General features: G+C 58.0%; 116 protein-coding genes, 1 other RNA gene and 1 riboswitch (2 of these 118 only partly in view). Of the genes, 65 read left to right on the forward strand and 52 right to left on the reverse strand.

The annotated features are described in order from the left end of the window. Positions 1 to 553, reverse strand: the beginning of a protein-coding gene (locus AC2FIB_RS13400; protein WP_496735566.1) for a flagellar hook-length control protein FliK. It extends 659 nt beyond the left edge of the window; 553 of the gene's 1,212 nt are visible here — the first part of the coding sequence; it begins with the start codon at positions 551 to 553; the stop codon falls past the left edge of the window. Positions 554 to 664: 111 nt separating this feature from the next. On the opposite strand from AC2FIB_RS13400, the gene AC2FIB_RS13405 reads away from it, so the two are divergent. The 6 genes from AC2FIB_RS13405 (at position 665) to AC2FIB_RS13430 (ending at position 4,353) form a co-directional block, all read left to right on the forward strand. Further along, complete coding sequence (locus AC2FIB_RS13405; protein ID WP_496735568.1) at positions 665 to 946, forward strand: rod-binding protein; 282 nt, start codon at positions 665 to 667, stop codon at positions 944 to 946. Continuing rightward, a complete protein-coding gene (locus AC2FIB_RS13410; protein WP_496735570.1) occupies positions 930 to 1,289 on the forward strand; it encodes a flagellar biosynthesis protein FlgN in 360 nt (119 codons plus the stop codon). The genes AC2FIB_RS13405 and AC2FIB_RS13410 overlap by 17 nt, the downstream gene beginning before the upstream one ends. Positions 1,290 to 1,500: 211 nt before the next feature. Next, on the forward strand, positions 1,501 to 2,712 hold the full coding sequence (locus AC2FIB_RS13415) for a flagellin N-terminal helical domain-containing protein (protein ID WP_170417286.1): 1,212 nt from the start codon (positions 1,501 to 1,503) through the stop codon (positions 2,710 to 2,712). A gap of 77 nt (positions 2,713 to 2,789) precedes the next feature. Continuing rightward, entirely contained in the window at positions 2,790 to 3,164 is a 375-nt protein-coding gene (flaF, locus tag AC2FIB_RS13420; RefSeq protein WP_496842242.1) for a flagellar biosynthesis regulator FlaF, read from the forward strand. Further along, positions 3,164 to 3,562 (forward strand): flagellar biosynthesis repressor FlbT, encoded by a 399-nt coding sequence (flbT, locus tag AC2FIB_RS13425; RefSeq protein WP_496842244.1) that lies wholly within the window; start codon positions 3,164 to 3,166, stop codon positions 3,560 to 3,562. Before flaF ends, flbT begins: the two co-directional genes overlap by 1 nt. Next, a complete protein-coding gene (locus AC2FIB_RS13430; protein WP_496842245.1) occupies positions 3,562 to 4,353 on the forward strand; it encodes a DUF1217 domain-containing protein in 792 nt (263 codons plus the stop codon). Before flbT ends, AC2FIB_RS13430 begins: the two co-directional genes overlap by 1 nt. Positions 4,354 to 4,439: 86 nt before the next feature. Here the strand turns inward: AC2FIB_RS13430 and AC2FIB_RS13435 are convergent, their stop codons facing one another. From AC2FIB_RS13435 to AC2FIB_RS13445, 3 genes are all read right to left on the reverse strand, one after another. Further along, entirely contained in the window at positions 4,440 to 6,011 is a 1,572-nt protein-coding gene (locus AC2FIB_RS13435; RefSeq protein WP_496842246.1) for a DUF427 domain-containing protein, read from the reverse strand. Positions 6,012 to 6,118: 107 nt separating this feature from the next. Next, positions 6,119 to 6,820, reverse strand: a complete 702-nt coding sequence (locus tag AC2FIB_RS13440) for a winged helix-turn-helix domain-containing protein (RefSeq protein WP_058279725.1) — start codon at positions 6,818 to 6,820, stop codon at positions 6,119 to 6,121. After that, a complete protein-coding gene (locus tag AC2FIB_RS13445) occupies positions 6,792 to 7,076 on the reverse strand; it encodes a hypothetical protein (protein WP_472724582.1) in 285 nt (94 codons plus the stop codon). Before AC2FIB_RS13445 ends, AC2FIB_RS13440 begins: the two co-directional genes overlap by 29 nt. 177 nt (positions 7,077 to 7,253) lie before the next feature. Here AC2FIB_RS13445 and AC2FIB_RS13450 point away from each other — a divergent pair, with 177 nt between their 5' ends. From AC2FIB_RS13450 to AC2FIB_RS13465, 4 genes are all read left to right on the forward strand, one after another. Then, a complete protein-coding gene (locus AC2FIB_RS13450; RefSeq protein WP_496735577.1) occupies positions 7,254 to 7,721 on the forward strand; it encodes a hypothetical protein in 468 nt (155 codons plus the stop codon). Positions 7,722 to 7,831: 110 nt separating this feature from the next. Continuing rightward, a complete protein-coding gene (gene rnhB, locus AC2FIB_RS13455; protein ID WP_282120336.1) occupies positions 7,832 to 8,449 on the forward strand; it encodes a ribonuclease HII in 618 nt (205 codons plus the stop codon). 107 nt (positions 8,450 to 8,556) lie between these two features. Further along, positions 8,557 to 9,660, forward strand: coding sequence for a site-specific DNA-methyltransferase (locus tag AC2FIB_RS13460; RefSeq protein WP_496735579.1), 1,104 nt, complete (start codon positions 8,557 to 8,559; stop codon positions 9,658 to 9,660). A 144-nt stretch (positions 9,661 to 9,804) separates the two neighbouring features. Then, the gene (locus tag AC2FIB_RS13465) at positions 9,805 to 11,187 is read left to right on the forward strand and encodes an adenylate/guanylate cyclase domain-containing protein (RefSeq protein WP_496735581.1); all 1,383 of its coding nucleotides are present in this window, start codon (positions 9,805 to 9,807) and stop codon (positions 11,185 to 11,187) included. A gap of 84 nt (positions 11,188 to 11,271) precedes the next feature. On the opposite strand, the gene AC2FIB_RS13470 is transcribed toward AC2FIB_RS13465, so the two are convergent. Together AC2FIB_RS13470 and mutY are read right to left on the reverse strand one after the other, a co-directional pair. Beyond that, positions 11,272 to 12,408, reverse strand: a complete 1,137-nt coding sequence (locus AC2FIB_RS13470) for an alkane 1-monooxygenase (RefSeq protein WP_496735587.1) — start codon at positions 12,406 to 12,408, stop codon at positions 11,272 to 11,274. A gap of 59 nt (positions 12,409 to 12,467) precedes the next feature. Continuing rightward, positions 12,468 to 13,523, reverse strand: coding sequence for an A/G-specific adenine glycosylase (gene mutY, locus AC2FIB_RS13475; protein ID WP_496735604.1), 1,056 nt, complete (start codon positions 13,521 to 13,523; stop codon positions 12,468 to 12,470). A gap of 81 nt (positions 13,524 to 13,604) precedes the next feature. Between mutY and AC2FIB_RS13480 the strand changes: the two genes are divergently transcribed. After that, the gene (locus AC2FIB_RS13480; RefSeq protein ID WP_496842247.1) at positions 13,605 to 14,111 is read left to right on the forward strand and encodes a DUF721 domain-containing protein; all 507 of its coding nucleotides are present in this window, start codon (positions 13,605 to 13,607) and stop codon (positions 14,109 to 14,111) included. Positions 14,112 to 14,125: 14 nt separating this feature from the next. Next, a complete protein-coding gene (locus AC2FIB_RS13485) occupies positions 14,126 to 14,788 on the forward strand; it encodes a DsbA family protein (protein WP_472724577.1) in 663 nt (220 codons plus the stop codon). 38 nt (positions 14,789 to 14,826) lie between these two features. Here the strand turns inward: AC2FIB_RS13485 and lpxK are convergent, their stop codons facing one another. The 5 genes from lpxK to AC2FIB_RS13510 form a co-directional block, all read right to left on the reverse strand. After that, a complete protein-coding gene (gene lpxK, locus AC2FIB_RS13490; protein WP_496735606.1) occupies positions 14,827 to 15,825 on the reverse strand; it encodes a tetraacyldisaccharide 4'-kinase in 999 nt (332 codons plus the stop codon). Next, a complete protein-coding gene (locus AC2FIB_RS13495) occupies positions 15,812 to 17,047 on the reverse strand; it encodes a 3-deoxy-D-manno-octulosonic acid transferase (protein ID WP_496735608.1) in 1,236 nt (411 codons plus the stop codon). The genes lpxK and AC2FIB_RS13495 overlap by 14 nt, the downstream gene beginning before the upstream one ends. Beyond that, positions 17,044 to 17,844 (reverse strand): 3'(2'),5'-bisphosphate nucleotidase CysQ, encoded by an 801-nt coding sequence (locus AC2FIB_RS13500; RefSeq protein WP_496842248.1) that lies wholly within the window; start codon positions 17,842 to 17,844, stop codon positions 17,044 to 17,046. The genes AC2FIB_RS13495 and AC2FIB_RS13500 overlap by 4 nt, the downstream gene beginning before the upstream one ends. Then, positions 17,831 to 19,177 carry a TldD/PmbA family protein gene (locus AC2FIB_RS13505; RefSeq protein ID WP_496735612.1) on the reverse strand — a complete coding sequence of 449 codons (1,347 nt, stop codon included), beginning with the start codon at positions 19,175 to 19,177 and terminating at the stop codon, positions 17,831 to 17,833. Before AC2FIB_RS13505 ends, AC2FIB_RS13500 begins: the two co-directional genes overlap by 14 nt. A 175-nt stretch (positions 19,178 to 19,352) precedes the next feature. After that, entirely contained in the window at positions 19,353 to 20,876 is a 1,524-nt protein-coding gene (locus AC2FIB_RS13510; RefSeq protein WP_496735614.1) for a DUF2125 domain-containing protein, read from the reverse strand. Positions 20,877 to 21,008: 132 nt separating this feature from the next. Between AC2FIB_RS13510 and AC2FIB_RS13515 the strand changes: the two genes are divergently transcribed. Genes AC2FIB_RS13515 through AC2FIB_RS13525 form a run of 3 tightly spaced genes read left to right on the forward strand, consistent with a single transcriptional unit; the run spans position 21,009 to position 23,097 of the window. Next, positions 21,009 to 21,758 (forward strand): SDR family oxidoreductase, encoded by a 750-nt coding sequence (locus tag AC2FIB_RS13515; RefSeq protein WP_496735734.1) that lies wholly within the window; start codon positions 21,009 to 21,011, stop codon positions 21,756 to 21,758. Continuing rightward, complete coding sequence (locus tag AC2FIB_RS13520) at positions 21,755 to 22,363, forward strand: enoyl-CoA hydratase/isomerase family protein (protein ID WP_496735615.1); 609 nt, start codon at positions 21,755 to 21,757, stop codon at positions 22,361 to 22,363. Before AC2FIB_RS13515 ends, AC2FIB_RS13520 begins: the two co-directional genes overlap by 4 nt. Beyond that, positions 22,360 to 23,097 carry a VOC family protein gene (locus AC2FIB_RS13525; RefSeq protein ID WP_496735616.1) on the forward strand — a complete coding sequence of 246 codons (738 nt, stop codon included), beginning with the start codon at positions 22,360 to 22,362 and terminating at the stop codon, positions 23,095 to 23,097. The genes AC2FIB_RS13520 and AC2FIB_RS13525 overlap by 4 nt, the downstream gene beginning before the upstream one ends. Here AC2FIB_RS13525 and AC2FIB_RS13530 read toward each other — a convergent pair whose 3' ends face one another. Further along, positions 23,098 to 23,394 carry a hypothetical protein gene (locus AC2FIB_RS13530; RefSeq protein ID WP_058272576.1) on the reverse strand — a complete coding sequence of 99 codons (297 nt, stop codon included), beginning with the start codon at positions 23,392 to 23,394 and terminating at the stop codon, positions 23,098 to 23,100. Positions 23,395 to 23,442: 48 nt separating this feature from the next. Between AC2FIB_RS13530 and AC2FIB_RS13535 the strand changes: the two genes are divergently transcribed. Continuing rightward, positions 23,443 to 24,627, forward strand: a complete 1,185-nt coding sequence (locus AC2FIB_RS13535) for a TIGR03862 family flavoprotein (RefSeq protein ID WP_496735617.1) — start codon at positions 23,443 to 23,445, stop codon at positions 24,625 to 24,627. Here the strand turns inward: AC2FIB_RS13535 and holA are convergent. The 4 genes from holA to AC2FIB_RS13555 form a co-directional block, all read right to left on the reverse strand. After that, positions 24,624 to 25,652, reverse strand: coding sequence for a DNA polymerase III subunit delta (holA, locus tag AC2FIB_RS13540; RefSeq protein ID WP_496735618.1), 1,029 nt, complete (start codon positions 25,650 to 25,652; stop codon positions 24,624 to 24,626). The genes AC2FIB_RS13535 and holA overlap by 4 nt on opposite strands. Beyond that, entirely contained in the window at positions 25,649 to 26,140 is a 492-nt protein-coding gene (lptE, locus tag AC2FIB_RS13545; RefSeq protein ID WP_496735620.1) for an LPS assembly lipoprotein LptE, read from the reverse strand. The genes holA and lptE overlap by 4 nt, the downstream gene beginning before the upstream one ends. Further along, on the reverse strand, positions 26,127 to 28,679 hold the full coding sequence (gene leuS / locus AC2FIB_RS13550; protein ID WP_496842249.1) for a leucine--tRNA ligase: 2,553 nt from the start codon (positions 28,677 to 28,679) through the stop codon (positions 26,127 to 26,129). Before leuS ends, lptE begins: the two co-directional genes overlap by 14 nt. A gap of 72 nt (positions 28,680 to 28,751) precedes the next feature. Continuing rightward, entirely contained in the window at positions 28,752 to 29,240 is a 489-nt protein-coding gene (locus AC2FIB_RS13555) for a DUF3576 domain-containing protein (protein ID WP_496842250.1), read from the reverse strand. Between the two features lie 283 nt (positions 29,241 to 29,523). On the opposite strand from AC2FIB_RS13555, the gene AC2FIB_RS13560 reads away from it, so the two are divergent. After that, positions 29,524 to 30,549 (forward strand): porin, encoded by a 1,026-nt coding sequence (locus AC2FIB_RS13560; RefSeq protein ID WP_496842251.1) that lies wholly within the window; start codon positions 29,524 to 29,526, stop codon positions 30,547 to 30,549. 101 nt (positions 30,550 to 30,650) lie between these two features. Next, entirely contained in the window at positions 30,651 to 31,310 is a 660-nt protein-coding gene (locus AC2FIB_RS13565; protein ID WP_496842252.1) for a YggS family pyridoxal phosphate-dependent enzyme, read from the forward strand. Here AC2FIB_RS13565 and AC2FIB_RS13570 read toward each other — a convergent pair. Then, positions 31,294 to 31,794, reverse strand: coding sequence for a L,D-transpeptidase family protein (locus tag AC2FIB_RS13570; RefSeq protein ID WP_496842253.1), 501 nt, complete (start codon positions 31,792 to 31,794; stop codon positions 31,294 to 31,296). The genes AC2FIB_RS13565 and AC2FIB_RS13570 overlap by 17 nt on opposite strands. Further along, on the reverse strand, positions 31,791 to 32,885 hold the full coding sequence (gene ribA, locus AC2FIB_RS13575) for a GTP cyclohydrolase II (RefSeq protein WP_058272568.1): 1,095 nt from the start codon (positions 32,883 to 32,885) through the stop codon (positions 31,791 to 31,793). Before ribA ends, AC2FIB_RS13570 begins: the two co-directional genes overlap by 4 nt. A 161-nt stretch (positions 32,886 to 33,046) precedes the next feature. On the opposite strand from ribA, the gene AC2FIB_RS13580 reads away from it, so the two are divergent. Further along, positions 33,047 to 33,733 carry a response regulator transcription factor gene (locus AC2FIB_RS13580; protein ID WP_058272567.1) on the forward strand — a complete coding sequence of 229 codons (687 nt, stop codon included), beginning with the start codon at positions 33,047 to 33,049 and terminating at the stop codon, positions 33,731 to 33,733. 179 nt (positions 33,734 to 33,912) lie between these two features. Here the strand turns inward: AC2FIB_RS13580 and AC2FIB_RS13585 are convergent, their stop codons facing one another. Continuing rightward, positions 33,913 to 34,251 (reverse strand): GNAT family N-acetyltransferase, encoded by a 339-nt coding sequence (locus AC2FIB_RS13585; RefSeq protein WP_496735629.1) that lies wholly within the window; start codon positions 34,249 to 34,251, stop codon positions 33,913 to 33,915. Positions 34,252 to 34,587: 336 nt separating this feature from the next. On the opposite strand from AC2FIB_RS13585, the gene AC2FIB_RS13590 reads away from it, so the two are divergent. From AC2FIB_RS13590 to AC2FIB_RS13605, 4 genes are all read left to right on the forward strand, one after another. Further along, entirely contained in the window at positions 34,588 to 35,376 is a 789-nt protein-coding gene (locus AC2FIB_RS13590; RefSeq protein ID WP_496735631.1) for an exodeoxyribonuclease III, read from the forward strand. Between the two features lie 76 nt (positions 35,377 to 35,452). Further along, the gene (gene trxA / locus AC2FIB_RS13595) at positions 35,453 to 36,370 is read left to right on the forward strand and encodes a thioredoxin (protein WP_496735633.1); all 918 of its coding nucleotides are present in this window, start codon (positions 35,453 to 35,455) and stop codon (positions 36,368 to 36,370) included. A gap of 27 nt (positions 36,371 to 36,397) precedes the next feature. Further along, entirely contained in the window at positions 36,398 to 37,039 is a 642-nt protein-coding gene (locus tag AC2FIB_RS13600; RefSeq protein WP_496722019.1) for an LON peptidase substrate-binding domain-containing protein, read from the forward strand. After that, positions 37,036 to 37,221, forward strand: a complete 186-nt coding sequence (locus AC2FIB_RS13605; RefSeq protein WP_109310669.1) for a Trm112 family protein — start codon at positions 37,036 to 37,038, stop codon at positions 37,219 to 37,221. Before AC2FIB_RS13600 ends, AC2FIB_RS13605 begins: the two co-directional genes overlap by 4 nt. Here AC2FIB_RS13605 and AC2FIB_RS13610 read toward each other — a convergent pair. Then, on the reverse strand, positions 37,218 to 38,480 hold the full coding sequence (locus AC2FIB_RS13610) for an FAD-dependent monooxygenase (RefSeq protein ID WP_496735634.1): 1,263 nt from the start codon (positions 38,478 to 38,480) through the stop codon (positions 37,218 to 37,220). The genes AC2FIB_RS13605 and AC2FIB_RS13610 overlap by 4 nt on opposite strands. Positions 38,481 to 38,534: 54 nt before the next feature. Here AC2FIB_RS13610 and AC2FIB_RS13615 point away from each other — a divergent pair, with 54 nt between their 5' ends. The 4 genes from AC2FIB_RS13615 to AC2FIB_RS13630 all read left to right on the forward strand — a co-directional run bounded on the left by AC2FIB_RS13615 (position 38,535) and on the right by AC2FIB_RS13630 (position 44,702). After that, entirely contained in the window at positions 38,535 to 39,863 is a 1,329-nt protein-coding gene (locus AC2FIB_RS13615) for an amidase (RefSeq protein ID WP_496735636.1), read from the forward strand. Positions 39,864 to 39,971: 108 nt separating this feature from the next. Next, complete coding sequence (locus AC2FIB_RS13620; protein WP_496842256.1) at positions 39,972 to 41,153, forward strand: aminotransferase class I/II-fold pyridoxal phosphate-dependent enzyme; 1,182 nt, start codon at positions 39,972 to 39,974, stop codon at positions 41,151 to 41,153. A 14-nt stretch (positions 41,154 to 41,167) separates the two neighbouring features. Next, positions 41,168 to 44,065, forward strand: coding sequence for a DNA translocase FtsK (locus AC2FIB_RS13625; protein ID WP_496735640.1), 2,898 nt, complete (start codon positions 41,168 to 41,170; stop codon positions 44,063 to 44,065). Between the two features lie 40 nt (positions 44,066 to 44,105). After that, the gene (locus AC2FIB_RS13630) at positions 44,106 to 44,702 is read left to right on the forward strand and encodes a LolA family protein (protein ID WP_496735642.1); all 597 of its coding nucleotides are present in this window, start codon (positions 44,106 to 44,108) and stop codon (positions 44,700 to 44,702) included. 12 nt (positions 44,703 to 44,714) lie between these two features. On the opposite strand, the gene AC2FIB_RS13635 is transcribed toward AC2FIB_RS13630, so the two are convergent. After that, positions 44,715 to 45,296, reverse strand: a complete 582-nt coding sequence (locus AC2FIB_RS13635; RefSeq protein WP_058272557.1) for a transglycosylase SLT domain-containing protein — start codon at positions 45,294 to 45,296, stop codon at positions 44,715 to 44,717. A 60-nt stretch (positions 45,297 to 45,356) separates the two neighbouring features. Continuing rightward, positions 45,357 to 46,238, reverse strand: coding sequence for an AEC family transporter (locus AC2FIB_RS13640; RefSeq protein ID WP_282120309.1), 882 nt, complete (start codon positions 46,236 to 46,238; stop codon positions 45,357 to 45,359). Between the two features lie 80 nt (positions 46,239 to 46,318). On the opposite strand from AC2FIB_RS13640, the gene hspQ reads away from it, so the two are divergent. Next, complete coding sequence (hspQ, locus tag AC2FIB_RS13645; RefSeq protein WP_058272652.1) at positions 46,319 to 46,645, forward strand: heat shock protein HspQ; 327 nt, start codon at positions 46,319 to 46,321, stop codon at positions 46,643 to 46,645. Between the two features lie 34 nt (positions 46,646 to 46,679). Here the strand turns inward: hspQ and ggt are convergent, their stop codons facing one another. The 3 genes from ggt to AC2FIB_RS13660 form a co-directional block, all read right to left on the reverse strand. Continuing rightward, positions 46,680 to 48,257, reverse strand: a complete 1,578-nt coding sequence (gene ggt / locus AC2FIB_RS13650; protein ID WP_496735644.1) for a gamma-glutamyltransferase — start codon at positions 48,255 to 48,257, stop codon at positions 46,680 to 46,682. A 196-nt stretch (positions 48,258 to 48,453) separates the two neighbouring features. Next, the gene (locus AC2FIB_RS13655) at positions 48,454 to 48,921 is read right to left on the reverse strand and encodes an ATP-binding protein (RefSeq protein ID WP_496842257.1); all 468 of its coding nucleotides are present in this window, start codon (positions 48,919 to 48,921) and stop codon (positions 48,454 to 48,456) included. A 22-nt stretch (positions 48,922 to 48,943) separates the two neighbouring features. Then, positions 48,944 to 49,282 carry an STAS domain-containing protein gene (locus AC2FIB_RS13660; protein ID WP_496735647.1) on the reverse strand — a complete coding sequence of 113 codons (339 nt, stop codon included), beginning with the start codon at positions 49,280 to 49,282 and terminating at the stop codon, positions 48,944 to 48,946. Between the two features lie 102 nt (positions 49,283 to 49,384). On the opposite strand from AC2FIB_RS13660, the gene AC2FIB_RS13665 reads away from it, so the two are divergent. Both AC2FIB_RS13665 and AC2FIB_RS13670 read left to right on the forward strand, forming a co-directional pair. Then, positions 49,385 to 50,557, forward strand: a complete 1,173-nt coding sequence (locus AC2FIB_RS13665; protein ID WP_496735649.1) for a thiolase family protein — start codon at positions 49,385 to 49,387, stop codon at positions 50,555 to 50,557. A 53-nt stretch (positions 50,558 to 50,610) separates the two neighbouring features. Further along, positions 50,611 to 51,063 (forward strand): GAF domain-containing protein, encoded by a 453-nt coding sequence (locus AC2FIB_RS13670; protein ID WP_496842259.1) that lies wholly within the window; start codon positions 50,611 to 50,613, stop codon positions 51,061 to 51,063. Between the two features lie 50 nt (positions 51,064 to 51,113). On the opposite strand, the gene AC2FIB_RS13675 is transcribed toward AC2FIB_RS13670, so the two are convergent. Further along, a complete protein-coding gene (locus AC2FIB_RS13675; RefSeq protein WP_058279764.1) occupies positions 51,114 to 51,503 on the reverse strand; it encodes an SHOCT domain-containing protein in 390 nt (129 codons plus the stop codon). 112 nt (positions 51,504 to 51,615) lie between these two features. Beyond that, positions 51,616 to 51,918, reverse strand: coding sequence for a DUF1294 domain-containing protein (locus AC2FIB_RS13680; protein WP_496842260.1), 303 nt, complete (start codon positions 51,916 to 51,918; stop codon positions 51,616 to 51,618). A 96-nt stretch (positions 51,919 to 52,014) separates the two neighbouring features. Here AC2FIB_RS13680 and AC2FIB_RS13685 point away from each other — a divergent pair, with 96 nt between their 5' ends. The 10 genes from AC2FIB_RS13685 (at position 52,015) to rarD (ending at position 63,093) form a co-directional block, all read left to right on the forward strand. After that, a complete protein-coding gene (locus AC2FIB_RS13685) occupies positions 52,015 to 52,584 on the forward strand; it encodes a helix-turn-helix domain-containing protein (protein ID WP_472724551.1) in 570 nt (189 codons plus the stop codon). After that, the gene (locus AC2FIB_RS13690) at positions 52,584 to 53,207 is read left to right on the forward strand and encodes a LysE family translocator (RefSeq protein ID WP_496735654.1); all 624 of its coding nucleotides are present in this window, start codon (positions 52,584 to 52,586) and stop codon (positions 53,205 to 53,207) included. The genes AC2FIB_RS13685 and AC2FIB_RS13690 overlap by 1 nt, the downstream gene beginning before the upstream one ends. 4 nt (positions 53,208 to 53,211) lie before the next feature. Next, positions 53,212 to 53,592, forward strand: coding sequence for a GFA family protein (locus AC2FIB_RS13695; protein ID WP_282120302.1), 381 nt, complete (start codon positions 53,212 to 53,214; stop codon positions 53,590 to 53,592). 15 nt (positions 53,593 to 53,607) lie between these two features. Then, positions 53,608 to 56,058: a GcvT family protein gene (locus AC2FIB_RS13700; RefSeq protein WP_496735656.1), complete on the forward strand. Its 2,451-nt coding sequence runs from the start codon at positions 53,608 to 53,610 to the stop codon at positions 56,056 to 56,058. A gap of 18 nt (positions 56,059 to 56,076) precedes the next feature. Further along, positions 56,077 to 56,553, forward strand: a complete 477-nt coding sequence (locus AC2FIB_RS13705; protein WP_113791746.1) for a cupin domain-containing protein — start codon at positions 56,077 to 56,079, stop codon at positions 56,551 to 56,553. A 2-nt stretch (positions 56,554 to 56,555) separates the two neighbouring features. Beyond that, a complete protein-coding gene (locus AC2FIB_RS13710; protein ID WP_496735659.1) occupies positions 56,556 to 57,608 on the forward strand; it encodes an alcohol dehydrogenase family protein in 1,053 nt (350 codons plus the stop codon). Positions 57,609 to 57,620: 12 nt separating this feature from the next. Further along, a complete protein-coding gene (locus AC2FIB_RS13715; protein WP_496735661.1) occupies positions 57,621 to 58,514 on the forward strand; it encodes a homocysteine S-methyltransferase family protein in 894 nt (297 codons plus the stop codon). 10 nt (positions 58,515 to 58,524) lie between these two features. Further along, positions 58,525 to 59,499, forward strand: a complete 975-nt coding sequence (locus AC2FIB_RS13720; protein WP_496735663.1) for a GlxA family transcriptional regulator — start codon at positions 58,525 to 58,527, stop codon at positions 59,497 to 59,499. Positions 59,500 to 59,588: 89 nt separating this feature from the next. Continuing rightward, entirely contained in the window at positions 59,589 to 62,042 is a 2,454-nt protein-coding gene (locus tag AC2FIB_RS13725) for a GcvT family protein (protein ID WP_496735665.1), read from the forward strand. Between the two features lie 145 nt (positions 62,043 to 62,187). Then, on the forward strand, positions 62,188 to 63,093 hold the full coding sequence (gene rarD / locus AC2FIB_RS13730) for an EamA family transporter RarD (protein ID WP_496842262.1): 906 nt from the start codon (positions 62,188 to 62,190) through the stop codon (positions 63,091 to 63,093). Here the strand turns inward: rarD and AC2FIB_RS13735 are convergent. Continuing rightward, a complete protein-coding gene (locus AC2FIB_RS13735; RefSeq protein ID WP_109310692.1) occupies positions 63,084 to 63,794 on the reverse strand; it encodes an SGNH/GDSL hydrolase family protein in 711 nt (236 codons plus the stop codon). The genes rarD and AC2FIB_RS13735 overlap by 10 nt on opposite strands. A 2-nt stretch (positions 63,795 to 63,796) precedes the next feature. Beyond that, positions 63,797 to 64,207: a nuclear transport factor 2 family protein gene (locus AC2FIB_RS13740; RefSeq protein ID WP_058279776.1), complete on the reverse strand. Its 411-nt coding sequence runs from the start codon at positions 64,205 to 64,207 to the stop codon at positions 63,797 to 63,799. Positions 64,208 to 64,304: 97 nt separating this feature from the next. Between AC2FIB_RS13740 and AC2FIB_RS13745 the strand changes: the two genes are divergently transcribed. Further along, positions 64,305 to 64,952, forward strand: coding sequence for an RluA family pseudouridine synthase (locus AC2FIB_RS13745; RefSeq protein ID WP_496735667.1), 648 nt, complete (start codon positions 64,305 to 64,307; stop codon positions 64,950 to 64,952). 2 nt (positions 64,953 to 64,954) lie between these two features. Here the strand turns inward: AC2FIB_RS13745 and AC2FIB_RS13750 are convergent, their stop codons facing one another. Beyond that, positions 64,955 to 65,140, reverse strand: a complete 186-nt coding sequence (locus AC2FIB_RS13750; RefSeq protein WP_496735668.1) for a hypothetical protein — start codon at positions 65,138 to 65,140, stop codon at positions 64,955 to 64,957. Between the two features lie 103 nt (positions 65,141 to 65,243). Here AC2FIB_RS13750 and AC2FIB_RS13755 point away from each other — a divergent pair, with 103 nt between their 5' ends. The 4 genes from AC2FIB_RS13755 to AC2FIB_RS13770 all read left to right on the forward strand — a co-directional run bounded on the left by AC2FIB_RS13755 (position 65,244) and on the right by AC2FIB_RS13770 (position 68,221). Beyond that, entirely contained in the window at positions 65,244 to 65,933 is a 690-nt protein-coding gene (locus AC2FIB_RS13755) for a helix-turn-helix transcriptional regulator (RefSeq protein ID WP_496735670.1), read from the forward strand. A 108-nt stretch (positions 65,934 to 66,041) separates the two neighbouring features. Next, positions 66,042 to 66,713, forward strand: a complete 672-nt coding sequence (locus AC2FIB_RS13760; RefSeq protein ID WP_282152999.1) for a YiaD family glycine zipper/OmpA-like lipoprotein — start codon at positions 66,042 to 66,044, stop codon at positions 66,711 to 66,713. 115 nt (positions 66,714 to 66,828) lie between these two features. After that, on the forward strand, positions 66,829 to 67,371 hold the full coding sequence (locus AC2FIB_RS13765) for an NADPH-dependent FMN reductase (protein WP_496699356.1): 543 nt from the start codon (positions 66,829 to 66,831) through the stop codon (positions 67,369 to 67,371). A 49-nt stretch (positions 67,372 to 67,420) separates the two neighbouring features. Continuing rightward, on the forward strand, positions 67,421 to 68,221 hold the full coding sequence (locus AC2FIB_RS13770; RefSeq protein ID WP_496735672.1) for an HTD2 family dehydratase: 801 nt from the start codon (positions 67,421 to 67,423) through the stop codon (positions 68,219 to 68,221). On the opposite strand, the gene AC2FIB_RS13775 is transcribed toward AC2FIB_RS13770, so the two are convergent. After that, positions 68,213 to 69,253: an NAD(P)/FAD-dependent oxidoreductase gene (locus AC2FIB_RS13775; protein ID WP_496735673.1), complete on the reverse strand. Its 1,041-nt coding sequence runs from the start codon at positions 69,251 to 69,253 to the stop codon at positions 68,213 to 68,215. The two genes, AC2FIB_RS13770 and AC2FIB_RS13775, sit on opposite strands and share 9 nt — an antisense overlap. 49 nt (positions 69,254 to 69,302) lie before the next feature. Here AC2FIB_RS13775 and mnmC2 point away from each other — a divergent pair, with 49 nt between their 5' ends. Then, positions 69,303 to 69,968, forward strand: a complete 666-nt coding sequence (mnmC2, locus tag AC2FIB_RS13780) for a tRNA (5-methylaminomethyl-2-thiouridine)(34)-methyltransferase MnmC2 (protein WP_496735675.1) — start codon at positions 69,303 to 69,305, stop codon at positions 69,966 to 69,968. Beyond that, entirely contained in the window at positions 69,965 to 70,834 is an 870-nt protein-coding gene (locus tag AC2FIB_RS13785; RefSeq protein WP_282120289.1) for a DMT family transporter, read from the forward strand. The genes mnmC2 and AC2FIB_RS13785 overlap by 4 nt, the downstream gene beginning before the upstream one ends. On the opposite strand, the gene AC2FIB_RS13790 is transcribed toward AC2FIB_RS13785, so the two are convergent. Then, positions 70,808 to 72,772: a lytic transglycosylase domain-containing protein gene (locus AC2FIB_RS13790; RefSeq protein ID WP_496842263.1), complete on the reverse strand. Its 1,965-nt coding sequence runs from the start codon at positions 72,770 to 72,772 to the stop codon at positions 70,808 to 70,810. The genes AC2FIB_RS13785 and AC2FIB_RS13790 overlap by 27 nt on opposite strands. Before the next feature lie 133 nt (positions 72,773 to 72,905). On the opposite strand from AC2FIB_RS13790, the gene dapA reads away from it, so the two are divergent. After that, the gene (gene dapA / locus AC2FIB_RS13795) at positions 72,906 to 73,778 is read left to right on the forward strand and encodes a 4-hydroxy-tetrahydrodipicolinate synthase (protein ID WP_496706373.1); all 873 of its coding nucleotides are present in this window, start codon (positions 72,906 to 72,908) and stop codon (positions 73,776 to 73,778) included. 130 nt (positions 73,779 to 73,908) lie between these two features. On the opposite strand, the gene AC2FIB_RS13800 is transcribed toward dapA, so the two are convergent. From AC2FIB_RS13800 to pdxR, 6 genes are all read right to left on the reverse strand, one after another. Continuing rightward, positions 73,909 to 74,781 (reverse strand): dimethyl sulfoxide reductase anchor subunit family protein, encoded by an 873-nt coding sequence (locus tag AC2FIB_RS13800; RefSeq protein WP_496735679.1) that lies wholly within the window; start codon positions 74,779 to 74,781, stop codon positions 73,909 to 73,911. Then, on the reverse strand, positions 74,781 to 75,530 hold the full coding sequence (locus tag AC2FIB_RS13805) for a 4Fe-4S dicluster domain-containing protein (RefSeq protein ID WP_108861155.1): 750 nt from the start codon (positions 75,528 to 75,530) through the stop codon (positions 74,781 to 74,783). The genes AC2FIB_RS13800 and AC2FIB_RS13805 overlap by 1 nt, the downstream gene beginning before the upstream one ends. Before the next feature lie 91 nt (positions 75,531 to 75,621). Then, positions 75,622 to 78,435: a molybdopterin oxidoreductase family protein gene (locus AC2FIB_RS13810; RefSeq protein WP_496735680.1), complete on the reverse strand. Its 2,814-nt coding sequence runs from the start codon at positions 78,433 to 78,435 to the stop codon at positions 75,622 to 75,624. A 78-nt stretch (positions 78,436 to 78,513) separates the two neighbouring features. Then, positions 78,514 to 79,536 (reverse strand): phosphate acetyltransferase, encoded by a 1,023-nt coding sequence (pta, locus tag AC2FIB_RS13815; protein ID WP_496735682.1) that lies wholly within the window; start codon positions 79,534 to 79,536, stop codon positions 78,514 to 78,516. Positions 79,537 to 79,540: 4 nt separating this feature from the next. Then, complete coding sequence (gene xsc / locus AC2FIB_RS13820; protein ID WP_496726603.1) at positions 79,541 to 81,316, reverse strand: sulfoacetaldehyde acetyltransferase; 1,776 nt, start codon at positions 81,314 to 81,316, stop codon at positions 79,541 to 79,543. 124 nt (positions 81,317 to 81,440) lie between these two features. Beyond that, the gene (pdxR, locus tag AC2FIB_RS13825; RefSeq protein WP_496735683.1) at positions 81,441 to 82,901 is read right to left on the reverse strand and encodes a MocR-like pyridoxine biosynthesis transcription factor PdxR; all 1,461 of its coding nucleotides are present in this window, start codon (positions 82,899 to 82,901) and stop codon (positions 81,441 to 81,443) included. 134 nt (positions 82,902 to 83,035) lie between these two features. On the opposite strand from pdxR, the gene AC2FIB_RS13830 reads away from it, so the two are divergent. Then, a complete protein-coding gene (locus AC2FIB_RS13830) occupies positions 83,036 to 83,344 on the forward strand; it encodes an ArsR/SmtB family transcription factor (RefSeq protein WP_058272522.1) in 309 nt (102 codons plus the stop codon). Beyond that, on the forward strand, positions 83,337 to 84,365 hold the full coding sequence (locus AC2FIB_RS13835; protein ID WP_496735685.1) for a permease: 1,029 nt from the start codon (positions 83,337 to 83,339) through the stop codon (positions 84,363 to 84,365). The genes AC2FIB_RS13830 and AC2FIB_RS13835 overlap by 8 nt, the downstream gene beginning before the upstream one ends. A gap of 38 nt (positions 84,366 to 84,403) precedes the next feature. Here the strand turns inward: AC2FIB_RS13835 and AC2FIB_RS13840 are convergent, their stop codons facing one another. Together AC2FIB_RS13840 and AC2FIB_RS13845 are read right to left on the reverse strand one after the other, a co-directional pair. Continuing rightward, a complete protein-coding gene (locus AC2FIB_RS13840; RefSeq protein ID WP_496735686.1) occupies positions 84,404 to 84,793 on the reverse strand; it encodes a hypothetical protein in 390 nt (129 codons plus the stop codon). Between the two features lie 51 nt (positions 84,794 to 84,844). Further along, a complete protein-coding gene (locus AC2FIB_RS13845) occupies positions 84,845 to 85,606 on the reverse strand; it encodes a DUF1013 domain-containing protein (protein ID WP_496735688.1) in 762 nt (253 codons plus the stop codon). 128 nt (positions 85,607 to 85,734) lie between these two features. Here AC2FIB_RS13845 and AC2FIB_RS13850 point away from each other — a divergent pair, with 128 nt between their 5' ends. Next, positions 85,735 to 86,376 carry a ribonuclease T2 family protein gene (locus tag AC2FIB_RS13850; RefSeq protein WP_496842267.1) on the forward strand — a complete coding sequence of 214 codons (642 nt, stop codon included), beginning with the start codon at positions 85,735 to 85,737 and terminating at the stop codon, positions 86,374 to 86,376. Here the strand turns inward: AC2FIB_RS13850 and AC2FIB_RS13855 are convergent. Then, entirely contained in the window at positions 86,373 to 86,861 is a 489-nt protein-coding gene (locus tag AC2FIB_RS13855; RefSeq protein ID WP_496735691.1) for a hypothetical protein, read from the reverse strand. The genes AC2FIB_RS13850 and AC2FIB_RS13855 overlap by 4 nt on opposite strands. A 192-nt stretch (positions 86,862 to 87,053) precedes the next feature. Between AC2FIB_RS13855 and AC2FIB_RS13860 the strand changes: the two genes are divergently transcribed. Next, complete coding sequence (locus AC2FIB_RS13860) at positions 87,054 to 87,512, forward strand: hypothetical protein (protein ID WP_496735692.1); 459 nt, start codon at positions 87,054 to 87,056, stop codon at positions 87,510 to 87,512. A 74-nt stretch (positions 87,513 to 87,586) separates the two neighbouring features. On the opposite strand, the gene recR is transcribed toward AC2FIB_RS13860, so the two are convergent. The 3 genes from recR to AC2FIB_RS13875 form a co-directional block, all read right to left on the reverse strand. Then, on the reverse strand, positions 87,587 to 88,180 hold the full coding sequence (gene recR / locus AC2FIB_RS13865; RefSeq protein ID WP_282120277.1) for a recombination mediator RecR: 594 nt from the start codon (positions 88,178 to 88,180) through the stop codon (positions 87,587 to 87,589). A gap of 64 nt (positions 88,181 to 88,244) precedes the next feature. Continuing rightward, the gene (locus AC2FIB_RS13870) at positions 88,245 to 88,589 is read right to left on the reverse strand and encodes a YbaB/EbfC family nucleoid-associated protein (RefSeq protein WP_108861168.1); all 345 of its coding nucleotides are present in this window, start codon (positions 88,587 to 88,589) and stop codon (positions 88,245 to 88,247) included. 157 nt (positions 88,590 to 88,746) lie between these two features. Then, complete coding sequence (locus AC2FIB_RS13875; protein ID WP_282120276.1) at positions 88,747 to 90,498, reverse strand: DNA polymerase III subunit gamma/tau; 1,752 nt, start codon at positions 90,496 to 90,498, stop codon at positions 88,747 to 88,749. 157 nt (positions 90,499 to 90,655) lie between these two features. Between AC2FIB_RS13875 and AC2FIB_RS13880 the strand changes: the two genes are divergently transcribed. Next, positions 90,656 to 91,153, forward strand: coding sequence for a protein-tyrosine phosphatase family protein (locus AC2FIB_RS13880; RefSeq protein ID WP_496735694.1), 498 nt, complete (start codon positions 90,656 to 90,658; stop codon positions 91,151 to 91,153). Positions 91,154 to 91,160: 7 nt separating this feature from the next. Here the strand turns inward: AC2FIB_RS13880 and AC2FIB_RS13885 are convergent, their stop codons facing one another. Beyond that, positions 91,161 to 91,568 (reverse strand): hypothetical protein, encoded by a 408-nt coding sequence (locus tag AC2FIB_RS13885; protein ID WP_058272511.1) that lies wholly within the window; start codon positions 91,566 to 91,568, stop codon positions 91,161 to 91,163. 84 nt (positions 91,569 to 91,652) lie between these two features. Continuing rightward, positions 91,653 to 91,872, reverse strand: a riboswitch (cobalamin riboswitch). Between the two features lie 144 nt (positions 91,873 to 92,016). On the opposite strand from AC2FIB_RS13885, the gene AC2FIB_RS13890 reads away from it, so the two are divergent. After that, on the forward strand, positions 92,017 to 92,874 hold the full coding sequence (locus AC2FIB_RS13890) for an alpha/beta hydrolase family protein (RefSeq protein WP_496735695.1): 858 nt from the start codon (positions 92,017 to 92,019) through the stop codon (positions 92,872 to 92,874). A gap of 8 nt (positions 92,875 to 92,882) precedes the next feature. On the opposite strand, the gene rsgA is transcribed toward AC2FIB_RS13890, so the two are convergent. The 3 genes from rsgA to AC2FIB_RS13905 form a co-directional block, all read right to left on the reverse strand. Then, positions 92,883 to 93,911 carry a ribosome small subunit-dependent GTPase A gene (rsgA, locus tag AC2FIB_RS13895; RefSeq protein WP_496842270.1) on the reverse strand — a complete coding sequence of 343 codons (1,029 nt, stop codon included), beginning with the start codon at positions 93,909 to 93,911 and terminating at the stop codon, positions 92,883 to 92,885. A 158-nt stretch (positions 93,912 to 94,069) separates the two neighbouring features. Continuing rightward, positions 94,070 to 94,168, reverse strand: an RNA gene (ffs, locus tag AC2FIB_RS13900) — signal recognition particle sRNA small type. Positions 94,169 to 94,207: 39 nt separating this feature from the next. Further along, positions 94,208 to 96,037, reverse strand: a complete 1,830-nt coding sequence (locus AC2FIB_RS13905) for a bifunctional 2',3'-cyclic-nucleotide 2'-phosphodiesterase/3'-nucleotidase (RefSeq protein ID WP_496842281.1) — start codon at positions 96,035 to 96,037, stop codon at positions 94,208 to 94,210. 207 nt (positions 96,038 to 96,244) lie between these two features. Between AC2FIB_RS13905 and nudC the strand changes: the two genes are divergently transcribed. Genes nudC through AC2FIB_RS13920 form a run of 3 tightly spaced genes read left to right on the forward strand, consistent with a single transcriptional unit; the run spans position 96,245 to position 98,227 of the window. After that, positions 96,245 to 97,225, forward strand: coding sequence for an NAD(+) diphosphatase (nudC, locus tag AC2FIB_RS13910; RefSeq protein ID WP_496842271.1), 981 nt, complete (start codon positions 96,245 to 96,247; stop codon positions 97,223 to 97,225). A gap of 40 nt (positions 97,226 to 97,265) precedes the next feature. Beyond that, positions 97,266 to 97,733 (forward strand): SRPBCC family protein, encoded by a 468-nt coding sequence (locus AC2FIB_RS13915; RefSeq protein ID WP_496842272.1) that lies wholly within the window; start codon positions 97,266 to 97,268, stop codon positions 97,731 to 97,733. A 26-nt stretch (positions 97,734 to 97,759) separates the two neighbouring features. Continuing rightward, positions 97,760 to 98,227: a GNAT family N-acetyltransferase gene (locus tag AC2FIB_RS13920; protein WP_496735701.1), complete on the forward strand. Its 468-nt coding sequence runs from the start codon at positions 97,760 to 97,762 to the stop codon at positions 98,225 to 98,227. A 12-nt stretch (positions 98,228 to 98,239) separates the two neighbouring features. On the opposite strand, the gene AC2FIB_RS13925 is transcribed toward AC2FIB_RS13920, so the two are convergent. Then, a complete protein-coding gene (locus AC2FIB_RS13925; protein WP_058279807.1) occupies positions 98,240 to 99,073 on the reverse strand; it encodes a prephenate dehydratase in 834 nt (277 codons plus the stop codon). Between the two features lie 119 nt (positions 99,074 to 99,192). On the opposite strand from AC2FIB_RS13925, the gene AC2FIB_RS13930 reads away from it, so the two are divergent. The 5 genes from AC2FIB_RS13930 to AC2FIB_RS13950 all read left to right on the forward strand — a co-directional run bounded on the left by AC2FIB_RS13930 (position 99,193) and on the right by AC2FIB_RS13950 (position 105,554). Continuing rightward, positions 99,193 to 99,699, forward strand: a complete 507-nt coding sequence (locus AC2FIB_RS13930; protein ID WP_496735737.1) for a c-type cytochrome — start codon at positions 99,193 to 99,195, stop codon at positions 99,697 to 99,699. A gap of 174 nt (positions 99,700 to 99,873) precedes the next feature. Beyond that, positions 99,874 to 101,778: an extracellular solute-binding protein gene (locus tag AC2FIB_RS13935; RefSeq protein ID WP_496735703.1), complete on the forward strand. Its 1,905-nt coding sequence runs from the start codon at positions 99,874 to 99,876 to the stop codon at positions 101,776 to 101,778. 9 nt (positions 101,779 to 101,787) lie between these two features. Next, positions 101,788 to 102,873, forward strand: a complete 1,086-nt coding sequence (locus AC2FIB_RS13940) for a microcin C ABC transporter permease YejB (protein ID WP_058279808.1) — start codon at positions 101,788 to 101,790, stop codon at positions 102,871 to 102,873. After that, positions 102,874 to 103,980 carry an ABC transporter permease gene (locus tag AC2FIB_RS13945; protein ID WP_108861177.1) on the forward strand — a complete coding sequence of 369 codons (1,107 nt, stop codon included), beginning with the start codon at positions 102,874 to 102,876 and terminating at the stop codon, positions 103,978 to 103,980. Then, positions 103,977 to 105,554 carry an ABC transporter ATP-binding protein gene (locus AC2FIB_RS13950; RefSeq protein ID WP_496842273.1) on the forward strand — a complete coding sequence of 526 codons (1,578 nt, stop codon included), beginning with the start codon at positions 103,977 to 103,979 and terminating at the stop codon, positions 105,552 to 105,554. The genes AC2FIB_RS13945 and AC2FIB_RS13950 overlap by 4 nt, the downstream gene beginning before the upstream one ends. A gap of 20 nt (positions 105,555 to 105,574) precedes the next feature. Here AC2FIB_RS13950 and AC2FIB_RS13955 read toward each other — a convergent pair whose 3' ends face one another. Both AC2FIB_RS13955 and hemN read right to left on the reverse strand, forming a co-directional pair. Continuing rightward, positions 105,575 to 107,503, reverse strand: coding sequence for an elongation factor G (locus AC2FIB_RS13955; protein WP_496842275.1), 1,929 nt, complete (start codon positions 107,501 to 107,503; stop codon positions 105,575 to 105,577). Positions 107,504 to 107,680: 177 nt separating this feature from the next. After that, positions 107,681 to 109,036: an oxygen-independent coproporphyrinogen III oxidase gene (gene hemN, locus AC2FIB_RS13960; protein WP_496735707.1), complete on the reverse strand. Its 1,356-nt coding sequence runs from the start codon at positions 109,034 to 109,036 to the stop codon at positions 107,681 to 107,683. 64 nt (positions 109,037 to 109,100) lie between these two features. Between hemN and fnrL the strand changes: the two genes are divergently transcribed. After that, entirely contained in the window at positions 109,101 to 109,841 is a 741-nt protein-coding gene (gene fnrL / locus AC2FIB_RS13965; RefSeq protein ID WP_496726626.1) for a transcriptional regulator FnrL, read from the forward strand. A 64-nt stretch (positions 109,842 to 109,905) separates the two neighbouring features. Then, positions 109,906 to 110,160: a GlsB/YeaQ/YmgE family stress response membrane protein gene (locus tag AC2FIB_RS13970; RefSeq protein ID WP_496735709.1), complete on the forward strand. Its 255-nt coding sequence runs from the start codon at positions 109,906 to 109,908 to the stop codon at positions 110,158 to 110,160. A gap of 44 nt (positions 110,161 to 110,204) precedes the next feature. On the opposite strand, the gene AC2FIB_RS13975 is transcribed toward AC2FIB_RS13970, so the two are convergent. Continuing rightward, entirely contained in the window at positions 110,205 to 111,044 is an 840-nt protein-coding gene (locus AC2FIB_RS13975; protein WP_496735711.1) for a universal stress protein, read from the reverse strand. A 195-nt stretch (positions 111,045 to 111,239) separates the two neighbouring features. On the opposite strand from AC2FIB_RS13975, the gene ccoN reads away from it, so the two are divergent. After that, positions 111,240 to 111,462, forward strand: partial view of a cytochrome-c oxidase, cbb3-type subunit I gene (gene ccoN / locus AC2FIB_RS13980; RefSeq protein ID WP_472724515.1) — the 5' portion only. The gene runs 1,385 nt beyond the window's last position; 223 of the gene's 1,608 nt are visible here — the first part of the coding sequence; it begins with the start codon at positions 111,240 to 111,242; the stop codon falls past the right edge of the window.

Below are 111,462 nucleotides of genomic sequence, written 5' to 3' on the forward strand. Positions count from 1 at the left end.
GGTCTGCGGTCTCTTTTGGGGATATACCCACAGGTTGCAACACAGAAGTCGCGAGGTCCGCCTGCCCCCGGCTTGCCATTGGTTGTGACGCGGGTCTCAAAGCCGAGCTGTGCCGAAAATCCGGGGTGACTTTGCGCGAATCATTGATGCCTGCATCCGGTTTATCGACCGTGTTGGCCTGGCCGGTTTGCTCGGTTTCAGGCACTTTCGGACTGCGCGAGTCGGGTAACGCAGCTGACACGGGTGTTTCGGCAGGATCGCGTTTTGTGCTCACTTCAAGACGCGTGTCCAAAAGGGGTGTCCGCTCACTCTGGTTGCGATCAGCGGACACTTCTGCATCTTCAAGCAAGACAGCCTCGTCCGTTTCAACGTCGACGTCCTGTTCAGGTTCAGCGCCTTTAAGAGCGGCTGCTTCTTGCTTGTTCTCACCTTTGTGTTGATTGAGCACGGCCTCAAACGTCGCGCCGTTTTCATCCCCCTGCTCGGGATTGATCCCGTGGGGTTTTGCGGTTGCGGTCGGCGAGGATGACATCACTGAAAGAGGGTTGGGCATTTTGCTCCGACTCCGGTTGTGTGACCGGAAACCTGCCTGCAGGAAGTTACGTTTATTTTAACTGCTTTCGCTTTTGATCGAAAAAGTTCGATGCAATTTTTGGAGAAAGCAATGAAGGTTTCCCCGCCTCTCTCCCCATCTCAAGCCCCTGCCTATTCCCAGAAATTGCGGGAGGCGGCCATAGAACTAGAGGCTGCGTTTCTGAGTGAGATGCTGAAATCGGCCGGGCTGGGCAAAGCGCGCCAATCCTTTGGCGGCGGTGCAGGCGAAGATCAGTTTGCCTCATTTCTTGTTCAGCATCAGGCCCGTGCGCTGGCCAGATCCGGTGGCGTTGGGCTGTCCGAAATCCTGTTCCAATCCATGATGGAGAAAACCGATGCCAAAGACGTCTGAAGCCGACCTTGTAAAATCACTCGAAGACGTTCTTGAGCTTGAGCGAAACGCGCTGGTGCAGGGCGATCTGGATCGTCTGCATAACACGGCTCTGGAAAAGGAAAAACTGATCGGTGCGATTAATGATCTTGACGTCTTTGATAGTGATGAACTGATCCGCCTGCAAAGAAAGGTCGAGCGGAACCAGGCGTTACTAAACAGCGCCGCCGAAGGGATTCGCGCGGTGGCCAACCGCATGGCCGAGTTGCGGCGCGTGCGGCAGGAATTCACCACCTATGGTGCGGACGGGCAGCGCAGCGAATTTGCCGTCCGCCATCAAGGCAAGCTGGAAAAACGGGCATAGATACGGGTTTGATTCAAATCCGAGGTTTCTGACCTTCGCGCTTTAGCACTCCGTTAGGGGATCGACGTCAAAGGTGTTCGGGCACCTGGACAAATCAGGTGGCGCGAACAGCCCGACGGCAGATCGCACCGATCAGAAAGACGTCAAAGCCCGCACCAGTGGCGGGATGAGCATGGGCGCAAAGGGCCCGAACGGAAAAGGAAGAAAGCTAATGTCCAGCATTCTGACAAACAATGGCGCCATGGTTGCGCTGCAAACTCTCAAGTCGGTCAACAAGGATCTTGGGGCAACGCGGAACGCGATCTCCACCGGTAAGGACGTTGCGACTGCGAAAGATAACTCGGCCGTCTGGGCGATTTCCAAGGTCATGGAATCGGATGTCAAAGGCTTCAATGCGATCAAGGACAGCTTGGCACTGGGTGAGTCCACCGTAGCGGTGGCGCGTAACGCGTCCGAAACGGTCACTGATCTGCTGTCTCAGATGAAAAGCAAGATCGTTGCAGCACAGGAAGACAACGTAGATCGCGACAAGATCAACGACGATGTCACCGCGTTAAAGGGCCAGATAAACTCGGTTGTTAACGCCGCGCAATTCAACGGCCTCAACCTGGTTAACGGCTCGGCGGGTTCCGCTTCGATCCTGGCGTCTCTTGACCGGGACAACTCTGGCAACGTGACCGCGTCGTCTATCACTGTTGCGGGCCAGGACCTTTCTACCGGCGGGTACACGGCGGCTCAGGTGTTTGACGGTTCGACCGGGTCTTCCACCGGCAACGACCGCGTTGGTGCGACGATTGACAACGGCACAACTTCGGCAACTGCGCTGGTAACGGATGAATCCAGTGGTGCGTTTGCTGCAGGTGACAAGGTTGTGTTGGCGATCGACGATCAGGTCGTATCCTACACGGTTTCTGCAACGGATGCTGCGGCCTCTACGACCGGTGATATCGTTGCAGTGGGTTTGAAGGCGAAAATTGATGAACTTGGTATCACGGGTCTGACTGTTGATTATGACTCGGGCACCGCGGGCACCTTGTCCGTTGCCAATGCCACCGGCACGGACATTTCGTTCTCGGCTCAGTATGTGAACGCGGGTTCAGGCGGTCTTGGCGCATTGACGGGCATTGATGTTTCAACCGGTGCAGGTGCTACGGCCGCGTTGGCCACAATCGAGACGCTGATTGACACATCGATCGATGCATCGGCGGCTTTTGGTTCTTCGCAAGGTCGGATCGAAACGCAGAAGGAGTTCATTTCGAACCTGGCGGATTCGTTCAAATCCGGAATCGGGTCATTGGTCGATGCGGATATGGAAGAAACCTCGGCACGTCTGCAGGCGCTTCAGGTTCAGCAACAGCTGGCAACCCAGTCGCTGTCGATCGCAAATCAGGCACCGCAGTCGATTCTGTCACTGTTCCGCTAAGTTAAGGAACATGGTCGGGGCGCGGCAACGCGCCCCGATACTGACCGCCAAGTGGCAGATTACCGGAAGGATATTAAGTGACCCCGCAAGCCCTCGCACAACGAGCATATGCACAGACCGCCGCGCCAACGCGCACCCCGCGCGATACGGAATACGAAGCGATTTCGAAAATCACGCGCAGGCTCAAGGCCGCCGCGGCCCGCCAAAAATCAGATTTCGGCGCGTTTGTGCAGGCTTTAAACGAAAACCGGCGACTGTGGACCGTACTGGCCAGTGGCGTCACGGACTCTGACAATGCGCTGCCAAATGATCTGCGTGCGCGGATATTCTATCTGGCTGAATTCACCGAACAACACAGCAGCCAGGTATTGGGGAACAAAGCCTCGGTTGAGCCATTGTTGGAGATCAACATGGCGGTTCTGCGCGGTCTTCGCCAAATGGGGGCTACCTGATGGCAGGGTTGGTTTTGAAATTGGCGCCGAAAGAGCGGGTTTTGATCAACGGTGTAGTCGTGGAAAATGGCGACCGCCGTAGTCGGTTTTCGATCATGACGCCTGAGGCAAATGTACTGCGCCTGCGGGATGCGATCCACCCAGACCAGGTGAACACTCCGGTTCGACGTGTCTGCTATGCTGCTCAACTTGTGCTGTCTGGACATATGGAACCCGATCAGGCACGCCAACAATTGTTACGGCGCGTCGAAGAGCTGAGCCAGGTCTTTACTGACGCCGACAGTCGCCGGGTTCTGTCCGAGGCAACGCAAGCGCTTCTGGATCAGCAGTTTTACAAATGCCTTAAAGCCTTGCGCGCGCTGCTGCCCCGCGAAGAGCGGCTCATGGCCTACCAGTAATGACGTTCCAGCCGGTCATACTTTCGGGCGGCATTGTCGGCTGGCGATTCCTGCAGCGGACATATGACGCGCAGATCGACAGTTTTTCTTCGTCCCCTGTCAACAAAAGGGACAGTGAGTACTTTTTGGAGAAGATCAAAAAGGTCCAGACAGCAGAGGAATTGGTGTCCGATCGCCGGCTGTTGCAAGTTGCACTTGGCGCCTTTGGGTTGGAATCCGACTTGGACAATCGCTATTTCATCCAGAAGATCCTGTCCGACGGGACCAAGGCGCAGGATGCGTTGTCCAATCGTCTGTCCGACAAAAGGTACCGGCAGTTTTCCGAGGCGTTTGGGTTTGGGCCGGGCGAGGTGCGAAAAACCGGGCTGATCACCAACATGGAAGAGATTGCACGTGACAGTGTCGTGTCGCGATTTGAAATTGCTGTGGGTGAATCAGATGAAACGATGCGGATCGCTTTGTATGCGCAGCATGCTCTGGGGGAGCTGGCTCAAAAGGAAGGCAGCAAAGATACCAAGTGGTTTGATTTGATGAGCTTGCCTCCGCTGCGGCGGATGATGGAAAATGCTCTGGGGTTACCGTCCAGCTTTGGCCAGTTGAATATCGACAAGCAACTGGAAGTGTTCAAAGACAGGTTGTCAGGGCTGACCGGGTCCGATGATCTGGCCCAATTCGAGGATAAGGCCGCAATAGAGCGGCTGACAGATCAATTCCTTGCCCGTAGTCAAATCGCCCAGCTTGAAAGCGCGATTTCCCCGGCGCAGACTGCGCTAATCCTGCTTGGTGTCTAAGGCAAAAAAGTGCTTCGGACGCGCGACGACCACCAGAAGCATTGTCGGGTGGCCCTGATTGATTTGAACTGCGCGCTTTTTGTATCTTAAGCGTTCAGAACGGCATCTGCGGACGTTCTGAGAGCATAAGACTCGACCGGTTGCGAAACGTTATGCAGCTTGACGTCGCCAAGAGGCAGCGCATTGGCGCAGGCGGGCACAATATCGGCAGACACCACAATCCTGTGGTTTTTGGTTTTTCCATATTCACCCAGACGCGCAGCGATATTCGCGGCTTGTCCGATCACGGTAAAGTCCAGCCGTTCACGTGAACCGACATTGCCGTAGGTCACGCGCCCGTAGGCAACCCCGATTGAGCAATCACAATGGTTGTCGGAACCTGACTGGCGCAACTCTCCCAACTTTTCTACGATGTTGATGGCGCTTCGCTGCGCGTTCTCGCGGGCGTTTTTTGAATCCTCACCCGCTGGAAACACGGCAAGGACCGCGTCACCGATGAACTTCAGGACTTCGCCGCCGTTTTCATGCACAATGCCAGAAACGGTTTCAAAAAAGTCGTTCAGTAGATTTATGTAGTCGGCGCGCCCCAGTTTCTCTTCCAAGCTGGTCGAATTGCGCAGATCACAGAACATAATGGCGGCATCAATTTCATCCCCGTCACCGCGCCGGATCTCACCCCCTAAGACGCGCGCGCCCGAGCGTTTGCCAACATAGGTTTCAAGCAGGACCTGAGCGTTCTCGCGCTGCATGAAAACCTCATAAAACCGGGCGATGACCAGCGAGCATTCGAACACCAGCCCTAGGTTTTCCGTCGTGAAACCGTCCGGGTGATCGCAGGTCAGGGTCAGAACGTTGGTACGTCCATCCGAGAACGGCAACGGCATGGCGACATAGTCGGTCGCCCCTTTTTCACGCAGGTCCTCCATTATTGGAAAGCTGTTGTGGGGGTTTTCGGCGTTCAGCCGCTGACGCACACCGCCTAGCCCGTTCGACACATGGCGCAACGGGCTGTTGATGTATGCCGGGTGGTCGTGGATTTCATAGGTCGGAACATTGGTCGAGATCTCAGCCTCGCCCTTTTCCCAAATATAGTGTTTGCCGGCGATCAAAGGGTGTAGGGACCATGTCAGAATGCTGAGGCGTTGAATGGCAATCCCGTGTTCCAGCATTTTCTCGGCCAGCGCTTTGGTGAACGCCTCAGGCGTGTTGTTTGCGGACGCCCCACGCATCAGCCAATCGATCAAAGGGCCGCTGATATTGCCGTCTTGGGGTTCCCGCAGTTGGTTGTCGCCCAAATCGATCCGGGAATAAGCATTGGGTAAAAACCCGATATGCCCCTGAATGGCAGCGCTTTCGGGGAGGGCTTCTTCGTAGGCCCATACGGAATTGGCGAGCCGTTCGCCGCCAAGAATGACGTCGTGATAGGTTGCGGTGCCTTTGAAGGGGCAAAAAGTCTGCAGCTCGGTTTCGTCGCTGAGATCCACCAGCACGTCTTCGCGTGGAATGTAGATCGTCGGCGGCAGCCGTGTTTCGTACATGACTTTGGCGTTGCTGCTTTCGGCTAAAAGGGTCTGGTCCCGGTAAATCGCAATCTTACCATCTAACCGTTCGACCGAGATTCCATAGCCTTTTGGTCTTGCTGTGGCGTGGACGTTCATCTTCATCCTCCCTGGCGCGGGGTCCCTATAGGATGGGCCTTGTGAAGAGGTTTTCCAAGGGGCAGCCTCGGCATTTTTCTGCACGATAGCTGTGCGGTCCTATTGGATCAGACCATCTGGATCACGTCCTTTTCGATGGACAACATATAGCCTTTCTTGGCGATGTTCTTGACCAGCAATTCGCTGACCATCTGATTACCCAAGGCGTCACGCAGCCGTTTTATCCGCGTAGCGCCAGCGGCTTCGTCACAATCGGCGGCGCTTTTGCCCGAAATCACTGCTTCGATCTGAACGCCGGACAGGACCTCGTCATCCAGTCGGGATTCGGCAAGGACCGACAGGGTCTCCATCGCAGCTGGGGTCAGTTTGAAGTCCATATTATTCAGATATACGGTGTTTTCCTCGCGACTGATCAGCAGCGACGTGACCTGAATACCCGTGCGCTCGATCTGCGCCATCCGGCGGTTCAGCATCACCAGCATCACCAGAAAGACCAGCGCCGTCACAAGCATGGCGCTGGCAAAGACCAGCAATACGAAAATCACCATCCGATAGCTGGACAGGGTATCGGCAAAGGCGGTGCCGGACTGGGCCAGAATCTCAAGCAGCCGGATTTCCGTCTGCGACGTCAGGTCGCTTTCGACAAACAACCGCTCCACTCGCGCGTTGAAGGCGTTGGCGTCTGGCAGGGTCCAGAACAGGAAGACGGCGGCGGTTATCAGGATCAGGACGATTGCCGCTATACCTGCGCCGACCAATCGTGTGCCTGACCGCCTGGCCTCAGTAACGGAGATAGAATTGTCCGGCATTGGCCTTCCTTTTTTCCAATCCTTCCGGCCCAAAGACAGACATGACATTCAACAAGGTCCAGCCCGACGCACTGAGGCGTTTTGAGGCCTCTTGCTGGGCCTGGCCTTTGTCACAGGCCGAAACCTGCATCACGCCGTAATGCAGCCGCAGTGGATTGTCCTGCTTGGCCTTATAATCCGCATAACACTCTGCCGACGCAGCAGTACCAAGCGATATCAGGGCCGCAACGGCCAGAGAAGAGAGGATCGGTTTCATAGGCTGCATCCTGCGCATGGGTTTGCACGATATTCAATAACCTAAGGGGTTTGAGGGACGTGATATCGGATAACAACCGCCCGTTATTGCTTGTCTGAAGGGTGCGGACCCAGTGTTGGGGTATCACGTTTGCGGTCTGTGCCGGATCGCCCCGAAACACCAGGAAGGACACGCACTATGCACCGGAAGTTCATCGCTTTTATCGTTGCCACCGCTATCACCATTACCGGCGTCTCAGCCTCGCAGGCGCGGGCGGCGGATGCCAAGGACATCCTTGGCGGGCTTGCTGCCATCGCGATCATCAGTGCCGGGGTCCACTACTATAACAAGGAAAAACGCAAGGACCGGACGACGCGTCATCAGACCTATACGCCTCAGCCTTATGTGGCCCAGCCCAGTTACCCAGTGCGCCCCTTGCCGCAACACGTCGCGCGGTATGATCTGCCGCAGAAATGCCTGCGCAAGTATAGCGCTTATTCGAACAATCACCCGCTTCTGGCTCCGAAATGCCTCAAGAAGCACTACAAACATGCCAATAGCCTGCCGCAAGAGTGCAAGGTCGGTTTCTGGAACGGCAATAAGGTGAATCGGGCATATGAACCCGCATGCCTGCGCCAGAAGGGATACCGCGTCGTTTACAAGTAATCACTTTCGAGCAGGAGCGGTGCCACAGAAGCGCCGCGCGGGAGAGGGTGGCACAAGCCGCCCTCTCTTTTTGTCTTGCGGTGGGGCGCGAAACGCGGTTTTCGATTGGTATGACAACGCCAGACTATTCGATTGAACAGGCGGCAGTGGCGCAAGGATATCTGCGCATTGCCGGTGTGGATGAGGTGGGCCGTGGGCCATTGGCCGGGCCTGTGGTTGCTGCCGCCGTGATCCTGAACCCCGAAGATATTCCCGAGGGGCTAAATGACTCCAAGAAACTGACGGCCAAACGGCGCGTTGCAATGGACGCTGCCGTTCGCGACCGGGCGGAATTCGCCATTGCCGACGCTTCGGTTGCCGAGATTGACGAACACAACATCTTGCGTGCCTCGCATCTGGCGATGGAACGTGCGGTTGCGGCCTTGGATCCGCCGCCTGACTATCTGCTGATCGACGGAAACATGATCCCTCGCGGCTTGACGATCCCGGCGCAAGCGGTAGTCAAAGGGGATGCGCATTCCGTGTCGATTGCAGCGGCTTCCATCATTGCCAAAAACTGGCGCGATCAACTGATGGTGGATTTGGCGCAACAGCATCCCGGCTATGGGTGGGAGAAGAACGCAGGCTATCCGTCAAAACAACACAGGGAAGCGCTGCAAAAACTTGGTGTGACCCCACATCATAGGCGTTCGTTCAAGCCGGTACACAATATCTTGTATCAAGAGTAAATCGTAAGCCGCTGATTCAAAAAAGAAATTGACGGCGAATCGACTTTGACTCATCCTTGTCTCAACCAAATGAGCGCAAAAGCGCCGTGGATACTTGAGGCAGTAGAATGACAACAACCACTAAAAAGGGCGCAAAAGCGCTCCCTTTAAACACGATTCTATCTGGCGACTGCATCGATGTGATGAACAGTCTACCTGCGGAGTCGGTTGACCTGATTTTCGCGGATCCGCCGTATAATCTGCAGCTCAAAGGCCAGTTGCACCGCCCCGATAACAGCCAGGTTGATGCGGTCGACGATCACTGGGATCAGTTTTCAAGCTTTGGCGTTTATGACCAGTTCACCCGCGAATGGCTGAAAGCGGCGCATCGTCTGCTCAAGCCCAATGGCGCGATTTGGGTGATTGGGTCCTACCACAATATCTTCCGCGTTGGCACAGCCCTGCAGGACGCCGGATACTGGATTCTGAACGATGTTGTCTGGCGCAAATCGAACCCGATGCCGAATTTCCGCGGCAAGCGGTTTACCAACGCGCATGAGACGATGATTTGGGCCTCAAAGCGCGAAGGTGCTAAGTATACTTTCAACTACGAAGCCCTGAAAGCGCTGAACGAAGGTGTGCAGATGCGCAGCGATTGGGTTCTGCCGATCTGCACCGGGCATGAGCGCCTCAAGGATGAAAACGGCGACAAAGCGCATCCGACGCAGAAACCGGAATCCCTGTTGCACCGCGTCCTGATCGGTTCGACCAACCCCGGTGATGTTATTCTGGACCCGTTTTTTGGGACGGGCACAACCGGTGCCGTTGCCAAGATGCTGGGCCGCGAATTCATCGGGATCGAACGCGAGGAAAGCTATCGCAAGGTTGCCGAGAATCGTATCTCGAAAGTCCGCAAATTCGACCGGGAAGCGCTGGAAGTCAGCGCAAGCAAACGCGCTGAGCCGCGCGTGCCCTTTGGCCAATTGGTTGAACGCGGTATGTTGCGTCCGGGTGAAGAGCTTTATTCCATGAATCAGCGTCACAAAGCCAAAGTGCGTGCGGACGGAACGCTGGTGGGCGATAACGTCAAAGGCTCGATCCACCAGGTCGGGGCGCATCTGGAAAACGCGCCCTCATGCAATGGCTGGACCTATTGGTGCTTCAAACGCGATGGCAAAACGGTGCCGATCGACGTTTTGCGTCAGCAGATCCGGTCCGAGATGCACAACTGATTTCAAGAATACCGCCGGTGCCTGTGGCCTGACACAAGGCACTACGCCTTGCCCCGCCGATCTCGGCGGGGTCTTTTGTTTTATTCTTCATTCAGTTCCGATATGAGATTCCTTGTCCTGCTGCTCACGGAAGGAACCTTGGCAATGTCGGATACCACAGCCAGCGAAACCCGATTTGGGCGGTTTTTTGTGACACAGCCCGACAAATATGATCTGGACAACAAGTACACCGAGGCTGCGCTGGAACGGCACAAGCGCGAAGGGTTGGAACTGGCTGTCCGCGCCCGCTGGGTAGCGATGGGCCTGACTGGCATTTTGTTGATCTACCTGAACCCACATTGGGACGTTCTGTGGTATCACTTCATCCTGTTATTGATTTGCGCCAATGGCTGGCTGATCCGGCGGGCTGGCAGCGTGGGCCAGTCACGGGTCGAGCTTTTGCTGATCTTCGTCGACTTGCTGATCATGACTTTGGGGATGATCGTGCCGAACCCGTTCAGCGATGATGTTCGACCGCTGGCAATGCAATACCGGTTCGACAACTTCCAGTATTTCTTCATCATTCTGGCAGCGGGAACTCTGGCCTATTCGTGGCGCACGGTCGTGGCAATCGGCACGTGGACGGCGACGATGTGGACGGTAGGCTGGATCATCGCCTGGTGGGTGGCTACGCCAATTCCGGGCATCAGTGAGCGCGTGTACGAGGCATTGGCCGGATATCCGGATGTTGCGGAGTTGCTGGACCCCAACAGTTTCATGGTCCCTCAGCGTATTCAGCAGGTGATCGTATTCCTGATGGTCGCGGTTACGCTTGGTATCTCGATGCGGCGGCTCAATCGATTGTTGATGACAAATGCCGGGCTTGAGAGGGAGCGTGCAAACCTGTCGCGATATTTCTCTCCGAATGTCGTAGATGAACTCAGCCAGAATGATGAGCCGCTTAAGCAGGTTCGCAAAGAAGACATCGCCGTTTTGTTCATCGACATCGTGGGGTTTACCAAATTCGCTGCCGGGCGCGACCCCTATGACGTCATTGAAGTTTTGCGCGGGTTTCACGCCCGAATGGAAACCGAAGTGTTTCGCCATCATGGCACGTTGGACAAATATCTGGGGGACGGATTGATGGCGACCTTCGGCACACCGGTACCGACCCCATTGGATGCCAGCAACGCGGTGGCTTGCGCGCGCGATATGGTGGATGTGATTGATCGCTGGAACCTGGAACGGCGACGGGCAGGTGAGCCGGAAATTCGTGTAGGAATTGGGGTTCACTATGGCTCGGTGGTATTGGGAGATATCGGAGCGAACCGACTGGAATTTGCGGTTATCGGGGATGCGGTGAATGTCTCCGCCAAGCTCGAAGCGATGACGCGTGACCTTGGTGTTCGCGTGGTGCTGAGTGATGCGGTCCGGGCACAGGTGATGCAGGAGGGCAATAACGCCGCCGACCTGACAGCAGGTTTTGTGAAGCATGAAAGCCAGCCAGTCCGCGGGGTGCAGGGCACTATGGATATCTGGGCGCAGTAGAACGGGCAGCTCCCGCCGATCTGACACGCATCAGAGATGCGGGTCATTCTGTTGGGCCGGGCAGCGCGCGGGCGCGCGCTGCGGTCACGAACGCGGAAACGGGTTGAGAGATCTGTTGTACGGTTTCCAATCGGTGACTTCGGGATAATATTGACGCCGCCAGGCCCGAACGCGGGGGTTCATGACGCGCCGCCAAAGCGGCGGGACCATCGCAGCGATGGTCATAACCGGATAGCCATAGGGAAGTTGCGGGGCCGCATCTTCCGAATGATGCTGCAGCAGCGGAAAGCGCCGGTTAGGTTTGTAGTGGTGGTCGGAATGGCGTTGCAGGTTGATCAGCAACCAGTTCGACGCTTTTTGCGAGGCGTTCCAGGAATGGCGCGGCTGGACATGCTCGTACTTGCCATCGCCAAGGTGTTTGCGGGTCAGGCCGTAATGTTCGACGTAGTTCACCAGTTCCAGCTGCCATATGGCGACGCCCGCCTGTATCAGGAACAGGGCGACGCCCGACCATCCCCCAACCACGAAGGCCAGCGCGAGCATGCCCGTCTGCAACGCCCAATAGCGCCAGAAGGGATTTGCCGGGTCGGTCCAAGGGCGTTGTTTGCGCGCCAGTTTGTCCTGCTCCGCGCGGAAAGCAGAGCGAAGGCACTGCCACAGGACGCGTGGATAGAAGCGGTGAAACCCTTCATTGTACCGCGCAGTGACCGGATCGCGGGGCGTCCCGACATAGCGGTGGTGTACAATCAGGTGTTCTGACCGGAAATGAGAATACAGCACCATGGCCAGTAGAATATCCCCCAGCCAACGTTCTGACCGCCCATTCTGGTGCATCAGTTCATGGCTGTAGTTAATCCCGATGGTGCCCGAGATCACACCCATCCCGAAGAACAACCCAATCTTGCTAAAAACAGACAGGTGATCGGTATGTGTGGCGTACCAGAGCAACCCAAACAGCGTAAGAAACTGAACCGGGGCCCATGCCTTGGTCAGCAGAATGTACCATTTGAGACCGCCGTCCGGCGTGTCCGGATCCGCATTTTCAAGGTTGAGCCCCGTTAACCGATCCAGAACTGCAAACGCCCACCAGGTCGAAAGAGGCACAAGCAAGACCCACCAGCCTCCGGCAACGGCGGTAAGCCAGACGACGGGGATCAGCAGGAAGGACACCCAGAAGGGCAATGCCGCTTGCCAGCGTGACAGACTGTCTGATGCGATCATCGCTTCGCTCCGAGAAACTGTGGGCAGACTAGCCCCACCCGGCAATGCCACACAATGGGTTACGTAGAGCGCCAGAGATCATAGGCCTTGCGCATAACAGTTGGCAGATCACCGGGTCGGAAAGTGTGTTTTTCCATGACAATCAGATCGTCATGCGACCAGCCGACCGGCAGCTTGGCCGTCCAGATGCGCAGGATCAGGTGGAAGTGGGTAAAGGTATGGCGTACCTCGCCCGGCAGCACCTGCCATTCGCACGGAAAGGGCGGTGCTTCGGCCGGGCCGTCTGACCATTCTGATCCCGGCCAACCCAGCATGCCACCCAGCAGGCCCTTGTCGGGACGACGTTCCATCAGAAAGGCTCCATTATCGTTTTGAGCTATATAGACATGGCCGTATCGCGTGGGTTTGGGCTTTTTCGGTGTCGTGCGTGGCAAATCGGATTGCGTTCCAGCGGCGCGAGCGGCGCAGGTGGCTTGCACCGGGCAGATACCGCAGGCCGGAGATTTTGGTGAACAGATTGTTGCCCCCAGGTCCATGACCGCCTGCGCATAGTCTCCCGGTCGCGTGGCAGGCGTAAGCGCAGCCGCATGCTTTTTCAGTTGCGGTTTTGAACCGGGCAAAGGGTCGTGAATGTCGAAAAGTCGGGCCATAACCCGTTCTACGTTGCCGTCCAACACGGTTTCGGGTCGGTCGAAGGCGATGGCGGAAATTGCAGCGGCGGTGTAGGGACCGATCCCCGGCAAATTGAGGAGCGCATCGTAGGTATCGGGGAACGTTCCACCATGCTGTTCGGCCACGACCCGGGCGCATTTCAACAAATTGCGGGCACGAGCGTAATAGCCAAGCCCCGCCCATTCCCCCATGACCTGATCGTCGGGCGCCGCCGCCAGCGCTTCGACCGTTGGCCAGCGGGTTGTGAATCGCACGAAATATTCGCGCACAGCCGCAACAGTGGTCTGCTGCAGCATGACCTCGGACAACCATATGCGGTAGGGGTCGGGCATCACACCCGCAGCCCGATCGGCTGGGGCTACGCGCCAAGGCATCTCGCGGGCATGGCGATCGTACCAATCCAGCAGCGCACTGCTCACGTCAAATTCACCGGAGTCACGCAAGTTTTATCTATCTCCTTGTCGGGTTTCGCTGGCGCCTGTTGTTCTGCCCTTTACAATAGCGGCGCAGGAGTTGGAAACCAGATGCAGCGCAGACGTTCTTCGACCCGCGGGTTCAAACGCACCGCGACATTGCTGAACGACCAGATCAGGCACGCCGGTGAGAGCCGGGGCTTTGCCGTATCACGCCTGCTGACCCATTGGTCCGAGATCGTTGGACAGGATATGGCCGCTATCGCGCGACCGGTAAAAGTGGGTTACGGGAAGGGTGGCATTGGTGCCACGCTAACGGTTCTGACCACCGGACCGCAGGCCCCGATGCTGGAGATGCAGAAGGAACAATTGCGCGGCAAGGTGAACGCGGTTTATGGCTATAGCGCCATCAGCCGGGTGCGCATCACCCAGACCGCTCCGACAGGATTTGCCGAGGGGCAGGCCAGTTTCGACCACAAGCCGAAACAAGCGAAACCCAAGATCGAACCAGAAATAGCAGCCGAGGCAGACCGCGCTGCGCAAGAAGTTCACGATGGTGATCTGCGCGCAGCCCTTGAACGTCTGGGCCGTAACGTTTTATCCAAGCAAAAACGCTGAGAAAGGGCTGAGAAATGAGCCGTATTGCAACCGGAATTTGTGCGGCCGTCGCCGTGGCCGCTGGCGGTTATTGGCTGTCGCTGTCAAATTCCAACCCCGCCTATCCGCTGATCAGCAGCGCCGAGGCGCAAGAGGCAAATCTGGACACCTCGACCATCGTCGAGATGACTCTGGGTGCCGAGGACGCACCAGTCGAGATCATCGAATATGCGTCCTATACCTGCCCGCATTGTGCGAATTTCCACTCGGGAGCGTACAAGCAGCTCAAGAAGGATTTTATCGACACAGGTAAGGTGAAGTTCATCTATCGCGAGGTCTACTTTGACCGTTATGGCCTGTGGGCGTCGATGGTTGCGCGCTGCGGCGGGCCCGAAAAGTTCTTTGGCATCTCCGACCTGATCTACGAAGGTCAGTCCGAATGGACCAAAGCCGGTGGTCCCGCTGAAATCGTGGACGAGCTGCGCAAAATCGGGCGTCTGGCTGGTATCGACAATGATCAGCTTGAAGCCTGTCTGCAGGACGGAACCCGCGCGCAGACGCTGGTCGCCTGGTATCAGGAAAACGCCGAGCGCGACGGTATTCAGGCGACCCCGTCCTTCATCGTGAATGGCAAGCCGGTTGAGAATCAGTCCTATGACGGCTTCAAAAAGCTGATCGAAGACGAACTGGGCAGCTAATTGCTTTTACGACCGGCTCAATCCGGGCCGGTCGTCCTTCAGGGCGACGGGGCGACCTGCAAAATCATCTGCCTGACCTTGTCCGCCTCATCGACCTTCAGACGAACCGGAAGCGTGATGACCTTGCTGCGAAATGTAGCGGGCAGGCGAACGGCGTCTTTTTCCGTGGTGACCATTTGCGCGCGCAACAAGCGGGCTTCGTTTTCAAGACGGGTCATAAGGGCGGGTGTCAGCGGCTGGTGATCATCCAATGCCTCGGCCCGTAGCAAGGTCGCGCCTTGTTGGCGCAAAGTGGCAAAGAACTTTTCGGGGTGTCCGATTCCTGCAAAGGCGAGAACGGGCGTATCGCTCCAATCCATGCCGGTTTGCAGCGGCTCAACCGCGCCGGTCGCATGTGGGACGGACAGTTTTTTCCCCCAGCGTTCGGCAAACTCGATTTGGGCATCAGCTTCGCCAAGGGACAGCACCAGATCAGCGCGCTGTAACCCGACTTCCACCGGTTCCCTGAGGGGGCCAGCCGGTAAGCACAGTCCATTTCCGAACCCGCGTGCCGCGTCCACCACAATGACCGAGAAATCCTTGGCCACCGAGGGGTTTTGAAAGCCGTCGTCAAGCACGATGACTGTGGCACCCGCCGCTGCGGCTGCCTTTGCTCCAGCGGCGCGGTCTTTGGCGACCCAGACATCGGCAAAAGCCGCCAGCAACAGGGGCTCATCCCCGACCTGCGCCGCGGTATGCTTGCCGGGGTCCACGCGCACCGGCCCTTCGAGCGAACCGCCATGGCCGCGCGTGACCACATGTGTCTCATGCCAGGCATCGCGCAATTGCTCGATCATCCAGATCACGGTTGGGGTCTTGCCAGTGCCACCCGCGTTCAGGTTGCCAATGCAAATGACAGGAACGCCTGGGTTAATACCGGGTTCCGAGGCGACCCGACGCGCCGTTGCCCCGGCATAGAGCTGCCCAAGCGGTGCCAGCATGCGAGCGCGCAAATCCAGCCGATCCGGGGCGGTATTCCAGAAATCAGGTGCTCGCATCGTCTGCACTCCGCTGATCCAGGTAGTCCTGAATCATGTCGATCAGGTGATCCGCTTGCGGCGCACCTTCGGTTACGATCTGCCACCCGGCCAGCGCCATATTGGCGGCCTGATCCGGTGCCAACAGTTCCACCACTGCATCGCCCAGCTCGGTGGCGGATCTGACGGTGCGCGCGGCCCCCGCCCGGTCTAGCTGATCGTATAACTGTTGTTGGCTTTGCACAAACGGGCCGTGGATCACGGCGGAGCCCAGCGCTGTGGCGACGAGCGGGTCTGCGCCTCCGGCACCGCGTTCCAGCGAGCTGCCCATGAAGGTCACCGGCGATACACGGTGCCACAGGCCCAAATCCTCGGGCACGGCGGACAGTATCACCTGAGTCATGTCCTCGATCGTCCCGCTTTCATCCCAGTTGGTGCAGCGCAGATCCATCGCCTCAAGCCGCCGGTGCAGCGGCCCGGCTTCTGTAATGTCGGCCACTTGCAATACCAATGCCAAACGCGGCAGCATGCGCATTGCCTGTCTATGGGCGCTGAGGACCGAGATGAATTCTTTGTCCTGGACCCACGCCGCCAACCAGACCGGTCGGCCAGACAGCGCATGGTTCACTTCGATCAGCTCGTCCTCGGGCCATGGGCGCGGGTTTGGGCTGACATGTAGGGGCGGTGCCTCTTGCACCTTGTTCGAAGCGATGCCCAATCGCCGAATTTGGCGGGCGATTTCCGGTGTCGTACATAGGATCGTCTGAAAACAGTCAATCGTGTATCTTGTGATATCGGGCAGCCAACGGCCGCCGCGCGCGATTTTCACGTCCGCCTGTGCTTCGATCAACATCATGGGAATCCCATGTTCCTCGGCGCGTGTGATCAGGTTGGGCATCAGGCCGCCCCCGACCCAAATTCCGATATCCGGCTGCCAATGGTCCAGAAACGCGCGCGCCGCCCCGGTTTGTTCGGTGGGCAGGTTGACCAGAGGGTATCCGCTGCTGGCCCATCTTGATAGATCTGCATCGGGTGGCGCGGTCAGAACCATCGACAGATTGGGGCGCGTCTGCTGCAACCGCTGGCAAAAATCAACAATAGCGCGGTGACGTTCCCACGCATTTATGTGCAACCACAGAACCTCGCCCTCGGGGCGCGCAATATCGCCGTTGCTGGCGGTATTCTGCATACCCCAGGACAGCACGCGATAGGCGGCAAGGCTTAACGAGCGTGGCTTGCTCATGGTGCGATTCCAGGGCTTTCCGGTTCGAGTTGTTCCGACAGTAGCCCATAAACACCTGAACCTGCAGCGATCACACCGTTCAGACGCGGAATTGCGTTGTTGAACCGCAGCGGCAGCCCCGCGCGGTCCGAACACCGGCCGAGGGCTTCGCGTATTATCAGATCACCTGCGGCGATGTCCCATTCCCAGCTGGGCCTGAGGGTCATCATCCCGTCAAATCGACCTTGTGCAACAAGGGCCATGCGATAGGCCAGAGATGGCCGGTAGTTCCGTTTGAACTCGGGTACCTGCCCCTGACGCCAGTGTTGCGGCTGGATGTTGGGTTTCGCGGCCAACACCTCGGCGCTTTCCAACACACCGAGTTCGCTGACCCGGATCTTTTCGGCATTGAGCGTAGCGCCCTGACCTTTTGCTGCGGCGTATAGCAGGTTTCGCAGCGGCAGGTAGATCACAGCGGCCGTCACTTCGCCCTGTTCGGCGATGGCCAATGAATGGGCCCAGGTCCGCGAGCCTTCGGCAAAGCTGCGGGTGCCGTCGATGGGATCAATGATGAAAACACGGTCTTTCGACAGCCTGTCAGCTGAATCCTCGGTCTCTTCGCTCAACCAGCCATACCCCGGACGCGCTGCGGGCAGCATTTGCTCAAGCATCGCGTTCACGGCCAGATCAGCTTCGGTTACCGGGCCGGCCCCGTCGGGTTTATCCCAGCGTTGCGCCGTGGTCCCCGAAAACCGAGTGGCGATCTTTCCGGCCTCCAATGCGGCGTCAATCAGCAGTTGCAGGTCAGTTGCCGGCAAGTGTCATTCCTTCGATCAGGACCGATGGCACCACGCGGGACAAATACGTGCGTGCGTCATTTGCCGGAATAATCCGTTTCAGCATGTCACGCAGATTGCCAGCGATCGTGCATTCGTTGACGGGGTGGGTGATTTCCCCGTTTTCGACCCAATAGCCTGATGCCCCACGTGAGTAGTCGCCGGTATTGGGGTTGATCGTCGATCCGATCATCGAGGTCACCAGCAGGCCGGTTCCCATGTCACGCAGCAGATCGTCCCGGCTGTGCGTGCCTTGGGTCAAGCTCAGGTTCCAGTTGCTGGGCGACGGCGGGCCAGACACGCCACGCGCCGCATTTCCGGTCGAAGCCATGCCCAATTTCCGTGCGCTGGCCAAATCCAGTGTCCAACCAGTCAGCACTCCGTTTTCAACGACGGCCCTTCGCTGTGTTGGCAATCCTTCGGCGTCAAACGGACGAGAGCCCGAGATACGTGGGCGGTGCGGGTCTTCGATAAGCGACAAGTGTTCAGGCAACACCTGCTCTCCCAGACTGTCCTTCAGCCATGACGCACCACGAGCAATGGCGGCGCCGTTGCTGGCGGCCAACAGATGACCGATCAGCGAAGACGAGATCCGCTCGTCAAACAGAACAGGGAACTTGCCTGTCGCGGGCTTTTGTGCCCCAATCAGAGCAACGGCGCGTTCGCCTGCTGTGCGGCCAATTTCACCGGGGCTGCGCAGGTCGTTTTGAAACGTTCGGCTGTCGCCGTCGTAATCACGCTCCATCCCCGTGCCTTCGCCAGAGATGGCCACGCAAGAGGTCGAGCGGCTGCTGCGAGAATACCCGCCGGAAAAGCCATTTGTGGCGGCCAGATGCACGCGGTGGGTGCCATAGGCGGCCGCAGCGTCCGATACCTGGGACACACCCTGAATTGCCAAAGCGGCAGCTTCGGCAGCCAGTGCATCCTGCAAAAGCGCATCCGCCGATGGCTCGGGCGTCGGGTCGAATTGTTCCAGTGCCGCGATATCCCAGTCTTTTGCAAGCTGGTCGGGCGTGGCCAACCCTGTAAAAGGATCTTCCGGAGCTTCGATTGCCATGGCCACTGCACGTTGCGCCATCGCCGTCAGTGTTTCGGGGCGACTGTCCGAACTTGAGACGATCGCCTGCCGCTTGCCCAGAAACACACGCAGTCCCAGGTCGGTGCCTTCGGACCGTTCCGCGTGCTCCAGCGCGCCACTGCGGACTTCAACCGATACCGATGAGCCATCCAGAACGATGGCATCCGCCGCTTCAGCTCCGGCTTTGCGGGCCGCGTCCAGCAGGTTATGGCTGATTTCTTCTGGTGTGCGGGTCATGAGGCCTCCGGTCTGTGTGCATTCGACCTAGCCTTGGACCGCCGGTCTCGCAAGGCCTGCGGCTATTTTAGGTTGAGCAAACTATTGAAATGGAATTCGGCACGATGCGCCCGGTGCCGGAGTTCGCACCACGGGCGAAGGTTTGGGAAGGCAGCGGTGCCGCCTTCCCGAAGTGTTACTTGATACGCTGGCCGTTCGCCAGAATCTGACCATCCGCAGTGAATTCGATTTCCGAACTCAGCGTGTCGGGCTCGTCACCCGGTACGGCCATCAGACCCATCATCATCCGAGCGCCCATTGCATCGCTGTCCGACACCAGCCCCATCTCGATCAACTTGTCGATCAGGGCGTTGGCACCATTCAGTTTCAGCTTGGCAACGCCGGTCGGCGTGGGCATTCCGTCGAACTCTGAGACGTTGGAGTTGTCGAAGGTGAAATCGCCTTCACCGGTCAGCTTGGCTCCGACCAGAGACACCAGCAGTTCGTTGATCTTCAGTGAGTGTAATTCGCCCGGTGCTGCGTCAGATGTATCCAGGTTTTCGACTGCGGTAGGATCAAAGATGTTCAACAGAACCTTGGCGGTCCCGGTCGTGTCCAGCGCAATCGTCGCCGGGTCGCGCGGCAGGGCGCCTGCTGGGTCGAACATGCTCCACAGGATATCCGACATGGTGAAGTCGGTCAGGTTCATGGCGAATCCAAACGGTTGGATTTCCTCGGATTTCTGCACCGGGATTTCAAACTTGAACCCGGCGTTCTCCATCGCGATTTCAATCGGGAAGGGCAGGTCGGCGGTCGTCACTGCGACTTTCGCGCTGTTCTGCTCGATGTCATAGGCAAGACGCTCGGCGTCGATGCTGGCGCCAAATTTACCACCTTGGGATTCGCTTCCGACCGAGAATGCCTCGCCTTCGCTGGTCCCTGCAATCGCGTTCTGGCCGGATCCGTAGGTGAACAGCCCCGAGAACGAGAAGCCCGCCTTATAGAAGGCCTGCGGGTCCGAGATGTCGAATTCGGATGGGATAACGTTTGTGCCTTCAAACGCCAGCTGGCTCATCGAGCCGTCTACCTTGGCCGTGTCGCCGCTGTCCGGGTCCTGGAACGCCATATCATAGGTCATCCCACCCGCGGTGAATTTCTGATCAATGTCACGGTTTTCGCCGATTTTCATGACCGAGCTGCCAGCCAGATCTGTCATGTTCAGGCTGAGCGCCAACGCATCAGCGGGCATCTTTTCGCCGTCCACATTCAGACCATCCAGCTTGATGCCTATCGTGTCGGCCGAATAGTCGTAAGTCATTTCGTCGGGCGAGCCTGAAACGATCAGGTTCATCTCGCTCTGCGAATAATCGACATTGACCGAGAACTTTTCGCCGTCCCCCTCTCCGGAAATCGTCATCGGAAAATTCTCGGGGAAACCAATACTCACCGTACCGTCGCCATTTTCCGTCAGGGTCATTTCTGGAACGACCATCTGAAAAGTTGCCTCTTCTTCCGGTAAGTCCATAGACATGGCCATGTTGGCAATCGTCGTGACATTTCCTGCAACGGTTTCGTCGCCCGAAACGGTGTACCCCATCTGTCCCAGATAGGTTTTCCAGTCATTCCAGACATCCTGTGAGGTCAGGTCGGCAAGTGCACCTTGTGTGATAACGGCATAAGCCAAAACAGCACCGCAACTGCGGCGAAGGAAAACGGACATTACAGTACCCTTCTAGATAATTTTGCGGGCATCGTCGTGTTTGTGGCGTCGGGCGTCAAGGGGCAAGGACTGGACCCTTTACCCTTTCGCGCGGTAAGCAATCACACAATTTCAAACCGATAGAGGTAGAGGATCCAAATGCAGGGGAAAACCGTACTGATAACCGGGGCCAGCCGCGGCATCGGGGCAGAGGCAGGGCGCGTTTTTGCCGCAGCAGGCGCAAACGTGGCGCTGGTCGCGCGCAGTCGCGATCAGATCGCCGCATTGGCATCTGCGCTGGGCGAAAATGTGATCGCGCTGGAATGTGACGTCAGTGATTTTGCGCAGGTCGAACAGGCTGTGGCAGATTGCGTCGACCGCTTTGGCGGATTGGATGTCCTGATCGGGAATGCCGGTGTCATCGATCCGATCTTCCATCTTTCGAACGCGGATGTTGCGGCTTGGGACAAGGCGATCGATATCAACCTCAAAGGTGTATTCTACGGAATGCGCGCGGCCTTGCCCATTATGCGGGCGGCGGGCGGGGGCACAGTGTTGACCGTATCATCCGGCGCGGCCTCGAACCCGATCGAAGCCTGGAGCCATTACTGCGCATCCAAGGCTGGTGCCAAGATGCTGACGGAATGCCTGCACCTTGAGGAATCGATACACGGCATCCGCGCCATGGGTCTGTCACCGGGAACCGTGGCGACCGACATGCAGCGGGTCATCAAAACCAGCGGCATCAACGCTGTCAGTCAGTTGGACTGGAGCGATCACATTCCTGCAGACTGGCCGGCGAAGGCGCTGCTGTGGATGTGTACCGCAGACGCGGATGAATTTATGGGAACCGAAATTTCGCTGCGGCGTGAAGATATTCGACAAAGGGTTGGGCTGACGTGATCGAATTAAACAAAGAAGACGACTTGTGGATTGTCACCCTGAACAACCCGGGCAAAGCCAATGCGCTGACAGGGGCGATGCTGACTGAGCTGGCCGAGATTGCCGAAGCCGCCACCGAGGCGCGCGCGTTGATTCTGACCGGGACGGGCAGTGTGTTCAGTGCCGGGGCCGATCTGGCCGAGGCGCGCGCTGGGCTTGCAACCTCGGACGTATGGGAGCGTTTGTCGGGCGCAATCGCTGCCCTGCCATGCCTGACCGTTGCTGCTTTGAATGGCACTTTGGCCGGCGGCGCGAACGGGATGGTGCTCGCCTGTGACATTCGAATTGCGGTCCCGTCCGCCAAGTTTTTTTATCCTGTGATGAAGCTGGGCTTTCTGCCGCAACCGTCCGATCCTGTGCGCATGTCGGCGCTGATAGGGCCGTCACGCACCAAGTTGGTCCTGATGGCCGGGCAAAAGATCACCGCGGATGAGGCCTATGCCTTTGGCTTGGTGGATCGGGTGGTGGCACCGGATGACCTGATGCAAACTGCGCGCGAGCTGGTCGCTGACAGCGTCGCCGCCGATCCAAGGATCGCGGCAGGAATCGCTGGGCTGTGCGCATGAGGCTATCTGGTTTGCGACTGCGCGTCGCTGATCCCGAAAAGTTGAGTGATTTCTATGCGAACGTCCTTGGTATGTCAGTTCGGGACCAGGGTTTGTGCCTTCGCATGGGTTATCCCGGGCAAGACGCCGATTTGTTGCTGATGCCCGGCGGCGGGGGCTACACCCATGACACAGGCCAACGCTATTGGAAAATCGGCATAACCGTACCGGATGTCGATCTGGCCGCAGCATTCCTGCGTGAAAAGGGAATAGAGGTTTCGGTCCCGAAGCAGTTTCTGGACATCGGGTATATGTGCCATCTCAAAGACCCCGAAGGATTTGTGATCGAACTGCTTCAGCATGATTTCGAAGGCAACCGGCCTCCAAACGCAGCAGATCCGAGCGATCCGTTTGCGCAGGCTTGTATCGGCCAGATCACCCTGCGAACCGGAAATATAGCAGCAGAGGATGCATTTTGCCGCGCAAACGGTATGCGTTTGCTTTCGGTGCAAGACATTGATCAATACGGCTTTGATCTGCATTTTTACGCGTTTACCGACGATGTTCCGCCACACGCTGACTTGTGGGCAGTGGAAAACCGCGAGTGGCTATGGAAACGCCCCTACACAACGTTGGAGTTCCAACACGTCGAAGGCGTCAGGTTCGCCAATGTGCCCAATTATCGCGGTTTGGAGTTTCAGGGGCTTGCCGCGCCGACGCGGGACGCGTTTGGCGACCCGGTTAATCCCGGCTGATCAACGACCTCGACGCTTGCCCGGAACTTTCGAGCGAAAGCCGGGCGGGCGTTTGCGAACCCAATTCAGGAATTTCTCCAGCCTCGGATGGGCGCGCAGGGCCTCGACGCTGTTGAATTCACGGGCCAATTCCGCCTCGGTCAGGGTCGCATGCACCTCTTTATGGCAGATCTGGTGCAGCAGGACGGTGGGTCCGCCCTTGCCCCCTTTGAGTTTTGGGATCAGATGGTGCAGGCTTCCGCCCCCATCCGGGATCGGGCGGTTGCAGAGCGGGCAGATCGGATCGCTGTTCGTCATGACGAGGGTAAGGTTGCGTCAGGTGGCGCGAAAGGCAAGAGGGCAGGGATGGCACAGGCACTGGTGATCGGCGGCGGACCCGCAGGCCTGATGGCGGCCGAGGAAATGGCCAAAGCCGGGCATTCCGTTGTGGTGGCCGAGGCCAAGCCTTCGGTGGCGCGAAAATTCCTGATGGCCGGGAAGTCCGGGCTGAATCTGACCAAGGACGAGCCGCTTGAGACTTTGCTGGGATCCTATGGTGAGGCCGCGACCTGGCTGGGACCGATGATTGCCGAATTCGATGCCTCGGACGTGCAAACATGGGCGCAAGGGTTGGGGCAAGAGTTGTTCACGGGCTCGACCGGGCGAGTGTTTCCGACGTCGATGAAGGCCTCTCCGCTGTTGCGGGCGTGGCTGGCACGGCTGGCAGAGGCTGGCGTGCAGATCAGAACACGTTGGCGGTGGGTTGGCTGGGATGGTGCCCAAGCCGTATTCGACACGGATGATGGCAGGAAGAACCTGTACCCCGATGTGACTGTTCTTGCGCTGGGTGGGGCAAGCTGGTCGCGGTTGGGATCAGACGGAGCTTGGGCATCGGTGCTGACGGGTAGAGGCGTGCCCCTCACACCTTTCGCACCCGCGAACTCAGCCATTTCCGTGGAATGGAGCCCCCATATGCAGCCGCATTTTGGTGCGGCATTAAAGTCTGTGCGGTGGAGGGCTGGAGAGTTTGAAAGCCGGGGCGAGGCTACGGTGTCGGCGACAGGGTTGGAAGGGGGCGGATTGTACTCACTGACCCCGGCCTTGCGTGACAGAGCACCGCTTTTTGTTGATTTGGTTCCGGATTTGGATGCCGATACGTTGCGTAGCCGGTTTGCGTCAAAGAAATCGAAAACGACCCTGTCCCAGTGGCTGAAGAAATCTCTTCACCTGTCTTCGCAAAAGGTTGCCCTGTTTCATGAAATGTCCAAGCGCGACGGCCAGACCCAGTCGCTAGACGTGAGCGAGATCAAGCATCTGCAGATCAAACACTCTGGCCTGCGCCCGATGGACGAGGCCATCTCCACGGCAGGCGGCGTACCACGTGCGGCGCTTAATGAGGGGCTCATGCTGACTGCATGTCCCGGAGTGTTTTGCGCGGGCGAGATGCTGGATTGGGAGGCCCCGACCGGGGGGTACCTTCTAACAGCCTGCCTGGCGACCGGCCGTTGGGCTGGGCGTTCGGCGGCATATTGGTTGGATCAAAGCGGTTAGCGGGTCCGCGCCAGCATCGCCAAACGGATCATGGCACGTTCGACCAATGCCATGGCCGGTGCCGTTTGCCCGGCCGAGCGCAGCGACAGGTCCGTATCTGTCAGAACCGTCAACGCAGTTTGCAATTTTGGCGCACCCCACCCTTGGGCCTGACGCAGAATGCGGTCGCGCCGTTTCCCATAAACCGGGGGGCGCAGCTTTCCGATGCCCTGTGCTGCTCCGCCCGGATCGGATGCGCATGCATACAAAGTGCGGAAGTGCCTTGTCGCGCCGATGCACAGGCTGACCGCATTGGTTCCCTGTGATTGCAAACGTCGGATCAGCGGGCCGATTTCACCCGCGCGACCATCGGCAACCACGTTCAGCACATCGTCCAGGGCGGCCTCAGTCGAGCGGGGCGCGCAGGCTTCGACGTCTTCAATGGTCAGGTCGGAGCTGTCACCGCGCTTGTAAAGCGACAGTTTCTCGATCGTTTGGGTAAAGTCACCGGGGCTTATACCGGTTGCCAGCTCAGCAATCGCGGCCATCGAATCGCGTGGAATGTTCTGCAAACCGGCCTCAGAAAGTACTCGTTCGACTTCGGCCCTGGATGGTGGGTCGTCATAGATGCCCACCGCATAGGCCGAGCGGTGCGATTCGAACGCTTTGCGAATCTTGGAACTGGCTTTGAGCTGCCCGGCGGTGACGATGATCTGGGCATCGCCAGCCACCCAATCTTCCAGCGCGGCAAGGATTGCGGGAGCGGCGGTGTCGGTTGTGTCTTCGACGAATACAGCGCGTGGCCCGGGAAAGAACCCGACCGCCTTGACCGCGTCCAGCAACAAGGCCGGATCGCCACGCAGATCGCTTCCGGGTAGGCGGGTCAACCGCATCTCTTCTTCGGCATTGGCGCCCAGCAGAGCGGCCAAAACCTGTTGCCGCTTTAGCGCTACACGCATCGCATCCGCACCGTAGATCAACAGCCCGGTCTTGTCCGCGTCGGGTCTCGAGAAATATCCCTCGGCCTCGCGCGGGCTCAGCTTCATGCGGACAGGTCCGGCGTGGCGTACAGCCGACTGATGATCTGATCGGACAGAATCACCATCAGGCGCTGCGTTGCATCCCGCTCATCAGCCAGGGTGGATACGGTGGAACCGGCAGCCGAATACCCCACGAAGTCCGTCACCGAGCCCGAGGCAAGAACTTGCCCCGTCGCTTTAGATCTAAGCGAATAGTTGGCAGTCCCGTTGATGATAAGACGGTTGGTTTCGTTCGTTGAGGTGATCGAAGCCGCCACCGTCCGGGTCCGGACGGACACATCCAGACTATATTCACTGCCGGATGTTGAACTACGGCCAAGCTTTTGTTCCAGATCTTCGACCAGAAGAAAGCTGGTGACCGTATTTGGTGCAGACACTTCTACGCGACCAAAAAGGGCCGAGCCCGATCCGCCCGGGGCGTACACAGGTTCGAAACCGCAGGCAGCAAGGGCCAGCGGTATCAGCAACAAGGTTCTGCGGTTAAACGACGACATTCACGATCCGGCCCGGTACAACGATTACTTTCTTGGGTGTAGCGCCATCCAGCGCCTTTTGCACAGCTTCGGTGCTCAGCGCGATTTTTTCAACCTCGTCCTTGGACAAATCCTTGGCCACGCTGATTTCCGCGCGGCGCTTGCCGTTGATCTGGATCGGCAGGGTGACGGTGTCGTCCACCAGCATAGCTGCATCCGCAACAGGCCATGGTGCCGTGGCAACCAGTCCTTCGCCTCCCAGCAGCTGCCAAAGCTCCTCGGACAGGTGTGGGGTCATCGGCGACATCAGCTGTGCCAGCGTTTTGGCGGCCTCGCGCTTGGCTGCGGTGCCCGCCTTGGATTTGGCCAGCGTGTTGGTGAAAGCATAAAGCTTGGCGATTGAGGCGTTGAAGCCGAAAGATTCGACGCCGCCTGTGACGTCATGGATGGCTTTGTGCATCTCGCGCAGCAGGGTTTCATCCTCGGCATTGGCCGGAACATCCGATTCGGTGATTTCCGTCGCGATCCGATGCACACGGCTGAGGTGCTTGAACGCAGCCTCGGCCCCGGATGCGGTCCATTCGACATCCCGTTCAGGCGGCGAATCGGACAGGACGAACCAACGCGCGGTATCCGCGCCGAAGGCCGAGATGATGCTGACCGGGTCGACCACGTTCTTCTTTGATTTCGACATTTTGGCCGAAGGGATAATCTCAACATCGGTGCCGTCGGCCAGTTTTCCGTCGGTTACATCTTCGGGCAGGTGATAAACCGGACGGCCATTGGCGTCGCGAGTCTGATAGATCTCATGCGTGACCATGCCCTGCGTGAACAGTGCATTGAACGGTTCGATGGCTTTCTTCGGCAGGTGCCCCGTGATGTTCATCGCCCGCGCGAAGAAGCGCGAATAGAGCAGGTGCAGAATCGCGTGCTCGATACCGCCGATATACTGGTCGACATTCATCCAGTATTCGGCCTCGGCCAGATCGGTGGGCGTGTCAGCACGCGGCGCGGTGAAACGGGCAAAATACCACGACGAATCGACAAAGGTGTCCATCGTATCGGTTTCACGCTTGGCAGGCGCGCCGCAAAACGGGCAAGGGGTGTCACGCCAATTGGCATGGCGGTCCAGCGGGTTGCCGGGGATCGAGAAGTCGATGGGTTTGCCGTTGCCATCGTCGTAAGGCAATTCGATCGGCAGATTCTCTTTCTTCTCAGGCACGGTGCCACATTTATCGCAATGCACGACCGGAATCGGGCAACCCCAATAGCGTTGACGGCTCAGACCCCAATCGCGCAGGCGATATTTGGTGACGCCTTCACCCCAACCTGCTTTTTCCGCGAAATCGACGGTGGCATTGATCGCCTCGTCACCTGTGGCCTCTGTCAGACCAGCAAAATGGTTCACCCAGCGGACTTTTTCAGTTTTGGGCGGTACAAAGGCGATCTTGTCGACTGGTGTGTCATCATCCAGGGCAAAGAAGGTATCGACCACCGGCAGGCCGTATTTGCGGCAGAAGTCGAGGTCGCGCTGATCATGCGCCGGGCAGGCAAAGATCGCGCCGGTGCCGTAATCCATCAGGATGAAATTTGCGATCCAGACCGGCAGTTCCCAGTTCGGGTCCAGCGGGTGTTTGACCTTGATGCCAGTGTCATAACCCAGCTTTTCGGCGGTCTCGATGGCCTCTTCCGTTGTTCCGCCCTTGCGGCATTCGGAAACGAATTCAGCAACTTCCGGGTTTTCGGCCTCAAGCTGCTTGGCAATCGGGTGATCCGGCGAAATACCAACAAAGGACGCGCCCAACAGCGTATCGGGCCGAGTCGTATAGACGGTGATGGGCTCGCCACCATCAGTACGTTCGAAGCCAAATTGAAGGCCGCGCGACTTGCCGATCCAGTTTTCCTGCATCAGCCGCACTTTGGCAGGCCAGTTCTCCAGCGTATCAAGCGCATCCAGCAATTCTTCGGAATAGTCCGAGATTTTGAAGAACCACTGGGTCAGCTCGCGCCGTTCCACCAGCGCGCCCGAGCGCCAGCCACGTCCATTTTCCACCTGTTCATTGGCCAGAACGGTCATGTCGACCGGGTCCCAGTTCACCACGGCGTTCTTGCGGTAAACCAACCCGGTGTCGAGCATATCGAGGAACAAAGCCTGCTGCTGGCCATAATATTCGGGGTCACAGGTGGCGAATTCGCGGGACCAGTCTATCGACAGGCCCAGTGGCTTCATCTGTCCGCGCATGTCGGCGATGTTGCTATAGGTCCAGTCTTTCGGGTGGCCGCCAATGGCCATGGCGGCATTCTCTGCGGGCATCCCGAAGGCATCCCAGCCCATCGGGTGCAGAACGTTATGGCCGGTAGCCAGCTTGTGTCGCGCGATCACGTCACCCATCGTGTAGTTGCGCACATGACCCATATGGATTCGCCCTGACGGGTAGGGGAACATCTCAAGCACGTAATATTTCGGCTTGTCCGCCTTATGGTCGGCGGTGAAGATCCCGGCCTTGTCCCAGGCCTCTTGCCATTTTTCTTCGATTTCGGTGGCCGAGTAGCGCGACATTGTGCGGTCCTTCGTGAATGAAAACGCCGGGCGTGAGCCCGGCGTGGTAATATTGTGATTTTCGGCGGGTGGCTAGAGTTTGTTGTCCGCAATGCGCAACTGGCGTGCGCGATTCAGGATCGCATCCTCGACCGCCCGGGCTGTTGCAGCGCTGACCGGAGCGCCCCCGCTGGTCTGCAGTGCCACCGAAAGCGACCGCGCCGCCAGGGCCGGGTCACTTATATGCACGGTCGCGCGATAAGAACGTCCGCCACCAGGAGGCGTGCCGTAACCTGTTACGATCACGCCGGTAAATGGATCAACTTCCTGAATTGGGAGGAAATTCAACACATCCAGTGATGCCGCCCACAAATACCGGTTCACATTGACGATCTGTTCGGCATTCCCGCGGTTGAACACGTCCCAGATTGTCGTGCGTTCTGGATCGTTCAGCTCTCGTTCTTCTGTGCGTGTGCTATCTGTATACAGCAACGCGGGATTCGGAGCCGCACTCTGATTCTGTCCGCAGGCCGACACGGCAGCAGTCATTATGATCAAAACGAAAATCGTCTGCAGGCGCATTGTCGACTGGTCCTGTTTCACTTGGTCTACTTGGTTAAGTGTTACTCCTAGACAAGGTCCAGTTCAGCAACAACCCTATTCTTATTACACATGTCAGTGTGGCCGGTAGTTTAATCCCCAAATATCGACTGTGGCATCCTTGCACCAATTTGGGGTCAATGCGCCCTTCACATTTAAGGCAAGCTTGCGTGAAGGGGGCAATTCGAGCGAAACGGTTCCCGTGCTGAGACATGTGCTGAGGCATGTGTCGAGTAGAAAAACTTTTGAAACCGAGGGAAACAAGATGAAAAAAGTTCTCTTCGCATCGACCGCTCTGATCGCAACCGCAAGTGTTGCAGCGGCCGACGTTAAATTCAGCGGCTACGGTCGTTTTGGTATTGGCTACCTTGAAGACCGTACCGGTACTGTTAACAACTTCACCACGGACGCAAACGGCGACATCATCGCTGATGGCACCGCAGATGTCGAAACCGACAGCACCATCCTGGTCTCGCGCTTCCGTCTGAACATCGACGGCACCGCAGAAACCGATGGCGGCGTTGAGTTCTCGGCTCGTGTTCGTCTGCAAGCTGACGAAAATGCCGGCAACGGCGAAGCCAACTCGGCTGGCCTGAACGGCGCACGCTTCTCGGTCATCTACGGTGGTCTGCGTGTTGACGCGGGCAACGTTGCGGGTGCCTTTGACAACCTGGCGAACTACTACGGTAACGAGCCTGGTCTGGAATCCTTCATCGGTCAGTACTCGGGCGTTGACTACAGCTTCCTGGGTTACTCGTCGACCGGTTCGGGTTCGAACGCTGTGTTCTTCCAGTACGCAGTTGGCGATTTCGCATTCGGCGCGTCATATGATCAAGCAACTGTTGCTCTGGACGGTGTTCCGCAGGACGCAGACCGCTGGGACATCAGCGCAACCTACAGCTTCGCCAACGTTACCGCTGCACTGGCCTATGGTCAGACCAAGGCGAACGTGAACAGCAGCAGCGAAAAGCAGTCGCTGACCGTTCTGACCCTGGGTGCAGAATTTGGTGACTTCTCGGGTACTCTGTTTGTAGCTGACGATGACGTTGTAAACGCCGATCGCAACGGCACCGCATACGGTCTGTCGCTGGCCTACAACTTGGGCGCGGCAACCACTCTGACCGCCGCTTACGGTGACGGTTCGGCGGATGACGACCTGCAGCAGTATGGTATCGGCGTTAAGTACGACCTGGGCGGCGGTGCATCGCTGCGCGGTGGTCTGGGCCAACAGAAGCGTGGCGACGGCGAGAGCCAAGTACGTGCCGACTTCGGTGCTCAGTTCAACTTCTAAGTTGAGCTAAACCACAAAGTTTAAGGGCAGGTCTTCGGACCTGCCCTTTTCTTTTGCGCGGACTTGGTGTTTTCCTGCCCCAAAGCAGAGAGAGGAAATCCATGTCGCTGCACGACATCACTACCCGCATCGCCAAGGCCGAATCCGCCGCCGGACGACTTGCGGGATCGACAAAGCTGATTGCGGTTTCAAAGGTCCAGCCGAATGAACGTGTTGAGGCCGTGCTGAGCCAAGGCCACCGCTGTTTTGGGGAAAACCGCGTGCAGGAAGCGGCCGAAAAATGGCCGGGCTTTAAAGAGAAATTCTCAGAGATTGACCTGCATCTGATCGGACCGCTGCAAACCAACAAGGCCCGGCAGGCAATGGAGCTGTTCAACGCGATTCATTCGGTGGATCGGCCCAAGCTGGCGAAAACACTTGCGCGGTTGGCGCAAGAGCTTGGCCACTGCCCTGATGTTTTCATCCAGGTCAACACCGGAGAAGAAGAGCAGAAAGCGGGGATCATGCCGGTTGAGGCAGATGCCTTCATCGCCGAGTGTCGCCGACTGGATTTGCCGGTTCAGGGTCTGATGGCAATCCCGCCGGTTGAAGAGGAACCCTCGCTGCATTTTGCGTTGCTGGCCAAGATCGCCGAACGCAACGGGTTACAGGGCTTGTCGATGGGGATGAGCGGTGATTTCGAGCAGGCGATTGCACTGGGCGCCACCCATGTGCGTGTGGGGTCCGCCATCTTTGGCGAGCGGGTCAAACCTGCGGGATAATCAGACGCGTTCCGGGGGAAATTCTACGCGCGATCCAATGCAGATGGTCGCGGCGAAACGCAACGCAGCCTTCGGTTGGGTAGCCGGGGCGTCTCCACTGGTGAAGGAAAATGGCGGAACCGCGGCCCGGCACAGAGTTCGGCCAGTTCCAGTCGGTGATCAGAACAAGATCGTACAGGGGGTCCGCGCGCCGCATCTTTTCATGGCTGGGCGCGTAGGGCGCGCTGACCATCTGGTTGTACTGACTGTCCGCGCTATCATCGGACCAAAGATCTCCGGGGCCTATTGGGATGGCCCATGCGGTCGGAGCTGTGAGCCTGTCCGGCCGAAACAGCATACCGACAATATGGTGTACCCCGATCGGTGTTGCCCCATCGCCTTCGCGCTTGTCATCTGTCAGGCCGCCTTTTCCGACCGAACAGGGAAAGAGTCGACCGGCAAACCGGACGCCGCGTGGCGTAAGCACCAGATCTTCAGGGGTCACAGCAGATGGCCTGACTTCGCGGCTTTGGTCGCCAGATATCCCCGATTATGGGCTGTTTCACCCACTTTCAGCGGCACTCTTTCAGTCACGGCGATGCCCGTCTTTTCCATCATCGCGATTTTCGCCGGGTTGTTTGTCAGTAACCGAACCGACGAAAATCCAAGTTCTTTCAGAATGTCCGAACCCAGTCGGAAATCACGTTCATCATCTTCGAATCCCAATCGGTGATTGGCCTCGACCGTGTCAAATCCCTGATCCTGTAGGAAATAGGCCCGCATCTTGTTGGCAAGGCCGATGCCGCGTCCTTCTTGATTGAGGTACAGCAACACGCCAGCACCTTCGGAGCCCATCTGGGCAAGCGCACCACGCAGCTGGGGTCCGCAATCGCATTTCAAGCTGCCCATCAGATCGCCAGTGAAACAGGCCGAATGCAACCGGGCCAAAACTGGCTTGCTTCGGTCCGGACGCCCAATTTCCACGGCATAATGCTCTTCTCCGCCATCTTCGGGGCGGAAAACGTGCAGCCGACCGGCCTCGGACACTTCCATCGGCAGGCGCGCGGCGGCAATCGCGTGCAGGGCGCTTCGATCTGCCAGATGCGGCGCAGCGCGGGTATGGTCGATGCAGGTCAGGCCATGTGCCACCGCAAAATCGCGACCGTCATCAATTGGAACCACCACGGCGGCCGGCAAGAGGCGTGCGGACTTCGTCAAAGCGATGGCAATTCGGTGCAGGTTTGCGCTACCCTGACGCTCGGACATCAGAGGGCCTTTCATCGGGGTATTTAGATCATCCGAGGGGTCTGCGACCGCCTGAACCCATGCGATGTCGGTGTCCGATGGGATGATTACCCGTGCGAGGTCGCCATCATAGGCGCGTGCCTTCAGCGTTTCTGCGCGTCTTACGGTGATCGCGACCACAGGCTGACCTTCGAAGTTCCGAAGGTCGGCCAGCCGTTGTGCGCTTAATGTCTCAGACGCTATCGCTATGACGCTGAACCCGCTGTCATCAGTCAATACGACGGGAACGCCCATACGCAGATCCGCGCGGGCCCGTGCCAGCAATTCCGAGATATCGGGGATAAGACTCATCTGTGTTACCCTATAACGTGTTGGTCTTCGTCTAACCCGAACAGAAGAAAAAGTGAAACAATTCCTCTGCGTCAGACACGAGGGCGTGAGACCGTTGCAGTAAATCTTGTTGATTGCATCTTCCGCACGCAAATGGTGGAAAAGGCTTAGGAGGACCGGACATGGCTCAGCTCAAGAAAATCCTGCTGGTGGATGACGATGAAGATCTACGCGAAGCGCTCAGCGAGCAACTCGTGATGACCGAGGATTTTGACGTGTTCGAAGCGGCAGACGGTCAATCCGCCATGGAGCGTGCACGCGAGGCGATTTACGATCTGGTCATTCTGGACGTCGGTCTGCCGGATACGGACGGTCGTGAGCTGTGCCGTCTGATGCGCAAACAAGGCGTCAAAAGCCCGATCCTGATGCTGACCGGCCATGACAGCGACGCAGATACCATTCTGGGTTTGGATGCCGGTGCCAATGATTACGTCTCTAAGCCGTTCAAATTTCCGGTCTTGCTGGCCCGCATCCGCGCGCAGTTGCGCCAGCATGAACAATCCGAAGACGCGGTCTTTGTGTTGGGGCCGTATACCTTTAAGCCGGCGATGAAGATGTTGATCACCGAAGAGGATCGCAAGATCCGCCTGACCGAGAAAGAAACCAACATTCTCAAGTTCCTATACCGCTCGGCAGATGGCGTGGTCGCCCGCGACGTCCTGCTGCACGAGGTCTGGGGTTATAACGCTGGTGTCACCACACATACGCTGGAAACCCACATCTATCGTCTGCGCCAAAAGATCGAACCCGATCCATCGAACGCGCGCCTTTTGGTCACAGAATCGGGCGGATATCGCTTGGTCTCGTAACTCCGGGTGGATTGACGTGGATCAAAGTGATACTCTGGATGTGTAATTAGAGTACTCCCAACCCGCGCATGTCCGGGTTATGACATGCACCTCCCTGTTGGACTGCCGGGCCTTATGGCCCGGCTTTTTTTGTAGACGGTGGGGATTTGAAGTCCGCTTTGAGCCCTTTGTGTGCGTCACTATTGGGCGAGGCGCAGCCGAAAAAAGTAGTCATTGCGTGACTTGCCATCTATCCGAACGCCGTCGAGATGGGTCGCTATTTTTTCAAATCCGTGCCGCTCATAAAAACCAATTGCTCGGTAGTTTTCAGTATCAACAAATAGTTCCAGTTGCTCGACCTTTGACAAGAGAGCCTCGCCTATCACCCCACTGATAAGTGCGTCTGCAGCGCCAATGCCATGGTAAAGAGGGCTCACATAGAAGGGTCCAAGTTCGGCGCGATGGCGCGTTTGTTCCAGCGTTTCGGGGCGGTAACCGCAGAAACCAATTAACTTTTCTCCGTCGAATACTCCGCGCATAGTACCCGTCCTTAAAATATTCCTGGCGCGGTCTATACTCGTTCGTAGCGCCTCTTCCTCAGTAATCAAAAAACCTAAAGGGAATCCACACACGCCCTCCAATCTGAGCGAGAGCCATACTTCCGCGAAGTAGGCATTCAAAGTTTGGAATGAAAATACCATGGAGTATCACAGCCTAAGTTTATGAACCGAATATCTTTCAACCTTAGAGTAGCAATCAGTGTTCTGCATTCAAGGGCGGCTTAGTCCGCTTAGCTGCTCTTCCTCGATCGTTTCCTATAGCACCCTATCCCTCACCACGCTAACCTCCGCCCAACCGCGACAGAGGAATCCCCCATGCCCTTTACTCTTGCTACCTGGAACATCAACTCGGTCCGCCTGCGCGAGCCTATCGTGCTGAAATTGCTGCAGGAAGAGGCACCGGACATTCTGTGTTTGCAAGAATGCAAGTCGCCGGTTGAGAAGATCCCAACCGACGGATTTGCCGAACTGGGGTACACCCACATGGTTGCGAGGGGCCAGAAGGGGTATAACGGCGTCGCCATCCTTTCGCGCCTGCCGATGGAAGAAGTCGGTGACAAGGATTTTGCATGTCTCGGCCACGCGCGCCACATCGCTGGGCGATTGGAAAACGGTGTCACCATTCACAACTTCTATGTCCCGGCCGGTGGCGACATCCCAGACCGAGAAAAGAACGAGAAGTTTGGGCAGAAGCTCGACTACCTCACAGATATGCGCGACTGGTTCCATGCCGAAAAGCCCGAAAAGTCCATTCTGGTTGGCGATCTGAATATCGCCCCGCGCGAGGATGACGTCTGGTCGCATAAGCAACTTCTCAAGGTTGTCTCACACACGCCGATCGAGGTTGAGGCGCTGGCCGAAACGCAGGACGCAGGCGGATGGGTGGACATTACCCGTCAGGACATCCCCGACGGGCAGCTATACAGTTGGTGGTCCTACCGGGCCCGCGATTGGGACGCAGCCGACAAGGGGCGGCGTCTGGATCATGTCTGGGCCACGCCGGATATTTCCAACGCAGGCCACTCAAGCCGCGTGCTGCGCGATGCGCGCGGGTGGGAAAAACCCAGCGACCACGCACCAGTCTTTGCGACATTCGACCTTTGACCCCGCAACTCTCCCCTTGGTTTCTGCCCATTGCAGTTGCATATAGGGGCCAAATTCGAACGAAAGAGTGAATGCCATGGACCTTCTGAACGCCGCAGCCGGACCCGATACCGCCGATCTGATCAAGGACGGATCCGAGGCCACCTTTATGGCCGATGTTGTCGAGGCCTCGCAGGAAACCCCTGTGATCGTGGATTTCTGGGCCCCATGGTGTGGTCCGTGCAAAACGCTTGGGCCGCTGTTGGAAGAGGCTGTGACCGCCGCCAAAGGGGCGGTGAAGATGGTCAAGATCAATGTGGATGAGGCACAGATGATCGCCTCGCAAATGCGCGTTCAGTCGATCCCGACCGTATACGCGTTCTACAAAGGTCAACCGGTCGACGGGTTTCAGGGTGCCGTTCCAGGGTCCGAGATCAAGGCGTTTGTGGACCGGGTGATTGAGGCCGCAGGTGGTGAAAGCCCCGGTGGGCAGCTGGATGACGCTGTTCTGGCCGCCGAAGAAATGCTGGCCGAAGGTGCAGCTGTGGATGCCGCACAGACCTTCTCCGCTATTCTGGGAGAAGACCCAAACCACGCCGCCGCTTATGGCGGTCTGGTGCGCGCTCATATTGCAGCAGGCGATCTGGAGCAGGCCGAGGCCATTTTGAACGGCGCACCCGCAGAGATTTCAACCTCGGCCGAGGTTGAGGCCGCCCATGCCCAACTGGAGCTGGCGAAACAGGCTGCCGATGCTGGTCCTGTGGGTGAACTAAAAGCAGCGGTTGAGGCAGATGCCGACAACCATCAGGCGCGGTTCGATCTTGCACAGGCGCTGCACGCCAGTGGTGAAGTTGAAGAGGCTGTAGCGCAATTGCTGGAACTGTTCCGCCGCGACCGCGAGTGGGATGACGGTGCCGCAAAGGCGCAGCTTTTCACAATTTTCGACGCGCTGAAGCCCAATGATCCGATTGTTCTGAACGGGCGGCGCAAACTCAGTTCGATGATATTTGCCTAAATCCCGATCAGAGCTACACTCGGGTACATGATGCATCCCGCTGACCTGCCGGAGACGGTATCCGTTTTCCCATTGCCCGGGGCGCTTTTGCTGCCCCGGTCTCGCTTGCCGCTGCATATTTTTGAGCCGCGTTACCTGCAAATGCTGGACGACGCGCTGAAAACGCCAGAACGGCTAATTGGAATGATCCAGCCGAATCCATGTCAGTCCAACGAAAGCAAACTGCATCAAATCGGCTGTGCCGGACGTGTCACACAGTTTTCCGAAACCGAAGACGGTCGGTACCTGATTACACTGTCGGGCGTCTCACGTTTTCGTATCAAGTCCGAGTTGGATGCGTTTACGCCTTATCGCCGCTGTGCAGTTTCATGGGACGGGTTTGACCGCGATCTCGGCAAGGCCGAAGCGGACAATGCGTTCGATCGGTCGCGGTTTTTGGATTTGCTCGAACGGTTTTTTTCCTCGCGCCAGCTTTCGACCGACTGGGACACGTTGAAGGATGCCGATGACGAGCTGCTAGTGAATTCTCTGTCGATGCTGTTGGATTTCGATCCTGAAGAGAAACAGGCGTTGCTCGAGGCACCTTGCCTTCGCACGCGCCGCGAGACATTGGTGACATTGATTGAATTCGCCATGCGCGGCGGATCGAGCGAGGAAAAACTGCAATGACCGAAGCCGAACACCCATTTGATCGTCACATGCTTGAGGCCCTGATCTGTCCGCAGACGCACACCACTTTGCATTACGACGCCGAAAAGCAGGAATTGGTGTCCAAAGCTGCCAATCTGGCCTTTCCAATCCGCAACGGAATCCCGGTCATGCTGGTGGATGAAGCGCGCGAGCTGGATTAAATCGCGCGCCCTTGCAGAAGTTTTGGCAGATCTCCGGTCAGCCCGGCGGCCTCACGTACAAAGCCGCGACGTAGCCCGGGGACCGAGCCGACGATCTCCATCCCGATGTCGCGCCCGAAGCGCAGAATGGGGTTGTCGTTGGAGAACAGCTTGTTGAACACATCGGTCGCCATGGCCAGCGCCGCCGTGTCGAACCGTCTCCATTCCTGATAGCGCTCCAGCACCAGAACTGATGCGATATCCTCGCCGCGCCGTCCAGCCAGTGTCAGAACTTCCGCCAAAGCGCCTACGTCGCGAAGACCTGCATTCAAACCCTGACCTGCGATTGGGTGCATGCCGTGGGCGGCGTCGCCTACCAGCGCCAGACGGTCACCGATGAAGGAATTGGCGATGGTCAGGTTCAGCGGATAGGTGAATCGGTCACCCTGCAGACGGATATCACCCAGAAAGTCCCCGAAACGCGGGCGAAGGACCTGCAGGTAATCCGTTTCGGGCATCGCGTTGATGCGCTGCGCCATTGCGGTGCGCTCGCTCCAGACGATTGAGCTGCGATTGCCAGTCAGCGGCAGAATCGCCAAGGGGCCGGGGGGCATGAAGAACTGATGCGCCACGCCATTGTGGGGCAGGTCATGCTCAATTGCACACACCAGCGCGGTTTGGCCGTAATCCCAGCCGGTGCGCTTGATCCCGGCGCGTGCAGCTGTGCCGCTGCGGCGCCCGTCACAGCCGACCAACAATCCGCCGGTCAGGGTCGTGCCATCATCCAGCGTCAGCGTTGCGCCCGTGTCGTTGGTGGCTTGTGCAACAACCGTTTTGCCGCTGATCTGTGTGATGCCGCTTTGCTCGGCCATTGCGTCCAAAAACGCGCGGCGCAGGTGGCGGTCTTCGACCATGTAGCCCATCGGGCCTTCTTCAATCTCGGCATGGTCAAAATGCAGGAAAAACGGGGATGAGCCGGCACCGGAATGCCCATCGGTGACCTTGATCTCAAGCATAGGTTGGGCATGGTCTGCCACTTTGTCCCAGACGCCAACCGCATCCAACAACCGCTGCGAGGCCAGCGCCAGAGCATAGGCGCGCCCGTCAAAAGCCGCGTTTTTTCGGGCTTTTTCGGCCAATGCGTCGATGACGGTGACAGAATGCCCTGTCTGGGCCAGTGCCAGCGCCAGGGCCGGGCCGTTCAGGCCGCCGCCTACGATCAGGATATCCGAGTTGTGTTCCATGGCCTGCAATATGCGCGCCCTTTCGGGATTGTCCATGTGCGGTCCTGTCGCTACCGTCCCTCAAAGTGCTTTTTTCGCAAGGGGGCAGGGATGCAGGACTGGCTGACCATGACGACGTGTGATCTGGGTCGGGGCATCGGCATGGGACAGATCGATCCGGTTGAATTGACCGAGACTTATCTGGCCGCCATCGACGCGCATCCGCACCGCGACAGGATCTATGCCCGCGTTACGCATGATCGTGCCAGGGCCGAGGCATTGGCTGCGCAGGAGCGCGCCAATCTGGGCCTGCGGCGGTCCCTGCTGGATGGTGTGCCGATCAGCTGGAAAGATCTGTTCGACACCGCCGGCACAGCGACTGAGGCAGGCTCGGCCTTGCTGAAAGGCCGGGTTCCCGAAATGGACGCGGTCGTTGTGCGTAACGCCACCGCCATGGGCACGGTCTGTCTGGGTAAGACGCATATGAGCGAGCTGGCCTTCTCAGGCCTTGGCCTGAACCCGATCACTGGCACGCCCCCATGCATTGACGATGAAGACGCCGTATCCGGAGGCTCTTCTTCCGGCGCGGCCGCATCGGTCGCCTGGGGCCTTGCCGCCTGTGGGATCGGTTCGGATACGGGCGGATCAGTGCGCATCCCAGCGGCCTGGAACAATCTGGTCGGGCTGAAAACCACCGCCGGGCGTGTCAGCCTTGAAGGAACGGTGCCCTTGTGTCTGCGGTTTGACACTGTTGGCCCACTGACCCGCTCAGTCGAGGACGCAGCTCATATGCTGGCCTTGCTGGAGGGGCGCTCTCCACCGGATCTCCGCGGTGCCAGCCTAAAAGGCCGCCGCTTTGCCAATCTTCAGACTGTGGCGCAGGACGACCTGAGGGATGAACCGCGCAAGGCCTTTGAGGATGGGTTGGAAAAACTCACCGAGGCCGGTGTCGAGATCGTTCCGCTGGACGTCCCCGAGCTGCACGACGCCATGGCGCTATCTGGCGTTCTCTACACAACCGAAGCCTATGGGCTGTGGCGCGATGTGATCGAAGCCAATCCCGATGCCATGTATCCCGAGATTCTGGAACGGTTTCGGTCGGGTCAAAACGCGACGGGTGCCGATTACATCGCGGCCTGGTCCAGGCTGAAAGCCTGTCGGGCGGCATGGGATGCCGCCACATCCGGGTTTGATGCGGTGCTTGCGCCGACAGCGCCCATTTTGCCGCCGAATCTGGATCGGTTGATGAATGACCATGACTACTATGTCACGGAAAATCTGTTGGCGCTGCGCAACACCCGTATTGGCAATCTGATGGGACTTGCTGCACTGACACTGCCGACCGGAATACCCGGGTGTGGCGTGATGATGATGGGATATCCGGGGTCAGAAGAGGCCCTGCTAAGGCTGGGATCAGCCGCCGAGGCGGCGTTGGCCTGAATGCCACAATCCCCTGATTCGCCACCTCTTTGTCTGGACGAAACCGGGTGCGATCTGTAGTCTGCCTGTAAAACGGGGCGAAATGATCCCGGTATTGAGGCAGTAGTTATGAATTTCCCCGAACGGTTTTCGGACCTACCGGAATATGCATTCCCGCGTTTGCGCACCCTGTTGGATCACCACCAGCCGGGTGGCGAAGTGATTCACATGACCATCGGCGCGCCTATGCATGGTTTTCCGGCGTGGGTCACCGATGTGATCACAGAAAACGCGGCCGGGTTTAAGGGATACCCGCCAAACGAAGGATCGCCCGAGTTGCGGTCGGCGATTACAGGTTGGATTGATCGCCGCTATGGCGTTTCGATGGACCCCGACGCCAACGTGATGGCGCTGAACGGCACGCGCGAAGGATTGTACAACGCGGCGATGGCACTGTGTCCCGAGCAGAAAAATGGCGAAAAGCCCGCCATTCTGTGCCCGAACCCGTTCTATCAGGTTTACATGGTAGCCTCTCTTTCGGTGCGGGCTGAGCCGGTTTTTGTGCCTGCAACAGCCGCCAACGGTCACTTGCCGGACTATGCCAGCTTGCCTACGGATGTGCTGAACCGCACTGTTGCGGCCTATATCTGTTCGCCTGCAAACCCTCAGGGCGCGGTCGCCTCGCGCGATTATTGGGTCGAACTGATCCAACTAGCCGAGACCTATGATTTCCGCATCTTTGCGGACGAATGTTATTCAGAAATATACCGCGACGCGGCACCAACAGGTGTTCTGGCTGTGGCGCAGGAACTTGGGGCCGATCCGGAACGGATCACCTTGTTCAATTCTCTTTCCAAGCGGTCCAATCTGGCTGGTCTGCGCTCGGGCCTGATCGCCGGTGGTCCCGAGACCATCAAGAGGGTCAAGCAGTTACGCAACTACGCAGGTGCGCCTTTACCGCTACCTTTGCAGACTGCCGCCGCAAAAGTTTGGGCAGATGAGGCGCATGTTGTCGAGAACCGCGCGCTGTATCAGGAAAAATACACCATTGCGGATGAGGTTTTCGCGGGCGTGCAGGGCTATATGCCGCCTGAAGCCGGGTTTTTCCTGTGGCTGCCGGTCGAAAATGGCGAAGAAACCACATTAAGGCTGTGGCAGGAAACCGGCGTTCGGGTTCTGCCTGGTGCATATCTTTCTCAAGGTGACCCGGGGCAAAACCCGGGCGAGCAATTTATCCGGGTCGCAATGGTGGCCCCAAAAACAGAGTTGCGGCAGGGGCTGATTACGCTCCGTGACTGCATCTATTCGTGAGGTACGAGGGCAAAATGGCATCATATAACGCGCGCAACCGCGATCCATTGCTGGACAGCACGACTCAGGCCGCCATCGAGCGGCGCAGCAAGGAACTGATCGGGATCGCCCTGATCCTGCTGGGGCTGGCTTCAGCCGCGATGATCTGGTCCTACACGCCAGATGATCCGAACTGGATGGTGTCGACAGACGCGCCGGTGCAGAACTGGATGGGGCGGATTGGGGCGTCGATCGCTGCGCCGCTGTTCATGATCGTCGGATGGGGCAGTTGGAGCATCGCGCTGGTGCTGATTGGCTGGGGCATACGCTTTGCCGGGCACTTCGGCGAGGAACGCGCAGTGGCCCGCTTGATCTTTGCTCCGATCTGGATTGCCATCGTTTCCGTTTATGCCGCAACTTTGGTGCCGGGTGAGGCATGGCGCACGACCCACAGCTTTGGTCTGGGGGGCTTGTTCGGTGATACCGTCATGGGTGCGTTGCTAACACTGCTGCCTATATCGTCACATTTCACGGTCAAACTGATGTCGCTGGCAATGGCCGCGGGCATGCTGGTGCTGGGTACATTTGTCCTTGGGTTCACAAAAGCCGACGTGTGCAAAGGCGCGCGTGCCTTCTTGTTGGGCCTTGTGATGTCCTATGACATGTTGATGAACCTCTTGGGTCGCAGTGCGTCGGTGACCGCACAGGCGGCGCGAGATCGCCGGGCACAGTGGGAAGAGCGCAAGGCCATCCGCGCAGAGGCCAACGACGCGGTGTTTGACGATGATATGGCGTATGCCGATCCGATGTTCGAAGAGCCGGACTTCGACGAGCCCGAACCCGCAAAACCCGGTCTGCTGGCGCGGATGCCAAGCCTGATCCGCCGCGCCGATCCCATGCCGGAACCTGAACTGGTCGCTCGCGAACCGGTTGCCGGATTCGATGAAATGCCGGGTGAAGATCGTATCAAGTCCAAGATTTCGGCAGCCGTGCGCAATCGCAAGGTGGCCGCGGGTGAAGTAGCGCCAGAGGTCGATCCAACCCTGCCTTTGACCAAAGGGCGTGGCCGGGGGCCGGACCCGCTGATCCTGAACGCCAGAGGCGGAGAGGAGCTTCCGCCCGAGCCGCCGATGACATTGGACGGTCTGCCGCCCGAGCCGATGCTGACGGCCGAGCCTGAACCCGAGTGGCAGCAGGAACCCCTGCATCATGATTTTGCGCCCGAGCCCGTCTATGAGGATGAGGCCGTATTTGAAGACGCACCCGAACCCGAACCGACCCCGCTTCCTGCGATGAAAATTCCAGTGGCCGAACCGCGCAAACCCGTTGTGGCACAGCCCGTGCGCCGCACCCCTGCGCCGTCGCGTCGTGCACAGGCCGAAGCACAGCCTGGGCTGTCCTTTGAAGATCGGCATTCGGACTTTGAACTGCCGCCTCTGAGCCTACTGTCCAACCCATCCAGCATTCAGCGCCATCACCTCAGCGATGAGGCATTGGAAGAAAACGCGCGCATGTTGGAAAACGTGCTGGACGACTATGGCGTCAAAGGTGAGATCACCAGCGTCCGCCCAGGCCCTGTTGTTACCATGTACGAACTAGAGCCTGCTCCGGGCCTGAAAGCCAGCCGGGTTATCGGTCTGGCCGATGATATCGCGCGCTCGATGTCGGCGCTGTCGGCACGTGTTTCGACCCTGCCGGGTCGCTCGGTGATCGGGATCGAACTGCCCAATGAAAACCGCGAGATGGTGGTGCTGCGCGAAATCCTTGCCAGCCGTGATTTCGGCGATGGCAACCACGCGCTGCCACTTGCGCTGGGCAAGGATATCGGCGGCGAATCCATGGTCGCAAACCTGGCCAAGATGCCCCACTTGTTGATTGCGGGAACAACCGGTTCCGGTAAGTCGGTCGCGATCAACACCATGATCCTATCGCTGCTATATAAGCTGACACCGGACGAATGTCGCCTGATCATGATCGACCCCAAGATGCTGGAACTGTCCGTCTATGATGGCATTCCGCATCTGCTGTCGCCCGTTGTGACCGACCCGAAAAAGGCGGTTGTCGCGCTGAAATGGGTCGTGGGCGAGATGGAGGACCGCTATCGTAAAATGTCCAAGATGGGCGTGCGCAACATCGCGGGTTACAATGGTCGCGTGAAGGACGCATTGGCCAAGGGCGAGATGTTCAGCCGCACCGTGCAGACCGGGTTCGACGATGAAACCGGCGAGCCAACGTTCGAGACAGAAGAGTTCGCGCCCGAAGCGATGCCATACATCGTCGTGATTGTTGATGAGATGGCCGACCTGATGATGGTCGCGGGCAAAGAGATCGAGGCCTGTATCCAGCGACTGGCGCAGATGGCAAGGGCCTCGGGTATTCACCTGATCATGGCCACGCAGCGCCCCTCGGTCGATGTGATTACCGGTACGATCAAGGCGAACTTCCCAACCCGGATTTCGTTCCAGGTGACCTCGAAAGTCGACAGCCGCACTATTCTGGGCGAAATGGGGGCCGAGCAACTGCTGGGGCAGGGCGACATGCTGTATATGGCAGGTGGCGCCAAGATCACCCGTTGCCACGGCCCGTTTGTTTCGGACGAGGAAGTCGAGGAAATCGTCAACCACCTGAAACAGTTCGGCCCACCGGACTATGTAAACACCGTGCTGGACGGTCCATCTGAGGACAAAGCCGACAACATCGACGCGGTTCTGGGCCTGAACACGGGCGGCAATACGAATGGCGAGGATGCTTTGTACGATCAGGCGGTAGGGATTGTGATCAAGGATCGCAAATGCTCGACCTCATACATTCAGCGGAAACTTGCCATTGGCTATAACAAAGCTGCGCGACTTGTTGAGCAAATGGAGGATGAAGGTGTTGTTTCGTCGGCAAATCACGTCGGGAAACGCGAAATCCTCGTCCCTGAGCAATAGGATATTTAATAACAAGTGCAGAGCGCTTATCTGGGGAGTTATGAAACAAATTGCCTTTGCCCTTGCTTTGACACTCGCCGCGCCTGCGGCCTGGGCGGCTGAAAAGCTGCCGTTGTCCCAAATCTCAAACTACCTCAACGGCCTCAAAACCGTCGAGACCACGTTTACACAAGTCAACGATGACGGTTCGCTGAGCACCGGAAAGCTGTGGCTAGAGCGCCCCGGTAAAATGCGGTTTGAATATGATCCTCCCAACAGCGCTGTGGTTCTGGCGCGCGCAGGTACGGTGCAGATATTTGATCCGAAATCGAACCAGCCGCCGGAGCAGTATCCGCTGAAACGTACACCGTTGTCGTTGGTGCTGGCGCGCAACGTCAACCTGGGGCAGGCGAATATGGTGGTTGCCCATGATTTTGACGGGACGGCCACGGTTGTTACCGCTCGGGACCCGAAGAACCCCGAATCCGGCCGGATTGAACTGATGTTTACGGGAGACCCGATCGAGCTGCGCAAATGGGTCATTCACGACAATGCCGGCAGTCAGACGACCGTTCTGCTGGGGCAGCTGAGTACCGGCGGAAATCTCAGCAACGATCTGTTTTCAAGATCAAAAAGAAGCGGGTCAGGCAATCGCTGACCCGCACTCCTGTCAGTAGCGGCAATTGGCCAGCTGCGCCTGATAAAGTTTGGCGCGTGCATCGACGTCATTGGCGACGTTCAACAGCCAGGATTTGCTGTTATGGCTGCCACGGGCAAAGCCGGTGTGCCCCTCGTGATACGCCAGATACTGGTTGCGCGTATCTGTGGGGTGAATACCGTTCCGCTGATGGCTTTTGTTCATGTACCAGCCGATGAAATCTGACGCATCGCGGATGCGGTCCCGCTTGGCGCGGCGTTTGCCGGTTTCCTTGCGATATTCATCCCAGGTGCCGTCCAGCGCCTGGCTGAATCCGTAGGCGCTGCTTTGACGGCCCATGGGGATCACACCCAGAACGTATTGGTGCGGCGTACGTGCGTCGTGTTTATAGCGGCTTTCCTGATAGATCGTCGCCATTTGAACGTGAATTGGGACGCCCCATTTTCGTTCGGTGCTTTTGAACGCCTTGATAAAATCAGGCCGTTCGCGCGCAATGCTGCACGCGTCATTCAATCTGCTCGGTGGCTGTTTGGACCCGCCACCGCAGGATGCCAAAAGCAGCACCCCGAAGAGTACGAAAAGAATTCTGCTCATGTGCCTCGTGCCTTTTTTCTTTATTCTAGCGCAAATTGAGCGATTAGGAAATCACAATCGTTATAGAACAATGGCTAGAATTATAGGCAAAGCGCCCACGCTTAGCACAGTTGATACCATGACCATCCCTGCAACCGCGTCCGAATCCGCGTCAAACCGCTCGGCCAGCAGGTACGATGTAACCGCGACCGGGGTGCACATCTGCAGGACCAATACTCCAAAAGCGGTTGCGTCCAGATCAAAGAATCGAGCTATTGCCCAGCCGAGCGCGAAGCAGACCAGCAGCTTCAGGACGGACAGCCAGATCGCCTGACCCAATTTGCGGGTCGTCAGCCTTGCAATTGCCACGCCGACTGTAATCAACATCATGGGGATGGCCATTTGGCCTAGCAGCTCTAGCGTATTGGTCAGGAACAGTGGCGTTTCCCAGTCTTGCCATAGGAATAAGGCCCCAAGCAGGGTTGCCCAAACCATCGGTTCGCGCGCAACTTTGCCGAATGCACCCTTTCCAGCGACGAGGTAAATTCCATAGGTGAAAGAAAACAGGGCGGTAATTGCCAGGAAAATGACTGCAAAACCCAGACCTGCCTGACCAAACGCAAAAATACACAGCGGCAGGCCCAGATTTCCGGTATTGCCAAAAATCAGTGGCGACAGGTAAGTCCGACGGTCCAGGTTTGAAAGTCGAACGAAAACGCCAAAGGCCACGGCAAGGCCAATATGACCCGCAATTGCGGCCAGTGTGAAGCGGGTCAACTCTCCTGCCGGGATCTCGGTTTGCATCAGCGCCACAAAGATCAGGCTGGGCACGGCAAGCGTCACGGCAAGGCGCGTCACAAACTCCAAACGGTACTCAAAACCAAGTTTAACCCAGGTGAATCCAATGCCCGCCAGCAGAAAAACCGGCGCCACAATTTCGAACACTGTCAGTAAGATGTTCACAGACTGTTTCCTTTAATTTCCGATCAATGATTGGCATTCCGGCCCGGAAAGAGGTAGTAAGATCTCTGGGGGCTGAGATAATGCTGAAGACAAATGCCAAGTACCGCCTGGGACAGGTGGTCCGCCACAAAAAGCATCCCTTCCGAGGGGTGATTTTTGACGTGGACCCGGAATTTTCCAACACAGAAGAGTGGTATCAGGCCATTCCCGAGGACAGCCGCCCCATCAAGGATCAGCCGTTTTACCATCTGCTCGCAGAAAACGACCAATCCTTCTATGTGGCTTATGTTTCAGAACAAAATCTGATTGCGGACCAATCCGGGGAACCGGTGGAGCATCCTGATATTCCTGACATGTTCGGTCCTTTCGAGAATGGCGCATACCCGCTGCACTTTAATTTGAACTAAGTGATTTGGTGCGCCAGATTGCGCGCCTAGGTGGTCAGTAACCTAACGCACAACCGTCTTTTCTGGGGTCACTTGCGCCTTCCAGAACACCATCTGTGCGGATTCGGATTGCTTGCGCTCCGCCAAGGGGCGTTTCTGGAACCTGAACGTTGTGCCCAAAATCGCTCAATTGTTGAGATGTGCTGGGCGGAATTCCGCGTTCAAGTTTCAGAACGCCGCCGTCTGCAAAGGCGCGCGGGGCGTCCACAGAGGCCTGCAAACCCAACCCATGATCAGTGAGGTTGGACAATAGGCGTGCATGGCCTGTTGGTTGAAAAGCTCCGCCCATCACGCCAAATGGCATGAGCACACGGCCATCCTGTTTGAGCATACCGGGAATGATCGTGTGCATCGGGCGTTTGCCCGGGCCAAGCTCGTTTGGGTGACCGGGGCTCAGGTTGAAGCCTGAGCCGCGGTTTTGCAGCAATATCCCGTACTTTTCTGATGCGATACCGGACCCGAAGCTATGAAATATGGAATAGATCAGCGAGACGGCCATCCGATCTTGGTCAACAACCGTGATATAGACTGTGTCTTTGTGAATGGACTCGGTTAGCGGGGCTGCCGCCGGCATGGCGCGCTTGGGGTCAACCAACGCGGCCAGTTTATCGGCCACCGTCTGGTCAAGGAACCGTTCAGCGTGGGTTGTGTGATCTGGGTCCGCAATGAACCGATTGCGCGCGTCATAGGCGAGTTTCGAAGCCTCGGCCTCAAGATGTATGAGTTCGGGGCCAAACGGATCAAGGCCCGCTAGGTCAAAGTTTTTCAGGATATTCAAAAGCAGGATCGCCGTCGCACCCTGTCCGTTTGGCGGATGTTCGACCAGATCAATGCCCTTGTAGCTTCCGCTGACGGGCTGGGTGTCTGTGCATTGCGTGGCCAGAAAATCCTGAGCCGTGTGAACTCCGCCCAATGCCGTCAAGGCGTCGATCATATCCTGCGCAATTTCACCGGAATAAAAGGCATCACGGCCATTGCGTGCAATCTGGCGCAGGACCTCTGCCTGCCCCGGCGCGCGAAAGATCTGGCCTACTTTTGGCGCTTTGCCGTCAGTCAGGTAATGCTTGCGCGCAGCCCCCTGCAACGTGTCAGCCCCCGTTTTCCAATCATAGGCGACCCGGGGTGCGACCGGGACACCGGCCTCGGCATAGTGAATGGCAGGTGCCAGTATCACCTCCAGCCCAAGCCTGCCCTCGGTTTCTGCCAGATGGCAAAAGGCATCAATCGCACCGGGAATTGTTACGGCATCGGGTGTGTTCAACGGCACTGTATCCAGCCCCTTGGCCCGCAACTTGTCCGAATTGGCTGCGGCTGGAGCGCGTCCGGACCCGTTTAGGGCGCGTATCTGATCTTCGCCTGCGCGGTTGAACAGGACAAAGCAATCGCCACCGATGCCCGTCATCTGCGGCTCGCAAATGCCCAGCAGCACAGCGCCTGCGATGGCGGCGTCCATGGCATTGCCGCCTTGCTGCAGGATATTTACGGCAACCTGCGCGGCCAGAGGATGCGATGTGGCGCTCATTCCTTCGGTTGCCAAAACTTCGGACCGACCCGGAGTGTGAAAATCCCGCATAGCTTTGCCTTCCCCTTTTGAACACGCCGAACGTAAAGCGCGGTCACGGATTGTCTAGTCACATCAGCGGGAAGGGAGATCCTCGGCGCCGTTCACTGGGTGGGGGCTGTGACACGAGGCGCCGAGGGAAGCTATCTGAGCTACGGATACCTTTTTGCCCTTTGTTTGCGGCACGGCCATGGTGCGATCAGGGCCTTTATGTGGCCTTTTTGGGTCCGGCGGAGGGGTTTGGGAAGTCAAACCGCAGTGACAACCGGTTGCAGCCATTGCGATGCTCATAGCGAATGTCGCTGGTCAGTTCATGGATCAGGAACCAGCCAAACCCGCCTTCGGGTAAGTCATCGAGCGTCGATCCCAAAGGCGCAGGCACACCATCCGGCACGCGAAATCCGGGCAGAGGATTCCCAGTGTCAGAGATCAGAATATCCAGCCAGTTTTGATGCAGCCGACAATGCACCCTGACCTTGGCCGGAGTGACGCCCGCATAGGCATGCTCGACCACATTGTTGATCGCCTCGGCCAGCGCGATTTTAACGTCGCTCGCCTTGTGTGACGGCAGGCCCTGCACCTCCAGCTCTTTGCTTAGCTGGGCGATACCAACACTGGCTTCGGCTTCGGTTGCAGTAAAACTCAGATCCAAGCAGTTCCCGTTCCCCATCGACATCGTGCCTATTCAATCCGTGAAATCATTCCGCCGGCGGTGCCAGAGCGTCGGCCAGGGTAGGATAGAGGTTGAACACCGTATCCATGCGGGTCAGCCGAAACACCTTTTCGACAAACGGGTGCAACCCGGCCAAATCCAACCTGCGGTCACTGCCCAGTTGTTTCATCGACGCGACGATGGCCCCAAGGCCGCTTGAATCGATAAATTCGACCCCCGTCAGGTCCAGAACAACGCGCGGCGCGCCACCGTCAGCCTCATTGCGCATGTCTTCCTTGAACTGAATGGCCATTGCGGCATCAATCCTGTCCGAATGCACGGTAATGATCTGCGTCGTGTCTGTTATCTTACTGGTCAGGGCCATGCGCACGGGCTCTCTAAACTGAAAATCACTCGTAGAAATACGCTAGACGACAATTCTTACCATTCTGTATCCATTCCAGTAGAAAAGCGAAGGAGCATCCAGATGAAGCAAGTCGTTATCGCCGGCGCGGCGCGGACCCCGATGGGTGGGTTTCAGGGGATGTTCGATACCGTGACAGCGGCCGATCTGGGCGGCGACGCCATCAGGGCAGCGTTGCAAGGGGCCGGTACTGAAACCGTTGACGAAGTCCTTATGGGATGTGTTTTGCCGGCCGGGCAGGGGCAGGCGCCCGCGCGCCAGGCCGGTTTTGCGGCAGGGTTGGGCGAAGACGTTCCCGCCACAACGCTGAACAAAATGTGCGGATCAGGCATGAAAGCGGCCATGATGGCCTATGACCAGATCGCTTTAGGGCATGCCGATACAATGATCGCAGGCGGGATGGAGAGCATGACGAACGCGCCATACCTTTTACCCAAAATGCGCGAAGGCGCGCGATTGGGTCATACGCAGGCAATGGATCATATGTTCTTGGACGGGCTCGAGGACGCTTACGACAAAGGTCGCCTGATGGGCACATTCGCCGAAGACTGTGCCGAGGTCTATCAGTTCACGCGCGAAGCGCAGGACGAATATGCGCTGCGTTCATTGTCAAATGCGCTGGCCGCACAGGAAAACGGCGCATTCGCGGATGAAATCACGCCGGTTACGGTCCGCACCCGCAAGGGTGAGATCACGCAGGCATCGGATGAACAGCCGCTTTCGGCACGGCCCGAGAAGATCCCGACGCTCAAGCCGGCGTTTCGGAAGGATGGCACTGTCACGGCGGCAAACTCTTCTTCGATATCCGACGGTGCCGCTGCATTGATGTTGGCATCCGAGAACGCAGCCCAAGCGCAGGGTCTGACCGTTCGTGCCCGTATCGTCGGCCACGCTAGCCATGCGCAGGCACCGGGGCTGTTTACGACGGCACCTGTTCCGGCCGCGCAGAAACTTCTGACAAACATCGGCTGGTCGAAAGAAGATGTCGATCTGTGGGAGGTTAACGAAGCCTTTGCGGTCGTGCCGATGGCTTTCATGCACGAGATGGGGCTGCCCCGCGATATCGTCAACGTGAACGGCGGGGCTTGCGCACTTGGGCATCCGATTGGTGCGTCGGGTGCACGGATCATGGTCACCCTGCTGAACGCGTTGGAAAAGCGAAACCTGAAACGCGGGGTGGCGGCCATCTGCATCGGCGGCGGCGAAGGCACGGCGATAGCCATCGAACGCGTTTGACGCTTCCTCTTTTTCCAAATACTCCGGCGCAAACCCCTGCCACGAGTTCCGACATGACAGCTGATTACGACACACTTGCCAAAACCATCGCCGCCCTGACCCAAGGCGAAACCGACAGCGTGGCTCTGATGGCTACAATTGCGTGCGAGGTGCACCATTCCGATGATCGGTTTGACTGGACAGGTTTCTACCGTGTCACTGAGCCCGGGCTTTTGAAGATCGGACCCTATCAAGGTGGGCACGGTTGTCTGGTTATCCCGTTCGACCGCGGTGTCTGTGGCGCTGCCGCCCGTACGGGCGAGGTACAGTTGGTGCCGGATGTGGATGCGTTTCCGGGCCATATCGCCTGCGCATCTTCGACCAGATCCGAGGTGGTGCTGCCTGTGCACAACGCCACCGGTGACGTCATTGCGGTGTTCGATATCGACAGTGATCAACCCAACGCGTTTAATGAACAAGACGCAAAGAACCTGAGCGGAATTCTGTCCAGCGTATTCGCCAAGTAAAAATGGCCGGCGGCGTACCCCCGGCCATATTGATTAGTGTGTGCTTCCTATCAGGTGCTCAGAAGCTTGGCTTTCTGCGCTGCAAATTCCTCATCCGTCAGAACGCCTTTTTCCTTGAGCGCTGCAAGCCGTTCCAGCTCATCCGCAGCAGATACGGTCGCGACTGAGCGGATATAGTCCTTTTGCGCCTGTTCGATCTGGCTCATGGCTTCGGCATTGTGCTGGTGCATTTTGTCGCCGCGGACAATCAGGTAGGCCAGAACACCCATCCAAGGAATCAGGATGACAAAGGCAATCCAAACTGCCTTTCCACCGCCACTTAGGTCCTTGGATCGGAAGACATCGGCCACAACCGAAATCATCACCCAGAACCAGGCCACCATCAGGAACAGCCAGAAGATTGACCAGACTATGTCGAAGAAACCGATGCCGTTGTCCATTTGTCATTCAACCCTTTGCGAATGCGTAAGAATAATCATATTCAGATAGAACGAGAGTGTAGCAGACAGTTTCCCAAATGGTTAGCACCTAATCCCTGATGGAATTCTCGCGCTAGACTAGGCTGGGCAATTCCAAGGCCGCCAGAAGATAGGCCAGGACAGCCTGAGCGCCGAAAATCCCAAAGATGTAGTATGAAAACAGCCGCTTGCGGGTTTTGTGTCTGAAAATCCACCGCCCCAGCAATGCGCCTAGACTGCCGCCTAGCGCCGCCAACCACAATAGCTTTCGTTCCGAGATACGCCTTTTCCGCCGTCTTGTCCGCAGTTTATCCCAGCCAAAGGCAAGCAAAGTCAGGGCGTTGATGGTCCATAAGTAAATCACCGCAATCCACATGGTGGACGGATACCCAAACAATGTTGTGCGTCCAAGTGAAAAATATCTTGGTTTTTTCACGGAATCAGCGCATCGTGAAAAACGAGGAGAAAATTTCACCAAACCCCGGAGCGTTCAGTGAACAGCCAAGCCCCGCACAGCGCCACACTCGGAGCCGATCTTCGGGCTTTGCGTAAGGCGCGTGGGTTGACGCTGACCGAGATCGCCGCACGTCTGGGTCGTTCTGTTGGTTGGCTTAGCCAAGTCGAGCGCGACAAGTCCGACCCCTCAATTTCCGACCTGCGCCAGATTGCCGAATGTCTGGGCGTGCCGATGTCGATGCTGTTCGCGCATTCCTCCGCTCCGGCAGATGAGCAGGGGTATGTGGTGCGCGCCGGAACGCGCCGCCCGATGGGGTCCGGTGAGGAAGGGTTGATCGAAGAACTGCTGTCGCCCGATCTGACCGATGATTTCGAAATGGTGCATTCCACATTCAAGCCCCGATCGAAAATGCAAACCCCGGCCAACCGACCAACGCAGGAGGTTGGGTACATGGTGTCAGGGCGGTTGGAACTGACGATCAGTGGGCGCCAGTTTTCGGTCGGCCCCGGCGACAGCTTTCGGATCAAACATGAACCCTATCAATGGTCGAACCCCTATGATGAGCCCGCAGTGGCCATCTGGGTTATCGCCCCGCCGGTGTACTGATGAGCTTTGAAGCCTGGACCATATTCGCATTGTTCTGGGTGGTGTTCGTCACCACTCCGGGTCCGAATGCGGTAAACTGCATCTCGAACGGAATGAGTCTGCCGTTTCCCAAGGCGATGCTGGGTGTGCTGGCGATTCTAACGCAGGCCAGCGTGTTTCTAATTTTGTCAGCACTAGGTGTGACCGCGTTGATCGCAGCCTCCCCAACCGGGTTTTTCATCGCCAAACTGGTTGGTGCAGGGTTCCTGATTTGGGTTGGGGTTCGCGGTTGGATGAATGCCACGCGTCCGGCACCAGTTACCGAACGCCCTGCGCGTCACGTGTATCTGCACGCACTGGCGGTTGCGACGATCAATCCTAAAAGCGTGGCAGGGTATCTCGCCGCCTTTTCGCAATTTGTGCAACCGGATGTGCCGATCTGGCAGCAGATGGTCGTTATCATGCCCACGGCGCTGGTCATTACCACGCTCAGCTATACCGGGTTCACCCTGATGGGCACATTGATGGGCAAAGCGGCGCTGGGAGCGGTTTTCAACACTTGGGTGCGTCGTGTCATGGCCGCCTGTTTCATCATCTATGGCGTGTTGCTGGGTGCCAGCTCCACGCCCGCAGCTAGGGGGTAATCAGATGCAAAACGGTTCTTGCCTCTGCGGCGCAGTCGCGTTCACGATTGACGGAGAGCTTTCACAGCCTTCGGCCTGCCATTGCGGTCAATGCCGCAAGCAGTCCGGCCATGTTTGGTCTTCGACCTGGACACATCAGGATAACTTGAGCTTCACCGCCAGCGACACGCTTACGTGGTTCCGCGCTTCGGACACCGCCCGCCGCGGTTTCTGCCGTTCCTGCGGCTCGTTCCTCTTCTGGCAGCACAATGACGAGGACACGATTTCAATTTCCATGGGTGCGCTCAGCGAGCCCACGGGTCTAACGCTCTCGAAGCATATCTTTGTCGCCGACAAGGGCGATTACTACGACATCACAGACGATCTGCCCCAACGGGCACAGTAACAAGGATCAAGACCAATGAGCGATTTTCCGACAAAAGCCCGCGTGGTTGTTATCGGTGGCGGTGTGGTGGGGGCCTCCTCGCTGTACCATCTGGCCAAGAAGGGCTGGACTGATTGTGTTCTGCTGGAAAAGAACGAACTGACCGCTGGCTCGACCTGGCACGCGGCGGGTAACGTTCCGACGTTCTCGAATTCCTGGGCGATCATGAACATGCAGCGGTACTCGACCGAGCTGTATTCGCGTTTGGGCGAAGAGGTCGACTATCCGATGAACTACCACGTTTCAGGCTCGATCCGTCTTGCGCACAGCAAGGAGCGGATGCAAGAGTTCGAACACGCCATGGCGATGGGACGCTATCAAGGCATCCCGATGGAGATGTGGACACCGGAAGAAGCTAAAGAGCGCTATCCATTCCTGGAGACGCACGATCTTGAAGGCGTTCTGTACGATCCCACCGATGGTGACATTGATCCGGCGCAGCTGACACAGGCGCTGGCCAAGGGCGCCCGTGACATGGGCCAGAAGATCATCCGCTTTTGCCCGGCAACTGGCGTAACTCAGCACGACGACGGCTCCTGGACCGTACACACCGACAAAGGCGATATCGCCTGCGACTATGTTGTGAACGCGGCTGGGTATTACGCGCAGCGCGTGGGAGAGTGGTTCAAACCTTTCGGCGGCCGCACAGTTCCCGCGATGGTGATGAGCCACCAGTATTTGCTGACCGACGAAGTTCCAGAAATTGAAGAATGGTCCAAAGCGAACGGTGGTAAGAAACTGCCACTGCTGCGCGACGTGGATATCTCGTACTACCTGCGGCAGGAAAAGAATGGCTTCAACCTTGGTCCGTATGAGCCTAACTGCAAGGGCCATTGGATGACTGAAGATGATGCTATGCCCGAGGATTTCTCGTTCCAGCTGTGGAACGATGATCTGGACCGCATCGAGGATATCGTCACTGACGCGATGGAGCGGGTGCCGCTGATGGCGACCTCGGGTGTTGGCCGCGTTATCAACGGCCCGATCCCCTATGCGCCGGACGGGCTGCCGCTGATCGGCCCAATGCCCGGTGTGAAAAACGCGTTCGAGGCGCACACATTCACCTTCGGCATCGCGCAAGGCGGTGGTGCGGGCAAGGTGCTGGCCGAATGGATCGTCGATGGCGCGACCGAATGGGATATGTGGGCCGTCGATCCACGTCGCTACACCGATTACACAGATCAGGACTACTGCAACCAGAAAGGTCTGGAAGTTTATGGCAACGAATACGCCATGCATTTCCCCCATCATGAATGGCCAGCAGCGCGCGACAAGAAACTGTCGCCGGTGCATGACAAGGTCAAGGCGCTGGGCGGCGTGATGGGTGCCTATAACGGATGGGAGCGGGCCAACTGGTTCGCGAAGCCGGGCGATGACACGTCGCTTGATGCAACCCATACCTGGGGTCGGTCCGGCCCGTGGGAGCAGCGGATCCAAGAAGAATGCGAGGCCGTGCGAGACCATTGTGGCGTACTAGATCTGCCAGGCTTCTCGCGCTTCATGGTCAAGGGAGAGGGCGCCGCTGAGGCGCTGCGCGGCCTCGCAACCGGTGGGTTGCCAAAGGTCGGCCGGATGAACCTCATCTATATCTCTGATGACCGTGGTCGCATTCTGACCGAGATGTCCTGTATCCGAATGGGTGAGGATGAGTTCATCATGATCACCGCCGCAACTGCACAGTGGCATGATCGGGACATCCTGATGAACGCGATGCCTGCGAGTGTTTCGATTGAAGACGTTACCACGTCACGGGATACACTGATCGTCACTGGTCCGAAGTCGCGCGAGATTCTGTCGACTATGACGGATGCGGATCTGACCTCGGGGTGGCTGACTCATCAGTCTGCGACCGTTGCTGGCCAGCCCGCCTATCTGATCCGCGTCTCCTTTGCAGGTGAGCTGGGATGGGAAGTCCACGCTTTGAACGAGCATATGCCTGCGATCTATGACGCGATCATCGATGCCGGTGCCAAACCGTTCGGCATGTACGCCCTGAACTCGCTGCGCATCGAAAAGGGATACCGTGCCTGGAAGGGTGACTTGTCGACCGACTACTCGCTGCTGGAAGCCGGTCTGGAACGCTTCGTCAAACTGGACAAGCCGCAGGACTTCCCCGGCAAGGCCGCGATCCTGAACGAAAAGCAGCAGGGCGTGAAGAAGTCGTTTGTCACCATTACAGTGGATGCAGGAGACTGCGACGCGCCCTACATGTCCTGCATCTGGCAGAACGGCGAGATCGTGGGCGAGACCACTTCGGGCGCATGGGGATACCGCGTTGGCAAATCCATCGCGCTGGGCATGGTCAAGGCCGAGCTTGCCAACCCCGGCACCGAGCTTGAAGTCGAAATCTACGGCCAAAAGTGCCGCGCTGTGGTAGAGCAGAATCAGCCGCTTTGGGATCCCGAGAACGAGCGGTTGCGCGCTTAAACTCTCACGGAGACCTCCATGAGCAAACGATACGCCAAACTGGGACCCGGTGAGGGTCCCAACTATGACTGGGAAAATGACCACACCTTTGTGAAAGTGTCGGGTCAGGACACCGATGGCGCATACACGCTTATGGAAGATAATCTGAAGGCCAGCTTCGCGCTTGGCCTTCATCGCCATGATACCCATGCCGAAACCTTCTATTTTCTGGAAGGCGCGGTGGATTTCTACGTTGATGGCGACTGGCATCGCTGCACTCCGGGCACAACCATGCATGTCCCGCCCGGAGTACCCCATGCGTGTCGCGTCGCCGATGGCGCGCCCGCCAGAATGCTGATGATCTTTCAACCCTCGGGGTTCGACGGGTTTCTGGCCGAACTGGCGACGATGACCGAGGCTGACTTTGCAGATGAGGCGAAAATGGCCGAGCTCAACGCGCGTTACGACATTGTGCCGATGGGGCCGGTTCCAGCCCATCCGGAAGACAGGGTCTAAAGATGACCACGCCCACGAAAATGTCCGGCGTTTACCTGACGCGCCATGGCGGTCCCGATGCGCTGGAATGGCGCGAGGATATTCCGGTCCCAACGCCCGGACCAGGGCAGGTTCTGGTTCGGGTCGCGGCCGCAGGGGTAAACAACACGGACATCAATACACGGGTCGGCTGGTATTCCTCGGACGTGACCGGGGCAACGGACGCCGTTGATCAGGATGTTGATGCCGGAGGCTGGGGAGGTGCGCTGTCGTTCCCCCGCATTCAGGGTGGCGATCTGTGTGGGATAGTCGAATTGGCAGGGCAAGAGACCGGGTTTCAGGCCGGGCAACGGGTGACCTGCCCGATCAACTTGCCACGCCCGCGTCCCGGCAATCCGACTGGCTTTATCGCATTAGGCTCTGAAATCGACGGCGCGTTTGCGCAATACTGTCTGGTTCAGGCCGACGACCTGTATGACGTGACGGCCTCACCCCTGTCAGATGTCGAAATCGCCGCCATCCCCTGTGCATTTGGCACGGCAGAGAACCTGTTAACCCGTGCTGGCGTGACCGCTGGGCATAAGGTGCTGATTACCGGTGCCTCAGGCGGCGTGGGCCTTGCCGCCGTGCAATTGGCGTCTCTACGCGGGGCGACGGTTTGGGGCGTTACGGGATCAACCAAGGCCGAGGTGGTCAAAGCGCAGGGGGCCGTGGACACCTTTGACCGCAACGCGCCGCTGCCCAAGGACATGTTCGACGTCGTGATCGACGTTGTCGGAGGCCCGGCCTGGCCCGGCTTGATCTTGGCCCTGAAACCCGGCGGTCATTATGCCGTTTCCGGAGCAATCGCAGGACCAATCGTTTCGGCTGACCTGCGTGAGATCTACCTGCGCGACATCACGATTCACGGCTGCACACATCAGGCATTTGAAGTCTTTGGCCGCCTTGTCGAGATGATGAATGCGGGCCGCATCAAGCCTTTGGTTTCTAAGACCTATCCACTAAGAGACATCGCCAAGGCGCAGGAGGACTTTCAGTCCAAGGCGCTGCCGGGAAAACTCGTTCTAATTCCGTAGGGAGGTTGGCAAATGGCGGATATCACGCTTCTGGATGGCTCGATCGGGCAGGAACTGGTCAAACGCAGCGGGGACAAGCCCACACCGCTGTGGTCGACGCGCGTGATGATCGACCACCCGGAACTGGTGGAGGAGGTCCATGCCGAATACTTCCGCCGTGGTGCGACGGTTGCAACGACCAACACCTACGCGGTCCATCGTTCGCGGTTGGAGCGTCTGGATATGGAGGATCAACTGCCCGATCTGGTCCGAGCTGCGGTTACTCAGGCGAACCACGCACGCACGGGCGGTTCCGGGCGCATCGCCGGGGCGCTGGGTCCTTTGCTGGCGTCTTATCGCCCCGATCTGAACCCTGATGTGGAAGACGCCGCCGAAAAGTTTGCCGAGTTGGTTAACCTCATGTCCGATGACGTCGACCTTTTCCTGATCGAAACTGTTTCCTCGGTGCAAGAGGCCGAAGGGGCCCTGCGTGGTACGGCTGAGGCAGGCAAACCGGTTTGGCTGGCGCTTTCTGTGATGGATGATGACGGAACACGGCTGCGATCCGGTGAACCGCTTGCCGATATTGCGCCTCTTGTGGATCGGTTTAACCCTGACGCTGTTCTGATAAACTGTTCGCGCCCCGAGGCCGTCCCCGCCGCGCTGAAGGTCATCGCCACGATGGGGCGGCCATTTGGGGCCTATGCAAATGGGTTCACCGGGATTGCACAGGATTTCCTGAAAGACGCGCCGACTGTCGACGTGTTGACACAGCGCCACGATCTTGGACCCGAGGCTTATGCCGATCATGCCATGGAATGGGTAGCGCAGGGGGCAACGATTGTTGGCGGATGCTGCGAAGTCGGGCCGGACCACATTGAGGTCCTTGCCGATCGATTGCGGTCCGCCGGGCACCGGATTGTCTGAGAGGAAAGTGATGCCATCGCCGTCGAACATCCCGGCTTCTAACGCGCAGCGACATTTCGACATCGTTGTCGCGCCGGGCTATGTGCTGCTGGAACTGGCGTCATTGGTTGAGGTGCTGCGGTTGGCCAACCGCGTTTGTCCGAGCCCGCCGTTCACCTATGCCTATCGCTCTCTGAGGGGTGGCCCGGTCGCCAGCAGCAGCGAGGCGACGATCCAGACCGACCGCATTCCGTCGCAGCCCAACGCGGACTATTTGTTCGTCATCGGAAATTCCGACCCCGATCATCCTGATCTGTCTCTGGGGCGTGTTGTGTCGGATTATACTTTCCGCGGCGCACAGGTCTTTTTGCTGTCCGAAGCTGCAAGCCGCTATATCGACGAGCAGGGGACCGAGGACATGTCGACCCACTGGGAAAACGCGTCCTTCTTGCGTGAACGTCGCGCCCAGTTCGAGGCCAAACTGTCGATTGCAACAGAACAGGGCGCCGTGGTGACCTGCGCCGGGATGGAGGCCACTACCGATGTCGCGCTGGCTGTGATCGGGCGTCATGTTTCCGGACCAACAAGAATGACCGTGGCCGACATCATGCTGCACGAAAACATTCGGGATTTCTCGTCTCTCCAGCCATTTTCCGGATCAAAGACCACCGCTACAGGTGACGCCAAACTGGACCAGTGCATCAAGGTGATGCAGGCCAATATCGAAGACCCGCTGCCGATTAACGAAATCGTCGAAGCGCTAAAGCTTTCGAACCGATCGCTGGAACGGAAGTTCAAGAACTATTTCGGAACCACACCAAACGGCTTTTACCGCGAAATGCGGCTGGCCAAGGCCAATAACCTACTGCTGAACACAACGATGAGTGTTCGCGAAATTGGTCTTGCCTGCGGTTTCCCCAACGGTTTCTCGTCGGTCTACAAAAGCTTTTTCGGCGTAACCCCCTTTGTGCTGAGACGCGAAAAACGGCAAGTCAAACAACGTTGATTTTTGCAAATGGGTTGACGTTTTTCGTGCATTCTGTGTCGCTCTTCCGTGTCATTTTGGGTGGAAACTCATAAAGCGGAATCATGAGAATGGCTGATCTTCCAAACAAGGCCCGTGTTGTCATCATCGGTGGCGGTGTCATCGGATGTTCGGTGGCGTATCACCTGACCAAGAAAGGCTGGAAAGACGTTGTTCTGCTGGAGCGTAAGCAGCTGACCAGCGGCACGACCTGGCATGCGGCGGGTCTGATCGCTCAGCTGCGCGCAACGGCGAACATGACAAAGTTGGCGAAATACAGCCAGGAACTCTATGGCTCGCTCGAAGAAGAAACCGGTGTGGCCACAGGCTTTAAACGCTGTGGATCAATCACCGTTGCGCTAACCGAAGAGCGCAAAGAAGAGATCTACCGTCAGGCGGCCATGGCGCGCGCTTTCGGCGTCGAGGTCGAAGAAATCGAGAATGAACGTGTTCAGGAGCTGTATCCCCACATCAACCTCGAAGGCGTGAAGGGTGCTGTTTACTTGCCGCTGGACGGTCAGGGTGACCCGGCCAACATCGCCTTGGCATTGGCCAAGGGCGCCCGTCAGCGTGGCGGTATCGTCAAAGAACGTGTGAAAGTCACCGACATCGTCAAGCTGGGCCGCAAGGTAACCGGCGTTGACTGGGTCGCAGATGACGGCAGCGCTTCGGGTCATATCGAATGCGACATGGTGGTGAACTGCGCCGGTATGTGGGGGCATCAGGTCGGCCAGATGGCTGGCGTGAACGTGCCGTTGCACGCCTGCGAACACTTCTACATCGTTACCGAAAATATCGACGGTTTGACTCAGCTGCCGGTTCTGCGCGTTCCCGATGAATGCGCGTATTACAAAGAGGACGCAGGCAAAATTCTGTTGGGTGCTTTTGAACCGAATGCCAAGCCCTGGGCGATGGACGGTATTCCTGACACCTTTGAATTCGACCAGTTGCCCGAGGATTTTGACCATTTCGAGCCGATCCTCGAAGCTGCGTGTGAACGTATGCCGATGCTGGCCGAGGCCGGTATCCATACCTTCTTCAACGGACCCGAATCGTTTACCCCCGATGACGCCTATCATCTGGGTCTGGCACCCGAGATGGACAATGTCTGGGTCGCGGCGGGATTCAACTCGATCGGCATCCAATCCGCCGGTGGCGCTGGCATGGCCTTGGCCGAATGGATGGACAGCGGTGAAAAACCGTTCGATCTGGGAGACGTGGACATCAGCCGGATGCAACCGTTCCAGGGGAATAAGCAGTACCTGTTTGAGCGCTCGAAAGAGACGCTAGGCCTGCTATACGCTGACCATTATCCCTATCGCCAAAAGGCCACTGCGCGCGGCGTGCGTCGGACCCCATTCCACCACCACCTGCTGGAACAGGGCGCGGTCATGGGCGAGTTGGCGGGTTGGGAACGTGCCAACTGGTTCGCGAATGAAGGGCAGGAGCGCGAGTATCAGTACAGCTGGAAACGCCAGAACTGGTTCGAGAACTCGGCTGCCGAGCATAAAGCCGTGCGCGAGAATGTCGGCATGTATGACATGTCGTCCTTTGGCAAAATCCGCGTTGACGGCCCGGATGCCGAAGCATTCATGAACTATATCGGTGGCGGCGATTACTCGGTCCCGAATGGCAAGATCGTTTATACTCAGTTCCTTAACCGCGCAGGCGGGATTGAGGCGGACGTGACCGTTACCCGCCTGACCGAGACCGCTTATCTGGTGGTGACCCCGGCAGCGACCCGCTTGGCTGACCAGACCTGGATGCAGCGCCATGCGGGCAACTTCAACGTCGTTGTCACCGATGTTACTGCGGGTGAGGGCGTTCTGGCCATTATGGGTCCAAATGCGCGTACGCTGCTTGAAAAGGTCTCACCCAACGATTTCACCAACGCTACCAACCCGTTTGGCACCGCGCAGGATATCGAGATCGGCATGGGCCTGGCCCGGGCCCACCGTGTGACCTATGTTGGAGAGCTTGGCTGGGAAATCTACGTCTCGTCTGACATGGCAGGTCACGTGTTCGAAACCTTGCACGAAGCAGGTCAGGACATGGGATTGAAACTGTGCGGCATGCATATGATGGACAGCGCCCGGATCGAAAAAGGCTTCCGCCACTTCGGCCACGACATCACTTGCGAGGACCATGTGGTCGATGCCGGGCTTGGCTTTGCGGTCAAGGTCGACAAGGGCAGCGATTTCATCGGGCGTGAAGCGGTGATCGCGCGCAAGGAAAGCGGACCGCATAACCGCCTGGTTCAGTTCAAACTGACCGATCCGGAACCGCTGTTGTTCCATAACGAGCCGATCATCCGAGACGGCGAGTATGTGGGCTATCTGTCCTCAGGCAACTATGGCCACTCGCTGGGCGGTGCGATCGGTCTGGGTTATGTGCCCTGCGAAGGCGAAAAGGCCGCTGACGTTTTGGCCTCGACCTACGAGATCGATGTGTGCGGCGTCAAAGTCAAAGCCGAGGCGTCGCTCAAGCCGATGTACGACCCAAAATCCGAGCGCGTTAAAGTTTAGCGCCAAGGTTCGACACACGGGGCGCTGCAGCGCCCCGTTTTCTTGGTACATATCAATTTTCTTGATGCGACCGTTCACGGTTTTCGCAGTTTCCAAACCCTCCGGAACAGCCGTATAGACAAACGGTATCACCCGGAGATCCATGATGGCGGACGTTGCAACATCACCCCAGAATGAGGACACGCCAAAAGGATTGGCTCTGGCGGTGACCGCCTACGTTCTATGGGGTTTCCTGCCGCTTTACATGAAAGCTTTGGCGCATATCGGGCCGGTCGAGATCGTGGCGCATCGGATTGTATGGTCGGTGCCTGTGGCCGGGCTGTTGCTGGTGGCGCTAGGGCGAACCGGGGATTTGAAGGCTGCCTTACAAAACCCGAAAATGCTGGGCATGGCCTGTCTGACAGCGGCTTTGATCTCGGTGAATTGGGCCATTTACGTCTGGGCGATTGCCAGCGGTAACGCATTGGACGCAGCGTTGGGCTATTACATCAACCCGCTGTTCAGCATTGCACTAGGGGCAATCCTGTTACGTGAGCCATTGAATCGTACGCAATTGGCGGCGGTGGGGTTAGCTGCCTTGGGCGTGCTGGTATTGATCGTCGAAGCGGGTCGGCTGCCGTGGGCCGCGCTGGCCCTGACGGTCAGTTGGGGGTTTTATGCTTTCTTCAAACGCTCGCTGCCCATCGGCCCCAATCAGGGCTTTCTGCTAGAGGTTCTGATCCTGCTGATCCCAGCCTTAGTCTACATCACCTGGTTGGGGGCAAAAGGAACCGGCCACTTTGGCGCTGCCGCTGGGGACACCATGCTGCTGGCCTGTGCCGGCATTGTCACCGCTGTTCCGCTGCTGGTCTATGCCAACGGGGCCAAATTGGTGCGGTTGTCCACAATGGGAATCCTGCAGTACATCGCGCCGACGATGATCTTTATCACGGCGATTGCCGTGTTTGGGGAACAGATCGATCGGGGCCGTATGATCGCCTTCCCGCTGATCTGGGCGGCTTTGGTGGTCTATACGATCCCGATGATCCGTCAGATACGGGGTCAGCGCTGATGCAATAAGTCGGCCGCGGCCTCTGCCCACAAGCGATAGGCTTTGGGGCTTGGGTGATATCCGTCCGGAGCAGCCAGTGCCGGGTCATCCGGAAACTCCAATGAAAGGTGCCGGGCTTGCGGGAATGTCGCAGCGGCCTTTTGCAAACCCCGATCCAGCCGGGCCGCCTGTCGCCCCAGTGCCCAGGCCAGAGGTTGGGGCAGGGCCGGAAAACGGTTCATCTGTGGCACGGCGGTGACCACGACGCGTCGAACACCCAGGTTGCTCGTCAGATGATCCAGAAGTTGGGTCTGCAAAGCCGTGAACTTTTGCCGGGATACTCCACGCGTGACGTCGTTTACACCCAAGGCTGTCACGGCGGCGTCATAGCTGCCTTCAAGGTGGTTCAATCGTTCCAGCGTATCCTGTGTTGTGTGGCCCGTCGTCGCTTCCAGCCGCCACTCCACGCTGTAATGGCGGGCCAACCGCGCCACGAGAAACCCCGATAGTGCCTGTTGCTGTCGCCCAGCCCCCACACCCGCGGCCGAGCTGTCACCAGCGATGAGCAGCCGCAACCGGGGGCCGCGCCCTTCGCGCCCTTGGCGCGGGCCGGACGGTTCGGGCAGCAGCTGAGCGTTACGACGCACGGAAATCGCCTGTGCTGCCAGAACCGGCAACAGTGGGACACGCAATATCTGATCTGCGGCAATCGGGGCAGTCATGGTTAGCTGAGCGCGTTTTTGTATTCGAGGAAGCGGGCGTCCGTCATAACCCGAGCCATCATCGCCTCGCGCAGGGCACCAATGGTCTTGTAAGGGCGCATGACGACCTCGAATTCCTGTATCAGACCCTCATCGTTCAATGTGATCAGATCGACGCCGACCGCGTCCAGATCCCCGACCTTGCATTGAAATTCCAACGCCCAATCTTTGCCTTCACCCATAATCCGGCGATAGCGGAAATCGGAAAACACCTGTCCCACGTGACCCAGAACCGCTGCCACCGGTTCGCGTCCGGTCCAGGTGCTGTAGTAGGTTGGCGGGGAAAACCGTACGTCTTCGGCCAGCAATTCGTGGATCAGGGTTTCATCGCCCTTGGCGACAACGTCTTGCATGCGCGCGATTGTCGGGTGCATGGTCTCTCCTCTGCTTTGGGTCAGAGAGTTGCTGAACCGATCCGTTCAGGCAAGGCCGACGTTGCGGGAACCTACGCCGTGCGATAGGCAGGCGCGCATGAGCGAGACCTATGATCCCCCGAATACGCCGTTGGAAGTGCTGCATGAGGATGCACAGCTGATCGTGGTGAATAAGCCCTCGGGGTTGTTGTCTGTGCCGGGGCGTGGCGCGCATCTGGCCGATTGCCTGTTGACCCGCGTACTGGCGGCGTTTCCACAGGCTTTGCTGGTGCATCGGTTGGATCGGGATACATCGGGTGTCATGGTTTTTGCCCAGTCACCGCACGCACAGCGACACCTGAGTATGCAGTTTGAAAAGCGCCAGACCCGCAAGACCTATGTTGCGCGCGTTTGGGGGCGCATCGAGCAAAAGTCCGGAACCGTCGATCTGCCGTTGATCGTGGATTGGCCCAACCGTCCGCGCCAGATGGTCTGTCATGAGACTGGAAAACCCGCAGTCACTGACTGGCGGTTCGTGAAATACGAAGGTGAGACGACGCGCGTCCGATTGTTCCCAAAAACGGGCAGGTCGCATCAGCTGCGCGTTCATATGCTGGCGCTGGGCCACCCCATTCTGGGCGATCCGTTCTACGCCGAGGGCGAAGCGCGCGATTTCCCGCGTCTGATGCTGCATTCTGAGGAACTGCGCCTAAAAAGCCCGGAGGGCGGAGTTTCGATGAAATTCCGCGCCCCGGCTGATTTCTGACCTCAGGCCGTTCTTGTCCACAGCATCTTGAGGTTGCCCAGCGAGAACCGCTTGGTCCGTTTGCGCGGTGCGCAGGGCTGACGGGCAGCCATAATTTCACGTTCGATCTCGAACGCGCGCAAAGTGTGATCCTGCGCCCAGCGGTCCAGTTTCAATGTCATCATCACGTGATTGTCGAGGTATGGCATGGTCGACCTCCTTTGGTTTGTTTCCCAAAGATCGCAGATCACTCCTGACACCACCCTGTCAGTGGGGTGTGCTAGGATGTCAGCAGACCGCCCGGAGAACCTTATGCGCCGCTCAACCCGCCTTTTTGAAATCATCCAGATCCTGCGTTCGGCCGAAATGCCTGTGACTGCGGAGGCGCTGGCAGAAAAGCTGGAAGTGTCAGCGCGTACCGTCTATCGCGATATCGCCGCTTTGCAGGCACAGCGAACCCCGATCGAGGGTGAAGCCGGCGTGGGATACTTGATGCGGCGCGGGTACGACTTGCCACCGTTGAATTTCGACGCTGAAGAGGTCGAGGCGCTGTGGGTTGGTCTGTCGATGCTGGCGCGCACCGGTGATAGTACCCTGCAACAAGCTGCGGACCGTGTTTGTCGCAAGATTGACGCTTTGCGCGCGCCTGCGGATTGGCTGCAGGTCGCCCCATGGGGTGCGCCGATGGACGATCCGGCCAAGGGGTGCGTGCCTGTCGTAAACTATCGCGAGGCCATCCGCTCTGAACGCAAAATTTGCATCACCTATGTGAATGCCGAAGGTGAGCGAACCGAGCGGGTCGTCAGACCCGTCGCCCTGATCTACCACATCGAATGCACGATGTTGGCGGCGTGGTGCGAGCTGAGGAATGGGTTTCGCCATTTTCGCACGGATCGCATTTGGGCCTGCGACGTGACAGACGATCATTTCTGCGGGCAGGGGGAGCCTCTGCGAGCGATCTGGCAAGACCAGAACCAATTGGATCCTGTTGAACGGCGGTAATTTGCCGACTTCACCCGATTGTTGCTTGAGCCTATGTTGAGGTAACGCGATATACTGCGCCAAACAAAGCGGGTTCGGTGAACGGACCCCTGAGCAGAAGGTGATTTCATGACGATTTCCAAGAGTGTTCTTGCTGCAGGGCTGTGTTCGGCCATGTTTTTGGGGGCCTGTACGGACCCCGGCACGTTGAACCTGCCCTCGGACCCGAACCAGAACGCCAAGCAGGGTGCACTTCTCGGCGGTCTGATCGGCGCAGGTGTCGGCGCGATTGCCAATGGATCTGATCCGCTGTTGGGCGCGGTGGCAGGCGGTGCGATCGGTGCGGCAGGAGGTGGCCTGATCGGCAACCAACTGGATAGACAAGCCACAGAACTGCGTCAGCAACTGGCCAATCAGGGCATCATCGTTACCAACGCGGGCGACCGACTGATTGTGACCGTCCCGAATGATATCACCTTTGACACCGACAGCGCGACCGTGCGCCCGGCACTGCGGGCTGATCTGGTCCGGGTGGGGCAGAATCTGGTGAATTACCCCAACTCGAACGTGCAGGTCATCGGCAATACCGACAGCGACGGCGACGCCGCGTATAATCAGGGCCTGTCCGAACGCCGTGCGCGGTCTGTCGCGGATATTCTTCAAGCAAATGGCGTAAGCGGTGCACGCATCTCGACCATCGGCCAGGGCGAAAACCGCCCGATTGCCTCTAACCTGACGCCCGAGGGGAAGGCCCAGAACCGCCGGGTCGACATCGAGATCATTCCGAACGGAAACACATAATGACATGGGCACTTTCGGGTGCCCATTTTTCGCACATTGACTGCGCGTCATCCGGTCTTTGGTGCGCGCGAAAGTTGCGCTAGCTATTGGGAAACACCCGAACCGGAGTTTCCCAATGTCTGACCCCATACTTCTGAGCCTGTCCGGCTCATTGCGCCAAAGCGCGACCAACCGCAAATTGCTGCGCGAAGCGGCCCGGCTGTTCGAGCCGGGGACACATATCGAAGCCGATCTGAACCTGCCGCTTTATGATGGTGATCTTGAGGATGGCGAGGGCATTCCTGCCGCAGTGCAAACCTTGTCCGATCAGATCGCGCAGGCTGATGCCGTGATCATTTCCACTCCGGAATACAACAAAGGCCCGTCGGGTGTTCTGAAAAACGCTTTGGACTGGGTCAGTCGAACCGATGGCCGCCCCTGGGCCGACAAACCGGTTGCCGTGATGTCAGCCGCCGCAGGACGCGCAGGTGGTGAGCGGGCGCAGATGGTTCTGCGCGGCTATATGGTTCCGTTCCAGCCTCGTATCCTGCAGGGGCCAGAAATTCATCTGGCCAGCAGCTCGAACGAGTTTGATGAGCAGGGGAAATTGTTGAGCGACCGTTACGAAAGCTCTCTGCGGACACTCATGCAGAAACTGCGGGCTGAGTCCGGGTTCTAAGATCGAGAGGTTGCTTGCCGGGTCTGGTCCGTCTGCATAGTCTGCCGCCATGACTGACGAAATACAGACTGATGTGATGGACCCGGCCCGCGCCTCTGCGCTGCTGGCTGCGCTTGGTTCCCATAAGAAACTCGATGCGGGCGATCACCTGCTGCCGTTCTTTCACCAGCTGTATTTCTGGTCCCCTCAGCCGCCTACCAGTTTGGGGCGGGACGGGCATCCAAAGGTTGGGGGCGGTCTGATCCCCGATATGGGCTTGCAACGTCGGATGTGGGCCGGGGGACGGTTGCAGTTTCACGCGCCGCTGGTCGCGGGTTCAAAAGCCGTGCGCCGGTCTGTTCTTGAAAGTGCGGCGACAAAAACCGGACGGACGGGACCGCTGGGGTTTGTTACCCTGCGACACGAGATTTCTCAGGACGGTCAATTGTGTCTGAGCGAATGGCAGGATCTGGTCTATCGGCCTGACCCTTCGGATACTGACATCAAGCCCAAGGCACCCGTGGCCCGTACCGATGAAACCCACAGGCGAGACGTCACCTTCGACAGCACATTGCTGTTCCGATACTCGGCGCTGACCTTCAATGGACACCGTATCCATTACGATCTGGACTACGCGCGGGATGTCGAAGGCTATGACGGCCTGGTCGTTCATGGCCCTTTGCTGGCACAATTATTGATGCTGTTTGCCGAGGATCTGGCAGGTCCCTTGGCTCAGTTCTCATTTCGCGCGTCATCGCCAATGATGCATTTTGAGACGGCGAGCTTGTGCCGAAATGGCCAAGGGATGTGGGCGAGCGGACCAGATGGGCGGCAATGCATGTCCGCCGAGTTTGTCCCGCGATCAGAGTGATGCTTCGGGCCTGAAATCACTCGGGATCGCGTCCCGGTTCTCAAGAACCAGATCCGCCATGACCTCAGCTACTTTCGGGGCCATGCCAAAGCCGATCTTGAATCCACCATTGGCGATGAATTGACCTTTGTGTACCGGGTGCGCGCCCAGCATCGGTGCGCGGCTTTTGCTGCGCGGCCGTACACCCGCCCATCGTTCGATGACCTCTGCGCCATGCAGGACGGGAACGGCCCGCATCGCCCGCTCCAGAACGTCATCCAGAGCTGCATCCGTGCTGGTCGGATCGTCATAATCACGCTCAGAGGTCGATCCAATCGCCAATGTCCCGTCCGCATGCGGTATGAAGTGGATCGCGTCTGCAAACAGCTGCGGGACTTCACCCGCATCAAACCGCAGCAGCGCGGCTTGACCCTTGACGCCGTTTCCGACTGTTTTGCCAAAAGCCTCGGTCAGTTCCTGCAGACCGGCAAGGCCGGTGGCATGGACAACCTGCCCTCGATCTGGTGCGTTGGCTACGACCTCGACGCCCATCACAGTCAATGCCGCAACCAACGCCGCACAGGCCCGGCGGGGATGCATGCGGGCGCTGAGTGTATCATGGATAAGAAACCCCGTGGGGCTGGGCGGGCACCATGCGCCGACTGCTACAGTTTCGACGACCCGCCATTCAGCCCGACCCTGCCACAGCTCGGCCGCCGTTTCCGCGCGCGCATGGGCAAGATCCAGTGTTCGGGTGTCGGCGATGGGTTGCAGCCGTCCCAGCCGCGCATATCCGGGTGAGACGCCGCCTGTGGCCTCGACCTGTTTCCAGAATGGTTCGGCCATGATCAGGCTGTCGAACTGAAACGCCTTCTTGGCATTCCAGTTTTCGGGCACATGCGGTGCCAGTGCGCCAACCAGGCCACCGCTGGATCCGGCTCCGGGACCAAAAGGGTCGACGATCTGCACCTTTGCGCCTCGCCGTGCGCAGGTCCAGGCGATTGACAGGCCGAAAATCCCTGCACCGCGCACCGTCACATCGACCATTGCCATTCCCCTTTACCTTGTTCAGTGTCGCGCCGCTTAGCTACAGGATTCCCCGATGGCAGACCAGCGCGCCGAACTGACATGGACTGAGGATCAGATCCCGGTCTCGGATCGTTTCGACGATCCGTATTACTCGTTGCAGAACGGGCTGGAAGAGACGCGGCATGTGTTTCTGGCGGGCAATGACCTGCCCGCACGGTTTACACCGGGGTTTCACATAGCAGAGCTGGGTTTTGGCACCGGATTGAACATGCTGACCGTCTGGTCCGAATGGGAGAGATCGGGCCACACCACGCCCCTGTCCTTTACCAGTTTTGAGGCCTATCCGATGGCGCCCGCGGACATGTCCCGAGCGCTGGCGGCCTTTCCTGAACTTGCGCCTTGGTCTGACCGGTTCCTTGCGCAATGGGAGGGCGGCACATGTGATTTGGGCACCCTGCGGCTGGAGGTTGTTGAAGGCGATGCGCGTCAAACCCTGCAAGCATGGGTAGGTGCCGCCGATGCGTGGTTTTTGGATGGGTTCTCTCCGGCTAAAAACCCCGAATTATGGGGTGCAGACCTGATGCAGCAAGTCGCCGACCACACGGCCACTGGCGGAACGGCGGCAACATACACCGCCGCTGGGTTCGTGCGGCGGGGGCTCGAGGATGCCGGTTTCACCGTTACACGCGCACCCGGTTATGGCCGCAAGCGCCATATGACCCGGGCGGTCAAATCATGACGCAGCAGAACAATACGCGCGCCGGGATTGCGTTGATGATCGGGGCGACCATCGTCTTCGCACTGCAGGACGGTATTTCGCGCCATCTGGCGGGAACATACAACACATACATGGTGGTAATGATTCGTTACTGGTTCTTTGCGGCCTTTGTCATCGCTTTGGCTGCACGTGCGCCCGGCGGATTGAAGGCCACCACCCAGACAAGCCAGCTGAAGCTGCAGATATTTCGTGGCTTGCTGTTGGCGGCCGAGATCTGTGTCGCGGTGTTCAGTTTCACTGTTCTGGGCCTGATCGACGCGATGGCCGTATTCATCTGCTACCCGTTGTTGATCGCCGCTCTCAGCGGGCCGGTATTGGGCGAACAGGTCGGCTGGCGACGCTGGGCCGCAATCGGCGTTGGGTGCATCGGTGTTCTGATCATTCTCCAGCCCGGCGTGGGTGTCTTTAACCCTTGGGCCATTGTACCGCTGATCTCGGCTTTCATGTTTGCAGTCTATGGTTTGCTGACCCGTTACGTGTCCCGCCGGGACAATTCCGCCACCAGCTTTTTCTGGACAGGCGTCAGTGGTGCCGTCGCCATGACGCTAGTGGGAATGTGGTTCTGGGAGCCGATGGCCCAGACGGATTGGGCTTGGATGGCGCTGCTATGTGTGAGCGGCGTTCTGGGGCACTGGTTGCTGATCAAATGCTATGAGATGGCCGAGGCCAGCGCGGTGCAGCCCTTCGCCTATTTCCACCTGGTCTGGAGCGCGATCCTGGGAATCTCGGTCTTTGGTGAAACGCTGCGCCCCGAAGTGGTCATAGGCGCAGCGCTGGTTGTCGCCGCCGGGCTGTTCACCCTATGGCGCGAAAGACGCCAGCGTTGACCCGACCAATTCCTGCGAGAACGGGATCGGCAAGGCAGGTTGGCCAAGCCGGGCGCGATAGACAGGCAGGCTTTCTGCCACCCGCATCACATAGTTGCGGGTTTCACTGAACGGGATCGCCTCAATCCAGTCGACCACGTCGATTTCACCTGCGCGCGGGTCGCCATAGCGATCCATCCACGACATCGGCCGACGCGGACCTGCGTTATATCCGGCCGCCATCATCACGACGTTTCCGTTGAAATCAGCGGCCAGACCGGACAGGTAATTGGCACCCAACTTGGCATTATATTGCCAATCCGAAGTCAGCTTGATCGTCTTGTGGCCGCTTAGGATACCCAATTCCTTGGCAACAAGCTTTGCCGTGGCCGGCATGACCTGCATCAGCCCGCGTGCGCCGGCTCCACTGATAACAACGGGGTCAAACTCGCTTTCCCGACGGGCAATGGCCAGCGTCATTTCCTTGGCCATGGGCAAACCCATGTCGGCCACCGGATGCACCGGGTAATAGGCGGCTGGCAAAACCAGGCCGACTGTTGCAGCGCGTTTGGCGATCATCACGGCCAGATGCGGCTGCTTCAACTCGATCACCAAATCGCCCAACTGATTGGCCTGAACCGGGTCCAACCCTTCAACCAGATGGGTCAGGAACCGTTCAGACAGGGTGTCTTCGTCAGCCTTTAACAGTAAAAGCCCTGCCTCCAGTACACTTGAATTGGAGAACTCAGCTTGCTTCCAGTGTGGCGCCCGGCGGGGGGTGGCCAGTTCACTATCGAAAGGACGCCCGATCTGTTCCGCCGCCAGCAAGCCGTAGAAAGAGGATTGATAATCTGCACCCATTGCATAGGCGTCATAGGCTTTTTCGGCGTCACCATGGGCCGCATAGGCACGACCCAACCAATACCCCGCGCGTCCTTTCGAGATCGGCGATTTCACCGCGTCCGAGAAGTTCTGGAAATGCCGGATCGCGGTCGCAGGATCATTCAGCTTCCGCAAGGCCAGAAACCCGGAAAGCCACTCCAGATCCGCATAGCCATAGCCCATTTCAGGCGTCATGTGGTGATTGGCTGCAATCTGATAAGCGCGGTTCTGGTCCCCATTTCGCATCTCAAGCCGGGCCAACCGGCGGCGGCCTTCGGCCCATTTGTCAGGTTCCCCCAACGCATCAGGGCCGGAAGAACGCGCCAGCATCAAGTCTATCGCGCTGTCGTCCAACTCTTTCCTGTCGCGCCAAACAAACCTGTCAAAAGCCAGTCCCGGAGAATCGATCAGCGATTTCGGAACTGCCGCCACCTTGGTGTCTACACCGGGTTGCCGTTTCTGAAGACCGATCCGCGCCTCAGCCAGTTTGCGCTGATCAGCGCCGACCAGCGGCAGCATCTGACCTGCGCTGACAAGATGATTGTCCCATAGCATCCGGTCCAGGCGTGCGGCGTGATGGGGTTTCAGCAGCTTGCCAAAGTTCTCAAGATAGTCCTTCTGCAGACCAGACCCCATGGGCATGGTCCGCCATGCCGCGACGATATCGGCCTCGGCATCTCCCTGACGACCCTTTGCCTTCAATGCGACTGCATAGTTCAACGCACCCTCTGCGGTTTGCGGCGGCTGTTCGGCATAGAATTTAAGAACGCGGTCCGGATCGGCGCCAGTAAAGGCGGGCTCACTTTTACGCCGCAACCAGGCCAGGCCAGGCCAGTCTGGACGACGATCCAAAAACACCAGAACGTCACCCGAACTGCCAAACCCTTCGCGCAGCCAGTGCCAGACAATGATGTCCCGAGGCACTGAACCCCGCGCACCAGAAACACGCAAGGCTTCATTCCAGTCCCCCTTGCGCATTTCATTCATACCGGCCCGCAGATCACCTGCGGCGTCGGCTCGCACATGTGTGCCCGAAATCAAAATTACGACCGTCAAAAACGCCAGAAAGCGTGTCATCCCTTGCATTTCCCAACCAACCAAGGATACAGCCATTCAGGATAAAGCTTGCGCCGTCGGGTTCAACTCAAGAAAGACAGATTTCTGGCAAACCGAGGCGTAAAAATTACAAACTGCACCTAAGGAGCGTGTCATGTTCAAAGGCTCTATGCCAGCCCTCGTCACACCGTTTAGCAACGGCGAGTTGGACCTGAAGACGCTCAAACACTTGGTGGAATGGCAGATTCAGGAAGGCTCCACCGGGCTGGTTCCCGTTGGCACCACCGGCGAAAGCCCCACGCTGAGCCACGAAGAGCATGAAACTGTTGTCGACGAGGTTGTCAAAGCCTCGGCTGGTCGTGTTCCTGTGATCGCAGGTGCTGGGTCAAACAACACTGTTGAGGCCATCCGGTTTGTGCGATTCGCGCAGAAAGTAGGCGCCGATGCAGCTCTGGTCGTGACGCCATATTACAACAAGCCCACGCAAAAGGGTCTACTGATGCATTTCCGTGCGCTGCATGATTGCGCGGATATTCCGATCATCATCTACAACATTCCCGGTCGATCAATAATCGACATGACCCCTGAAACCATGGGCGAGTTGGCGAAACTGCCGCGCATTGTGGGTGTAAAGGACGCGACCGGAGATCTGGCCCGCGTCAGCCAACAGCGCGCCTCCTGCGGTCCAAACTTTTGCCAGCTGTCCGGCGAGGACGCGACGGCGCTTGGTTTCAACGCGCATGGCGGTGTGGGCTGTATTTCGGTTACCGCGAACGTCGCGCCCAAACTGTGTGCCGAATTCCAGCAGGCGACGCTGAACGGCGACTATGCCAAAGCGTTGGAGTATCAGGACCGCCTGATGCCCCTGCACGAAGCGATCTTTATCGAGCCCGGTCTTGTAGGCGCCAAATACGCGCTCAGCAAATTGGGCCTGTGCAGCGAAGAAGTCCGCTCGCCCCTGTCCGGGCTGGAAAGCAGCACCAAATCGGCGATCGACGCGGCGCTTCAGCACGCAGGCCTTATCTAAGGCGAATTCAATATAGAAAAAAGGCGGCCTCGAACCTCGAGTGCCGCCTTTTTTTGTTCCGGTTCCAGACTTCATCTGGCCCAAAATATCCCGGGGGCGTCGCAGCTTGCCGCGACGGGGGCAGAGCCCCCTATCGTTTTCCGTAATACAGTCCAACGACATGCTCGGCCTGCGCAAAGAAAAGCCAGCGCGATGTGGCAACGCCGGCAAGGTGCGACGCCACGGCCAGCAGTGCAAAGAAGTGTCCGAACGGCAGTAGCAGCAGGATAACCGGCAAGACAAAGGCCAGCATAAACGAGATGATGCGCAGCTTTTCGGCATGCTTGCGGCCAACGACGTGAACGAATTCACGCAGCAAATAGTTGGTGCCAGTATGAGGAGGCTCGAATGCACGCACGGTTCCGCGATCGCCCAATCCGGTAGCCGTGCCCAGATTTGTGCCGGACTCCTCCAGCGCTTTGTCGCCCTTTTTCCAATACAGTATCTGCACCAGCGCCGCGATCAGCAGCAGCGGCAGCGCTACCCGGACCTGCCCGGCCAGCAGGGCACCGCCTGCAAGGCTGAAGCTGAGGAACATGGCCGGAGTCAGGTTCATATTCCAGCGGGGAATGGTTTTGAGCTGCGTGTAGATCATCGACGTGGTGAATACGGTCAGTAGCGAAAACAGAGCGCCGATCCAGCCAAGAAGGCTCCAGCGCTGGTCCAGGAAGATCACGCCAATCGCATAAAGCCCCATGACGATCAGAGCGATGACCGCGCACCAGCCTTCGCGGCTGAGCCAGCTGGTCTTCCATTGCGTAAACGCTTTCCAGGCCCGCTCGGGGTGGCCAAGGTGAAAGGTGGACGCCATCAGGCCGCCAACGGACAGGGCGTAGGCGATGGCGAAAAAGACAAAAGCGACCCAGCCAGAGACGTCTGGCAAACCGAGGCTCAAAAAGAACAACAGTCCAAAGCCAAGACCCGACAGGGTGGTGAAAATGATGACGGAAGGTGCTGGATGCATCAGAGCTTCTCCAAGGTCTTGTCCAGCCAGCTAAGGAACCCTTTGGGCTCTTCAGCGACCGGGGCCAGCAACGGGGCCAGGATGTCGATCTGATCTTCGACGTTGTCCTTGGGCCGTGGCGGCAGGTATTTGTTGACGGGTTTGGTGCCCATTTCCGGCATCAGGTCCATGCCACCGCGTTCGGCGACCAGTTTGCTGACATCGCTGTCCGCATCGCCCAGATCACCGAAGTGGCGCGCGCCTGCGGGACAGGTGCGTACGCATGACGGAACACGGTCTACTTCAGGCAGGTTTTCGTTGTAGATACGGTCAACGCAGAGGGTGCATTTCTTCATCACCCCTTCGGCCTGATCCAGTTCACGTGCGCCGTAGGGGCAGGACCACGCGCACAGGCCACAGCCGATGCAGTCGCTTTCATTGACCAGAACGATGCCGTCCTCGACCCGCTTGTAGCTGGCCCCTGTGGGGCAAACGGTGACGCAAGGCGCGTCCTCACAGTGCAAGCAGGATTTGGGGAAGTGGATCAGCTGGGCGTGACCTTCCGCCGGTTGCACCTCATAGGAATGCACCCGGTTCAGGAAAGTGCCGGACGGGTTGGCACCATAAGCGTCCTGATCGGATAGCGGCGCGCCGTAGTTTTCCGTGTTCCAGCCTTTGCATGAGATGACGCAGGCGTGGCAGCCAACGCAGGTGTCCAGGTCGATGACCAGACCCATCTTGCGGTCGGTGGATGTGGGGAGCTGGGTCATGACTACCTTGCCTCCGCTTTTTTGGTGAGGGCGGACTGGGGCGCTGCCCCAGACCCCGCGATATTTTTGGCCAGATGACGCAGGGATCGGGTCATTTGCCTACCTTCCATGCCAAATCCTTCGGTCCAGTTCCGACCGGAGATTCAATCGGTGGGAATTCCGGTTGGCTTTCCGCATCCGTTGGAGCGTAAGCTTTTTCGATCTTCACTTTCAGGTCGAACCAGGCTGCCTGACCGGTGATGGGGTCAGAGTTGGCCCACCGCAGACCATCGCCCTTGGGCGGCAGCAGCTCGTGGATCAGGTGGTTCAGCAGGAACCCTTTGGTGGCCTCGGGCGCGTCTTCTTGCAAAGCCCATGCACCTTTGCGTTTGCCAATGGCGTTCCAGGTCCAGACGGTGTTTTCGTTCAGGGCCGCCATTTCCATGACCGGCACCGTGATCTCGCCATGTGGCGAGATCACCTTGGCCCAATCGCCGTCCTTCAGGCCATTCTCGCGCATCAGCTTGGTCGGAACATAAAGTGGGTTGCGGCCGTGCAACTGGCGCAGCCATGCGTTCTGGGTTCCCCAACTGTGATACATCGCCATGGGGCGCTGGGTCAGAGCGTTGACAGTGAAGCCATCGTTGCCGGTCTGGTCGGTCTCGTACCAGATGGGCATCGGGTCCAATGTCTCTTTGATGCGTTCCCGCAGGTGTTCCGGGGGCTGACGTTCGCCGTGGCCTTCGGCGGCAAGCTGGAATTTGCGCATCGGCTCGGAATACAGCTGGAACAGGTATGGCTGCGGGCTGTCATAGATGCCCATGCCGACAGCCCAATCCTGATAGGCTGCGTTCCATGGTTTGTAGTAATCCGCGCCCTCGGGGATATGGGCCACGTAGAAGCCGCCGTTTTCGATATAGCGGTTCAACTGATCGGGGTTGACCTCACCCCGGCCTTCCTTGTCGCCGTTTTCACCACGGAAACCGGCAAGTGGGCCGATTCCGGGCTTGCGCTCGTGATTGACGATATAGTCGGCGTAATCTGTCCATTTGGCGCTGCCGTCTTCATTGGTGAAGCCCGGCAGGCCCAAGCGGTTGGCCAGTTCGACCAGCGCTGATTGGAAGCCTTTGACGTCCCGGTCGGGTTCAATCACAGGCCAGCGGATTGCGTCGGCTGCCGCGTCTGCTTCGCAGATCGGGCGATCGAGCAGCGAGATACAGTCGTGGCGTTCTAGATAGGTGGTATCCGGCAGGATCAAGTCGGCATAGGCCACCATTTCCGACGAATAGGCGTCGGAGTAGATGATATGAGGGATTACATAATCGCCGTTCTCATCCTTGTCCGTCAGCATTTCCATGACACCTTTGGTGTTCATGGATGAGTTCCAGGACATGTTGGCCATGTACATGAACAGCGTGTCGATCTTGTAGGGATCGCCCGCATGTGCGTTCGAGATCACCATATGCATCAGCCCGTGGCTGGACATCGGGTTGTCCCATGTGAACGCCTTGTCGATCCGCGCCGGGCTGCCGTCTGCCTTCAGCGCCAGATCCTCTGGCCCTTGAACAAAGCCCAGATGCGGGCCGTCAAGCGGCGTATTCGGGGTCACCTTGCAGTGCGGTCTCGGGTGCGCCTCGACCGGTTTGGGATAGGGCGGCTTGAAGCGGAAGCCGCCGGGGACTTCGACTGTGCCAAGGATAATCTGCAACACATGCAGTGCACGGCAAGTCTGGAAGCCATTGGCATGAGCCGAGACACCGCGCATCGAGTGCATGGCAACCGGGCGGCCGATCATCTTGGTGTGTTTTTCGCCGCGGAAATCAGTCCATTCGCGCTCCAACTCGAACGCCTCGTCAAAAGCAACGCGGGCCAACTCGCCCGCGATGGCGCGGATACGGGTGGCGGGGATGCCGCACTGCTCGGCGATGTTCTCGGGCGCGTATTCGTCGCTGAGGTAGCGTTCGGCCATCAGATGGAACACGGGGCGGTGGGTGACGCCATCCTTCTCAAAAGTCGCTGACAGGTCGGGGCGGACGCCCGGTTTGTCAAACGCCGTCAGTTCGCCCGTGTTGCGGTCAACAACCAGTGGTTTGCCGTCCTCATCGCGCAGGAACAGACCCTTGGTGGCGCCTTCGGACGCGTCGACCAGAACCGGCGCGTTGGTGTAACGGCTGAGATAGTCCAGATCGATCTTGCCGGCCTTCATCAGCACGTGAATCATCGACAGGATGAACAAACCATCGGTGCCGGGAGTGATCCCGACCCAATCGTCAGCAACCGCGTTATAGCCCGAGCGGATCGGGTTGACGCCGATCACCCGTGCGCCACGGGCCTTGATCTTGCCGATGCCCATCTTGATCGGGTTGCTGTCGTGATCTTCGGCAACACCGAACAGCATGAACAGCTTGGTGTGATCCCAGTCAGGCTGGCCGAATTCCCAGAACGCACCGCCCATCGTATAGATGCCGCCCGCAGCCATGTTGACGGAACAGAAGCCACCGTGTGCTGCATAGTTACAGGTGCCGAAGTTCTGCGCCCAAAAGCTGGTAAAGCTTTGGCTTTGGTCCCGACCTGTGAAAAATGCCAGTTTCTCGGGGTTGTCCTCGCGGATCGGCTTGAGCCAGCCAACGGCGATGTCCAGCGCCTCGTCCCAGCTGATCTCCTCGAACTTGCCCGAACCACGTGGACCGACGCGTTTCAGTGGGGCGCGCAGACGCGAGGGGGCATTGACCTGCATGATCCCTGCCGAGCCCTTGGCGCACAGGACGCCCTTGTTAACCGGGTGATCGCGGTTGCCTTCGATATAGGCAACCTTGCCGTCCTTCATGTGTACGTTGATGCCGCAGCGGCAGGCGCACATGTAGCACGTTGTTTTTCTGACCTCGTCAGAGACCTTGGGAGAGGTATTAATGATTGGCTGGTTCATTTCTGGTCCCTGTGGCTTTTGATCCGATTATTCTCATGAGCAGAGATCAATCGGAACAGTATTTCGCTTTAGCCGGATTTACGAGGCGTCTGTCCGGGTTTTGGATGTTTCTGCTTGCACGGCCGTAACCGCGATCATGTGCAGAACGTCCTCGGCGGAGCATCCGCGTGAAAGGTCGTTGGCCGGTTTCGCAAGTCCCTGAAGGACCGGGCCGATTGCCTCGGCACCCCCAATACGCTGCGCGATCTTGTAGCCAAGGTTGCCTGCGTCGAGATTCGGGAACACAAAGACATTTGCCTCGCCGCGCAGAGGCGAGTCCTTGGCTTTCTTTGCAGCCACCTCGGGGACGAATGCGGCGTCAAACTGCAGCTCGCCGTCGATCAACAGATCGGGGTCGGCCGATTTTGCAATCTGCGTGGCCTCGCTGACCTTCGTGACTTTCGGATGATTGGCGCTGCCGCCGGTGGAAAAGGACAGCATCGCAACGCGGGGTGTCTCATGCGTCAGCGCCTTGAAAGACGCGGCAGATGCCCGGGCGATTTCGGCCAGTTCCTGTTCGTTCGGATCAACAACCAGGCCGCAATCGGCAAAGATGTGCGCTCCGCGGACCGTGTGGTGATCGCGGCAGTAGAGCATCAGGAAAAAGCTGGAAACCATGGCCGCGTCGGGCGCTTTGCCGATGATCTGCAAAGCGGCGCGCACTGTGGCCGACGTGGTCTCAACAGCTCCGCCGACGGTTCCGTCGGCATTACCGGTATGAACCAGCATCGCGGCATAGTTCAGGCGGTGTTTGATTTCTTCGGCAGCCTTTTCAGGCGTCATGCCCTTGTGCTTGCGCCGCTCGAAAAGCTCAGCTGCAAACGCTTCGGCATGGGGAGAGTCCGATGGATCGTGGATTTCGATGCCGTCGACATCCTGACCAGCCTGTTCGGCCAGCAGGGCAGTTACTTTGGCTTTGTCCCCAACCAGAATGATGCGCGCGACACCTTCCTTGCGGGCCTTTAAAGCACCTTCAACAACACGTGGATCATCGCCCTCAGCGAGGGCGATGATCTTGTCGGAGCTGCTGGCAGCTCCGAGAATTGTGCGTAGTGGCTTCACGCGATTATGCCCCGGCCGAGGTATTCATGTCAGCCGCGTCGATACCGGCAACACGGACCGGCTTTTTCATGGCGTCGCGACGGAATGGATCGCCCAGTTCCTGGTTGATCATGGCTTCGATCAGAGTGGTGATGCCATTTTTCTGGTCGATGATCGCCTGGTTCAGGGCCGCGGTCAGCTCGTCCTGAGTGCGTGCAACGACGCCTTTCAGACCACATGCGGTTGCGATACCGGCATAGGAAACCTGTTGGTCCAGTTCGGTGCCAACGAAGTTGTCGTCGAACCACAGGGTCGAGTTACGCTTTTCAGCGCCCCACTGGTAGTTGCGGAAAACGATCTGGGTCACGGCGGGCCATTCTTCGCGGCCAATCGCGGTCAGTTCGTTCACAGCGATACCAAATGCGCCGTCACCCGAGAAACCGACAACCGGAACGTCCGGGCAACCAATTTTCGCGCCAACAACGGCAGGCAGGCCGTAACCACAGGGGCCAAACAGGCCAGGTGCCAGGTACTTGCGGCCTTCTTCGAAGGACGGGTACGCGTTACCGATGGCGCAGTTGTTGCCGATATCGGACGAGATGATTGCCTCGGTCGGCAGCGCCGCTTGAATTGCGCGCCATGCCATGCGGGGGCTCATCCAGTCGGGCTTAGCTGCACGTGCACGCTCGTTCCAGGTGGTGCCCGGATCGTCGTTCTCGTGGGTCAGCGAGCTCAGTTCTTGCGCCCAAGCCGATTTGGTGGTGGCGATCAGGTTCTTGCGGTCTTCGCGACCTGCTTCACCGGCGTTGTCGCCCAGGCGTTCCAGCAGACCTTCGGCCACTTTCTTGGCGTCGCCGACGATGCCAACGGTCACGTCTTTGGTCAGGCCGATACGATCAGGGTTCAGGTCAACCTGAATGATCTTGGCATCGGTCGGCCAGTAGTTGATGCCGTAACCAGGCAAGGTCGAGAATGGGTTCAGACGGGTGCCCAGAGCCAGAACAACGTCCGCTTTGGCGATCAGTTCCATACCGGCTTTCGAGCCGTTATAGCCCAACGGGCCAGCGAACAGCGGGTGCGAGCCGGGGAAGGCGTCGTTGTGCTGATAGCCAACGCAGACCGGTGCGGTCAGACGTTCGGCCAGATCGGCGGACGCAGGGATCGCGCCGGACAAAACAACGCCAGCACCGTTTAGGATGACCGGGAATTTGGCGTCGGACAACAGGGCTGCGGCTTCGTCCAGTGCTTCGTTGCCACCAGCGGTCGCTGCGAATTCGACGATCTTGGGCAGCTCGATGTCGATGACCTGAGTCCACATGTCGCGCGGGATGTTCATCTGAGCAGGTGCCGAAGCACGCTTGGCTTGCAGGATGACGCGGTTCAGAACTTCGGCGACACGGCTGGGGTCACGCAGTTCTTCCTGGTAGGCAACACAGTCTGCAAACATGCGCATCTGTTCCATTTCCTGGAAGCCACCCTGGCCGATGGTCTTGTTGGCTGCTTGCGGAGTGATCAGCAGAACCGGGGTGTGGTTCCAGTATGCGGTTTTAACGGCAGTCACAAAGTTGGTGATGCCGGGGCCGTTCTGCGCGATCATCATCGACATCTTGCCGGTGGCACGGGTGTAGCCGTCCGCCATCATGCCGCCCGAACCTTCGTGGGCGCAGTCCCAGAAATTGATGCCTGCGGCCGGGAAGATATCCGAAATCGGCATCATGGCCGAACCGATGATACCGAACGCATGTTCGATACCGTGCATTTGCAGAACCTTAACAAAGGCCTCTTCAGTGGTCATTTTCATCTGAGTGTTCTCCGCACAATTGAAGAAAGGTTCGGGCACAGCACCCGCCTTTGATACGGTTTTGGCGCAAGGGGCGAAGCGGCGTTAGGGCCAGAACGTTAGGCGGGATATGTCCAGAGTCGTGCTAGGCGGAACGGATGGCATCCGCGATCAGTTTCACGCCCGGCCCGATGCGGTCCCGGCCAATGGACGAGTATCCAAGGCGATAGAAGTTGCGCGGTTGGTGCAACCCATTGAAGAACGAGGCGCCTGGTTCGATATGCACGCCTTGGCTCTGCAGCTTTTTGGCAAGTTTGGTCGTGTCCACACGATCGGGGGCCGACATCCAAAGCGACGACCCGCCCATGATTCCGCGTCCGGCAACGGTAAGCCCGTACTGTTCGACTGCGCTGTCCAACGCTTCGCGTCGCCGGGCAAGGGTTTTGGACATACGCCGAATCTGAGCATCATAATGGCCCAGGGACAGGAAATAGGCCGCAGTGCGCTGGATATGGCCCGGCGGGTGGCGCAGCACCAAGGAACGCAAGGCGCGAGCCTCGCGGATAAAGGGCTCGGACCCGACAATGTAGCCTAGCCGCAATCCGGGAAACAGCGACTTCGAGAAGCTGCCCACGTAAATCACCCGCCCGTCGCGATCCATTGACTTGAGGGCCGGGGACGGGGATCCCAGAAAAGCCATTTCAAACTCGTAATCGTCCTCGACCACCATGGCGTCCAGTTCGCGGGCGCGTTTCAGCAACTCGTGGCGGCGATCGACGGGCATGGTTGCGGTCGTCGGGCTTTGATGGCTGGGGGTGGTGAAAATTACATCCGTTTCATCCGGCAACGCATCCGGGGTCAGTCCGTCACGGTCAACGGCCAGTGGTGAAACTTTGCAGTCGGAGTGATTTAGCAAATCCCGCAGTGCATAATAGCAAGGGTCTTCAATCACCGCTGTGCGGTTGCGGTTCAAAAGAATGCGTGAAGCCAGCCAGAGGGCATTTTGCGCGCCCATAGTGATCAGGATCTCTTCGGGGCGGGCGGCGATTCCACGGCGCGGCAACGTGTGACGGGCGATGAATTCGATCAGCAGCGGATCATCCTGATCCATGTAGTCCCCGGTCAGGGATGCAAAATCCTTGTGACCCAGTGCACGGACCGCGCAGAGACGCCAATTGGCGTGATCGAACAATTTCCGATCTGCCTGACCATAGATGAAAGGGTATTTGTAATCGCGCCAATTACTGGGCTTGGGCAGCACGTCCCCGTCCGAGAACCTGCGTGCGAGGGCCGTGTCCCAGTCGACATTTTCATCGCGTTTTTGCACGGGCGAATACTTGGGTGGCACGGGCGCGTTTTGCGACACGAAATACCCCGACCGGCCTTTGGCAGTCAGGTAGTCATTGGCCAGTAGTTCAGTATACGCCAGTGTCACCGTGATCCGGCTAACACCCAGATGCGCCGCCAATTTGCGAGACGAGGGCAGCTTTTCCTCAACGTGGAACCGGCCAGACAAGATGCCTTCGGCAATCATCTGCTGGATCTGCGCCTGCAGCGTGCCCTGTCCGTTCAATTCCAGAAAGAATGTGTCGACCGATATTCCCATAGCGCCTTATAGGGTGGACTTAAGGTGAGGGCAATCTGGACTTAATCTCGTTTCGAGAATTCGTGAACAAGGCGCTTGACGAAAAAGAACGACTCACCTAAATAACTAGAAATCTAGTTTAATGGAGAAGTCAGATGTGGGAAACAGCTGCAGCAGGATTCTCGGCCATGGGCTCTGAAGCGCGACTGAAGGTTCTCAAGACATTGGTTCGGGCTGGTGAGGCTGGGTTGACCGTTGGGGAAATCCAGAACCGCACAGGTATTGCGCCTTCGACATTGGCCCATCACCTGCGGTTCCTCGCGGCCGGCGGTGTTGTCGAGCAAGAGAAAATCGGGCGCGCCACCATCAACCGCGCAAACTACGAAGAATTGAGAGGCCTCGCGCAGTTCATCCTTAGCGAATGCTGCGCGGACGAAGTAGGAAAGGCTGCGAACGATGGCTGAGCTGACACAAAACCCAAAGGCACCGGCAAAGGTGGCCGTTGATCTGATCAAAACCCCATGGGCGGTGATCGTGGCCATTCTGGCGCTTGTGGCTGTCCTTGACCCCGGCAACTGGGGAGAGGTCGTAACCTTTGCAGGCAAAGCCCTTGCCCATACCGGCCAATATATACTGTTTGCCGTCTTGCTGCTGTCTTACCTCAAGGCGACAGGTGCCGAGGTGATGGTTGCGCGCGCCTTTGAGGGGCGCGAGACGCGGATGATTTTTCTGGCCGCGGTCTTCGGCGGCCTCGCACCGTTCTGTTCTTGCGAAGTCATTCCGTTCATTGCCGGACTGCTGGCGCTTGGTGCACCTCTGTCCGCTGTTATGGCGTTCTGGCTCAGCTCACCCTTGATTGATCCACCTACCCTGTTGATCACGGCAGGCGCATTGGGTTGGCCATTTGCAATCGGCAAAGCCATCGCTGCTGTCGCATTGGGTCTGTTTGGAGGCTTTGCCGTCCGTGCCCTGATGCGAGGTGGTGCGTTTGCCCAGCCTCTGCGCGAATACAAACCGGCTGGCTGCGGATGCGGAACTAAAACAGAGGACAAACCTGTCTGGAAGTTCTGGCAGGTACCCGAGCGTCGTCAGCGCTTCCGGTCCGAGTTCATTCACAACAGCCTGTTTCTGTTGAAATGGTTGGCTCTGGCCTATGTGCTCGAGGCGCTGTTGGTCAGCTATGTGCCCGCCGATTTGATCGCGCGCGTTGTCGGCGGTGACGGTGTTGTACCCATTGTCATTGCCGCGGTGGTCGGGATGCCCGCTTACCTGAACTCTTACGTCGCACCGCCGCTGCTGGCTGGCCTGATGGAACAAGGGATGAGCGCAGGGGCCGCGATGTCCTTCATGGTCGCGGGTGCCGTCAGTTCGATCCCGGCAATGGCCGCGGTCTGGTCATTGGTCAAACCACGGGTCTTTGCGACCTATCTGGGGCTGGGGATCACTGGGGCCATCACCGCTGGCATTCTGTTCCAGATGATCTGAAATCAAACCCGCCCGGTGCACTTGCCGGGCGGGTTTTTTTATCCGGTTTCGCAGTGGCGCGGCAGTTTGAACCGATACCGCGCTTCACCACTATCAACATACACTCGTTTTTCGACGCAGGCCGTGGTGCCAACGGTTTGTGAGACCGGAGCGTCGGTCGAAGTGACCGAGGTCGCAGACCCGTCCGGCAGTCGGACCGAAGCAATGACGCCGTTCTTGAGGTCCCCGTTGATGGGTGTCGCTGACAAGACGTTGACGGTCATAAATGCCTCATGCTCGTGCTCGCCGCTGTCGTTGAAGATCAGCAAACCAGCAGCGACGGCAACAAGACCAACACCGCCTGCCACGGGCAACCCCCAGGTCTTCAGGAAGGCATAGATCGAAACGGCGCGATGCGGTCCAAATAGTTTGGAAAGAACGTTCAGCATGGTTTTCTCGTAAAAAAGCCCCGGTCCGTTCAGGCCGGGGCTGTCTGTGCTTTAGGGGCGCGGATCGTCTTCTTCTTCGTCGTCAGCACCGCCTTTGGGCAGGTTGAAGAAGCTGTCCGCATCGATGATCGGTTCTTCTTCTTTTTCTTCCGCAGGATCATCCGACAGAGAGAAGGTTTCCAGACCTTCGATGGCGGTCGGAATCTTCGGCGCGGCGTCCATTTCCAGCGACTGTTCGGTCGAGACCAGTTTGCGGCGCTCGTCATCGCTCATGACGCCACCTTCGGCAGCTTTCTTGGCTGCGGCCTTCTGCACGATCGCGTCCAACTCGGACTGTTTGCACAGGCCCAGGGCAACGGGGTCGATCGGCTGCATGTTGGAAATGTTCCAATGGGTCCGTTCACGGATCGACTGGATGGTCGGCTTGGTGGTGCCCACCAGCTTGGCGATCTGACCGTCGCTGAGTTCAGGGTGGAACTTGACCAGCCACAGGATCGAGTTCGGACGGTCCTGACGCTTGGACAGCGGGGTATAGCGCGGACCGCGACGCTTTTCCTCGCCGCTTGCAGCGGGGTTGAACTTGAGCTTCAGCTTGTGCAGCGGGTTGTTCTGCGCGGTGTCGATCTCGTCCTGGGTCAGCTGGTTGTTGGCAATGGGGTCAAAGCCTTTCACGCCAGCGGCCACATCGCCGTCTGCGATGCCTTGCACCTCAAGCTCGTGCATGCCTACGAAATCCGCGATCTGCTTGAAGCTGATCGTGGTGTTGTCCACCAGCCATACGGCTGTTGCCTTGGCCATAAGCGGTTTTGCCATCAGCCCGTCTCCTATAAATACATCTTTCCCGTCGCCGGAATTCGGCGGCCCCTTTTTTGGGGCAGGTTTCCGTTGTCGGGGAACTTGGTCCGTATATAGTCGCGCCAAGGCAAGAAGGGAAGAGGCGAATGCGCTGGGTTGTTTTGGGGCTGGTTTCGTGGATTTTCGGTGCAATGGCGGCGCTGGGCGATGGCGAAAAGGCAGGCGAGTTTGACTACTACGTCTTGTCGCTTAGCTGGTCGCCCAACTGGTGCGCCCGCGAAGGGGACGCGCGCGGATCGGATCAATGCGACACCCGGCATGACCATGGCTGGATCCTGCATGGTCTGTGGCCTCAGTACCATCAGGGCTGGCCCGCCTTCTGCCGCACGCCCGAGGCACCGCCATCGCGCGCTATGTCACGCAAAATGACGGATATTCAGGGCAGTTCTGGTCTGGCGTGGCATCAGTGGAAAAAGCACGGGACCTGCTCGGGCCTCAGCGCGTCCGACTATTATGCGCTGTCCCGGCAGGCGTATGAGGCGGTTGAGCGTCCTCAGGTATTCCGCAAGCTGGACGCCTCAGTCAAATTGCCTGCATCGGTCGTGGAAGAAGCCTTTCTGAAAGCCAACCCCGGCCTTGAGCGCAACATGATCACTGTGACCTGCAAGCAGGGCTATATAGAAGAGGTCCGATTGTGCCTGTCGCGCGACCTTGAACCCGTTCCCTGTGGTCGTGACGTGATCCGAGATTGTACCGCCAAAGACGCCCTGTTTGATCCGATTCGTTAGAGTTTCTTGTTCTGGCAGTCCCGGGCGTATTCCAGCGCCTTGGCTGTGCCTTTCAGGTCAATTGCCATGACCACCTCACCCGCAGGGTTGTAAACCGTCATATTCTTGTTCTGCGCAATCGCATTCACGAAGCTGCGGTCGGTGAAAAACACCGTTGCACCTGGCACATCGCGCTGATTGAAGCCGATGGCAGTGGCATCATAGCTTTTGCCGTCCAGATCGAACCGGATCGGATAACTCTCACCCTGTTTGATGTCGCCCCACGCCTTGTTGTAGACGGCGAAATACCCGCGATTGTCCAGCGCGTCATAGCCCAGCCGCACGACTGAGAGGTCCTGATAGATCGTCTGGATTAGGCACCCGTTGCCAAGCGCGGGGTCCATCATGACGTTCCAACCTTCGACAAATCCCTTGTCGATGAGTTGTTGTGACCATGCGGCGGTCGCGGTGAAGGCGGCGAAGGTGAGGGCGAGAAGGCGGGTCATTTTGGTCTCCAAAAGCATGTGTCTTGTCCCGTAATATTTATCAAAAAAGTGATGAGCCGGATAAACCCCGGACGCTGACTACAGACCATCTTGGAACCCTGTGCTGCCCTTCTCGTATTTGAAGCCTGAGGCCATATTTGGGCCATAGTCTGGAGTTCTTATTTGTGCATTCGATTTGGAGTAATACATAGAATGCGCTCAAAAAACCAATTTGTGGCCGCCCTTTTCACTTTTCTGATTTGTACAAGCTATGGGGTTTCTGCAAGCAGTGACGGATCGGGGCTGAAAACAACGCCAACCGGGATACCATGGTACGTTTCCGACCGCACTTCGAACTATCCCGGCGCGGAAGCCGCAATGCGTATTGCTTCCTCAAAATGGAGAGAACCCTGGGCGATGAAAATCAAATCTGGCAAAGCCAGCGGTAAGTTCCGCTTGGTTTCAGTGAATGGGTCTACCTATGTGGTACTAGAAAAGATGAAAGGGCCATTTTCGCTAAGTACAGAAACCGTCAAAACTGCAAGGGCGGAATTGCTGCGCGCTGCGGCTGGCAAAGCTAACTGTACAACACAAGGCGGAATTCTCGCTAAATACACACAGTATAATGATATCGAAAAGATGGCGGCAAAGGTTCAGTGCAGTTTTCTATAGGATGCATGCAATACCGTAAAATCCGGTTTGTTTTGCCAGTTTGATGAAAGGGTTTGGCAGCTTGAAGACGACCTTTACAGTTCTTTCCTTGCCCGCAACGCAGCGGTAATCGTCCCATCATCCAGATAGTCCAACTCGCCCCCAATCGGCACACCCTGCGCCAGTGAAGTCAGACGGACCTGTCCCTCCAACTGATCGGCAATGTAATGGGCTGTGGTCTGGCCGTCGACGGTCGCGTTCAGCGCCAGAATGACTTCGGTGATCCCTTCGGCCATCACCCGATCCTTTAGACGGGGGATGCGAAGCTCGTCCGGGCCGACGCCGTCCAAGGCAGACAGAGTGCCGCCCAGAACGTGATAGCGACCCTTGAAAACTGCAGCGCGTTCCATCGCCCAGAGGTCGGCGACGTCTTCGACCACGCACAATTCTCCGGTCGCGCGATCCTCGCTATCGCAGATGTCGCAGATATCGGTGGTGCCCACGTTGCCGCAATTCAGGCATTCGCGGGCGGTGGCGGCCACCTGCTGCATTACGTCCGACAGGGGCGTCAGCAGCAGGGTGCGTTTTCGGATCAGGTGCAGCACCGCGCGGCGAGCCGAACGGGGGCCGAGGCCCGGCAGTTTGGCCATCAGGTCGATCAGATTGTCGATATCGCTGTTCGAACTCACGGCGTGCGCTCCTGCAAAAGGGCCGGGCAGTTGTGCCCGGCCTTTGGGTCGTCAGGAGTGTCTATCAGAACGGCAGCTTGATGTCTGCGGGCAGACCCATGCTTTCGGTCAGTCTTGCCATCTCTGCCTGAGAGCGCTCGGCCGCTTTGGTTTGCGCGTCCTTGATAGCGGCCAGAATCAGATCTTCGACAACTTCCTTATCGTCGCCATTGAAAATCGACGGATCGATGTCCAGACCCTTCAGCTCGCCTTTTGCTGTGGCGGTGGCCTTCACCAGCCCTGCACCGGATTCGCCTACAACCATCAGGTTGTTCAGCTCTTCCTGCATGTCCGTCATCTTGGTCTGCAAATCCTGCGCGGATTTCATCATCTTGGCCATATCGCCCAGACCGCCGAGTCCTTTGAGCATTGCTTTTCTCCTGCAAATCGGTTTGCCGCCTAAATACGGATGCTGCCGGTAGGGTACAAGGGGAGAGCTTCTCCCGCCCGTCGTCAAGGTCTTTGGCAAGACCTTTCCTCCCGTTGGGCCCGGCAGCGCGGGAGTGTTTCCGCTTTGGTCGCTCGGATCAATCCTCCTCGAACGGATCCCATTCGTCTTCGACCTCCGGCAGGGCTTCGGTTTCGACCTTGGCCGCGCGTTCTTCCGGGGTTTCGATCCGTTTGATGCGCGCTTTTGGAAACTGCATCAGAACGGCTTGAACCAGCGGGTGTTGTTCGGCCTGCGCTTTCAACGCCAGATCAGCCGCGTCTCGAACCTCGGCGATTGTTGCTGCGTCCCCGTCGGCCACGATTGAGACGGCCCATCGGTTTCCGGTCCAGCGTTGCAAGGCCGAACCAAGCCTTTGCGCCAGATCGGTCGGCGCTTTGTCTGTGGGCGTGAACTCGATCCGTCCCGGGGAATACGAGACGAGACGCACGCCGTTTTCGACCTCAACCAACAGTTTTACGTCCCGGTTGGTGCGGATCAGTTCGACCACGTATTCGAAGGTTGGATAGTGTGCCAGCGCGGTCTGGACGTCCTGGGCAAGCGCTGCGGTGGGCGCGCCTGCAGGCCCGCGTTGCGCCGAGAGATGCGCAGAGGACGTCGCCTGCGCAGGTGCATGAGTTGGCACAGCCACACCACCGCCAGGTCCCCCGCTTGGTGGGGGGGGAGGTGCATCCTGTAGTCGTTTGATAAGCTCTTCGGGGCTTGGCAAATCGGCCACATGGGTCAGACGAATGATTGCCATTTCGGCGGCCATCATCGCGTTGGGTGCTGCAGAGACCTCCTCCAGCGCTTTCAGCAACATCTGCCACATGCGCGTCAACACCCGCATCTGCAGCGCCTCGGCCATCTGTTGACCCCGTGCGCGTTCATCCGGTGAGACGGTGGGGTCATCGGCGGCATCGGGCGTGATCTTGACCACGGAAACCCAATGGGTGATCTCGGCCAGATCGCGCAGAACAGCCAGCGGATCGGCCCCTTCGGCATACTGGCCGCTCAACTCAGTCAATGCCCCAGCCGCATCGCCACGCAAAATCATGTCCATCAGATCCAGAACGCGCCCGCGATCTGCAAGGCCCAACATTGCCCGAACCTGATCGGCGCTTGTTTCCCCGGCACCATGTGAGATCGCCTGATCCAACAGCGAGGTCGCATCGCGCGCAGAGCCTTCGGCCGCGCGTGTGATCAAAGCAAGCGCGTCTTCTGCGATCTGTGCGTTTTCCGCTGCGGCGATTTTGTTGAGCAGACCGATCATGTCTTCGGGTTCGATTCGGCGCAGGTCGAACCGCTGGCAGCGCGACAGCACTGTCACCGGCACCTTGCGAATTTCGGTCGTCGCGAAGATGAACTTCACGTGCTCGGGCGGTTCCTCGAGTGTTTTGAGCAGCGCATTGAAGGCGCTGGTCGACAGCATGTGAACTTCGTCGATGATATAGATCTTGTAGCGCGCACTGGCGGCACGATATCGGACACTGTCGATGATCTCGCGAATGTCGTTCACACCGGTCCGGCTGGCGGCGTCCATCTCCATCACGTCGACATGGCGTCCTTCCATGATGGCCACACAATGCTCGCACTGGCCGCAAGGTTCGGTGGTTGGCTTGCCTTCGCCATCGGGGCCGATGCAGTTCATGCCTTTGGCGATAATCCGGGCAGTGGTGGTTTTGCCGGTGCCGCGAATACCGGTCATGATAAAGGCCTGCGCGATCCGATCCGCTTCGAACGCGTTTTTCAGCGTGCGTACCATTGCGTCCTGTCCAACCAGATCTGCAAAGGTTTCGGGGCGGTACTTGCGGGCAAGAACCTGATAGGCGGGGCTGGGCGTTTCGGTCATGTCTGCTCTGTCAGATTCGTGTCAGAAATGCAGCGTAGAGACCCGGGCCGCCCGCGTCCACAGCAGGCTTCGTGGAATTTCGGTTTGGACGGCGTCTGTAAGCGGGATAAACCGGCTTTCAAAATCGGGTGGGTCGGTGGCAGTGGGAGCATAAGCTTTGGCAAAATTTGCAATCTACGCGCTGCCTGTTGGCTCAGGCACCTTGGCGCTGTCCCCCTTGCCTGGCGGCGGCGGTGGGTATGTGGATGATCTGAGGGTGATACAGGACTGGAACCCCGATCTGGTGATTTCAATGACCACCGAGGCCGAGATGCAGCAGGTCGGCGCAGGCGGTTTTGGTCGAGACGTTCAAAGCAGGTCCGCGACCTGGGTGCATCTTCCGGTCGAGGATTTCGGCACACCGCCCCTGCCAATCGAAACTCTTTGGCCCCAAGCCAGCGCAGCCGCCCGGCAGGTTCTGTCCGACGGTGGACGCGTGCTGGTGCATTGCCGGGGCGGTTGTGGGCGGTCGGGGATGGTCGCGCTGAGGCTCATGGTGGAAAGCGGTGAAGATCCAAACCACGCGCTAAACCGGCTGCGCTTGGCCCGACCATGCGCGGTGGAAACGGATGAGCAGATGGCCTGGGCCATGAAACCGGCCCAGAGCGATCAGTGAACTAGGATCAGGCCGTGGCTTGTTGAACAACCTGATGCGATGGACGCGGTGCAAGGGCCGATGCCTGAAGCATGGCGCAAGGCAAGGCCGCCAAAACACCAGCAGGCAGAGTGGAAAAGTCAGGGCCGAACATCATATCGGCGTATTCGTCCAACGTGTCGGCTGAGTCGCCTGTGTTTGCCCCGCAATAGACCCTGATCCGGGCCGGGCTGGCGCGAAACCGTGCGGTGCAACCCTCATCGCAATGGGTCAGTTCGCTGGACCCGTCCACCTCAAATTCGCTGGTCGTCATTGGTTGTGCTGTTGCCATCGCCTCGGCCAAGGCCCGAGCCATTTGTGCCAATGCGGGGCAGGTTTTCCCCGTTTTCTGGCACAGGGTGGCGGTGAACTCGTGGGTCGTTGTCTTCCAGATCATAATGCGCCCTCCGCGCGGTGAGCGGGGGACGTGGAACAGGGAACTCAGCGTACTGAAGACCTGCCCGGACACCCCGCCCGAGTTTCGGTTTTTACTTTGATGGCAGGTCTCCTGACTTGCGGGTCTTTGCTTTGCCGACCTTCCCAGCCTTTCGGCCAGTGGTATTTCGGCATTGCTTACCGCTTACAGTTGCGGGGGCAGTCGCGGCCTTGGTCCGTTCCGGCATTGCCGGGCTGGACCGCACCGAGTTCCCTTTTCATCCCGCCCCAATATAAGGACGAGAACCATCACCTCATCGCTAGCGGTTGTAGGTGGCTTGAGTCAAGCGGGCTGTTTTCCATCGTTCAAGTGGACGCTTGGTCACTTTGAAAATCTGTTGACTCTAGTCGCGCAAAAGCGCGGATATGCCATATGTGAACCGAATAGTTCAGATGCTTGCGAGGGCACCATGTTGGACAACACTCCGGTCGTTTTGACCGAAGATTTCACGTTTTCTGCCGGAGACGCCGAACTGTCGGCTCGGCTGTATATGCCTGCCTCGGCACCTGATGTGGCGGTTGTAGTCCATGCAGCCACAGGCGTACCGCGCGACTATTACCAGCATTTTGCGCGGTGGTTGGTGGAAGAACAGGGTATGGCCTGTCTGACCTATGACTATCGCGATTTTGGCCACTCTCTACGGAGGCGCCTGCGCGATTCGCAGGCCACGATGGCTGACTGGGCGTTGATCGACATGCCAGCTGCCCGCGCTGAAATGCGGCGCAGATTTCCCGCCGCCCAGCAGTGGAGCATTGGCCATTCGGTTGGTGGAATGCTGGGGCCAATTCAGCCCGATATTGAACAGATCGACCGAATGATCTGTGTCTGTTCAGGTTTGGTGACGGTATCCGACCACCCCTGGCCGTATCGCGCACTGGCGACAATGTTCTGGTATGCCCACCCGCCATTGCTGGTTAAGGCATTGGGATACCTGCCGGGCAAGGCACTTGGGTTCGGCTCGGACCTTCCGGCACGTGTCTACTGGCAGTGGCGAAAATGGTGCACCGCTGCGCTGAGCTACGTGCCGGATATCGGCAAAAGCCTTCCAGACGCCCGTTGGGCTGCGTCGGAAACACCCGTCGATCTGTTCACAATGGACGATGATCAGGTGGTGCCCCCGAACGCGGTTTGGCGCCTGGCCGATCTTTACGGTCCCAAAGCCCGCCGGCATCAGTTGTCGCCGAAAGACTTTGGATTGGCCGAGGTCGGTCACATCGGCGCATTTGCGCGCCGAAATGCGGCCATATGGCCCCGGTTGATCGCCTGAGCCGGTACTTACAGCTTTTTGCAGGATTTCTTGTCCTGCATCACCGATCGTACCATCTTACCAAAGGCCTTGTCGCGCGCACGAGACTGCGCCACGGTTTCCGAGTTCCTCTCATCCTCGCGCCGCAGTTTTCGCCAACGCTCTAACCGCTCTGCGTCCAGTGTTCCGTTGGAAATCGCATCCTGCACGACGCAGCCCGGCTCGGCCTGATGCTGACAATCTGAAAAGCGGCAGGTCTGAGCCAATTCAAGAATGTCGGAAAAGACCTCGTCGACACCATCTTGTGCATCCAGCAACCGCAAAGCCCGCATGCCGGGTGTATCGACCAACCAGCCTCCGTTCTGCATCGGATGCAACGCGCGGCCAGTTGTCGTGTGCCGCCCGCGCGCGTCGTCTTCGCGAATGCCGGAGGTTGCCTCATCCAGGCCCGTCATGGCGTTGACCAATGTTGTCTTGCCGACACCGGATGAGCCGACCAGTGCAGCGGTCTGCCCGGTGGGGCACCAGGATAGAACTTGCTGAACGTCCATGGCATCCAAAGCATTGATTGCCAGCACGGTCAGAAACGGAGCCAGCGACTCGGCTGCCTTGGAGAATTTACTAGGATCGGTACAGGTATCGGCCTTGGTTAGAACGATCACCGGATAGCACCCGGCCTGGTGTGCCAAAGCCAAATACCGTTCCAGCCGGGCCAGATTGAAGTCGGCATTGCAGGAACTGACGATGAACAGCACATCCACATTGGCGACGATCAACTGTGCCTCGGCCCCGGTTCCGGCGGCGCGGCGTTTCAAAAGGCTGCGGCGCTCCAGCAGGTGTTGAACCCGGTTTTGATCATCCGCCAATACCCAGTCGCCGACGGCAAAGTCGCCCGTCGGCTGGTTTAGGGTGAGCAGCGGTGCTTCACCGTTGATGTTTGCACCGATCAGACGATCACGGTGAACGGCTGTGATGCGAAAGGGAGCGCATGTTGGATTGGCCGCATGTTGGGCGGCAAAGTGTGAGGACCATCCCAGGTCCGAAAGTGTAAAAGACATTGTTCTGCCTGTGTTCAGGTACAGCTATCCGTCTGGATGGCGGTCGCGCATCCAGCGGTAATGTGCTCAGGCAGGTGTGAGGGTCGGCCTCAGAAACGCTCTGCCCAAAGGGTTTTTGCTACAATCATAAAAGCCTTCCTGCGGCTAACGATTCAAGTAAGTGAGAGGTTGGACATCGACCCAAGCGGGGCTCGTTGTGGCTGCTTCCTTCCGGACCTGACCAGGTTGGCGAGGCGCTCGCCCGCGCCAACCTCTCGAAAATCGATATAGGGAAGACACGCAGAAATGACAACCCGTCACAGTGAGAGTTGAATGCGCAAAAACCCTTCGGCATCCGTGCCGGTCTGCTTTGGGCTGAACTCTGCGATGTCCGCGAGGTGACGCTGTGCCTTTGGACCGGTTTTCAACAGGACAGTGGACCCCGGCATGGGCGCAAAACGGAATGGGCAGGGGCCTTGTTCCAGCGATTCTGTGGGCATAGCACCGGTCAGGTAGTCCTTCAACGCGTGTTGAATCGGCAAGGCTGGAACGTTGATGATTTCGGCGTCGGGTATGAATGGAAAATGTCCGCCGCCGCTGGCACGGTAATTGTTCAGTGCAACGACAAGGCGTTGTTCGGCCGTCACTGCGTGGCCTTGGAAACGAAGATCTGAGATGCGCCGGTATGCCGGATTTACCAGTCGCCCTTCTGCATCGAACCGAGGCGGTACGCTGAGGTCGATCACGTAGCTTAGCCCGAACAGAACATCGAAATTGTGTCCGGCTCGATCAGGATTGACCAATTCAGTTTGCGCGCCGGGTTTCACCTGATTGAAAACGCCCGCAGACATTTCAAGCCAATCTCTGATGTGCTCTCCTGACACCTCGATTGCACGAAGTTCGTTTGGAAAGATGTTCAGATCGGCCACATGGCGCATGCGCATTACGCCCGCATGAATGTCCGAGTAAAAGCGAGGCCCGGCGCGACCACCGAATTTTGAAGGCGCCACGGCAGACAGCAAAGGTGTCGCTTCATGGGGCGTGCCCTTCAGGATCTGGCGCACGGCCGAAGCCTGTGCTGCGGCCACCATCGCAAGCCCGCGATCTTTGGTGCAAAAGCTGAAATAGCTGTGCAGGTGCTGATCCGTATGCCCAATTGGTTCCTCGGCTCGTTTTCGTGTTGCGGAATGCACATCTGAAAACAGCGCCACCAACAACGGGTCCTCGGGTGCCGGGTCAGCACCTGATACCGGGCGCAGTTCAGTGCGATGCGCCGCGACCGACCAGCCCTTTTCTGCCGAGGCAACCAGGGTCAGATCAATCACACCAAGATGAGATCCGGCAGATCCCGGCATTACAACAGGTGTGCCATGCACCATACCGCCAGTGGCGTCGACGTGTTCCAGCCCAGCGTGCGATTTTCCCGGCAGGGTCAGATGTGTGTGCCCGGCGATGATGGCGTCTATACCCTCAATCGCGGCAAGAGGGATAATCGCGTTTTCAAGATCGGGCACGGGGTCGTCGGACCCCAGTCCCGTATGGGCAAGCGCGATGATCACGTCGCAGCCGTGGGATCGAAGCTCAGACACTTTAGTGCGCGCGCAGGTCAGGATGTCGTCTATCTGGACGTCATTACCCAGCCGATGAGATTCCCAATTCCGGGTCTGCGGCGGAACGACCGAGAAGACGCCGACATTTAGCGAGGATTGGTGCCCCGCGACCTCAACCCGGCGGGTTAGAACTGCCTGATCCTGCCAGACCTCGTTGGCGCTCGGGCGATGAACATTGCTGCAAACCACCGCACAGGGGGCCTGCGAAAGGATGCGGTCCAGTATATCTTGACCGAACCCGAAATCATGATTGCCTAACCCGATCGCATCATACTCTAACGCGCCAAAGGCCTGCATCAGCGCATGCGGCTTGTCAGCTTGCTCGGCGGCCAGATCCCCAACCGGAGTTCCCTGCAGCGAATCGCCATTGTCAAAAAGCAGCACGGTTGAGCCTTCCACCTGCGCCTCAGTTCGGGCTTCACGGATCAGGCTGGCGGTTCGAGTCAGGCCGATTGCGGGTTCAGGGGTGTCAGAATAGTAATCAAAACTCCTCAAGTTCATATGAAGATCCGTGGTGGCCAGTATTCGGATCTGCACGGTCTGCGAAGGCAGGGAAGGGGAAGGTTTCAAAATTCTACTTTTGGCAGTTTTGTCTTAGTCATTTTTGACAAAAAGATTAATCACAGTGAATTGCAAGGCTTAGCTGTGTTCATTCGATGGCGACCTGTGATTTTGGGGGTGAAACACCGTTGCAACTGATTGGCCGACATGGCAGCCCTGTGCGCACAAGCCTAAGGATAACTTATGAAAAATGCGGAATATGTGACGTTTGGTAGCTCGGGGCTGGATCGTGCGGCGCATATTCGCGGGGATGCTGATGCGGTCGCGGGCGCGCGGGCGCATCCCAATGCAAAATGCCTGCTCTTGTGGCGCGGTAAGGTTTTGGTTCAGGGTGAGGCGCTGGATCAGTTGGGACTGATCGCGATGTCACATATGCTGGTCGAAACCGGACCGGGAGGTTCTGTCGAGCAGCCTGTATTCTTGGGGCTGTCGGACGATGCGCCGGTGTTTGCTTTTGATATTTCGGACTGGACGGCTGATGGGTTGGACGTGTCCGGTGTCGGAGGCTTTATCGACAAGTCAGAGCAACAGCACCCGGACTTGCCCCACGGCCATGTCTTTGCCGAACTGCGCCGGATCATGACCCGTTTGTCGACGCGTGACGCCGAACTGGCGGCTTCGGCCAAGGCGGTGACCGCGTGGCACGAAACGCATCGGTTTTGCGCCCGGTGTGGCGCAGCCAGCGAACTTGCGCAGGCGGGGTGGCAGCGCAGTTGCCCGTCCTGCGATGGGCAGCATTTTCCGCGTACTGATCCGGTTGTCATCATGTTGATTACACAAGGTGATTCAGTGCTAATGGGACGTTCACCGGGCTGGCCAGAAGGGATGTATTCGCTGTTGGCAGGGTTTGTTGAACCGGGTGAAACGCTTGAGGCCGCAGTCCGTCGGGAAGTGATGGAAGAGGCCGGAGTGCCCGTGGGTGAGGTCCGTTACCTGTCTAGCCAACCCTGGCCGTTTCCGGCCTCGTTGATGTTCGGCTGCGCGGGTGAGGCGTTGTCGCGCGCCATCACCATCGACCCGGTCGAAATCGAAGATGCGATGTGGGTTACCAAATCCGAGATGATGCAGGCCTTTGCCGGTGAACACCCCGTTTTGCTGCCAGCCCGCAAGGGTGCGATTGCGCATTTTCTTTTGCAAAACTGGCTTGCGGATACATTGGACTGACAAAATACTGTTCTGAAAAGCGAGAGAACCCCGAACCAAAATGCAGTTTATAGTGCGCGAAGATATCGAAGCTCCCATCAACTCGGTGTTTGAAATGGTGGCCGACTTCGACCGATTCGAACGGATCGCAATGCGGCGCGGGATCGACTTCCGGCGGATTTCGGGCGAATTGGGCGTTGTTCCGGGCACCAGTTGGGAGACAGAATTCAGGTTACGCGGAAAGCCACGTCAGATTTCTGTGCAGATGGCCGAATGCGACCCGCCTTTGCTGATGCGGTTCGAAGCGGCAAGCAAGGGGATGAACGGGGTAACGACGGTGGAGCTTTTGGCCCTGTCGCAGCGCCGCACGCGTCTAAGCGTTGATATGTCCCTGTCAGCCAAATCCCTCCCTGCGCGGTTGCTGTTACAATCACTAAGGCTTGGGCAATCCCGGTTTCGGCGACAGTTTCAGTTGCGCCTGACCGAGTTCGCACGGGAAATGGAACAACGTCACATTCATGGTGGTTGATTGCCCAAAGCTGTGGTGGGAACGAGATGGATAGCTTTAGTGTTCGTGAGGCGGTGTTGACGGATGCCCAAGGTATCTCAGAGGTACTGTGGGACATCGCAGCGGCCGGACAGCGTAACAAGCGCTGCGACGTTGAGTTTGCCCGCGAGCATTACGTGGCCGATCCCGACCGGATCAGATGCTCTGTTGCTTTTCAGGAGGAGCAGGTCCTGGGATTTCAATCGTTGAAATGGGCGGTCGAAAACAACCCATATGGCGCTCCGGTCGGGTGGGGCGTCATTGGAACGCATATTCGCCCGTTTGCCGCACGGCGCGGTGTCGGGCGTGCCTTGTTTCGTGCGACGCTCTTGGCGGCACGGGAAAGTGGCCTACCGGCCATTGATGCGACCATTTCGGCCACAAACGCCGAAGGATTGGCCTATTATTCGGCGATGGGCTTTGTGGATTATCGGGAGCACGAGGGTGCCCAGTGCAAAAGCTTTTCCGTGATTTGAGCCGAGGTGGCTTCAGCCGCGCGGTTGAGCCGCTGGGTAGACGCCCAAAATCTCGACATTCGTGGTGAAGTGTTCCAGTTCTTCCATCGCCAACTGTACGTTCCGGTCGTCCGGGTGGCCCACGATATCAGCATAAAACTGGGTCGCAGTGAACGACCCATCGACCATGTAGCTTTCCAGCTTGGTCATGTTGATGCCGTTGGTCGCAAACCCACCCATCGCCTTGTAAAGCGCAGCCGGAATGTTGCGCACCTGAAAAACAAAACTGGTGATCATGCCATGTTCTCCGCGGCGTGACATGTCGGCCTGCTGTGACATCACCAGAAAGCGCGTGGTGTTGTTGTCGCGGTCTTCAATGTGCCGGGCAAGAACGTTCAAGCCGTAGATTTCGCCGGCCAACTCGCTGGCCAATGCTGCTGAATGCACCTCGCCTTGTTCCGAGACCTCGCGGGCCGCACGCGCATTGTCGGGGCTGACACGTCCCTTGATGTTGTGTTCTTTCAAAAACCCGGCGCATTGCGGTAGCAGAACCAGGTGCGAGTGTGCCTCGGTGACATCCTCGATTTTGGCCCCTGGAACGGCAAGAAGGTTGATGTGAACGCGCACGAACGCTTCTTCGATGATGTGCAGCCCGCTGTGGGGAAGCAAACGGTGGATATCGGCGACCCGGCCATACGTGGTGTTTTCGACCGGCAGCATTGCCAATTCAGCCTCACCTGCGCGCACCGATTCGATCACATCTTCGAAAGTCCGGCAGGGCAGGGCCTCCATATCGGGGCGGGCATTACGGCAGGCCTCGTGGCTGTAGGCGCCGGGTTCTCCCTGAAATGCAATACGTTTGGTCATTTGGTCGATTCCGTGCAACAAGTTCGATAATTGGGCGTTTAGTCGCGGTGTCTATACCTTGCCTCTTGTAAGGGGAAGCCTTAGACACCCCGCAGACAGCTGAAATGGACTCGCGATCAATGTTCGACACGATGACAGTTACCAAGGCCGCAGCAGGCCTGTTTGGCACCTTCCTGGTGCTGCTTTTGGCCAAATGGGGTGCCGAAATGCTTTACCATGCGGATGGGCATGGTGAGACGGCCTCGTATATTATCGAAACCGAAAGCTCCGGTGAAAGCGCTGACGGCGAAGAAGTGGTGTTCGAAGACATGCTGGCCGCCGCAGACCCAGATAAGGGCGCGCGGGTTTTCCGTAAATGTACTGCCTGCCACAAGCTGGAAGACGGCGCCAACGGCACTGGCCCCTACCTGTTTGCAATCGTGGATCGCCCGGTTGCTTCAGCCAAAGGTTTCACTGGCTACTCAGCTTCGATGCAAGCCCATGGCGGCAATTGGACACCCGAAGCGCTGGATGCGTTCCTGACCCGCCCCAGTGCCTATATCTCAGGTACATCCATGAGCTTTGCGGGTCTGAAAAAACCGCAGGAACGGGCCGACCTGATTGCCTACCTGCAGACCATCAACTGATCTTTCGCTCAGTTTTGACGCATTCAAAAGCCGCTGCCCCGTGCAGCGGCTTTATTTTTTGACTAAGTAAATCTTCACAAAGTGTTCACGCACTCTAAACTTGAAACTGGCAGTGCTAGTCTTTTAGCTGGCGCAAACAATATTAAAGACGTCAACGAGCAGGGGATGAACCACATGAAATCCAATCGAGTTACCGCTTTAGCGCGAACAAGGGATTTCGGACGCTTAGTTCACATTCTAGCTTTGGGGGCATTGCTCTGTGCAGCCGCTGCAACTCAGCTTTTTGCTGAGGAAAAGATCATCAAATCACACGGGTTCTCGGAATTCGGTGATTTGAAGTATCCGGACGGCTTTGCGCATTTCGACTATGTGAACCCGGATGCGCCACGTGGTGGAGAACTCTCCTATGCGGCGCAAGGCACGTTCGACAGCTTTAATCCCTATACCAGGCAGGGCCGGGCTGGTGCGAGGTCGGCAGATCACTACGAAAGCCTGCTGGTTCCATCCTATGACGAACCGGCGGCCTATTATGGCCTGCTAGCCGAAAGCCTGGAGTACCCCGAAAGCTATGATTGGGTGATCTTCAACATCCGCCCCGAGGCGCGGTTTTCCGACGGCACACCGGTGACGGCCGAAGATGTGGTGTTTTCCCATAATCTGCTGCTGGACCAAGGGCTGAAATCTTATGCCGACGCAATTCGCCAGCGGATCCCCAAGGCCGAGGCGCTGGATACCCATCGTGTAAAGTTCTACTTCTCGCCAGATTTCCCCCGCCGAGGCCGGATTTCTCAAGTTGGGGCCACGTCGATTTTCTCTAAGAAATGGTTCGAGGAAGACCCTGAAAACCGCCGATTGGACAAGTCGCGGCTCGATCCGGGTATCGGCTCGGGGCCATATGTTCTGGATGATTATGATATCAACCGGCGCCTCGTCTATAAGCGCAACCCCGATTATTGGGGCAACGATGTCAACGTCAACGTGGGCCGCAACAACTTTGACACCATCCGCGTCGAGTATTTCGCCGATTCCATTGCTGCGATGGAGGGGTTCAAGGCGGGCACGTTTACCCTTCGGCAGGAAAACAACTCGAAAAGCTGGGCAACGGCCTATGATTTCCCGGCAATTGCGAATGGTTCTGTCGTGCGGGCTGAACTGGCAGACGGAAATGTGCCGTCGGCGTCGGGCTTCATCATGAACCTTGACCGGCCAAAGTTTCAGGACCCCCGCGTTCGCGAAGCTATCCAGCTGGCATATAATTTCGAATGGACAAATGAGAGTCTGCAATATGGATTATTCCAGCAGCGTAGCTCTTTCTGGGAAGGAACGCATCTTGAGGCGACCGGCCTGCCCGAAGGGCGCGAGCTTGAGGTGTTGCAGGAGTTGGGTGACGCGCTGGACCCGGCCATCCTGACCGAAGAACCGGTCTCGGCGCATGAATCCCGGGCCGCCCGCCAAAATGACCGTGGCAACTTGCGCAAGGCGATGAAACTGCTGGACGAAGCTGGCTGGCTTGTTGGGGATGACGGCATTCGTCGCAACGACAAGGGCGAAGTGCTGTCTGTTGCATTTCTGTCCGACCAGCCAACGCTGGACAGGCTTATTCAACCCTTCGTCGCCAATTTGCGGGCAATGGGGATTGATGCGAGCTACAACCGCGTGGACAACGCCCAGTTCACCTTGCGCCGCCGGGACCGTGATTTCGACATGATTGTTGGCGGGTACCCGAGGTCGTTGCAGCCGTCGACAGGGTTGTATCAGCAGTTCGGAACCGAAGCGGCCTCTTACTCGGTCTTCAACCCGTCGGGTGTGCATGGCCCGGATATCGAACCGCTGATCGATAACATTGCCTCTGCCGAAGACAGCGAAGAGCTTTTTGCTAATGTTCGCGCATTGGACCGCGTCCTGCGCGCCAAGCGGATCATGGTTCCTACGTGGTATCTGGGCAAGCACTGGGTTGCCTACTGGGACATGTATGAATACCCGGAAAATCTGCCGCCTTACGCATTGGGTGTTGAAGACCTCTGGTGGATCAACGAAGAGAAAGAAGCCGAGTTGAAATCCTCCGGCGCCTTGAGGTAATCCGCCCCCATGGGAGCATATATTCTTAGACGACTGTTGCTGGTCATCCCAACCCTGCTTGGGATCATGATCGTCAACTTCACGCTGGTTCAGTTCGTTCCTGGCGGACCGATTGAACAGATCATCGCCCAATTGGAAGGTGGCGGTGATGTGTTCGAAGGAATCGCCGGCGGCGGCAGTGACATCGAGCAACAGACCGGCGGCACGAATGACCGCTACATTGGTGCGCGGGGCCTTCCGCCCGAGTTTATCGAAGAGCTGGAAAAGGAATTCGGGTTCGACAAACCTCCGGTTGAGCGGTTCCTCAACATGATGGGCAATTACCTGACACTGGACTTTGGTGAGAGCTATTTTCGGTCGATCAGCGTAACCGATCTGGTGTTAGAAAAGATGCCGGTGTCGATCTCGCTGGGTCTGTGGTCCACGCTGATCGCGTATCTCGTGTCGATCCCGCTGGGCATTCGCAAGGCGATTAAGGACGGGTCACAGTTTGATACCTGGACCAGTGGCGCGATCATCGTAGCCTACGCTATTCCCGGCTTCTTGTTTGCGATCCTGCTGTTGGTTCTGTTTGCCGGGGGATCATATTGGCAGATATTCCCGCTTCGGGGGCTGACCTCGGATAACTGGGACAGCCTCAGCCTGTTCGGTAAGATCGTTGACTACTTCTGGCACATTGCCCTGCCGATTATCGCGCTGACGATTTCGGCCTTTGCGACGCTGACTCTGCTAACCAAGAACTCGTTCCTGGACGAGATCAAAAAACAATATGTCATGACCGCCCGCGCCAAGGGTCTGAGCGAAAGTCAGGTTCTGTACGGCCATGTTTTCCGCAACGCGATGCTGATCGTAATCGCCGGATTCCCGGCGGTTTTCATCGGCGTCTTCTTCGGGGGGTCGATCATCATCGAGACGATCTTCTCGCTTGACGGTCTCGGCCGTCTGGGGTTCGAGGCAGCCGTTGCGCGGGACTATCCGGTGATCTTCGGCACTCTGTTCATCTTTGGCTTGATGGGGTTGGTTGTCGGCATCATCAGTGACCTGATGTATGTGCTGGTCGACCCGCGCATCGATTTCGAAAAGCGGGAGGGGTAAATGGCGCTTTCCCCACTCAACCAGCGCCGCTGGCGCAATTTTCGTCGTAACGGGCGTGCATTCTGGTCGCTGATGGTCTTTTCCGTCCTTTTCGGCCTGTCGTTGTTCGCCGAGTTCATCGCCAATGACAAACCGATCCTCGTTAAATACCGGGGTGAGTTTTATACGCCGATCTTCAACTTCTACGCGGAAACCGAATTCGGTGGTGATTTCCAGACCGAGGCGATCTATCGCGACCCCGAGGTTCAGTGTTTGATCGACAGCGGTGGCATCGAAGACTGTTTTGACGACCCCGAGGGGATTATCGACGAAATCAAGGCCGGTACATTCCAGGCAGAAGGGTACGAACGTGGTTGGGCCGTCTGGCCGTTGATACCGTATTCCTTCAACACCAGTGTTGATCGCCCCGGTGCAGCACCACTGCCACCCAACGGACAAAATCTGTTGGGCACGGATGACACCAAGCGCGACGTGTTGGCCCGGGTGATTTATGGCTTCCGACTGTCGATTTTGTTCACGCTCATGGTCACGGGTGTGGCCAGTCTGGTTGGCATATTCGCAGGTGCCATTCAGGGCTTTTTCGGAGGCTGGCTGGACCTGATCTTCCAACGGATCATCGAAATCTGGTCAGCGACGCCTTCGCTTTACGTCATCATCATCATGTTCGCCATTCTGGGTCGAAGTTTCTGGCTGCTTGTCGCGCTGATGATCCTGTTCAGCTGGACCGGGCTTGTGGGAGTTGTGCGCGCCGAGTTCCTGCGGGCGAGAAATCTGGAATATGTGCGCGCTGCGCGGGCACTGGGTGTGGGCAATATGACAATCATGTTCCGCCACATGCTGCCCAACGCGATGGTCGCAACGCTGACCTTCATGCCCTTTATCGTGACGGGCACCATCGGCGGCCTGGCCTCACTGGATTTTCTGGGCTTCGGCCTGCCGTCTTCCGCCCCGTCTTTGGGTGAGTTGACCTTGCAGGCCAAGCAGAACCTGCAGGCACCTTGGCTGGCCTTCACCGCCTTTTTCACCTTTGCCATCATGCTGTCGCTACTGGTCTTCATCTTCGAAGGCGTGCGCGATGCATTTGATCCCAGAAAGACCTTTTCATGAGCCTGCTGGATGTGAACAACCTCAAGGTCTCGTTCCGTCAGGACGGGCAGGTGAGCGCAGCAGTCAAGGGGGTGTCCTTTACTGTGGATCGGGGTGAAACGGTTGCGCTGGTGGGCGAATCCGGATCTGGCAAATCAGTCACTGCGCTGTCGACAGTTTCTTTGCTGGGTGACAGTGCGATTGTCGAAGGTTCGGTCACCTATGAAGGGCAGGAGATGATCGGCGCGTCTGACCAGCGCCTGATGGATGTGCGCGGCAACGATATCAGCTTCATCTTTCAGGAGCCGATGACCTCGCTCAACCCGCTGCACACGATCCAGAAACAAATGGCCGAGTCACTGGCCCTGCACCAGGGTCTGACAGGTGATGCAGCACGGGCCCGGATCGTCGAACTGCTGACCACGGTTGGCATTCGCGATCCCGAGGAGCGCCTGGACAGCTATCCGCATCAATTGTCAGGTGGCCAACGCCAACGCGTCATGATCGCCCTGGCACTTGCCAACAAGCCCGATATACTGATCGCGGATGAGCCGACAACGGCCCTGGATGTGACCATTCAGGCGCAGATCCTCGAATTGCTGGCCGAGCTTCAGAAATCTGAGAATATGGGGATGCTTTTCATCACCCACGACCTTGGGATCGTGCGCCGTATCGCCGACCGGGTCTGTGTGATGAAGGATGGCGAGATTGTCGAAACTGGCGCGACCCAGGAGATCTTTGACAACCCCCAACACCCCTACACCCGCAAGCTGCTGGCGGCCGAACCATCTGGTCACCCCGATCCTGTGGCACCCGACGCCGAAGAAGTGGCGCGCACCGATCACCTTAAGGTCTGGTTCCCGATCCAGCGCGGGTTCCTGAAACGCACAGTTGGCCATGTGAAGGCGGTGAACGATGCAACGCTCAGCGTACGCGCCGGTGAAACCTTAGGGATTGTGGGCGAAAGCGGCTCGGGTAAGACAACGCTGGCGCTGGCGATCATGCGGTTGATTGCGTCCGAAGGGGCGATAACCTTCCGCGATCAGGATGTACGCCGCTGGTCGACGCGAGAGTTGCGGCGCTTGCGCAAGGATATGCAGATTGTGTTTCAGGACCCATTCGGAAGCCTCAGTCCCCGGATGACTTGCCAGCAGATCATTGCCGAGGGGCTGGCGATTCACAAGGTCGACCCGCACCGCTCGCCACGGGAACTGGTGACCGAAGTGATGACCGAAGTGGGCTTGGACCCGGCTGCGATGGACCGCTATCCGCACGAATTCTCGGGCGGGCAACGTCAGCGTATTGCCATTGCACGAGCCATGGTCCTCAGGCCCAAATTGCTGGTTCTGGATGAACCGACCAGCGCCCTGGATATGACTGTGCAGGTTCAGATCGTCGACCTGTTGCGCGATTTGCAGCGTAAGTACGGATTGGCCTACCTATTTATCAGCCACGATCTGAAAGTCGTGCGTGCGATGTCCCACAATGTGATTGTCATGCGAAACGGTGACGTGATCGAAATGGGGTCAGCCGAAGATCTGTTCGAAAACGCCCAGACAGACTATACCCGCGAACTGATTGCGGCGGCGGGCTGAAACCAGCCCGCCTGGGGCTTTCAGGCATTCGCTGTTTCGCGTGCCGCGGATTTTGGAACCGGGCCGCGAAGTTCTTCGTAATGATCGAATTGCAGTTTTACCCACCCCGTGCCGCGTGTCGCGCTGGCGAGGGTGCGGTGTAACTCGTCTTCGGCCACAGCAGGCAGTTGGGCATTGAAAATCTCCCATCCAGACGCGTTGGGATTGCCTTCAAAGCCCAGAACCTGACCCTGCAGCGAACTGATCGTAGGCACCAGGTCGCCCACGAAATCCGAGGGCAAGTGGATTTCGGCGTTCAGGATGGGTTGCAGGACCACCGGTTTCGCCTGCGGCAAAGCCTCTCGAACCGCGTTCTTGCCCGCAGTGCGGAACGCATAGTCGGAACTGTCGACGTTGTGATGCTTGCCATCGCTGAGTGTGACTTTGACATCCACAACCGGGAACCCCTCGGGCCCTTGCACCAGAGCGTCCTTGGCCCCGTGTTCGACCGAAGGGATATAGTTTCTGGGAACAGCGCCCCCTTTGACGATCTCTTCGAATTCGAACCCGGCCCCGCGTGGGGTCGGTGCGATCGAGATCACCACATCGGCAAACTGTCCCGCGCCGCCGGATTGTTTACGGTGGCGATGACGATGTTCGATCGGTGCGCGGATGGTCTCGCGATAGGCCGTCTCAACCGAATGGGTCTCAATCTCGATACCGAAGTCTTCAGCCAGCTTGGCGCTGACCCGGCGCATATGCTGAGGCCCTTGCGATCCCAGAACGGCATGACCGCTCAGTTCATCGTGCTGCAGGTGCAGTCCGGGGTCAATTTCGACCAGTCGGGATAACGCGTTGGACAGGCGTACATCGTCGCGCTCATGTGCAGGCGACACAATTTGTCGGTGGGCGGCCGGATGGGCCTCGGCCCATTCCGGTAACGGTGTGGCTCCGGTGCTGTCGTACAGGTTGCCGGGGTTGAGGTGGTCGGATTTCACGGCCAGCCCGATCTGGCCAGCTTCCAATTCCGAAATTTGTGTTTTGGCATCCAGTGTCGTCAGGTTGCCAACCGTTTCGCCGCCCAAAGCTTCATGCGCTTTGACGCCCTTGCCCAGACCGCGCAGCACGATGATTTTTCCGATGTGCTTTTTGACATCCGCGAACCCGGCAATTGCGCGCGCGTCTTCGGCTGCTTCGTCCCGCCCGGCGGCGATATTGAATTCTGGGGCTTCGTGACGAAGCGCTTTCATCAAACGGGTCAGCCCGTTGCCGTGGCTGGCAGACCCCAGGCAGGCCGGGATCAACTGATGGCTTTGCAGAACCTGCGCGGCCAGATCATAGATTTCTGCGCTGGGCGGCTGTTTGTCCTCGATCAGTTGTTCCAGCAGATGATCATCGAAATCTGAAAGCGTCTCCAACAATTCTGTTCGGGCTTCCTGTTCCCGGTCTTCAACGGACTGCGGAAGTTCGATCAGGGCCGAGGGTTGCCCTTCCTGATACTTCCATGCCCGTTCCGAGATCAGGTCGACCGCGCCGATGATCGCCTCGCCATCGCGGATTGGAACCTGCCGCAATGCGATGTGGTGTGTGCAATAGGTTTGCAGAGCGGCGATGATATCGCGGATACGTCCGTTTGGGGTGTCCATGCGATTGATGAACAGAAAGCAGGGAATACCCGCCTCTTCGACCAGCCGCAGATAAGGGGCGCAAAGCACGGCGGCGTCCGGGTCGGGCGGTACGACAACGACAGCAGCATCCGAGATCGCCATGGCAGGGCCGACGTAAGCCATGGTGTCGCTGCCACCATTCACGTCGATGGCACACCAGGGTTCGTCCAAGTAAGAAAAACCGTGCAAATGCACGGTTCCGGAAACGTCGAATGTGGTTGGCCGGCCATCAAGGCGGCTGATGGCCTCGACCAGTGTTGTTTTGCCCGAGTGGCTGGGGCCGAGGACAGAAAAAACGCGCATGAATGCAGTCCCTCTTTCAAGTTGCAGAACGGCTGCACGAAAAAGGCGGTCGAGCGCGAACGCGTCGGCACATACTGTCTGGTACTCTGCCTGCCTCAGGCACGGGGCGGATTTCCACCCGCCCTACAAGTGTGGGGAAAACCCACCCTCCGCGTCAAGTCCTGTCCTGCGTTGGTATCAGATCGCCGAGCTGTGTCCCGCCTTGCTCAGATCATAGGCATCAAAGGTGCGGGCGACCATTCGGGTCAGCGCGCGCGCCTCGGGCGGGATGAACAGGCCGTCTTCAGAGATGCTTAGCAACCCGTCGAAGGTTGCGTTTGCAGTCTGATACATCTCCTGCAATTCCGCGACGGTGATGTTGTGGTCGCGCAGTATCTCGGCGGTATCTATCCGGAAATCGCACATCAACGCTTCAATCAATCGGGCGCGCAAGATGTCTTGGCCTTTGAACAAATGCCCACGGGATATTGAGAACCCGCCCTCGCGGATCGCTTTGGTATGTGCTGACGTCGCGGGTGCGTTCTGGGCGTATCCTTGCGGGAATCGTGAGATCGAGCTCGCACCAATCCCGATCAAAACGTCGGACTGATCGTCGGTGTAGCCCTGAAAGTTGCGCTTTAGCCTTCCCGTGTTCAGTGCGTGCGTCAGCCCGTCATCCTGCGTGGCAAAGTGGTCAATGCCGATTTCGGCATACTTGTCCCACAGAAACAGGCGCCGGGCCGTATCGAACAGATCCAGGCGGTCTTCGGGCGTTGGCAGGGCATCCGTCGGGATCAGCTGTTGCCGCTTGGCCATCCACGGCACATGCGCATACCCGTACAACGCCACCCGGTCCGGGCTGAGCGACAGCAATTTCTGCACGCTTTCAGTCATCCGCGCCTTGGTCTGGTGCGGCAGACCATACAGAATATCGGCATTCAGGCTGGCGATGCCGCGCGCGCGGATCATTTCTATGGCCTTGCGGGTGGTGTCGTAACTTTGGATGCGTCCGATGGTTTTCTGGATTTCGTCGTCGAAATCCTGCACGCCGATAGACGCACGGTTCATGCCGGCCTCGGCCAATGCATCGAGCCGACCCTCGTCAATCTCGTTCGGGTCGATTTCGACCGAGAATTCCGCATCCGGCCCCAGCGGGACAATCTCAAGAATCCGGGCGGCCAGATCGCGCATCAGATCGGGGTTCAGCAGGGTGGGTGTACCACCGCCCCAATGCAGGCGCGAAAGGGTTACCCCCGCAGGAAGGTGGGCGGCCAGTAGGTCCAGCTCGGCCTTGAGGACATCCACATAGGCGATCACCGGGTTGTCGGTCTGAGTGCCTTGCGTCCGGCAGGCGCAAAACCAGCACAGCCTGCGGCAGAACGGGACGTGGACGTACAGCGACACGGAACTGCCGGGCTTGATCCCGGAAATCCAGTCGCCAAAAAGGCCTGGCCCCACATCGTTGCTGAAATGAGGGGCGGTGGGATAGCTTGTGTAACGCGGGACTTTCGCGTCAAATAGTCCAAGCCTTGATAATTGCGGTTTCACTATCATAGCGATACCGTTAAGGCACGGCCGTCTACGAAACCTTGACTGAGATCAAGTGAAAGCGCGAACGATGCTAAAAGCACAGATTGATCATACCAATTGTTCCGAATGCCCCATTCGGCATCGCGCCGTCTGTGCGCATTGTGATGCTGATGAGTTGGAAGAGCTTGAAGGCATTAAGTATTACCGTAGCTTCGAAGCTGGTCAGACAGTCATCTGGTCGGGCGATCAGATGAACTTTGTGGGCTCTGTCGTGTCAGGAATTGCCTCGTTGACCCAGACGATGGAAGATGGGCGAACCCAGATGGTTGGCTTGTTGCTGCCCAGCGATTTCGTCGGTCGGCCGGGCCGTGATTCTGCGCCTTATGATGTGCAGGCCACAACTGATCTGGTCATGTGCTGTTTTCGCAAGAAGCCATTCGAACAACTGATGAACGACACGCCCCATATTGCGCACCGGCTGCTTCAGATGACGCTGGATGAACTGGATGCCGCGCGTGAGTGGATGCTGGTGCTGGGGCGCAAGACGGCGCGCGAGAAGATTGCAAGCTTGCTGTCAATCATTGCCCGGCGGGACGCTTCAATTGCGCCCAAGCAAAAACCTGGCCCGATTGTCTTTGACCTGCCGCTGACACGCGAGGCTATGGCAGATTATCTGGGATTGACCCTTGAAACCGTAAGTCGCCAGATTTCGGCCCTGAAGAAAGAGGGGGTCATCGAGTTGGAAGGCAAACGCCACGTGACAATCCCCGATATGCGGCGTCTGATGGACGAGGCTGGCGACGACTCGGATGGCGGCTTTCTGATTTAAGCCTATCCTGCTGCCTTCAGCCGTGATTTACTGAATCCGTGAATGAACCACGCAGGAGTAAGGCATGGAATTCAGTAGCATTTTGGCAATGCTGGTCATCGGTGCGATCGCCGGGTGGCTTTCGGGAAAAATTATGGAAGGCCGCGGGTTCGGCCTGATCGGGAACATCATAGTCGGGATCGTGGGCGCCTTTCTTGCAGGTCTGATTTTCCCGGCGCTGGGCTTTTCGGTTGGCGGCGGCGTGTTTTCGTCAATATTCTTCGCAACCATCGGCGCGGTCATACTGTTGTTTGTGATTGGTCTCATAAAACGCGTCTAGGCCATCCGTCCGAACGGAAGGCCCTGAATAGGAAACACGCCTGATCAGTGTGCCAGAAACACTGGGACCGAAGCTTGTTCCAGCATGTTGCGAGTCGCCCCGCCCAGGATGGCTTCGCGGAACCTTGAATGACCATATGCACCCATAACGATCATGTCCGCCTCACTATCTTCGGCGTGCCTGTTCAGGATGTCTGAGACACGGGTCATGGTTTTGCTGAGCACATCAATTTCACATTTGGCCCCATGACGAGCCAACATCTGAGACAGCAGCCCACCGGGGTCAGAGCGGTCGGGGCCGTGGCGCGGCGGGTCGATAACGACAATTCGGACCAGATCAGCTTGCGTCAGGAAAGGCAGGGCGCACCGGATGGCGCGCATGGCTTCGACACTTTCATTCCACCCGATCAGCACAGTACTAGGACGCTCAAAGGGCGCTGAGCTATCAGGCGTGACCAGAATTGGCGCGTGACCCTCGAACATGGCGGCTTCGACAATTGGTTCGGCCTCGGCGCTGCGGTCTTTGCCATAAGGTTTAGGCAGGACAACCAGATCCGAGAACCGGGCACGATGCGCTACGTGCCGACCAATATCGGCGATCTGAGCGACCCCGCTTTCGGCAGACCAGCGAATATCGGATTTGCCCAGATATTCCTGAGTTTGCGTCAGCAGTTCGTCGGCGTCTGCGTTGGCCCGGCTCAGCGTTTCTTGCAGGACCAGAGCATTTGCACCTGCGTAATAATAGCCCGCTTGGCTGCGATCGACGCCAAGGCATAGCGCTTCAGCATGCGCATCCTGTGCATTTGCCAGCGCAACCATTTGCGCCAAGGCTGATTGTGATTGTCTCGAGTCCGTTACGACTGTGAGAAGAGATTTGTACGCCATTTTGACCTCTTGTCTTCAGGGCTAAGTGGCATGCGGCCATGCAACTCAGTCTAAGGCTTAGGATTGTCACAGATTTCGGGCTATTGTCTTGATACAGATCAAAGCGAGGTTGGCCGCTGTCCGACAAAACAACGGCCAGTCAAAAGGGTTCCGCGACAAATAAGAATCGCGCGGGGCATGGCAAAGGGACGCAATATGTCAAATTACATCAAGCTGATCGTGCTTGGTCTGATCGCGATATTCGCGGCGATCGGAACCAATTACGCACGCGATTTGGCGTATCAGGTGCATGCAATTCTGGTGATGCTGATCGCCGGTGGATTGTTCATCTGGACGCTGAGAAATACGGATGAGCCAGATATCCTCGTCGACCGTTCGGCCGAGTACATGGATGACGTGATCCGCTATGGCGTGATCG

Source organism: Ruegeria sp. YTSA072 (genome assembly GCF_059610285.1).

Coding starts and splice junctions, on each gene's coding strand:
- AC2FIB_RS13945 (WP_108861177.1), top strand. CDS start 102,874: ATGGCGCTTTCCCCACTCAACCAGCGCCGCTGGCGCAATTTTCGTCGT.
- AC2FIB_RS13890 (WP_496735695.1), top strand. CDS start 92,017: ATGTTGGACAACACTCCGGTCGTTTTGACCGAAGATTTCACGTTTTCT.
- AC2FIB_RS13850 (WP_496842267.1), top strand. CDS start 85,735: ATGCGCTGGGTTGTTTTGGGGCTGGTTTCGTGGATTTTCGGTGCAATG.
- AC2FIB_RS13590 (WP_496735631.1), top strand. CDS start 34,588: ATGCCCTTTACTCTTGCTACCTGGAACATCAACTCGGTCCGCCTGCGC.
- hspQ (WP_058272652.1), top strand. CDS start 46,319: ATGCTGAAGACAAATGCCAAGTACCGCCTGGGACAGGTGGTCCGCCAC.
- AC2FIB_RS13450 (WP_496735577.1), top strand. CDS start 7,254: ATGCACCGGAAGTTCATCGCTTTTATCGTTGCCACCGCTATCACCATT.
- AC2FIB_RS13620 (WP_496842256.1), top strand. CDS start 39,972: ATGAATTTCCCCGAACGGTTTTCGGACCTACCGGAATATGCATTCCCG.
- AC2FIB_RS13600 (WP_496722019.1), top strand. CDS start 36,398: ATGATGCATCCCGCTGACCTGCCGGAGACGGTATCCGTTTTCCCATTG.
- AC2FIB_RS13470 (WP_496735587.1), bottom strand. CDS start 12,408: ATGATCGCATCAGACAGTCTGTCACGCTGGCAAGCGGCATTGCCCTTC.
- AC2FIB_RS13855 (WP_496735691.1), bottom strand. CDS start 86,861: ATGACCCGCCTTCTCGCCCTCACCTTCGCCGCCTTCACCGCGACCGCC.
- AC2FIB_RS13770 (WP_496735672.1), top strand. CDS start 67,421: ATGACTGACGAAATACAGACTGATGTGATGGACCCGGCCCGCGCCTCT.
- AC2FIB_RS13950 (WP_496842273.1), top strand. CDS start 103,977: ATGAGCCTGCTGGATGTGAACAACCTCAAGGTCTCGTTCCGTCAGGAC.
- AC2FIB_RS13915 (WP_496842272.1), top strand. CDS start 97,266: ATGCAGTTTATAGTGCGCGAAGATATCGAAGCTCCCATCAACTCGGTG.
- AC2FIB_RS13750 (WP_496735668.1), bottom strand. CDS start 65,140: ATGCCATACCTCGACAATCACGTGATGATGACATTGAAACTGGACCGC.
- AC2FIB_RS13415 (WP_170417286.1), top strand. CDS start 1,501: ATGTCCAGCATTCTGACAAACAATGGCGCCATGGTTGCGCTGCAAACT.
- AC2FIB_RS13810 (WP_496735680.1), bottom strand. CDS start 78,435: ATGAACCAGCCAATCATTAATACCTCTCCCAAGGTCTCTGACGAGGTC.
- AC2FIB_RS13765 (WP_496699356.1), top strand. CDS start 66,829: ATGTCTGACCCCATACTTCTGAGCCTGTCCGGCTCATTGCGCCAAAGC.
- AC2FIB_RS13840 (WP_496735686.1), bottom strand. CDS start 84,793: ATGCTGAACGTTCTTTCCAAACTATTTGGACCGCATCGCGCCGTTTCG.
- AC2FIB_RS13445 (WP_472724582.1), bottom strand. CDS start 7,076: ATGAAACCGATCCTCTCTTCTCTGGCCGTTGCGGCCCTGATATCGCTT.
- AC2FIB_RS13725 (WP_496735665.1), top strand. CDS start 59,589: ATGGCTGATCTTCCAAACAAGGCCCGTGTTGTCATCATCGGTGGCGGT.
- xsc (WP_496726603.1), bottom strand. CDS start 81,316: ATGAAAATGACCACTGAAGAGGCCTTTGTTAAGGTTCTGCAAATGCAC.
- lpxK (WP_496735606.1), bottom strand. CDS start 15,825: ATGCGAGCACCTGATTTCTGGAATACCGCCCCGGATCGGCTGGATTTG.
- AC2FIB_RS13740 (WP_058279776.1), bottom strand. CDS start 64,207: ATGCACCCGACAATCGCGCGCATGCAAGACGTTGTCGCCAAGGGCGAT.
- trxA (WP_496735633.1), top strand. CDS start 35,453: ATGGACCTTCTGAACGCCGCAGCCGGACCCGATACCGCCGATCTGATC.
- AC2FIB_RS13630 (WP_496735642.1), top strand. CDS start 44,106: ATGAAACAAATTGCCTTTGCCCTTGCTTTGACACTCGCCGCGCCTGCG.
- AC2FIB_RS13605 (WP_109310669.1), top strand. CDS start 37,036: ATGACCGAAGCCGAACACCCATTTGATCGTCACATGCTTGAGGCCCTG.
- AC2FIB_RS13695 (WP_282120302.1), top strand. CDS start 53,212: ATGCAAAACGGTTCTTGCCTCTGCGGCGCAGTCGCGTTCACGATTGAC.
- AC2FIB_RS13665 (WP_496735649.1), top strand. CDS start 49,385: ATGAAGCAAGTCGTTATCGCCGGCGCGGCGCGGACCCCGATGGGTGGG.
- ggt (WP_496735644.1), bottom strand. CDS start 48,257: ATGCGGGATTTTCACACTCCGGGTCGGTCCGAAGTTTTGGCAACCGAA.
- leuS (WP_496842249.1), bottom strand. CDS start 28,679: ATGTCGCGCTACTCGGCCACCGAAATCGAAGAAAAATGGCAAGAGGCC.
- AC2FIB_RS13585 (WP_496735629.1), bottom strand. CDS start 34,251: ATGCGCGGAGTATTCGACGGAGAAAAGTTAATTGGTTTCTGCGGTTAC.
- AC2FIB_RS13710 (WP_496735659.1), top strand. CDS start 56,556: ATGACCACGCCCACGAAAATGTCCGGCGTTTACCTGACGCGCCATGGC.
- AC2FIB_RS13775 (WP_496735673.1), bottom strand. CDS start 69,253: ATGGCAATGGTCGATGTGACGGTGCGCGGTGCAGGGATTTTCGGCCTG.
- AC2FIB_RS13935 (WP_496735703.1), top strand. CDS start 99,874: ATGAAATCCAATCGAGTTACCGCTTTAGCGCGAACAAGGGATTTCGGA.
- AC2FIB_RS13655 (WP_496842257.1), bottom strand. CDS start 48,921: ATGTCGATGGGGAACGGGAACTGCTTGGATCTGAGTTTTACTGCAACC.
- AC2FIB_RS13790 (WP_496842263.1), bottom strand. CDS start 72,772: ATGACACGCTTTCTGGCGTTTTTGACGGTCGTAATTTTGATTTCGGGC.
- AC2FIB_RS13535 (WP_496735617.1), top strand. CDS start 23,443: ATGGCACAGGCACTGGTGATCGGCGGCGGACCCGCAGGCCTGATGGCG.
- AC2FIB_RS13670 (WP_496842259.1), top strand. CDS start 50,611: ATGACAGCTGATTACGACACACTTGCCAAAACCATCGCCGCCCTGACC.
- hemN (WP_496735707.1), bottom strand. CDS start 109,036: ATGATAGTGAAACCGCAATTATCAAGGCTTGGACTATTTGACGCGAAA.
- flbT (WP_496842244.1), top strand. CDS start 3,164: ATGGCAGGGTTGGTTTTGAAATTGGCGCCGAAAGAGCGGGTTTTGATC.
- ribA (WP_058272568.1), bottom strand. CDS start 32,885: ATGAGTCTTATCCCCGATATCTCGGAATTGCTGGCACGGGCCCGCGCG.
- AC2FIB_RS13800 (WP_496735679.1), bottom strand. CDS start 74,781: ATGCATCCAGCACCTTCCGTCATCATTTTCACCACCCTGTCGGGTCTT.
- AC2FIB_RS13755 (WP_496735670.1), top strand. CDS start 65,244: ATGCGCCGCTCAACCCGCCTTTTTGAAATCATCCAGATCCTGCGTTCG.
- AC2FIB_RS13885 (WP_058272511.1), bottom strand. CDS start 91,568: ATGATCTGGAAGACAACGACCCACGAGTTCACCGCCACCCTGTGCCAG.
- AC2FIB_RS13525 (WP_496735616.1), top strand. CDS start 22,360: ATGAGGCTATCTGGTTTGCGACTGCGCGTCGCTGATCCCGAAAAGTTG.
- AC2FIB_RS13480 (WP_496842247.1), top strand. CDS start 13,605: ATGCAGCGCAGACGTTCTTCGACCCGCGGGTTCAAACGCACCGCGACA.
- AC2FIB_RS13720 (WP_496735663.1), top strand. CDS start 58,525: ATGCCATCGCCGTCGAACATCCCGGCTTCTAACGCGCAGCGACATTTC.
- AC2FIB_RS13435 (WP_496842246.1), bottom strand. CDS start 6,011: ATGAACGTCCACGCCACAGCAAGACCAAAAGGCTATGGAATCTCGGTC.
- AC2FIB_RS13760 (WP_282152999.1), top strand. CDS start 66,042: ATGACGATTTCCAAGAGTGTTCTTGCTGCAGGGCTGTGTTCGGCCATG.
- AC2FIB_RS13460 (WP_496735579.1), top strand. CDS start 8,557: ATGACAACAACCACTAAAAAGGGCGCAAAAGCGCTCCCTTTAAACACG.
- AC2FIB_RS13955 (WP_496842275.1), bottom strand. CDS start 107,503: ATGCGCGTTTTTTCTGTCCTCGGCCCCAGCCACTCGGGCAAAACAACA.
- AC2FIB_RS13845 (WP_496735688.1), bottom strand. CDS start 85,606: ATGGCAAAACCGCTTATGGCCAAGGCAACAGCCGTATGGCTGGTGGAC.
- lptE (WP_496735620.1), bottom strand. CDS start 26,140: ATGTCGTCGTTTAACCGCAGAACCTTGTTGCTGATACCGCTGGCCCTT.
- AC2FIB_RS13530 (WP_058272576.1), bottom strand. CDS start 23,394: ATGACGAACAGCGATCCGATCTGCCCGCTCTGCAACCGCCCGATCCCG.
- rsgA (WP_496842270.1), bottom strand. CDS start 93,911: ATGTCTTTTACACTTTCGGACCTGGGATGGTCCTCACACTTTGCCGCC.
- nudC (WP_496842271.1), top strand. CDS start 96,245: ATGAAAAATGCGGAATATGTGACGTTTGGTAGCTCGGGGCTGGATCGT.
- mnmC2 (WP_496735675.1), top strand. CDS start 69,303: ATGGCAGACCAGCGCGCCGAACTGACATGGACTGAGGATCAGATCCCG.
- AC2FIB_RS13625 (WP_496735640.1), top strand. CDS start 41,168: ATGGCATCATATAACGCGCGCAACCGCGATCCATTGCTGGACAGCACG.
- fnrL (WP_496726626.1), top strand. CDS start 109,101: ATGCTAAAAGCACAGATTGATCATACCAATTGTTCCGAATGCCCCATT.
- AC2FIB_RS13785 (WP_282120289.1), top strand. CDS start 69,965: ATGACGCAGCAGAACAATACGCGCGCCGGGATTGCGTTGATGATCGGG.
- AC2FIB_RS13510 (WP_496735614.1), bottom strand. CDS start 20,876: ATGTCCGTTTTCCTTCGCCGCAGTTGCGGTGCTGTTTTGGCTTATGCC.
- AC2FIB_RS13940 (WP_058279808.1), top strand. CDS start 101,788: ATGGGAGCATATATTCTTAGACGACTGTTGCTGGTCATCCCAACCCTG.
- AC2FIB_RS13830 (WP_058272522.1), top strand. CDS start 83,036: ATGTGGGAAACAGCTGCAGCAGGATTCTCGGCCATGGGCTCTGAAGCG.
- AC2FIB_RS13700 (WP_496735656.1), top strand. CDS start 53,608: ATGAGCGATTTTCCGACAAAAGCCCGCGTGGTTGTTATCGGTGGCGGT.
- AC2FIB_RS13580 (WP_058272567.1), top strand. CDS start 33,047: ATGGCTCAGCTCAAGAAAATCCTGCTGGTGGATGACGATGAAGATCTA.
- AC2FIB_RS13970 (WP_496735709.1), top strand. CDS start 109,906: ATGGAATTCAGTAGCATTTTGGCAATGCTGGTCATCGGTGCGATCGCC.
- pdxR (WP_496735683.1), bottom strand. CDS start 82,901: ATGGGAATATCGGTCGACACATTCTTTCTGGAATTGAACGGACAGGGC.
- AC2FIB_RS13870 (WP_108861168.1), bottom strand. CDS start 88,589: ATGCTCAAAGGACTCGGCGGTCTGGGCGATATGGCCAAGATGATGAAA.
- AC2FIB_RS13615 (WP_496735636.1), top strand. CDS start 38,535: ATGCAGGACTGGCTGACCATGACGACGTGTGATCTGGGTCGGGGCATC.
- AC2FIB_RS13505 (WP_496735612.1), bottom strand. CDS start 19,177: ATGACCCGCACACCAGAAGAAATCAGCCATAACCTGCTGGACGCGGCC.
- AC2FIB_RS13565 (WP_496842252.1), top strand. CDS start 30,651: ATGTCGCTGCACGACATCACTACCCGCATCGCCAAGGCCGAATCCGCC.
- dapA (WP_496706373.1), top strand. CDS start 72,906: ATGTTCAAAGGCTCTATGCCAGCCCTCGTCACACCGTTTAGCAACGGC.
- AC2FIB_RS13405 (WP_496735568.1), top strand. CDS start 665: ATGAAGGTTTCCCCGCCTCTCTCCCCATCTCAAGCCCCTGCCTATTCC.
- AC2FIB_RS13735 (WP_109310692.1), bottom strand. CDS start 63,794: ATGACTGCCCCGATTGCCGCAGATCAGATATTGCGTGTCCCACTGTTG.
- AC2FIB_RS13660 (WP_496735647.1), bottom strand. CDS start 49,282: ATGGCCCTGACCAGTAAGATAACAGACACGACGCAGATCATTACCGTG.
- AC2FIB_RS13920 (WP_496735701.1), top strand. CDS start 97,760: ATGGATAGCTTTAGTGTTCGTGAGGCGGTGTTGACGGATGCCCAAGGT.
- AC2FIB_RS13410 (WP_496735570.1), top strand. CDS start 930: ATGCCAAAGACGTCTGAAGCCGACCTTGTAAAATCACTCGAAGACGTT.
- AC2FIB_RS13715 (WP_496735661.1), top strand. CDS start 57,621: ATGGCGGATATCACGCTTCTGGATGGCTCGATCGGGCAGGAACTGGTC.
- AC2FIB_RS13975 (WP_496735711.1), bottom strand. CDS start 111,044: ATGGCGTACAAATCTCTTCTCACAGTCGTAACGGACTCGAGACAATCA.
- AC2FIB_RS13925 (WP_058279807.1), bottom strand. CDS start 99,073: ATGACCAAACGTATTGCATTTCAGGGAGAACCCGGCGCCTACAGCCAC.
- rarD (WP_496842262.1), top strand. CDS start 62,188: ATGGCGGACGTTGCAACATCACCCCAGAATGAGGACACGCCAAAAGGA.
- AC2FIB_RS13675 (WP_058279764.1), bottom strand. CDS start 51,503: ATGGACAACGGCATCGGTTTCTTCGACATAGTCTGGTCAATCTTCTGG.
- AC2FIB_RS13690 (WP_496735654.1), top strand. CDS start 52,584: ATGAGCTTTGAAGCCTGGACCATATTCGCATTGTTCTGGGTGGTGTTC.
- AC2FIB_RS13805 (WP_108861155.1), bottom strand. CDS start 75,530: ATGACCCAGCTCCCCACATCCACCGACCGCAAGATGGGTCTGGTCATC.
- AC2FIB_RS13430 (WP_496842245.1), top strand. CDS start 3,562: ATGACGTTCCAGCCGGTCATACTTTCGGGCGGCATTGTCGGCTGGCGA.
- AC2FIB_RS13485 (WP_472724577.1), top strand. CDS start 14,126: ATGAGCCGTATTGCAACCGGAATTTGTGCGGCCGTCGCCGTGGCCGCT.
- holA (WP_496735618.1), bottom strand. CDS start 25,652: ATGAAGCTGAGCCCGCGCGAGGCCGAGGGATATTTCTCGAGACCCGAC.
- AC2FIB_RS13495 (WP_496735608.1), bottom strand. CDS start 17,047: ATGAGCAAGCCACGCTCGTTAAGCCTTGCCGCCTATCGCGTGCTGTCC.
- AC2FIB_RS13635 (WP_058272557.1), bottom strand. CDS start 45,296: ATGAGCAGAATTCTTTTCGTACTCTTCGGGGTGCTGCTTTTGGCATCC.
- AC2FIB_RS13465 (WP_496735581.1), top strand. CDS start 9,805: ATGTCGGATACCACAGCCAGCGAAACCCGATTTGGGCGGTTTTTTGTG.
- AC2FIB_RS13705 (WP_113791746.1), top strand. CDS start 56,077: ATGAGCAAACGATACGCCAAACTGGGACCCGGTGAGGGTCCCAACTAT.
- AC2FIB_RS13440 (WP_058279725.1), bottom strand. CDS start 6,820: ATGCCGGACAATTCTATCTCCGTTACTGAGGCCAGGCGGTCAGGCACA.
- AC2FIB_RS13835 (WP_496735685.1), top strand. CDS start 83,337: ATGGCTGAGCTGACACAAAACCCAAAGGCACCGGCAAAGGTGGCCGTT.
- AC2FIB_RS13560 (WP_496842251.1), top strand. CDS start 29,524: ATGAAAAAAGTTCTCTTCGCATCGACCGCTCTGATCGCAACCGCAAGT.
- AC2FIB_RS13555 (WP_496842250.1), bottom strand. CDS start 29,240: ATGCGCCTGCAGACGATTTTCGTTTTGATCATAATGACTGCTGCCGTG.
- AC2FIB_RS13930 (WP_496735737.1), top strand. CDS start 99,193: ATGTTCGACACGATGACAGTTACCAAGGCCGCAGCAGGCCTGTTTGGC.
- rnhB (WP_282120336.1), top strand. CDS start 7,832: ATGACAACGCCAGACTATTCGATTGAACAGGCGGCAGTGGCGCAAGGA.
- AC2FIB_RS13860 (WP_496735692.1), top strand. CDS start 87,054: ATGCGCTCAAAAAACCAATTTGTGGCCGCCCTTTTCACTTTTCTGATT.
- AC2FIB_RS13610 (WP_496735634.1), bottom strand. CDS start 38,480: ATGGACAATCCCGAAAGGGCGCGCATATTGCAGGCCATGGAACACAAC.
- AC2FIB_RS13875 (WP_282120276.1), bottom strand. CDS start 90,498: ATGACCGAAACGCCCAGCCCCGCCTATCAGGTTCTTGCCCGCAAGTAC.
- AC2FIB_RS13745 (WP_496735667.1), top strand. CDS start 64,305: ATGAGCGAGACCTATGATCCCCCGAATACGCCGTTGGAAGTGCTGCAT.